A 113,413-nucleotide genomic window follows, 5' to 3' on the forward strand; every position below is an offset into this window, starting at 1 on the left:
TTCAGGGATCAACTATTCCGGAGACGAGGACGTGTGGGAGGACGTCCAGAGCCTTCTGACACCCATCGCCGCCCAATCACGATATGTCGGAGCCCGTCCCGGTGCCGCCAACGTGATCGACGCGGCCATGGCAGGCGCATTCTTCAACGTCGCGCTCGGTGCCTTCCACGAAGCAGCAGCGTACGTGCGGTCCGAGGACGTCGCGATCGCGGAGATGCGCCACAGTTTGCACCTGTGGACCGACAAACTTCTCGAACTCCTTCACGAAGCACTCAAAGCGTTCGAATCCGGAGAGTACGAGACCGATCAGGCAACCTTGAACGTATACGCAGCCGCAGTAGAAGCCTGGCAACAATCGATGCAGCGAGCAGGCCAACGCGCCGCTCTGATGACGGCGAATCTCGACAACTTGCAACGTGCATGCGCAGCCGGACACGGGGACAAGGGCATCTTCGCCCAAATCGAAACACTCTCCGCCAACCCTCAATCCGCAATCTAAGGAGACATCAATGACAACCATGGCCAATCACCTCACCGCCCTGCCCTCGACAACAACAGTCGACGAGATCGTCGACGTGATCCACCGCGACGGCGGTGTCATCGTCGAAGATTTCCTCGACACCCCCCAGCTCGACGAGCTGCGCGCCCAACTTGGCCCCGTCCTTGAAAGCACCGGCTACGGAGAAGACGAATTCTTCGCCGGAACCCAAACGCGAAGAGCAGGAGGGCTGTTCGGTCGGATCGACCTCATGCCCGAGATCGCGCTCCACCCGCTCTACTACGGGGCCGCCAAGAAGATCCTTCAGGTGCCCCTGTCCGTCTGGGTCGGAGACGACCAGATCGAAATCACGCCTGATATCCAGATCGGTGTCACTCAGGCAATCGAAATCCACCCAGGGCAGGGTGCCCAGCGTCTCCATCGAGACGACACGAGCTTTCTGTGGCGCCACCCCGACTACGGACGCGAGGGCCGACTGCAGATCATGGTGGCGGTCAGCGATTTCACAGCAGAAAACGGCGGCACCCTCGTCATACCCGGAAGCCATCGGTGGGACGACCAACGAGGCCCGAAACAAGCCGAAGCGGCGCCGACCGTAATGCGGGCCGGTGCTGCCCTCATCTGGACCGGTTCTACGTACCACGGCGGTGGTAACAACTCGTCCGAGGCGCCACGGACCGGCTTGACGATGGCATTCGACCTCGCCTGCTTACGTCAGGAAGAGAACCAATACCTGTCAATCCCGCGTGAAAAACTGCTTGATCTTTCCGAAGAGGTACAGCGACTGCTCGGCTGGGGGTCCGGAGCGAACCTGATGGGTTACGTCGAACGGGGCGGTCAGATGATCGACGCACACGTTCTCCTCGAAAACGGCGCCGTCGAACTCCCGACTGCCCGCTGAACCCTCGATCCTGCACGTCGCTTGCCACCCGCAACCCAACTCGCTCAGTAGTTTCTGGGGTTCGAATCGAGAAATAGCCCGTAGCGTGACCGTCTGCGTGCCATCCGTAAACCTGCTGGTGGTCAAGCAGATACGGGAAGACTGGTGGAAATCGCTGGACTGGCCGGGCGCGAGGAGGGCCATTATTGGCAGCAAAGTGATGGGTCTCCACGAGTGGTTCGGCGATTTTTTTGCGGGATCCGGCTCCCGCTAACGAGTTCGGGTGTAGCAGTCGTCCGCTGGACGCCGGTACCCCTCACCGCTGGTGAACCCTCCCTTTTTTGGTTGCCGGTCTGGCGGGCCCCGCCATGGGTTTGGCGGTGGCGTGTTCGGGCATTCGTGAGTTGTTGACAAGTGGAGATCGGGGTTTTGCCGTTTTTCGTCGTGTGCCGTCACGGTCTCGTGGGAGTGCGTGTGAGGTGTGGGATGGATGTCGTACGAAGCGCTGCTGTCGGTGATGGGTGGTTTCCTCCGCTCGATGCGGCTGCCGAAGCGTTGCAGGATCTGTATCGGGTGTTGAATCCGGCCGGTCACATCGAGAAGTATCTGAACCGGTTGTGTGAGCATGCGGTGGAGTTGATCGAGGATGCGGACATGGCGGGGGTGACGGTTCTCGATGAGGAGGGTGCTGCGTCGACGGCGGCGCGCACGTCCCGTGAGGTCGTCATGGTGGACGAGCTGCAGTATCGGTCGTGGGCGGGTCCGTGTATCGAGGCCGCGGAGAGCGAGCAGATCGTGGTGGCGGACCGCACGACTGCCAGTGAGCGGTGGCCGGGTCTGGCGTCCGAGGCCCGGCGATTCGGGGTGCAGAGTTTCCTGTCGATTCCGTTGCCTGCGCTCGAGCCCGGGGTGCGTGCGGGTGCGGTCAACGTGTACGGCAGCCGTGCGGACGGGTTCGCTCGTTCTGAGGTGGCGTTGATGAATTTGTTCACCACTGCCGCTGGGTATGCGATCGGCAGTACCGAACGTTACCGGGGTGCCCGGCAGTTGGCTCTGCAGCTCGAGCGTGCTCTCGATTCGCGGGCGGTGATCGATCAGGCGAAGGGGGTGTTGATGGCGGTGCACGGTGTCGATGCGGATGGGGCGTTCGCGATGTTGGTCGAGACGTCTCAACGCACCAACACGAAACTGCGGGCGGTGGCAGAGGATCTGCTGGCGAGTGTGCGCATCACCTAGAGATGACGAGGCCCCGCGAACGCGGCGATGGTGAGCTCTCCCGCCTATCGACGGCACGCCGCTTCGTGCCGTCGCAGCGTCCTGACCGGTCGATCGGAAGCTCTAGCTCTATGTGCGTTCGTCATCGGCTGAAATGATCATCTGACGTGCAACGTCCAGTAAATCCCTGGACTCACGACGTGCTGAAGCCTGGAGTTCGGAAAGCGCGGTCTCGGGGTCTGTATCTCGGCGGATCATCAAGATTCCGACTGCTCGTTCGATGTCGGCACGTGAGGCGATTCCTCGGCGCAGGGCGTTGGCGGCACGTTCGAGTCGATGGTCTGTTGCGATGGCATCGAGCCCCGCTCCCAGATATTCGGCGATGACGACGACGAGATCACGGTCCCGGTCCGTCTCTGCCACCGCTGAATGCGAGTACAGGTTCAGCGACCCGACCGGCACGTCGTAGTTGAACAGTGGTACCGCGAGAAAACCTTCCAATCCGGCGTTGCGCGCAGCAATACCGAGAGTGGGCCACCGTGTACCTAACTGCTCGACCGACATTCGGACCGACCGACCCGTACGCGATGCTGACAGGCAGGGTCCGTCACCGAGGAGATATTGCGTGCGATCGAATTCTTCTACACGTTCATCGGTAGGGGCGACGGTGAACGGTTCGCTGTCCAGGGATGCCGTGACACCGGCGTGATCAACACCGACAACCAACTCGACGGCGGCGATCGTGCATCGAATCATCAACTCCACGACTTGATCCGGGGAATCAGCCGGTATGGAGAGAGATTGTTCGAGGCGATCGATGAGTCGCGGCTCGCGACCCTGTGCTCGTACGAAGGCGGCCGACGGTCGCGCGCGCGGATGAGTACTGTCGAAGGTCATGATTTCTTGCCCGATCCGCGCGGTGGAAGTGGTCCACCAACGAAAAGTGGCACCGACGCGGCCGACTCGGCCGCGCGCCTGAGAAGTACCTCTATTCGGTAATCTCGACTTTACGCCGGATCGGAGTGACCAGGCGCCGTGTGTGTCCCGTGAAGGCGACTGAGGAGGTGCGTCCTGTGAATGCAGATCCGAGAGGAAGTCAGGACACCCCCGAATTTCCCGACGAATCCGAAAGTGAGAGAGGGCGCCGCGCATCAGTCGAGTTGCCGATGACCGCGAAACTGTGTCGACAGTGTTTGAGGCTGGCGGAAGTTCACGGGGCGGCGATCACGGTGCTCAGCAGCTCTTCGTCGAGGGAATTGATGTACGCGACGGACTCGGTGGCACAACATCTCGACGAACTACAGTTCACCGGCGGTGACGGTCCGTGCGTTGATGCATTCACAACTGAGCGACCGATGTTCTGCAACGACACTTCCAGTGATTCTGCCAATGACATCTGGCCGGGGTTTGCCAGCGAGGCAGACAAAGCCGGTGTCGGATCGGTGTTCGCCTTTCCGCTCAGGGGCGGAGGTGATGTCTTCGGTGTGCTCGAACTGTACCGTCTCGATCCCATTGGCCTCGACGACGAGCAGATCGAATTGGCGACTGCGAGTGCCGCTGCGATTTCGATGGCGATTCTTGCCGAACTTCCTGTCACCGGTGATCTGGACGCCGGGATGCTCGTCAATGCCTTTCACCGACCCGAGGTGAACCAGGCAGTCGGGATGATCGCGATCCAACTTCGTGTCTCGGTCGAAGAGTCACTTTCTCGGCTTCGAGCCGCCGCGTACTCCTCGGGGAGGCCGATCTGGGAGATCGCCGCAGATGTCGTGAATCGGCGGACCCGATTCACACACGGCGGTGACGACGGATGACACCTGATTCGGAAAGATCGCGCAACGTCTCTGCAGTACTTGACGATGGGAGCCCAGGATGAACACCCCCGCAATACAATTGAGCATTGCCGAGGTGACTCATCTTCTCACCACCGACTTCGATTCCCTGCGTGTACTCGAGACGATCGTTGAGCGATCGAGACAGAATCTGAGCGGTGTGTGGTGCGCCCTCGTGGTGCGAAACGGGGAGCAAGGTTATCTCGATGTGTTGGTGGAGTCGGCAAATGCCGAGTTCGTTCCCGACCGGACTCTTGCCATATCGGGTCCGGCTGCGCTGAGCGCTGAGAGCGGAGCGGTTGTGATGGTCGACAGCTTCAAAGACGTGGGGGAGCGGTGGCGGAAATTCGGTCGCTCAGGACTCGAACAAGGACTGGGCGGGTGCCGCTGCTTTCCGATGAGGTTGGGTCGGACATCGCTCGGATCACTCGTGGTCTTCACTCACGATTCGTGGCACAGCGCGGAGCGTAGTAATGCATACGGGCAGTCGATGGCAGATTTGGCCGCTCTGACTCTGTCCACGGACAGTCGTCAGGATCGTCATTCGCAGGTGGTGACGGCGGTCAAGAAGCTGATCGCGGTCCGCGGCGACGTGGAACAGGCAGTCGGCATGATCGCCGAACTCGACGGTATTTCGATCGAACTCGCAACTGCACGGTTGGCGGAGAACGCGCGGCGACGAGGGATCAGCGCCGGGGCGTACTCGTCGTTGGTGTTGGCGAACCCGGATGCCCGGTGAGGTAGAGCCTCCTAGGTGGTACGAGCATGAAGTGATCCTTTCCGGGAAGTTTTCGTATCGTATGCACTCTCGGATCCGGTCGTGCAGTCGTTCTCGAAAGAGCTGTTAGACAACGTATTCGGATACAGAGATGCCTCGGGTCGGCAGGGCGGTCGTTGCCCGGTTGGTGTAGTGCACCGGCGGACAGGGAATTTCAGCGTTCGTCGTCGAGGGGGGCGGGTGTCGATTGTTCGAGCAGATCTCCCTCGGGCGTCGGCCATGGGGTGTCGAGTTCAGTGGTGAGGGCTTCGAGGTCGACGGCATCCACTGCATTCGGGTCGGCTGGGATGGTTTGTTCGAGGTAGTCGGTGTCGGGTGTCGCGTCGAGGGCTGAGCGAATGCGGTTGTCTTCCATGGCGGTGGTCCTTTCTCTGTCGGGCGATCACGGACGTTTCTCCGTGTCGTGTGTGTTTTTCCGGCGTAGGTGGGCGTTGTCTGCGCGTAGCCGGGTGTTGTCGCGGCGTAGTAGGGCGGTGCTGTCTTCGAGCTCGAGGACTCGTTTGATGCCGACGAGGTTGATGCCGTCGGCGATGAGTTCTGTGATGCGGCCCAGACGAGTAAGGTCCTCGTCGTTGTAGCGGCGGGTACCGCCGCGGGTGCGGGCGGGGGTGATCAGGCCGTACTGTTCGTAGAGTCGCAGCGTGCCGGCGGTGAATCCGGAGAGCTCCGATGTCACCGAGATCGCGTACAGGCCAGGGGGTTCGGCGATAGCGGGGTTGCGCGCCATGATGGTCCTCCCATCAAAGAAATTTCGATATCTGCGGGCAAGCTCTTGATCCGATGTGTGTTTGATGATATACCAAATCTACAGCATCTACTGTAGAAGTTCGGTGGATGCGGTGGTGGTAGTCAGTGAACGGTTCCAGTGACTTTTCCTGGAGGTGACCGAAAATGTTGATGCGCACCGATCCTTTCCGTGACCTTGACCGCCTGACCCGACAGCTGTTGGGTACTGCGTCGCAGCCGGCGGTGATGCCGATGGATGCATGGCAGGAAGGTGAGCAGTTCGTCGTCGAGTTCGATCTTCCCGGTATGGACCCGGATTCACTCGACCTCGATGTGGACCGCAACGTGGTGACGGTGCACGCCGAGCGGCCGGTTCGCGCCGGCGAGGCGGAGATGATTGCCGCTGAGCGCCCGCGCGGGGTATTCAGTCGTCAACTGTTCCTGGGTGAGAACCTCGACACCGACAATATCGAGGCCGGCTACGACGCGGGCGTGCTGAGGTTGACGATCCCGCTCGCGGAGCGGGCCAAGCCCCGCAAGATCGAGATCAGCAGCGCCGGGAACAGCAACGGGAGCAGCAAGGAGGTGGGCCACAAGCAGGAGAGCAAGCAGATCGATGCGTGAACAGCACGCCGGAACAGTCCGCAGTCCACAACAGCAGGTTTCGAGAGGGTGCAGCGACAATGACTGGGGTCGATGATGTCGAGATCGACCGCATCGCCGAGGATGAGCGTGAAGTAGCCGGCAGGGGTCGGCGCGGCGACTCGGAGTGGGAGAGGCTGGGTATCCACCTCTGGCACGAACTGGAATATGCTGCCGTGGTGGAGGATTCGGATCGGATTCTCGCCGATGCACTCACTCCGGCGGCGTGGGTGTTGCTCACCCGGATTGCCGGCTGCACCCTCGACCCCGGCTTGGTGGCCCCGCCGATCATGATGTCCCGCTATACGTATCGGGTTCCGGTGATGCGGCCTCGGGCGACCCAACGCTCCCCTCCACAGGGTTAGGGGCGTGGGCGGGCTTCTCGTTGCCCGGCCCTCGACGGCGCAGCGGGGGACCCTCGGGTGTGAGGACTTGCGGGCAGGGTCCGCGGGTTCTTGTGCGGTGGTTGCCGAGACGCTCACACACTGTGACGTCTTCTGCGAATACCCGGTAGGTAGTGGGTACAGGCCTTGGACGGTGAAGAGTGCGAGAAGTGTGACCGGCTCGGCAATCACCTTTTCCGGCGCGCAGCGTGAACGCGCACCGTGCAGAGTTTCGTCCGAACACAATGTCTACGATCTATTTTCGACAAACGGTGAGGTTGCGTGATGGAACGGTACAGGTTCACGTTCGCGGACGGATCGACCGCCGAGGAGTTCTTCGATTCGGACAACGAGGCGATCGTGGCGGCGACGGCAGCCAACGGCGGCAGCAGTGGGGGATTGCATGTCCAGCGCTACGACCACCTCGGGGCGTTGTTGCCCACGAAACTGCCTCCCGGCGGGCACCGGGGAACACGGTGTTTACGAAGCAGTAGGGCGAGTCCGGTTCCGGATTCGGCGAGGGGTGGCCCGGTGTGAGGTGTTTAGGGGTGAATGGGCTGGGTAACAGGAGGGGAGACGGTGCGAAGGAGTAAAAACGCATGGATGTCAGTGACCTCGATGTGGTGGTGTGGCCCGTATCCGAGGAACGTGAAGCGTGGTGGCGCGAGATCGTCGGAGGCGGTAGAGATGGCCTGTCAGCGGCGATGACCCGGAATCGGCCCGGCGAGGACACGCCCCCGAGGGTTCTGCACGCGGCGTAAAAGTCGAAAGCCCACCTGCCGCTGTGGGCGGATGGCTGTGGTGTGTCTGCCGTCGGAGGTCGGAAGTTTCTATCGGGAATCTGTCGAGCGCGCAGGCGGAGTCGAGTAGCGTGTCCTTCCTTGCTTGCAAGGGCATGCAGAGCCCGACTGGTCGTTACTGACGAATAGCCAGACGGGCCATTTGTCTTCTCCCGATGTCATTGAACGGTGGCCGCATGAGGGGAGGTCGTGGCGCGGCGGCGAGGGTGGGCGAGATTGTCGAACTGTCTGGTATATCAAATCTGCAGTATCTACCTTAGAAATTGGCTGGTGCGGCGTCGACTCGAATGGTCGGGCACCAGACTTCTTCGTAGGTGCGCTACTGCGGTGCAAAAGGGCGCCGGAATGTCGAAAGACTGTGCCTACAAGACTGTTTCGCGTTGACGATGACCTCGTGTGGCAAGAGATGTCGGAGAACTGTCGTGTGCCAAGGAGTCCACGGCCTCCGCAAGGGGCGAATCGAAGCCCACTGCGTTTCGCGGCATGACCGCGGGCTGACTGCCGGTCCCACAGAAGGGTGGAAACACGGTGCTGAACATTGTTCTGTTGCTTGTGATGCTGAGTATCGGCATGGGTGTGGTGATGTGTCTGGACTTCCGATGGCTTCGCTCTTCGGCTCGAGATGATCGTCGACGGTTTGCGTATCGGCGAGATACGGGGATCCCCAAGTCGTAAATCTACTTCTGACGGCTCAGGTCGCATACCATCGACCTCTCTGATCGCCTCGCGCACTTCGTGTGTGAACCGTACAGTCGGCGTACGACGCGTGGGTTCAGCGCCTGACCGTCCGTGGTGCCGGTACGGGTTGATACGCCGTCGTCGCGGTCGATGATTGAAGAAGCATCGGCTGGGGAAGCCGACCCGAATGGCTACTTACAGAGTGATCAATCCTGCAGGCGACGTCACCGCGACGCGCGACATCGACAGCGCTGACGATGCGCATGCCTGGTTCGTCGATGCCCGCGCCGACAACTCGGAACTGGGATGGCGCATGGAAGTCCAGCATGACGGTGAATGGTCGTTTTTCGACGACACCGAGGGCGCATCCAGCTGAGCAGTCGCTCGACTGTTGTGACGAAGATGAGGGAGGACGTTCAAGCATGAGTCGACTACTCGCAGGAAAGAAGGTGGCATTCCTCGTGGCGACGGAGGGAGTCGAACAAATCGAGTTGACGGACCCGTGGGATGCGTTGGTTGCCGAACACGCTCAGCCGTCGATTGTTTCGACAAAATCCGGAACCGTGCAGGCATTCAATCATCTCGACAAGGCTGACATCTTCGACGTGGATGCGGTGGTCGAGTCGGCGAAGTCGTCGGAGTACGACGCTCTCGTCCTGCCTGGCGGTGTGGCCAACCCCGACTTTCTTCGTGTGAATCCAGGGGCGGTGGCGTTCGCCCGGAGTTTCTTCGATGCCGGGAAGCCTGTCGCAGTGATCTGCCACGGACCGTGGACGCTGGTCGAAGCCGGCGTGGTCGGTGGTCGTACGCTGACGTCGTGGCCTAGTTTGCGTACCGACATTACGAACGCGGGCGGCGCGTGGGTTGACGAAGAAGTGGTCGTTTGTACTTCAGGACCGAATACCTTGATATCGAGCCGCAACCCCGATGATCTGCCGGCGTTCTGCGCGAAGCTGATCGACACAGTCGCGACAACCTGACTCACCGGCGAGGAGCCCGTGACGGAAAGGAGTACTCCTCGCCCTTCCACAACGGATGATTCAGGCGTGGTCTTGGCTCGAAGGGTTGTTGTCGGTCGTACCCGGCTTTCGAACCGGGTCAGCGCGGGTAACCTCTGGCTACGGTGCGTGCAGGGTGCCGAGCGTGGCTTCGAGAGATCCTTCGGCGATGGCGGGAAAGATTCCTGCTTGCCGCCAGATTGGATCGATATCGGACCAGTCGCAGTACGAGGTCACGAGGGAACTGCGGCCGTTGACGGCCGGCTCGATCCGATATCCATAGACGTGCCCGATCGGCGGCCGGACTGTTCCGAGGATGGTTCATGCTGGTTTGCGTTGGGGGACAAAGGTTTTGATCGTCACTGGACGTCGTACTGTCCCATGGGTAGGTCACCCGGGGCTTCGCGATCCATGTGGACCACGAAATTCGTCGCGGGCCGCGGTCACGAGTTCGCCATCTGCGCCCATCAGCATTCCGGATCCGTCGATGGCGACGTGCCCTTGAGGGCCGCAGGGGGTCGCGAAGATCGATGCGGGGTCGGCACGGATGGGTGCGCTGTACTTCGATCCGTTCGCTAGTTTTGTGGCGAATGCTGCCTTGTTGCCGATCGGTTGGCGAGGTTTCTCTCGTTCGGTGGGTGCATTCATCGGCTTCGGTCGGCGAGGGAGTGATGCGTGGACATGTCGGATGCTGGCGTCCACGTGCCGAACGGTTTGGGCAATACTGAGCGGGGTAGGTGCTCGTCGTGGAGTCTTCGCGAATACTCGTGGAGAGCGTGGGTAGTCGACCGTGTGGATCTCGGGTGACTGATGTAGAACCGCTGGCGGATCGAGTCGACTCGTGAGCGGTGCTCGAAGAAAGAACGTGCAGAGAGCTTCGCGATAATCCAGTCGCCGGAAACAATTCCATTCGCCGAAGAACCTGGCCATGGCACTGGGCGGTGAGCTGGGGGAGCTGTATGTCGAAATCGGACCACTGTTGGTCCAGCCTCGTTTGCCTCTGAACTCTGCACCCGTGGACAATGGGACGCAACGAAAATGGGGATCTCCCTTCTTTGAGGTACTGGTGGGCGTCGTTGTCGAACGCATTCTGTGGAACTTAAGTACTAATGCATCCCTTGTTGAGTTGCCGAAACTACGACTTAAGTCGGAACAATTGAGATAAATCGCGAAAACTGGCACGAGTTCTAAAACACTGTCTACGGTTACATCCACATCGTGATCGCTCGGCCCCAGATCCCGTCCTTCGGGTGACGGAAATTCTTACCGGCGACATGCGACTGTCCGTTGCGAAGGAGTGGTAAATGTTAGTTCCGTTCTTGCAGGCGATTCTGAATTTCGCCTACGGATCAATCGATGCCGGTGGGGCCGTTATCGACGGGCTCACTGGAATCTCGAGCGAATAGGAGGATGTGAGATGAATTCATCTGATGTGGGTTCGGTTTCGGCACTCTTGCCCATGATGCTGACTGCTTTCAAGTCCATCATCACGATGCCCGTTGCGCTCTCCGTGGACTTCGGTCTCGACGTCCCGTTCAATCCGTTCAAATAGTGTAGGGGGTAGAAATGGGTTCCTTGGAAGATGTTTTCGGTCTTTTCACCGGGTCACTGTCAGCGATCCACGTCAGCTTCTTCGAGATGCTGACTGCATTGTCGAGTGACGGATGGGTGAAGGAATGACCTTCCGATCCGACTACTCGCGGCTTAAGGAGGTGAGTATCTAATGCTTTTTTCCTTCTTGAGTAATGCTCTGGGTTCGCTTCGAGATGTCAGCGGCTTGGCGGTGATGGGAAGCATGATGATTCCCTCGTTCAGCGCGGAATAACTTGATATGCGGATCGGCTCGTCGATAGGTGACGAGCCGACCCGCATTTTCTGTTGCGATGAAGATCTGAAAAAGCCGACACCCGGCTTTGATCCGAGGTATCGACCTGCGTTCAGCAGAAGACGCTGAGCGAACCAATTGCCGGGTTCTGCTTGGCTGGCCGGCATCTCCGACGGTGCCGGCGGCGACTGAAAGTTCTTGAATGGAGTGGATAACGTCCATTGTCAGTTCGGAACTGCAACTGGTTTGGATACTCCTATTGGTGTCAAGTATCTTGTGCAAGTTACTCTTTCAGTCCTGCGCGGTAGCGTGATGCGGACTCGTAGTTCGGTTTGGTGGCTCGCTCCGCCCGCGAGATCGTCGTCAGAGGGACGTAGAAATGATCGTCGACGGACTGCATGGACAGGCCCCTGTTGGGCCGGATCGGCCGACGACCGTCGGTGCTCTGAGCTGTCGGCGGATCGACAACATGTAGATCTCACGGGCAGTGTGATGTTTGAGTCATCGCTGAATCTTCGCCGGCGATTTCCCTTCCACTGGTCGACGCGCGACGTAGGTGCGCTATTGCATGTCGCTACCATCGCGATCCGCCAGAGCGCATTGTTGGCATGACGATCTCCGCCGCTGTTGAGTTGGTGGCGAGTGTGCTTTCCTGCGGACGCGTCGATCGGAGAGATCCGCACAGGGCAGCGAACGATGCTTTACTGCGCAGTCTTTCGGGATGGCCGCCTGTGGTGACGAGCAGTGTGGATGTGCTGTCGACGCCGACCGGTACGGCGAGCACTACAAGGTTGACTGGGCCACGAGATCGGTGAGTTCGCTTCGAAGCCGGTTCATTTCTTCACCCTGAATGATCACCTGACGGGACAGCAACCGTGGCGTCGATTTGGCCGCCTCCCGAGGATTAGTAGGTGCGCCCTATCCGACTCGCACCGTCGAGCAGTGTTGCAACGCTGCGGTCGTCATTGGTTCGAACTGATCACGTAGTCTCGAGGAGCGCTGACAATGACATTGTATTGTCGGTCAGTTGACCTTCGAGTCAGATGCAGCTCGACGCAATCACCAGGGCTAGTGTTGGCATCTTGACCTGCCCCAGGGTTTCTGACCCATGGCGGAGTGAAGATCGAGCCTCGCTCAAAGGCTTCGGTTCATGCCACGACCGTGTTCGTCGGAGTTCCGATTCCAGGCCGCAACTCTTGTCCGAGCTGACAAACCGATCACCACCGCCGCATACGAACTCGGCCTCGGCGCCCCCGCGCTCCATAGTTGGGTTCGCCAAGGCCACGTTGACCGGGCGAACGGTCAGGCATCCCCAGAACAGAATCTGCGCGGCTGACAAAAGCGATTAAACGCATCCGACAGCTCGAAATCGACGTCTAAATTCTCCGCACTGCCGCGGCGTTAATCGGGGAGAACTGCTTGGCTCCAGAAGGATTCACTCGATGTGCGATCTTCTCGTCGACGCGGGCCCGTGAACGGTTGTTGCAGGCTTTTGGCGTCATCACCTCGGCTACTGCATATACAAGATCCAGCCGATGTCACCCGACATGGATACGAGGACAGTGGCTCACCGGGCTGATCGTGGAAGTCCACACAGCCTCGCGACAGACCTACGGGTCTTGATGTGTGCATGCGGAGCTCACGCGCAGTATGGACATCGCGGTCAGCGAAAACCTCGTCGGCGAACTCATGAGGCTCGCCGGCGTCGCCGGCCTGCATGGCCCGGCGAAGACCAACGGTTGAAGGGCGTCGCGACGGCAGGCGATCTCGTGCACCGGCAGTTTCATCCTATCGTGCCAAATAGGTTGTGGTTCAATGGCATTGTGGAACACCTCACTCGGAAGAACTGTACTGCCGCGCGGTATTTGACGTGTTCAGACAGAAGACCGCTGGTCGGTCGATCGGCAATTGCCATGGCTCGACGCTGGTATTGAGTGCCTTGGAATGTCGCGATCAAGAATCGGAAACTGACTCCCGGGGGGATTGTGCACGCCGATTGTGTTGGTTGGATTCGTCCCGCGGCCTTGCCCCCCTCATTCGGCACTACAGGCGACGGGCATTCACGCGGTCCGCCTTGGGGCCGCGTCGTCAGAGCGACTAATCCACTGACCTGTCGGGGATGAAGTGTCGGTTGGTCGGTGAATGAAATCGAGTCGCTGTTCTGATGCGGTCGTAGCAATGCGGGTCGGCACGGGCGAAGGCGACGTACTGCAGGTCCAACGGTTAACCTCCCGGTCAGTCCCCCTGCGGCTGGTAGTCAATTCGTGCCACATTCGAATCCCCGCGTGGCTTGGATTGCCTGTGGCAGAAGAGTATCCGATTTCGATCATTTCGGGCGAAATTCGCAAACTATCGTCCAGAAGTACTAATGGCTGGACGGGGCAGCCAGGTTGAGTCGCGCGAGCCTGCGAATGCTCGCGCGGCAACACGAGCGCGGAGTGAATCGGTCTCCCTTGGATCCGATTCAGTTACGTTGTCTGCCAATTCTGTTCGGTTGCTCGTCCCGCCCTCCGACTTTCAGTGGAGGCGAAAGACCCTCGTGCTGCGTCTAAAGTATGAACTTTTCGTTTTTCCTTGACTTAGTCGCCAAAGTGAGAAAACTGGTACCTGTTCTAGGGTTTCGGGATGCGAGAATTCTCGCCGGCACTGGACGCAGGATGCGATTCTTCTGCATCGCTGCGAAGGCTTACCCCTACATCGATCTTCTACCGCCGACCATGTGTGGACTTGCTGAGCTGAAATCTACTGTCGGGCTGTCCTGCAACGGTATTCGAACCTGCCTTGCCTCCGGGAAGTAACTCCTGGAATGGCGCTGTTACCGAGTTCGTTCTGTCTACGGATAGGGAGGAGGAGTTTTTCTTTGCGATGATGCCGCGATTCGAAATCTGTTGCGGCATTTCATCTTGTTGAACGTCAATCGTTTCTCAACGAAGGAAAAGGTTCATAATGACTGTATCTCTCGCTCGGCGTGCCGGAACAACGGCTGCGATCTCTGCGGCAGCATTAGGGCTGGTGTTTGCGGCCACGATGCCGGCGTCGGCCCACAACGTGACGACGAATTACAACAACGCCTGCATGGGTGACCCCAATTCACTCATTGCCGGCAATGTTCACCAGCCGCTTCAGGCTCACTCCATGTCGGTTGCGCACTCGTCGTCGACACCGGGCACCTACACGATTCAGCCAGGCTCGCAAACTGTTCCGACCAGTGGTGGCGGTGCCACCGTCATCAATCTGAATCGCTTGAACCTCGTATTCAAGATTGATCCGGCAACCTTCACCTCAGCCTCCATCGTCTCCGGGACGGGCAGTGGCTTCAGTGGCACCCCGGTGGTCACGCGAGTAAATGCAAGTGGTGCTGCCGACGCGACAGGGTCCTACCTTTCTCTCAATGGCGGAGTCGGAACAACGATTGCGGGTGCGAGTCCGGGCGGCTCGAATACCTCTGATGCGGGTTTGACCGCGCTTGCCGGCGCGACCTTCACGCTGCCCTCGGTTCAGGTTGTCACGACTTCCTCCAATCCTGCGGTCTACGTCAATACCGACGGTGATGCCGGGAAGTACGCAAACCCGAAGAACTACATGACGTTCCTGTCGAAGGCGACACTGTTCGGAACTCAGTACGCCCCGACGATGTGCTTGGCAACGGATGTCAACCCGCGAACCGACGCGAATATCGGTTCGGTTCTTGCCCCTAACGGTGGCGCGGGCAACCTGCACCCATGATTGCGGGCGTGGGTGCCGCGCGTCGAGTCGATGTGACTTCCCGCGTGCGCTGAATATGCAGCGTCGCAATGCTCGGTGAGAAGTTGCCCCACGCCCATCCGGGCGTGGGGCAACTTTTGTTCTTTCGGCGACTTCACTGCTGCATTGCGGCCTCGAGCTCGTCGCTTCTTTTTGACGGGTGTGTCAGCGGGTCGGTAACCCTTCAGTGGTCGCCAAGTCGAGGCATTCTTTCCCGATCTCGGTCCTGCCCTCGGTGCCACGTCACCCGTCCAGCTCCGGATATTCGATCGACAGATCGAGTACGTTTCGGCGGAACTCGGCGAATGGCACGTGGACCCCGGGCATATCAAAGTTTACGGACCCCGCGGTGCAACTCAGCGTCAGTCAGGTAGGGGAGAGCTTGATTCGGTCCTGCCGGATGGATGTGGGGAGGCTGAACGCAAACCAGAATTCAGTGACTGTGATGCGCCGTCCAAGTGTTACGGATACCGCAGTATCTTGCGTTTGCCGTCCGCCTGATATGCGCTCTTCGATGAGGACAAGCAAGATTGCCGTGGTACCTGGAGAATGTTATTGACCTGTATCGGAGGTGAGGCCACGCCTATCTGGGTGCCTGTCCTGCTCCACTTACGGCTCTATCGTCGAACGAAGATCGTCGGTGCGCGGCATTGAACGCCTGAATGATCTGTTTCGTGATCCCTCCGGACGGGGACACTGCATAGTTATGTATCTTTGCCCAGCTGAGTACGGCTTGCAGCTGCTGCTCGGTATGTCCGAAATCGAGGGGCTTTTCGACACTTCGGGATTCTGTATCGACGGCCTTGGTATCGATCCGTTGTGCACAAGCGATGTATTGCCGGAGAACGGCTTTCAACCTTTCCGCATTGGCTGGTCTCAGGTCGATCACGTAATCAGTTCCGCGGAAGGAGAATTCAATTCTCTCGTTGACCTCATGGGTGACGGGCATCCCGTCGAGATCGTCGACGCACTGTAGAATCAGTCTCTCCACCAAGACGCATTCCTCCGAGTTGTCTGCTAGATCCTCAGCGTGTTCGTCAACTTTAGCGTGGACGTCTACCGGGTCCAGGACTTCACGGCAACTGTCTCCTAGTAAAGGCGATGTGACGGCGAAGCTTACCGGTTCCGGTCACTCGTAAGAGCATTTGCGGGCAGCAAGGGATCGGCCGATCGGACAGATGTGACCATGTAAGTCCGCGGGTCCACCTGACTGCGTGCCCGCTGTTCCGGCAGAGATGCGGTTGATCCGTCCGGTTGTTACTGACGAGTGACCGGACGGATCGTCCATGTTTGCAATTTGAATGGGTGGGGCATTAGTGGTTTGGTCCATCGGATGAACCCCACCTGTTCTCACCGGTGGACCGCTGATCTGCGTGTCGAACTTTCATCGGTCACGACACGCATGGTTCGCCGAGGGGATGTTCACAGCTGATGTCGGCGGACCTCCAAGACTGCGCGCCCGTCCCTGACAATTCGTACGCGCCGCCCACGGAGCTGCGGTCACGCTTCGGTGCCGGTGGGCAGCTGGTCCGAGCACGCCACAATCGCACCGCTCGCACCGCTCCGGTTCAGCGTGCGGCCCGGAGCGGACCACCGAGAACCGCGTGCAGCCTGAGTGGGCTAGGTCGGGCACGCATGGCTCAACCGGGGCAGCCGGACAGCCGTGATCCGGTTGGGTCACCTCTTGCCCAGTCGGCGGGGATCGGCAGACTAGGAAATCGTGCATCACCGAAATCCTGATCACACCACAGAGTTGACCGCGGCTCTGTCGCTGACCCCCTGTGGACATGACGAAGCTGCCGGTGCCTACAAGGGCGTCCAGCGGCTTCACAAGCTCGGTGCCCGCCTCGCGACTGTCGGGAAGTGGCCGCTCGGAGGGGGCATGTGCACAAGAACGCAGGTAGGGCCGTCTGTAGGGTGACTTTCTGGAGACGTTTACGGTGATGAATGAGGTGCACAACCATGGGATTCTCGGTCGAGCGGTTTGACCACATCGTGATCAACTGTCATGACGTAGACGCCACAGCCCAGTGGTACGCGACAGTACTCGGAATGACGATCGAGCGATTCGGCCCCACCGCACGCACTGCGGTGAAGTTCGGAAATCAGAAGATCAATTTGAGGCCTCTCGGAACGGTGGAGCAAGACCCAGGCTGGACCACCGGTGCCGTCGAGGCGGCAGGTTCCGAGGATTTGTGCTTCGTCACGTCAGCTTCGCCGGATGCTGTCAGCGCCCACCTGGAGAGCTGTCGGGTGGAGGTGCTCGACGGGCCCGTGACCAAGCTAGGTGCCCTCGGAGAGATGGTGTCGCACTACTGTCGGGATCTGGATGGCAATCTCATTGAGATTGCCGTCTACCCGTGAACTGAGCACGTCGAGAATGGCTTACCGTCGTGGCAACACGGCCCGATGCTGCCTCAGTCGCGGTCGCGTATTTCGATGCAAGCAGTTGTCGGTGAGCGTCGCTGGCGTACGTGTCGGCGTCAGCTTGCTCGAGCACGTTCGAGTCGACCGCACCTTGCTGTTGATGGTCCGTATCGCGACTTCCATCCTGCCGCGAAGGGCCAGCCCGTCTACTTCAATCCAGCGTCAGCAACCGTCCATACCCACAACAGCTAGTCGGGCCGAAACACCGATTTAGAGACAGCCCCGCGTGTTCGAGAAATTCGCATATCACGGAAATCCGTGAGCACTGTGCCCGTCGTCGTGACCGAACCTGGACGTGACTGTGTCCAGGGCGGCTGTCGGCTTTGGTCACCGTGCTCGAAAGCGGCATATCGATTGCTCGACCAGAGCATGCACCCAATGAGGGTTCTTGCGTAGAGCCACCGCGTCGGTGCGCGCCGCCGACGCCAATGCGGGAGTGACCGGACGGGACCCCGCACTAGTCGCAGCGCGGATTCGATACGCGCCGACAGTTCATCGATTCTTGAATTCGACAGGGTCAGAAACACTCTCGCCTGCACGACATTTGACTCGTTCGCCGCTGACATGGCCTGAGATTCTATCGGCCGGCCTCGAGATGATCCGCAATGAGGCTTTGGGGCAGAGTTTGACGGCGCGTTGGGCATTCGTTTCGAGTTCGGTGGGGATGTGCGGCTCACGTCGGCGATCGTGTGGGAGTGGATATCCCCATTCGTCACGCGTCAGCAGGGTCGGCAGTAACTCTGTGCACAGTCCTCGACCTTCACACGTAGTCCAATCGATGTGTAGGACTTTGGGCGTTCTTGTGCTCATGATGCCGCTCCCATCCGTGTGTTGACCTCGCAGGCTCCTGCGGCATGCATTCGGAGATCGTGCTGGAAAACGTGAAGGGAGCTCCTCACCAATCTCACTGTCCCGTCCGGATGTTTGCATGCTCCACGCCCCTCGACCAGATCTGCCAGATATCGGATCGACTCCTGGGTATGGACCGACCCTGAGCGATAGGCAATCTCGGATAACGCGCGTGCCAGTCGGGGCATTCCGTTGATGCACGGTCCACACTGCCGAGCGCTTTGATCGGCGAGATACTCAACGATGTCGGCTGAAGTCTTCAGACCACACCTTGCGTGACCCAGTACGTGAATGACTCCGGCGCCGGGCGAAGCACCGACCTTCGCCAAAGCTGTTGTTGTCATGGTGGTGGTTGGCAAGTCTTGCGCATCGATCCAACCTCCGTGAAACCCGCCGACGAGGACTGCTCTGATCGACGGAGTATCAGTACGCGAATACTGGGTCACCAACTGATCCAATGGAATTCCCATCGGGATCTCGACGACACCACTCACGGTCACATCGCCTGACAGGGTGATCAAGGTCGTCCCCGACGCGTCGCCCAGCCCTCGCGTGCGGAACCACTCGGGTCCGTATCGGGCGATGAGAGCGATGTGCGCCAGTGTCTCTACATTGTGAACCACTGTGGGTCGTCCGTTCAGCCCGGCCACGGTGCTGTGTACCGAGCGGTCTCGAGGAATGGGTGCTCGGCCTTCGATCGTTCCGACTACCGCGGATGTCTCGCCGCTGATGAATGTCTTCAGTGAAGCCACGAGTGTGACCAAAGGCTCGGTCAGCCCGGCAGTCCTTCTTTCTTTCAACGCATTCCGTACGAATTGAAGCAGTTGCGATCCTGCGTACAGATATGTTTCTTCGCTTCCGCACTCGTGTGCGACGAGTTGTAAGCCGTCGAGGACGAGGTGCGGCGCACGTTCGAGAAGAACTGCATCCTTGTCGCTGAGCGGTTCGCCTTCGCTACCGTTTGCGATAACCACAACACGCCGTCCAGTTACGGAATCGAGTTTTCGCGCAGTCGAAAATGCCGCCCCGCCTTTCCCGTGGAGACCGGCATCGGCGAGTAGGCGGCTCAAGGTACCCGGCGACGAGCGTGGGTTGTGGCCGTGGAGGGCCGTGTGGGTGGCTAGATCGGGTGAGCATGCGGCGAGAAGGCCCGCATAGGTGGATTCGGTTGTCACGTCACGTCCTTTCCATGAGGCGCAGGGTCGAGAATTCGACGAAGTCTGTCCGGAGTCGCCAGAGAACTGCTCCGGTCACCGCGACGGCCGATCCGATGGCGATAGCGAGAAACCACGTGTGTCCTGAGTCCGTTCCGTTTCCCAGTCCGTGCGCGAACGCGATCGGCCACAGAGCGTACGCGCTCCAATGAACGACGCGAAAAGTTCTGTTTCCTAGGCGATTTCGCAGTAGTCCTGTCAAGGACACCGCTAACAGAACATCGAACGCAAGGGTGCCCAGTCCGAGCCAGAAGGCACGATAGTTACCCAGGAAGGGGAAGACGAAGTCGACGAGTTTCAGTTGTGCGTACGGATCGGCCAACAGTGCCAGCATGTGTACGACTACGAGGATCACCCCGATCAAGGCGGCGTCCCTGTGCACGTTCTGCACGCCGAATCGAGGTAGTCCCGCTAGAGCTCTCCCGGACCGTGTGACGATTCCGAGAACCATCGACATCGTCATGAACACGAGTGCGGTGATACCTGTCCCTCGACCCAATGCCCACAGTGCTTCGTCCACGACTAGGGTTCCCGTCTGCCGGTGGCGACCGCATCTTCCGTCGGCCATCCGTTCAGTAGGCGGATCTCACCTGCACGGTCCACCAGTCGCACCGGTAGGCCCGTGTTCATGAGGTCCCGCGCACCTTCGAAACCTCGGACGATGCATGCGGTGCTCGCGAGGTTTGCCGACACACAACTGTCCGCGCCGACGGTGACCGTCTGCCATGCGGCATCAACGCTGGTGCCACTCCGCGGATCGACGATGTGGTGCACGTGTCTACCGTTTTGCGACCATCGACGCTTCCTGGTGCTGGATGTAGCGATGGCTGTCCCGCCTGGAATGGCGACCGTATCGGCCGGGGCGTCGTCGCCGTCTTGGACGAGAACGATCCACCCACCGTCCGGCGCCGGTCCGGCGGTAGCGATGTCTCCGCCGAGGCACACCAGGACACCGCAGTCGAGTGACATGCTGACGGCTTGCGCACATTCGTCTGCTGCGAGGGCCTTTGCCGTTGCCCCGAGGTCGAGTTGGACGCCCGGGGGAACTGTGACCTTTTGTCCGTCGAGTTTGACCGAGGTCCACTGCGGAGTAGAGACGAACGATGTCTTGATCGGCACGTCCCTGCCTTCGATCTGCGCGAAATCGCGGTCGTATCCGAGCGCGACGAGCGCTGCGCCGATGGTCGGGTCGACGGCGCCGTCCGTGCACTCGGCGCCATCGAGTGCTGTCTGGATCAGCCGGGCAAGCGTGCTACTCACTTCGACCGGTAGGCCTGTCGACTTTTCGAGAGCTCGAATCTCCGAATCGTCACGAAATCGACTGCATGCCAATTCTATTTCGAGAAGGCGCTCGTCGATGATCGACCTGGCAGATGGAATCGCCTCGGGTTTTGTCACCACGACCGTGGCTTCGAGGCCCCACACCCTCCACATGGAACTCGCGACGCTCAGGGAGGTGGTCACGATCCGGCCGATCGAGCGTGGGGAGTAGAACTTCCGCTCGAGGTCGTCGGTGCCGCCGCGGTTGAGGTAGTTTTCGATTGCGAGTTCGGAGTCGAATTGCCGCCAGGTGCACTGCTCGATTGCTTGGTTTCGTCTGTGGTCGCTGTGATCGGCGTGGCCTGCGTATCCGAATAGGCAAGTACTGTTCCGCCGACAACGCTCACGACTCCGAATGCCACGAGGGCCCCGGTGACGATTCGGGTGCGTCGAAATCCGTCTTCCGGTGTATCCATCTGATGCCTGCTCTCGAAGGTTCGATTGAGAACTCAACAATCGGCCGAGATGCTTGTCCGGGGCTGCACGTCTGCTGTGAAGCTGCGGGGAATCGGTCGTGCCGTCGGAGAGTTCCGAGTTCCACGATCGCGGTGCAATCTTGGAGAGTTCTCAGAACGGACGTGGCAGGCTCGCAGGCATGGGCGCGAAACCACGAATTCTTCTTGTCGAGGACGACCGGCAATTGGCGGGCCTGCTTGCGGACCTCTTCGAGGAGGAAGGGCACGAGGTCGACGTGGCGCACGACGGACAAGTCGGTCTGCATCTGGCGTTGACCCGCAGCTACGATGCTTTCGTTTTCGATCGTGGAGTGCCGGTCATCGACGGTGTGGAATTGCTCAGAACCCTCCGGGCGAGGGATTGCTCAGTACCGTCGTTGATCCTCACTGCTCGCGGTTCCGTTGCCGATCGAGTGGAGGGACTCGATGCCGGTGCCGAGGACTACTTGGTCAAACCCTTCGAGATACCCGAGTTGTTGGCTCGAATGCGTGCGCTGTTGCGTCGCCGAACGTCCATAGTGCCGATCGTGGTCGGAAGGTGGGAAATCGATCGAGTGAACCGGACGGCTACCGACACCGAGTCCGGATCGGTGACCTCGTTGTCCGAACGCGAGAGCGAACTGCTCGGGTTTCTGTGCGCATCGCCTGGGCAGGTTTTTTCTCGGACTCAGCTTTTGGGGCGTGTCTTCGGAAGTGCCGATACTCCAGGCACCGTTGACACTTATGTCCACTATCTCAGGCGGAAACTGGGCAGGGACGTCGTAGCCACCGTCCACGGACTCGGATACCGGCTCGGATCATGATTGTCCGCAGCAAAAACAAGGACCGGCAGTCGTCTGGGATCGGGTTCGGTGACGAGGTGCGTCTACGGCGCGCCGGACGTTCAGCTGCGGTCCAAGCCGCCATTGCTCTCGGTGCCGTGTTGCTGATCGTCGGAGCGGTGTCCTACGTGGGGTATGCGCGGGCACAGGATCGTCAGATTCGTTCTGCACTGACCGAGGTTGCAGCCACAGCAGACGATGCGGACGATCCGCCGCCCGGTATGTCGCTGGCCTTTCGTTCCGATGATGGGGTGGAGACCGTGAGCGCGCATGCCCCCACCGGTACCGCGGAACTCTTGGATGCGCCCGCTGGGTATTCGGATTTCACCGATGGTGACAGCAACTTCAGGGCCCTCGTCTCCGACGGTGCGGAAGGTCGCGTTGTCGTGATCGCGGCACTCGAGCCCTATGAATCAGGAAGGCAGCGATTACTTCTTGCACTCGGATTTGCCGAACTCACCGGAATTGCCGCATCTGTGGGCGTCGTGGTGTTGTTGTCCCGACGTGCGATTCAGCCACTGACACAGGCGCTCGAGTTGCAACGTCGTTTTGTCGCCGATGCATCGCACGAACTGCGTGCGCCGTTGACCGTACTACACACTCGTGCACAACTTTTGGCTCGACGCGGAGACTCGCTCGAGTCTTCTGAGCTTGTTTCGCAGCTCAACGGGTTGGTGGACGACACTCGGGCCCTCGGCGAAGTCATCGAGGACCTGTTGATGGCCGCATCGATGGACGACAGCGGACAACTCCGGAATCGAGTGGACATGGCGGCAGTGTGTGAGAAGGTCCGTGACAGTGTGGCCGATCATGCTCAGAAATCTGGCGTCTCTGTCGACGTGAGCAAGGCCGGAACTGGAGAGCCAGTGGTCTTGGGGATCGAATCGGCTTTGCGCCGAGCGGTTCTCGCGCTCGTTGACAATGCGCTTGCTCACGAGCGTCCAGGAGGCCACGTCCTTCTCCGCGTCGAGCGAGATCGCGACCACGTCAGAATCCGCGTGAGCGATACGGGAATCGGAATCGAATCTGAAGCGGTTCCGATTCTGTTCGACCGATTCTCACATGGCCCGACTCAACCCGCCGGTAGCCGGCGATATGGCATCGGATTGTCCTTGGTTCGCGAGATCGCGCACGCGCACCGAGGGAAAGTCTTCGTCGAATCGACACCGGATGTCGGCTCGTCCTTCGAGATTGTGCTGCCGGTAGCTCGTTGACACCGAGCACGTTCGAGCAGGGTCCCCAGAACTCTCCAAGAAATCCTGCCTACGTTGATCGACATGGGCCTGACTACGATCGGCGGATTACCCGCTCACCCGCTCCTCGTTCATTTCGTTGTCGTGTTGGTTCCGCTCTCGGCGGTTCTGGTTCTCTGCTCCGTTCTGTGGCCGAGTGCTCGGCGCAGGCTCGGGATCCTCCCACCGGCCATCGCCCTCGTCACGTTGATACTCGTACCGATCACGACCGATGCAGGTGAATGGCTCGAACACAATTCGCCTCACAGCGAGTTGATCGAGATTCACGCCGAACTCGGTGATCAAATTCTGATCTGGTCCATCGCGGTGTTCGTGTTCGCGGCGACATGGTGGGTTCTGCATACCAATAGATTCACCGAGTGGCGAAGCGCACGAACTTCACTGTCCGACAGTTCGACGCTGCTCCGAGTCGTGACAGTTGCGATAGCGGCAATGGCAATCGTGGCGGCCGTTGGTTCGATGGTCCAGGTTTGTCGAATCGGTGAGAGCGGAGCGAAGGCAGTCTGGCAGGAGCAGTCGTAGACATCCACCGAGCAAGTCCACGGCAGGAGCGCAGTGTGATGATTCGATTTCCCGGTGTCTATGCGCCTCAGAGCGATACCCGCCTCATCTCCGACGCAGTACGCGCCGAGAAGTTGGATGCGTCTTCTCAGGTTCTCGATCTGTGCTCCGGTAGTGGTGCGCTGAGTGTGTGTGCGGCCAAAGCTGGGGCGGGAACGGTTTTCGCCGTGGATATCTCACGACGTGCCGCGGTGTGCACCTGGATGAACGGGCGACTCCGCGGTCACAGAATCCACGCCCGTCACGGAGATCTCCTGGCCCCGTTTCACGGTCGTCGATTCGACCTCGTCGTCTCGAACCCGCCCTATGTTCCTTCTGTGGGCGATCGTGCGCCGCGCACCGGCCGTGCTCGTAGTTGGGACGGAGGCAACGACGGACGCTTGTTGATCGATCGCATATGTGCGAAGGCACCGGGTGTTCTGCGGAAGGAGGGCACGATATTGCTGATCCAGTCCGCACTCAGCGGCATCGATCGGACCGTCGAACTGTTCGCCGACAACGAACTCGAGGCATCGGTGGTCTCGAGGACCTCGATTCCTTTCGGCCCGGTCTTGCTGTCGCGCAGGCGATACCTGGAGTCGATCGGCGTCATCGACCCTGACCAGGTCACTGAGGAGATCGTCGTGATCCGAGCGAGACGATGACGCCGTTGACAGCTGCACAACGCTCGTTGTGGTTCGCTCAGTCCCTTGAACCGGCGTCGCCGTTTGTCATAGCTCAGTTCGTTGATCTGAACGGTGAGCTGGACGCATCTCGGCTGGAATCATCGACAGTCGCCGCGCACCGTGAGTTCGGCGTTGCGGGCCTTCGTCTACGTGTGACGGATGGAGTGCCCGAATTGGACGAAGACCCTGATCTGACACTGGTCGGCGGAAGGCTGGATTTCCGTCGATACGACGATCCCGTCCGTGCAGCGATGACGTGGATGAATCGAGAGTGGAGCACGGCGACTCTCGCTCCGGATACTGCCCTCACCGTCGCCAATCTGTTGCAGGTCGGCCCTCATCGCTGGTTCTGGTACTACCGTGCGCATCACATCGCACTCGACGGTTACTCCGCTGCACTTCTGATGCGCCGCACCGCCGAGATCTATCTGTCCGCTGGTCCGGTGAGGCAGGATCAGGTCGACTCGGTTGTGTCGGATCGCGTGGCGGCGGTTGCCCGCCAGGAAAGCCGATACCGAGAATCACCGCGCTGTGTCCGCGATCGAGAATTCTGGCACGAGAAACTCCGGTCAGTTCCCTCCTCTCCGGTCTTGGGAGCGAGCGCGACGGGCACTTCTCGGGGAAGTACGCTGCGAGCGAGTGGCACAGTGCCACTGTCCGATCTCTCGGCAGCAACGGTGATAGCGGCGTTCGCGTCATACGTGGCACTGATGTGTGGTGTCGACGACCTGTGTTTGTCTCTGCCGGTGTCCGGGCGAGTGACTGCTGCGTCGAGATCGTTGCCGGGCGCGATGTCGAACGTGGTTCCTCTGGTACTTCGCGGCGTGGGTGCATCGACACCCTCCTCGGCGGTATGCGTTGTCGAGAGCGCACTGAGCGAGGCACTTCGGCACCAACGTTACCGCCGGGAGGACATGTCCGCTCTGACTGACGGTCGACGGCAGTCAAGAGTGCAATCTTTCGGTCCGGTCGTCAACGTCATGTTGTTCGACAGGGCCCTGAGCTTGGGCGCGGTACGAGGTCACGTCGAGATACTCACGACCGGACCGATCGACGATATCGCGCTGAACGTCTACCCCGGTTACACAGGGAACATTCGCGTCGATCTCGAGGCCAACGGTGCGCTGTACAGCTCTGCCGAACTTTCTGCCCATCATGATCGATTCGTTCGGTTTCTCGAGGTATTCGTCGACACGCCGCCGAATCATCCTGCTCCGCCCCTGTGGACGGATGCCGAGCTGGGAGCCACGAGTCCGGCGCGTGGCGAGCCTTCGATCGAGCCCAGAAGTCTTGATTCTCTTCTGCGTTCCGCAGTGCACCGGGCTGTCGATTCGGTTGCCATCACCGACGGTGACAGATCGTGGACCTACGGGCACCTCGATCGGATGGCGGGACTCTGGAGTCGGCATTTGAAGTCCGTCGATGTGGGCCCCGATGATGTTGTCGTCGTGGCGATCCCGCGATCCATCGAATCGGTCCTGGCAATGTGGGCTGTGGCGCGTGTAGGAGCCACATACGTACCGATCGATCCGGCCCACCCCGCCGAACGGGTCGTGGACATGCTCGGTGTATGCAAACCAAAGATCGGGCTCACGACTTCGGGATGCGGCATTCGTTGCCGTACGACCTCGAGTGGCTGTTCTTGGACCGTGACCCCGATGCTTTCGCGCCGTCCTTCGACCCCGAGCCCGCACATGCCGATCATCGGGCTTACATGATCTTCACCTCCGGCTCCACGGGCCGGCCCAAAGCGGTGTCGGTCACTCACCGTGGCCTGGCCAATTTGGCCGCCGACATTCGCGAGAAATACGAGCTCGATTCACGCTCTGTCGTAATGCATTGTGCTTCAACCAGTTTTGACACCTCTGTCGTAGAGATGCTCGCTCCCGCTCTGTTCGGCGCCTCGTCGGTGATCTGCCCACCCGAGACCGTTGGTGGATTCGAGCTGGAAGACCTCATCTGCCGTCATGCCGTGACACATCTACTCGTAACACCTTCGGCGCTCGCAACATTGGCTCCGGAACGGGTGCCCGGCTTGAAATTCCTGATAGTCGGTGGCGAGAAATTACCGCACGAACTGATGCGCCGGTGGGCGCCGTTCGTGCGTGTTCGAAGCGCGTACGGCCCTACCGAGGCGACATGCAGTGTCACCATCACCGACGCCTTGAACGTCGACGATCGTGTGACACTCGGGCGGCTCATGCACGGAGTCGAGGCGGTGGTTCTCGACGCATCGCTCGAGCCGTTGTCCACAGGGGCCGCGGGGGAGCTCTACCTGTCGGGGCCTGGTTTGGCCAGAGGGTACGAGGGTGGAGCGGGGGAGACGGCTGCGCGTTTCGTTGCGTCCACACTTTCAGCGGGGCATCGTATGTTCCGAAGCGGCGATCGGGTCCGATGGACAGACGACGCCCAACTCGAATTCCTCGGTCGCACAGACGATCAGGTGAAGGTGCGTGGGCGCCGAATCGAACTCGGTGAGATCGATTCCGTCCTGTACGGCCACCCGTCGGTCGAGTTCGCCACGACGTTGGTCCGCGATCTGGCCAATGGTTCGCCGGCGCTGGTGAGTTACGTGAAACTGCACTCGGGAATCTTGGACTCGGATGCGAGTATCGAACGCCTTCTGACACAGAAGTTGCCGGAATACATGGTCCCGGTCGTCGTGATTCGCATCGACGCGGTTCCGCTCACCACGAACAAGAAAGTCGATCGGGGCGCGCTCCCCGCTCCCACCTTCGAGCGGAGAGAATCGGTACGGGTCGCAACACCGATCGAGTCCCGCATCATCCGTACCTACGAGGAAGTGCTCAGGGCCACCGAGATCGGCCACAGCGATTCGTTCTTCGATCTCGGGGGAGACTCATTGTCTGCAACTCGAGTGATCGGCCGCCTCAACGCTGATTTCGGCATCAACCTCGGTTTTCGTGATCTGTTCGACTCGCCGAGCGCCGCCGCGCTCGCGAGTTCCTTCGGCCAACACGTCGGGTGGGTGCCACCATTGGAACAGGCCGTCGACGCCTCGACGCCGCTGCTCTCACCTGCACAGGAATACATCGGTCGAGAACTCACCTCGCCTGCTCTGTACAACCTGCCCTTCACAATTCGCGTGCGTGGCAGACTCGACCACGACGCGTTGGCTTCGGCCGTGCAGGACGTAATGGTCAGGCACGAAACACTTCGAACCGTGTATCCGGATGTCGCGGGTTCGCCCCGCCCGCTAGTGGTGAATCCGGACCGGATTCCGCGCGGACTTCAAGTGGTCGAAGGGAATTCGAGCGATGCAGAATCGATCGTTCACCAGACGCTCTCTCGGGGTTTCGATGTGCGTTCCGAGATCCCCATTCGCTTGATCGTGTGTGCATACGGTCGGGACGATCATCTGTTGGCGGCGGTTGTCCATCACATTGCGGCAGATGGATGGTCTCTCGCCATCCTCGCGCGCGACTTGTCCGTCGCGTACGAGGCTCGCGCGCGGAACACGCACCCGACGTGGCCGGAGACCGCGGTGCGGTACTCGGACTACGCCATGTGGCGCGCGGAAATTCTGGGAGCGCAGGAGGCGCCTACCGACCTCGCTGTCGGTCAACTCGAACATTGGGCGGCGGTTCTCGACGGGGCACCGAGCGAGATTTCTCTGCCACTCGACCACACTCGACCCTCGATGTGGACATTCGGGGCCGGGCGAGTCGAATTCTTGGTCGATCCGGAGACTCATCGCGGGTTGACGACCTCTGCAAAGCGAGCCGAGACCGGGATGTTCACTGTCGTTCACGCCGTCCTGACGGCGACACTGAGTGCTCTGTCCGGTGACCACGACATCATCATCGGTAGCCCGGTCGCAGGCCGCGGCCATCCGAAACTCGACGACCTCGTGGGCATGTTCGTGAACACACTCGTCCTACGCACACGCGTCGACGTTTCGGCGGACTTCGACTCTCTTGTCGCCGAGTGCCGCCGAGTAGAACTGTTGGCGCACGATCACAGCGATGTGCAGTTCGAGCGACTGGTCGACTATCTCGATCCTCCTCGTCATGCGTCGCTGCATCCGTTCTTCCAGGTGGCAATGTCGTTCGAGAACTTCCCTGCCGCAGTGCTCGAATCCGACGGGCTTACCTTCGAGGTCACGCCGCGGCCACTCGACATCGCCAAGTGTGACCTTCATTTTCACTTTGCCGAAGTGTTCGACGAAACCGGTGAACTCGCCGGGATCGAGGCGGCACTCGTCTACTCCGCCGATCTCTTCGACGCAGCGACCGCCACCCTCTTCGCCAAGACTCTGTCCGCAACCGCAGATGCTCTCGTGAGGAGTCCGGATGCGCCGCTGCTCGCGCTGGACACGAGATCGTGACGGTCAGCGTGCGGTGTGTTCCGGAGTGCAGACATGTTTGTGGATTTCCCGCGAGAGTTCCGCGACGGTCTCGGTCAGTGCCGTGTTCGCCTCGATCAACTGTCGGAGTTGATTGGTGTTGTCGAGAGTGTGAACCGCGACTTCACTGCTGATGGCATCCGCCCGTTTCGCCGAGATCAACAGAATTGCTCCCTGCATGCCGGCAAGCATCGACAAAAATAGATTCAGCAGAATGAACGGGTAGGGATCGAAACCGGTATTGCCGTTGAACCCTGCCCAGATTCCCATGATCGCGACGAACACGAAGACGAACGGCCACGACCCCATACCGTTGCGGACCACATCGGCCGCACGTTCTCCGCGGGTCAGCTCCGAACCCGTACGGACTGCGGGATGCAGATGCCACCGATTCTTGTTTCCGAGTCTCATGGTTCTGCGTCTCATGGTTCACCATTGTGCGCTTGCCGCTGGTCGTGTTCAGTTCAGGTCGACCATCCTCGGCATTCTTTCGGTCACGAGCGCGGTCTCCCCGCAGCGTATCCACCGTCGACGACAAATTCTGTGCCGGTGGTGTACGTCGCTTCGCTGACGATGAAGCGCACTGTCGATGCTATCTCGTTCGGACTTCCGAGACGCGGGATAGGCTGATCGGCGACGAAGGGCAAACCGCCGAAATCATTTGTCGCTGAGCCTTGTATCGGTCCGGGGTGAACGGAACATACTCGCACGTCGTTGCCGCACAGGTCGAGGGCCGTCGCCTTGGTAAGCCCTCGAAGGCCCCATTCGCTGGCAACGTAAGCACCCATTCCCTGGTATCCGGTCAGACCCGCTGTGGAGGAGATGTTCACGATTGCACCTCCGCCCGCGGTTGTCAGGGACTTTGCAGCACAGTGTATTCCGAGCCATGCCCCGTACAGGTTGGTATTGAGGACATGTTTGAACTGCGTGGGGCGTTGTAGTTGCACGCTTCCCGACTCGATGATTCCGGCATTGTTGACGAGGACGGACAGATGTCCGAAAGTTGACTCGGCTGCGTCGATGGCGGATTCCCAACTCTCCGGTTGTGTCACGTCGAGACGCTGGAACGCCACGCGGTCACCGAGTTTCGATGCTGTGGCGTTTCCTTCTCCTTCGAGGAGGTCGCCGATGAGGACTCCGAAGCCTTCTTCGGACAGGGCTTTGGCGATGGCCGCACCGACCGGGCTCGCTCCTCCGGAAATGAGAGCGCTTCTTCCGTTGTGGTCGGTCATGCGTAGCCCTTCAGTTGAAGTTGTCGGCCTTGCTGTCGAGATAGCTGATGATGCGTTGCCGCGCGAGTCGTTCGCTGAGTTCAGGTCGGGCTTGCGGCGTTGTCCAGGACAGATCGTCGAGGCACCCTGTCACGACGATGTTGATGCATTCCGCCGAGATGAGTCCCTTGAACTCCGCGGCGAGTCGATTGACTGTGGTGGAGTATTGGTTGCGGTCCGAGGGCGAGTTCGGTGGTGATTGGGGTTCGAGGTGCGTTGTCACGTGTTCTGGTCCTTCTGGCGGGTGGGGGACGGCATGATCAGCAACGGGCAGGACGCTGTGTGCATGAGACGGCGACTCGTCGAGCCGAGTAGCATCGACGAGAATCCGCCCCGTCCTCGCCGTCCGACGAGTACGAGTTGTGCCGATTTCGATTCGATTTCCAATTGTCTTGCAGGATTGTCACGTACGACGACACATCGAACGGCGACGTCGGGGTACTCCTGCCTCCACCCCGCAAGCCTTTCCGCCAAGACCGCATGCTCGGCGGTTGAGATCGTGTCCCAGTCCAGCGATACACCGTCAGGATCGGAGCGAAACACGGTTGTAAGGTCGGAGTCGCTCCAGGCATGGACTGCAGTGAGCTCCACTCCGTGGAGTGAAGCGGTCTCGAACGCTTCGGCAATCGCGGGTTCGCTGTTCTCTGTCCCGTCGATACCCACCACTATCGGGCCGCTCATCTGCGGCTGTTTCGAATTCGGGACGTTTCGGATGACTGCGACAGGCACGTTCGAATGGAGTACCACTGCCGCGCTGACGGAGCCGAGTATCGCGTCGGCGAATTGGTTGAGCCCGTGTGATCCGACGACAAGCATTGCAGCCGTGCGGGATTCGTCAAGGAGTGTTTCTACACCGTTTCCGAATCTCAGCTTGTCGACGATCTGTAATTCTCTGTCTCCCAGCGTCGCTGCGGACAGCAGCGCCTCGGAACGAGCGGTGGAGAGTCGTTCGCGACCAACAGTTCGTTGGTCTGGGAACCGTGGTGCATCGAGTTTGACAGCACCGCCGAAAGTGGATGCTTCGTCAGGCATCACGGACAGTAAGTGGAGCGGTCGAGTGCGAAGTACGGCTTCTCGGGCCGCCCATCGAACTGCGGACAGCGCCGGCGCCGACCCGTCGACACCCACCACGATTGGTGCTCCGCGGTTCATGACGTTTCCTCTGATTCGAAATCCCGTGTGGTGCGAACGGCCTCGCGGATCGACTCAGCCCAGGAGCGAACCGAAGCCCAATCCCGGAAGTCGCCTTCGGGCGCGTGAACGACTCGTACGGCCACTCGTTCACCGAACCCCAATCCTTCGCGGTCGAGTTTGCCTGCGAACGATTTGTGTTCGACGGCACCGGTTTTCTCCATCAAGGTGGCGATGTCGGATGGAACACCGGTCGTGGATTCGCCGGAACCGATCGGTCCCGAGGAGAACAGCCAAACCTGGCGAAGCCGCAATGCATCCGAGAAGCGTTTGGTGAATTCCTCTGCGTCCTTCATCCAGTGACCCATATAGATCGCGCTCCCGAGGACTATCGTGTCGTACTCGGTGAGTTCGAGAACGTCGTCAGGATTGCGGCGGTCGGCGTCCATTCCGCCCTCTCGCAAGGATTTTGCGAGATAATCCGCGATTTCGCTTGTCGAACCGTGGCGGCTTGCGGCCGTGACCAGTGTCTTCATCCAATGCTCCGCTCGGGAATCAACAGGGCGATTGCTCACGTGCACTCGCCGTGCTCGGGTGATCGTGATTCGAATTGTGCCGGAGTCAGGACGTCCTGGTCAGGGCCGCGAGGTGCACGAAAAAGGGTCTTTCGGCCTTCTGGTCCGTGTGCAGTCGACACCTGTGGTGGTGGTTGTTGTGGGCTAGCGTCGACGGCAGGTAGCGACTCGACCGGTACGGCTGCTCAGGAGGCGCACAATGAACTCGCAAAGGTTTGCGCGGTTGGTGAGCGCAACAGGGGAGACAGTGGCGGTGATCGGCGAGAATGTCGATGCCAGGTCGTTCCCGGTAGGGGTGTGGTTGTTGACAGACGGTCGGCATGTGGTGGTCGTTGGTGAAGGCGGACCGCTTTCGGCGGAGGCGGTAGACGGGAAGGCTCTGATTGCGGCGGTGCATGCGCGATGGCCTGGCGCTGTCGTGTTGGAGAGGTTGTCTGCATCGGGGAACGCAGCTGATCCCCGTGCCTACTCGGCCAGATACGTCGAGGTTCGAGAGGACGGTTCGCACGGCGAGCCCGCCTATGCGGATCTGACCGACGCAGGATTCGCCCTCGATCCGCCAATTGACGTCGAGTGACGGGATCGCTGCTCAGACTTCGTCGGTGTCCGAAGCTGCCCGCGATGTAGACGCCACGTTCACCGAGGAACTTGCAGCAAGGGTGTAACTTGTGGCGTGTATCGAAAGTTCTATCGGTGGGACATCTTTCGTCTCCGATGTCACGGTCACATCCGAATGGGTGCACTGTATTCGAAGGCGGTGGCCACGGTAATAGATCGTGAAGGCGAGTTCATCCAGCTCGAGGGGTAATTGCGGATGCAGCCACAGAGTATTGTCCCGGAAATCGAGTCCGGTGTAGCAGCGTTCGAGAATGTCAATCGCTCCCGCCATCGCGCCCAGATGTATGCCTTCTCTTGTACTTCCGCGCTGTGCGTCGGACAGATCCGCGGCCAGAGCATCGCGGAGCATCGCCCACGAGTGTGATCGATTGCCCCGTACAAGGACCCAGGTGTGGGAAATCCGGCTCAGTGTCGAACCGTGTGTGGTGCGCTCCAAGTAGTAATCGATCATTTCAGGTATCACGGAGGGATCGAACTCGTATCCAAGCCGTGTGATCAACTCGGTCAGTTCCTCCGCTGTGAAGACGTAAAGCAGCATGAGGATGTCTGCTTGTTTCGAGGCCTTGTAGTGGATGGGCGAATCTCCCTCGGCCTCGAGAATGAGATCCAGGCGGCCGATGTCCCCGTATCGTGACCGGTAGTCGGCCCAATCCAGTTCGGTCAACGCGCCGAAGCCCTCGAATTGGCTGATCAGGCCGTTGTCGAGGAAGGTCAAGCGCAGCCGCCTGCTCATTCGGTCCCACGATGTGAGTTCTTCTTCACTCACATCGATGCGGCCGGGAAAGTAGCGGTTATCGTTCCGGAGTACCCGAACGGCGTCGACTGCGCGCATGAGCGACCACTCCGTCATGACGTTCACATAAGCGTTGTTGTCGATCCCGGCGCCGGGGCGGTCGGGGTAGCCGTCATGGAATTCATCGGGACCCATGACTCCGCGGATGTCGTATCTGTCGCTGCTCGCGTCGTATTCGGACTTTGCCATCCAGAAACGCGCATTCTCGATGAGGAGATCGACCCCGTGATGGGCAAGAAATTCCAGGTCGGTAGTCATCTGCCAGTAGTGCCAGACATTGTGGGCGATCGCGAGGTTGACATGCTGCTGACGACGAGAGTGATCGGGCATCCAGTGGTCGGATCTCGGGTTGAAGAGAAATGTCGGTGTTTCCTCTCGTCCGTCGCTGCCACTTTGCCAGGGAAAGAGCGCTCCGGCTAGATTCAGTCCACGCGCGTTTCGGCGCGCCTGGGACAGTCGTCTGCACCGATAGAGCAACAATGACGATGTCAGCTCGGGAAGCCGACGCGTCAGGATAGGCACAACGAACAACTCGTCCCAGAAGACGTGGCCGCGGTATGCCTCGCCGTGGAGTCCGCGAGCGGGAACTCCGACGTCCAGATCTGTCGTGTGGGTCGACAGTGTCTGAAGCACGTGGAGGAGTGAGACGTTGGTCGCGAGAGCCGTGGAGTCCCTGGCCGCGAGAGTGATGGCAAATCGGTGCCAGACTCGATCCCAAGCGGAGCAGTGGCGTCGAAACAGTATCTCGTGAGTCTCTGCTTCTCGAACTCGCTGCCACGCTGCGGACTTCGGATCGAGTGTCGATCGATCGCGCGAGGTGAAGAGCGCTGATGTCTTCTCTACGTTGGCCGGTTGATCTCGGCTGATTCGGCAGCGGACGACCTGCATGATTCCGGAGTGATCTGTGCTCACGCGACGGTTGCGCTGCGTTACGGCTTCTTCGCTGTCGACTAGGCGCAGGCGCTCGGCCTGGGTGACTTGGATGTGGGAGCGAGTGGTCTGGACCGTTGCGGAAATGCATTGGTCGTCGATGGTGTCCAACGAGACGATATCGAGATGGTTCCCGGCCAGAGTCGAATAATCCGGAACATTGTTGTTCACAACATTTGTGGTGATGCCGGACGTGACGTCGATTGTTCCCTCCCAGTTCTCGGCCGCGACAGTCATGGTGATCGCGGCGAGGTGCGGGTCGTCCATCGACACGATTCTGCGTTGTCGAATTCGAGTGACGCGACCGCGCGTATCGCTGAACACGCTTTCTCTGGAACAGATTCCGTGCGCGAGATCCAGGCTTTCATGGTGGTGAGTGACAAGCGTTGATTTCTCGTCGAGCCGTTCTCCGTCGGGACCGGTCACGACGATTGTCGTCCAGTCCGGCAGATTGACCATGCTTTCGTCCTCGCGTGAGTGTCCGTCCACGTCCGAGGTGAGTCGGTTATAGCACCCCGCGACGTATGTGCCGGGATAGTGGATGCCATCGTCGTGGCACTCCGACAACGCGCCCCTAGTGGCAAAGAAGCCATTTCCCACGGTCGACATGGTCTCGCGAAGGCCAGTGGCGCTCGGGTCGACCCCACGATATTCGAGTGTCGAGTCGGTCTCGTTTCCTACACCACAGAGACGGCATCCAGGATCGTGGTTGTCGCCTTCGCGTGCTGTAGGTCTGACGAAGCGGAAGTCGATCTCGCCGATGTCCGTGACTGCGAGTTCGGCGCCGTTCTCGGTCAGAGCATGAAGATGTTCACTCGAACCAAGTCCGATTGGTAGACCGAATCCACCGGATCGGGCTGCGCGGATTCCGGCGATCGAGTCTTCGACGACGACGCATTCGGCGGGCGGAATCGCAAGCCTCCGTGCGGCTTCCCGATACGTGTCAGGGCTTGGCTTGCCGTCCAACCCGAGTAGTGCAATGTCGCCGCCGTCGAGTCGGATGTCAAAACAGCTCGAGAGACAGGCAGCTTCCAGCACTCGTGGCGCGTTCTTACTTGCCGAAACCAGGGCTGTACGTACGCCGGCGGCGCGTAGTTGCCGGATCCACCTTACCGTCGGGGCAATGACCCGGACTCCTTCTCGCTCCAGTTCCGCGAGGAAGAAACGATTTTTACGTTCGAGCAGGTTCTCGACCGTCGCGGAGCCGACGAGATCATCTGGAGTCCCCAGGGGGAGTTCAATGTTTCGAGAGTTGAGGTATGACCGTAGACCTGCATTTCTCTCCTTCCCATCGATGAATTCTCGGTAGCTCTCGTCATCGAGTTCCACGTTCCCGACGCTGCCACTCTCGCTCAATTCGTGAAACAAGCAACCCCACGCCGCTCGATGCGTTTGTCGGGTATCGGTAACCACTCCGTCCATGTCGAACAAGACCGCTCGAAATACTTGTCCACCAATGACTACCGAGGCGTGTTCGGAGTTCTCGGGGCGCCAGATACTCATGGCATCAGTACTGCTGCACCTGTGACTCGATCGGCCGCCAGGTCTTCCAGCGCGCGATTCGCACGAGCGAGCGGATAGGGCGTGGTGTGGACATCGAGGTGGTGATTGCCGGCGAATTCGAGGAACTCCACAGCATCTCGCCTGGTATTCGAACTTACCGAGCGAACCTCGCGCTCGTAGAACAGATGTTTCTGGTAGTTCAGCACAGGTATGTCGGAGAGGTGTATTCCGGCGATGGAGAGGACACCTCCGCGGTCCAGTGCCTCGAGAGCGGTGGGAACGAGTTCGCCGATCGGCGCGAAAAGCATTGCCGAATCGAGTGGTTCGGGTGGACGGTCGTATGCGCCCTGTACCGAAGTGACTCCGAGACAGTGGGCAAGCTCGCGCGCGGGCTCGCTGCGCGTCATCACATGTACTTCCGCGCCGCGAGCGATGGCCACCTGGGCCGCAAGGTGTGCACTCGCGCCGAAACCGTAGATTCCCAGCCGCCCTCCCTCGCGTAGGTCTGCGCGCTCGAGCGCGCGGAATCCTATGATTCCCGCGCACAGGAGTGGTGCAAGCTCGTTGTCGTGGTATCCCGACGGAAGTTTGAGTGCGAATCTTTCTGACACAGACGTATATTCGGCGTACCCACCGTCGACATCCCAGCCGGTGTAGGTGGAGTTCGGGCACAGGTTCTCGTCTCCCCGTCGGCAGTAGCGGCATTCACCGCATGTCGAGTGGAGCCACGCAACCCCGACACGATCTCCCGGCAGGAACGCTTCGACAGATGTTCCGACTTCTTCGACGAGCCCGACCACCTCGTGACCGGGGACGATGTTGCGGCGGTGTACGGGCAGGTCGCCTTCGGCGACGTGAAGGTCGGTTCGGCACACTCCGCAGGCGAGAACCCGAACGAGTAGTTCATCGGCACCTATTGTCGGGCGTGGTACAAGTCTTCTGACGAGTGGGTGCGTCTCGACAGGGCCGGGTCTGTCGACGTGCCACGACATCATCCATTGTGCAGCGGGAACTCGGGGAGTCATCTCGTTCATCGGTGACTGTTGACGATCAACACCGGGCAGTGCGCGTCGTGAAGCACCTCTCGACAGGTGCTACCGAGGAGCATCCCACTGAATCCGCCACGACCGCGTCGACCCAGGACAACCAGTTGCGCTCGTTCGGTGTGATTCACGAGATTCCGCCCAGGCCTGTCCTTCACGACGACGGTGTTGACGCCGACATCTGGGTAGCGATCGGCGTAGCCAGCGAGACTTTCGGCGAGTAGCGCGCGCTCGGTGTCCTGACGAGCGTGCCAATCGACCTCCCTGAACTTCGAGAAAACTACGTCGAGGGCGACGTCGGACCATGCGTGGACCGCAACTAACTCCACGCCGCGAATGGAGGCTTCCTCGAAGGCGGTTGCGATGGCGGGTTCGCTGTGTACGCTGCCGTCGACCCCGACTACAACAGGACGAGTGGCGACATCCCCGTCGCCAGCGAGTCCCCGAATGACGGCGACCGGGCACAGGGAGTGCACTGCCAGCGACGAACTCACCGAACCGACTAGACCGCCGGTGTATTCGCCGTGTCCGTGGCTTCCGACGACGATGACCCGGGCAGTTTTGGAGATATGGCGAAGGACTGGAATCGGAGGATCCGACGCCAGTTCGACATCGATCTCGACTGCACTGTCGCCGATCGCTTGCTTGGCCAGTTCGGTCGCCTCGGCAAGTCGTTTCTTGGCGGCTGCTTCTTGTTCGTCGAAGTAGAACGCCGGCATACCGATCGGAACGCCGTAGGTGGTCGGGGTGAACATTGTCGTCAGGAGGAGTAGAGGTGCGCCTGTGAGTGCGGCTTCATGCGCGCCCCACCACACCGCGTCCCGTGATTGCGAAGACCCGTCAAATCCGACAACGACAGGTGGGTTGATTTTCACGACTGTTCTCCTTGCTCATCGCGATGGATGCCAACTGGACGTGACCGAATTTTTCGCGAAAGCCATCGGCGACGGCAGAGGAGAAAGTCATTTTCGGTGTCACCAGTCGGTTGGATCTACATTCACACAATCGGTTCGTCGGTGACCATTGGCACTACTGCGAAACGTGTGATCCTGCAACGCTCTCTACTGAGGGCCGTGCGAATGGCGTTGGGCCGCCCGAGATCGGAGGAGACGTGGACCTCACCAGACCGGATTCGAGCGTGATCCAACTTGCTGTCGATCTCGCGTGTCGTGCGCCGTCTCTGCACAACAGCCAACCCTGGCGATGGATCTACACGGACGGCAAGCTGCAACTGTTCGGTGATCACAGCAGGCTGCTGCGCGCTGCCGATCCCACGGGGCGGCAACTGCATATCAGTTGCGGTGCTGCTCTCGACCATCTGAGAGTAGGTCTCTTGGGGCTGCGCTGGAACGCAGAGATTCACTACGAACAACGTGCGGTGTCCCCGAGTCTTCTTGCCACAATCACCTTTCGGCATGACGGGCATCCCCGTTCCCACGACTTCGACATGTTGACGGCTATCCGACGTCGGCGGACCGACCGGCGATCCTTCGGGATATTCGAGGAGATCGACGACGTGATCGACAGTGTGGCTCACGATGCCGCGGGCTGGGAGGTGGGAGTTGTGGTGCTGAACGAGGCTCAACGGACCGGCCTGACCGCCGCGACAGAAGCGACAGCTGCAGCCAGACGATACGACTCGGAGTATCAAGCCGAGCTTCATTGGTGGGCTGGGCATTCTTTGAAATCGGGCGGTATTCCCGCAACCGCACTTGTTTCCGGCGCCGGTGGCGTTCCGCTGGGACGGAAATTTCCCTTCCGTCCCGATTCGCCTGTAGAAGTCGGTGGCCCGATCGACGAATCCTCTGTCGTGGCCCTCGGTACCCCGGCTGACGCACGTATCGACTGGTTGCGAGCCGGGCAAGCGCTCTCTCGCGTCTTACTCGAGTCGACGGTGCGAGGCGCGGCGACTTGCCCGCTCTCGCACATGACCGAAGTGACAGTGAGTCGTTCGGTCATCGGGAAACTGGTTCCTGAGATCGGCGTGCCGCAGATGTTGGTCCGAATCGGGCGAGCGCCGGAAGCCACCCGGCCGGCGGAGACACCACGACGATCCGTCGCGGATGTCCTCACCCTGAGTTGAGCGGGGTGATTCGTTCGTCCGCCGCTGGGTAGTCGTTCTATGTGGGCGAATGCGCCGATGGTGGCAGAACGGATGGTTCGATGACGGACGTGTTCCTGGTGGATGATCACGAGGTTGTTCGGCGCGGCCTCGTCGAGTTGCTGGAGGACGACCCAGGGTTGCGAGTCGTTGGAGAGGCGTCGGACTACGCCCATGCCATTGCGCGGATCCCGGCCCTGAAGCCCGACGTGGCTGTGCTCGACGTTCGGCTTCCTGACGGAAACGGCATCGAACTGTGCCGTGAACTTCTGTCGAAGTTGCCTGGTTTGCGGTGTTTGATCCTCACCTCCTTCGAGGACGACCAGGCGATGCTCGACGCGATCCTGGCCGGTGCGAGTGGTTACGTGGTCAAGGACATCAAAGGCCTGGATCTCGCCCGAGCGGTTCGAGATGTCGGTGCGGGGAAATCGTTACTCGACAACAGGGCTGCTGCCGCATTGATGGCCAAGCTGCGAACCGATGCAGCGGATAAGAACGGTCCATTCGAGGAACTGAGCCAACAAGAGCGCGTTTTGCTGGGATTGCTCGGAGAAGGATTGACGAATCGACAGATCGCGGCGCGGATGTTCTTGGCGGAGAAGACAGTGAAGAACTACGTGTCGCGATTGTTGAGCAAGCTGGGCGTCGAGAGACGAACTCAGGCGGCGATACTGGCAACAAAGATGCACGAACATCTGCCGCCGCCATGACGAACAGCGAGTCGGGCTCCCGCCTGGAGAGCGGGACGACGTCGGTCAACTTGGGCGTCCCGATGGAACAACTCATCCACGTCGACGGGTTTCTCGAAGCCTTGCTGGCAGTGTCCTCCGGTCTGGATCTGGATTCGACGCTACGGACGATCGTCAAATCTGCCATCGCGTTGGTCGACGCGAAGTTCGGGGCGCTCGGTGTAGTCGGCGAGGGCGATGAGTTGAACCAGTTCGTCTTCGAAGGAATCGACGAGGAGACGACGAAGCTGATCGGTGACTTTCCGCGCGGGCGCGGTGTGCTCGGCGTTCTGATCTCCGATCCGAGGCCGTTGCGGTTGGGCGATCTGGCGGAGCACGACGCCTCGGTCGGCTTCCCGAAACACCATCCGCCGATGAGAACCTTTCTCGGGGTGCCGATTCAGACGCGCGGCAAGGTTTTCGGAAATCTCTACCTCGCTGAGAAATCGAACGGAGAGGAGTTCTCTGCGCGCGACGAAATGACAGTTCTCGGGTTTGCTGCAGCCGCTGGAATCGCGATCGACAATTCGCAGCTCTACGCGTTGGCTCGGATGAAGCAGGAGTGGATGCAGGCGACCAGCGAGGTAACCACCGAGTTGTTGGCCGGGGTGAATCCGCTGGAGGTCCTTCAATTGATCACAGACAGATCCTCGTCTCTCACACACTCCGACTGTGCGTTTCTCGCCGTGCCCCCCGACCCGGAAGTAACAGGACGAGAGCCAGCCGAGCTGGTAATCACAGTTGCCAGTGGACCCGAATCCGACATCCTGGTGGGGCACAGCATTCCGTTGGACTGCTCGACGTCCGGTGCCGCTTACAGGTCGAAGATGCCGATTTCAACCGAGTCGTTGGCCTTCGATCCTGGATTCGGTGACGAGAACGAGTACGGACCCGCGATCGTACTGCCGCTGAGAGACGGCCAGTACATTCAGGGCGTTCTGGTCGTGTTGAAAGTAAAGGGATCTGAGCAATACACCGCCGATCAAGTTTCGTTGATGTCGGCGTTCGCAGACCAGGGCGGGGTTGCACTGCGGCTGGCTGACAATCAGCGTCGGATGCGCGAAATGGATATTCTCTCGGATCGGGATCGGATTGCTCGTGACCTTCACGATCACGTGATTCAGCGGCTCTTCGCCGTAGGGTTGTCCGTACAGGGGACCCTTCAGCGTGCGCGCGCGCCGGAAGTCCAGAGGCGTCTCGACGCGACCATCGGTGACCTGCAAGAAATAATTCAGGACATTCGCCGTGTCATTTTCGACCTGCATTCAGGTGACGACGGAGCGCTGTCTCTCCGAAAACGATTGAACCAGGTAGTAGCAGAAGCGAGCGCTGACACCGAATTGCGGATAACTGTCCAAGTCCGAGGGCCGCTATCAGTTGTAGATGCCTCGTTGGGAGAGCAAGCTGAGGCGGTAGTACGAGAAGCTCTCAGCAACGTGGTCCAGCATGCCCACGCGTCCACCGTCGGGATCACCATCGACGTGCACGATGCATTGACCATCGTGATCGAGGATGACGGAATAGGTTTCGAACCGACCACACACCGGCGTGGATTGAAGAACCTGTGCGACAGGGCGCTCGCACGGGACGGGACGTTCGAGGTACGGCCGCTCCCTGGAAGCGGTACGAAGCTGGTCTGGTCGGTGCCACTACCAGACTGGAACGGGTGACGATGATCAAAGTGCTGATCGAGTACGCGAGTGCCAACGGGTCGACTCGAGGAATCGCCCGGAAGATAGCCGACCGATGTAGCGTCCCGGGATTCGACGTGTCACTGTCGGCAGTGGAAGAGGACCCAGGGCACGAATGGTTCGACGCTGTGATCGTGGGAAGCGCCATTCACGGAATGGATTGGCTGCCCGCAGCAAGGGAAGCGGTCTTTCGTCGGAGTTCGGCAGCGAAGACTCAACCGGTGTGGGCTTTTTCAGTCGCGACGTGGGGAGCGACGTCAACTCTTCTGGCTCCTCGTCTGACTCGTCGAATCAGAACGACAGCGTCTGAACCCAAGACCGTGACGAAACTCCGCGAGTCTGCCGACTTGCGCGACCATCGTAGATTCGCCGGCATGCTGACACGGGGAGACTGGCCACTGTTGGGTCGCGTTGTCTTCAAGATCATGGGCGGTAGATATTCGGATGCGCGCGACTGGTCCGACATCGACGAGTGGGCGGACGGCATCGTGGAGCAACTCCGTAGCGGTACGTTCGAGTATTCCGCGAGAACGGAGGATGCTTCACGGCAGTTCGACGATGACAAAGGACCGTAGCGAACACCACGTGCCGGGGGACACGATCAACAGAGACGTTCGCCGCTCGTCCGACAGCGGACCACTTCGACGAGAGTGATCGACCATGGTGCACTACGCGAGCGCGGATGCCGAGACAATCACCAATGCTGTCCGTTGGGCCTGCACCGCACCGTCCGTTCACAATGTCCAGCCGTGGTCGTGGAGATTGCAGCGCGGCACACTTGAACTACGTGTCGATCGGCTGCGCTCGATCCCGGTGGAGGATCCCGCGGGGAGGCAGTTGATCATCAGTTGCGGTGCTGCATTACATCATTTGCGAGTGACCTTGGAACACAATCTCATCGAGCCGATCGTGGCAAATTTTCCCGACCGAGGGCAACCCGATCTGCTCGCGGTGATCACGTTCAGAGGGCGCCCACGCGCGATGAGTTCCGAGGCAGCACTCTTCGCATCTCTGGAGCGCCGAAGGTCCGACCGCCGGCCATTCGATGCACCTCCCCTCGGCTCCCTGGTCAACCTTGCCCAGCACGCCTCGGTGTTCGGCGTCTCGGCGATCAGCTTGTCAAAGCGATTCGCGGGAATGCTTGATCGCGCGGCAACTCTTTCAGCAGAGCAGCACCATAGCGATCCGGCGTACTGGAACGAACTGGAGAGCTGGATCCGCCCGACTCCGACAGCAGACGGATTGCCGCGAGGTGTGCTACCGGATGCGCTGTCGGTTCACGAATCTGCGTCCGCGCGAGGGTTTCCATCCGGGCATTTGAGAATCGGATACGGAGTCGGAGACGATGCAGCTTTGATGTTGCTCAGTTCGGTTGCAGATCTGCCGATGGACTGGCTGAACGTGGGTCAGGCGATGTCCTCGCTGCTGCTGCACGCCACTGCATCGCACCTTGCCACCTGTCCTCTGACGCATCTGACAGAAGTGGATTCGAGCCGGGAAATTGTTCGAGATGTTGCCTCGAGATCGGGCGAGACGCTTCAGTATCCCCAGGTCATGATTCGTGTGGGGGTGCAGAGAAATCCGTCCGCCACTGCACACGATGCAGGGACGTCCGAAGTCGGAGTCGGGGAACATCGCCCAGAGGAGACCGGCCGTCGTCCACTAGACGAAGTATTGACCGTTTCGAAATGATACTACTAACCCACGTTGATTGAATTTTTCCAGGCATCCAGCGCCGACGCGGCGCTGGCGTCGATGGATGTGTCGGTATCGATCGATATCGCTTCCGGCCATGGGTCGTGTTCTTGCGCGATAGCGACTGCCGTTGCCGCGGTGGCGTCGGACAGCGTGTCGGTTCGCATGGCTATTCGTTGTACTGCGACGGGCAGCGGAGCGCTGGTCGACAAACTGATCAGTGTTGATGATGTTGCTGTGCATAATGATTCGGCCTCCCTGCGGTGTCGAGATCGTGCCCACGTTGCGTCGAGTACGACCGATTCACCCATCGAGAGACGATGGTGGGCCCGCCGGAGCATCTCGCTGTACACAGTGTGAACCGAATCGGGTGAATACAGCCCGGACCGATAGGTGTCGGCGGAGCCGCCGAGTGCACCGGAGCTGACGAGTTCGCGCCGTACTCGGTCGCTGGATATGACGGTAGCGCCGGTGTGTTCACCAAGTGCAGCAGAAAGTGTCGACTTACCGGTCCCAGGGAAGCCGCCCACCAGGCACAGTCTGACCTGTGCGCTGCGCAGGTGGTTCTCACCAAGAATCAGGTGGCGTTCGAGCCCTGCCAAACTGTCCGAATTTCCTTGCTGCAGACGCAAAGCGTCGACCTTGGCGCGTACGATCGCACGGTAGGCGATGTAGTGATCGATCAGCGAGATCGGCGGCTGATCACTCGATTTCGTCACCATGGATGCGAGAAACATTCGCGCGAGATACTCATGGCCGAGGAATTCCAAGTCCATGGCGAGGAAACAGCTGTCGTCGAGAATGTCGACACACCTGAGTTGATCGTCGAAGTCCAGGCAGTCCAGAATTTTGGGTCCGTCGGGAAGCACGAAAATGTCATCCGCGAGTAGGTCTCCGTGGCCGTCCACGATGCGATCCGTGGAAATTCTCGAATCAAACAGGCGCGCACGCCCACGCAGATATCTCTTGTACATCGACTCGACATGATCGAGTCGGCCAGGTGGAACGAGCCCCGAACACAGTTGGCGCAGTTCGGCAAGATTTGCATTCCAACGGAGTTCGACACAGGAGGATCTTCCCTGCTCCGATATACGCTCGCTCCTTTCTGCGCGTGCGTGAAACTCCGACAAAGTTGTCGCGATCTGCTCCAATGGGTACGCGATATCCCCATTCGTCGCCGCCAATGCGGATAGTCGTCGATCATCGGGCATTCGTTCCATCACCAGAATCGGCTCACGTGAGTGGTCCAACGGATCGACTACGTGCGTCACTCCGCGATAGACCTCCGCGCAAATCCTCCTGTTCAACGCGAGTTCACGTCGCAGAGCGTCTTCCCGTTGTGACGGCTCACTGAAATCGAGGAACGGCGTGGAGACGGCCTTCTTGACCTTGTACGCGCGGCTTCCGGCAAGTACGACCACTCCGGTACTTGTCTCTTTGACGTCGAGATACGGAGCATGCCGGCTCATGTGATCTGCTCCTCGAAACTGAAACTATTGCGCGCTGGGAGATGCGTCGATTTCTACGGTCCTCCAAGTCTGACGAAGTGGTGGGTCGATCGTCTCGGGGCATTCCGATGTTGTAGTCGGGCATTACGGCACTAGTGATCATGTCGAATGGATGGGGACCCTGAGAACATGTCGCTGATCCGAAATTTGTTCCAGCGCTTGACAACGATCGCCGAGCCTATTCTGCTGATCGTGACTGCGACCGCCCTGGCGGTCGGTTTCCTCGCGCGGATGCTCGATCAGCGAGTCTTGGCAGATGGGCTGTGGGTATTCGGCACCATTGTTGCGTTGCTCCCGGCAGGGTGGTGGGTTATCGAAGGGTTGCGCAAACGACAGGCGGGGGTAGACGTCATTGCCGTGCTGTCGCTGCTCGGGACGATCTGGATAGGGGAGTATCTGGCCGGAGCGTTGATTGCAGTCATGCTGGCGACCGGGCGAACTCTCGATGCTGCGGCCAATCGTCGAGCGGCGCGAGATTTGCGTTCGCTTCGTGAACATGCCCCGAGGACCGCGCAACGCGAAGAGTTCGGTCAACTTCGGAGGGTGGCCGTCGACGAGATTGTGCCAGGAGACCGAATCTTCCTGAGCTCGGGAGAAGTTGTACCCACCGACGGTTGGGTCGTCGGTGAACCGGCAGTTTTCGACGAATCAACGCTCACAGGTGAGTCGAAGGCAGTGGAGCGCTCGATCGGTGATTCGGTCCGCAGTGGCGTAGTGAACGCGGGTGCCGGTTGCCGTATCGAGGCGAGTCGGCCCGCCCGATCGAGCACTTATGCCGGTGTTGTTTCGCTTGCGCAGGAAGCGGCAGCCGAGAGCGCGCCGATCGTGCGTGTTGCCGATCGCGTGGCGGCGTGGTTCATACCTGCAACATTGCTCGTGAGTGGCTTCGCCTGGATGTGGAGTGGATCCGCGGCACGTGCGGTCGCCGTACTGGTCGTCGCGACCCCCTGCCCGCTGTTGTTGGCTGCGCCGGTGGCGATCGTCTCCGGTTTGTCTCGGGCGTCTCGAATCGGTGTGATCGTCAGGTCCGGCGGTGCTTTGGAGATGTTGGGAAATGCACGGACTCTTGTCATCGACAAGACGGGGACATTGACAACCGGGAAACCCACGCAATCGGACATCGTCTGCGGAGACCACGACGACAGTTCGTCAATTCTTCGCCTGGCTGCATCCGCAGACCAAGTGTCCTCACACATCTTGGCGGAGTCCATCGTCCGAAGTGCTCGCGCGCAAGGTTTGTCACTGAGTACCCCCGAATCGGTGACCGAACGGCCAGGGTATGGGGTTAGTGCAAAGGTTGACGGTCATGATGTCGAAGTAGGTAGGATCGCCGACACGATCGATCGTCCGGACTGGGCGGCCTCAGTGGAGAATCGGGCGCGGCTCGACGGGGCCGTCGTTGTGTGGGTGCGCATTGACGATCAGCTCAGGGGGGCGCTGTTCCTGGCCGATCCAATTCGCAGTGATGCGCGCTGGACGATACGCCGTTTGCGATCGGCAGGGATCACCAAGATCGTGATGCTGACCGGCGACCGTCCCGAACCGGCGGTCGAAGTCGGATGTGTTCTCGGACTGGACGCGGTTCATGCGGAACAGGAACCTGCCGACAAAGTCGCGCGAGTGCGCGAAGAATCGGAGCGCGCCGTGACGGTGATGGTCGGTGACGGAATAAATGACGCGCCGGCGCTCGCCGCAGCGTCCGTCGGCGTTGCCATGGGTGCACGCGGTGCCACTGCGTCATCCGAAGCTGCTGACGTCGTCCTGACGACCGACCGGTTGTCTCGAATGGCTGATGCAATGGATATTGCTCGGCGATCTCGTCGAATTGCGCTGCAGAGCGCCACCATCGGCACCGGCCTTTCGGGGATCGCGATGATATTTGCGGCTCTCGGGTTCTTGGTCCCGGCGGTAGGGGCGTTGTTACAGGAGGTGATTGACGTTGCAGTCATACTGAACGCTTTACGCGCGCTCGGACGGGGGAGGTTGAGCACACCGCCGCTCGGTCCTGAGCTCAATGAGATGCTTCGCGGATTCTCGATTGAGCATCGCCGTATACGTGCGGATCTCGATATCATTCGTGCCACTGCGGAAGCTCTCGTTGGAGGCGACCGTACATGGGCGCTTCGGCGACTTCACCAGACCGATCGTTTTCTTCAAGACGTGGTTCTTCCGCATGAGCGGGCTGAGGGGGCGAAACTCTACCCGGCGCTGGAGCATTCGTTGGGCGGTGCCGAGTCCATTTCCGCGGTGGCCGACGCACACTCCGAAATCGAGAGGCTTTGTCGACGGCTAGACAATCATGTTCGGGTTGCAGACGCGCGAGGGGAAGTGGCCGACACACAGGTCGGAGACCTTCTCGCCTGTCTGTATGGGTTGTATGCGGTGCTGGTGTTGCATTTTCGGCAAGAAGAAGAAAGTTACTTCGTCCTCGCAGATCAATCCGAGGAGGCGGGCGGAGGGGCGTGATCTGCATATGTTCTGCAACATCTGTCCTGCAACGCAGACTGATCAGTTCCGACCCGTCGCACGTATCCTGACGGGCGCCGGAATCAGCAGTTCGAGGGACGCCGTAGGTGTGGAGGCTGACACGTGCTCGATCCGACTTCTGCTCGATCCAACTTCGCCGATGCTCTGGTGTACGGCACGTCATGCGAGTGGTGGGGCCTTGCTCGACCACTCCTTCTCCCACGCGCGGTCGTTGTACCAGCGGATCAATGATCCTGCAGCGCTGAGTGTTACATGCGTCGACAGAATGGTCGCCGAGTACAACGTGATCGCGGCAGCGATGCCGTCGACAGCTGCGATCGACGTCTGAGGAGGAGGTGGAACCTGATCACCTGCTTCATCCGTCCAAACTGTGATCGTCTCTCCCGGGCGTGCGTCGAAGTGAGCGGTCATTGGTTCCGTCCGGGAGATCCCGTTCATGGTCCATGTCACGTCCTTGCGCGAGCCTGTGGTGGCCTTCGCCCCGAATATCCCGTCCACGGATACCCCAGGAGTCGCACTGACCGTGCCGCTCCATTGGCTGTAGACGTTGTGTTGTTGTTCGATTCGTGCTCGGCCTGATGCGTAGACGGAAGTGCCGACTGCTGCTGCAACAGGGACGGCTAGAGCCCCGATCGCTACTGCACTGATGACCAATGAAGACCAGAGTCGATCCGATGGACGCATGAGTTGGTTCGAGGACCAGGGAGCTTGATTCCACCAGTGACTGGGCTCAATGGCCGTGCGAATAAGATCCCTACGCATGGTGCCGGCCGTCCGGATCGGTTCGGCCAGAAGGGAACATCATGACTGACCGAGGGTGAGAGAGCCGGCGTCGAAGGCCGTTTCCCTCGAGCCGTTGTCTTTCGAACTACGATTGGAGAGCTCTTCCGCAGACGCATTTTCTCGGTGAAGGAACGAACCGAGTTCGCCGATCGCGCTCATCAGGGGGGCCGGGAACACAACGGTCGTGTTCTTCTCGACGCCGAGCTCTGCGAGGGTCTGCAGGTTGCGCAGTTGTAGCGCCAACGGGTAATCCATCATGGTGTCCGACGCTTCGCCGAGTGCAGCGGCGGCGCGCGCTTCCCCTTCCGCTGCGATGATCTTTGCCCGCTTCTCTCGTTCTGCCTCTGCTTCCCGCGCCATGGCTCGTTTCATGCTTTCCGGAAGCTGAATGTCCTTGAGTTCTACCAGCGTTACCTCGACGCCCCAGTCGAGTGTCGTAGTATCGAGTATCTGACGGATGCTGGTGTTGATCACGGCCGTTTCCGACAGGACCTCGTCGAGAGAATGCTGACCCACCACGTTGCGGAGAGTGGTTTGCGCGATCTGATCGATGGCAGAGTTGACGCTCTCGATTGTCACCACGGACTTTTCCGCGTCGATGACTCTGAAGTATGCAACGGCTGCGATATCCACGCTGACGTTGTCTCGTGTGATGATTCCCTGCGACTGGATCGGCATCGTGACGATACGCATCGATACCTTGGTCATACGGTCGACAGCGGGAATAATTAGCGTAAGACCCGGATCTCGTACCGCGATGATCCGTCCGAGCCGAAAATGAACACCGCGCTCGTACTGTGTGACGATTCGTATCGCCATTGCGAAAATCAGGAACAGGATTACCGCAACCACGACGACGATGATGGTGGCGCTCATGGTGATTCTCGATTCTGTGCGGGACAGGGTGCCAGACGAGCACTGTCGTGCGGGCGGATCTGCAGGCATGTCCGGTCTTCGTCAAGCTTCGCGTTGCGTGTCGATTGCATACATGGCCGAAAGTCACTAGTTGCACGGCAGGCGGACACTGATTCGATCAGTGGGTTGTACGGCCCGAGTTGACGACCGAGTGCCCTGGTATTGCGTCCTCGGACAGGGAAACCTCGATCGGAGTAGTTGCGTTTGGTTCTCGGTTCGTGAGGAGGTGTGCATGTGTCCGAGGCGGTCGCTGATTCGGAATCGGATGCGGTGAATCCGCGTGAATCCGTGGAACGAATGTTTCGAGATCTCAGGTCAGATCGGCAAGGTCTCTCGGCCAGAGAAGCCGAACGTCGATCCGTTGTTCATGGTTCCAACGAACTGCAGCGTCGGCGTGGACGTGAGTGGCCTGGCGAGATACTCGGGCAGTTGACTCATCCCCTCGCGTTGCTGCTGTGGGTTGCCGCTGGGCTTGCTGTTGTCAGTGGAGCTTCTCCACTGGCGGTGGCGATCGTCCTGGTGATTCTCGTCAATGCGTTGTTCGCGTTCGTCCAGGAATTACATGCCGAACAAGCGGTGGAGGCGCTCTCTGCATTTCTCCCTGAAACGGCGACTGTGGTCCGTGACCGCTTTGAGCAAGTGGTGGATGCACGGACCTTGGTTCCAGGTGATGTGATCATTCTCGACGAAGGTCGCCGAGTGTCGGCAGATGTACGACTGATATCGGGCTCGGTGCAGGTAGATCTGTCCACGCTGACCGGAGAGTCGGTTCCGGTCACTGTTTCTGCGGATTCGACAAGTAATGCAGGGCCTTTGGTTTCGGCCCGAGACATCGCCTTCAGTGGAACGGATGTGCTCGGCGGCAAAGCTACGGGATTGGTCTTCGCAACTGGTATGCGTACTGAGATCGGGCGTATCGCTGCCCTTTCACAGCGTGTGGGTCGTGACGAGAGTCCACTCGAGAAACAAGTGAAGAAGGTTGCCTGGCTGATCGCCTGTGTAGCGGTGGTGATGGGCGCGGCATTCATCCCCCTCGGTAGCTTGATTGCGGGATTGTCCTGGGGAGATTCGATCAACTTCGCGATCGGACTCCTGGTTGCCAATGTTCCCGAAGGGCTCCTTCCGATCATCACGTTGGCGCTGGCAGTTGGAGTACGCACCCTTGCTAAACGAGGGGCGTTGGTCAAAAGGATTTCGGCGGTGGAAACGCTCGGTTCGACGAGCGTGATCTGTACCGACAAGACCGGAACTCTGACACAGAATCGAATGCGGGTTACCAGACTGTGGACGCCTGGTGGCGTTCTTTCCTTCGACGCAAATGGAGCAACCGATTCAACGTGGCCCGAGGGGTCTGTCCCGCGTCGTGTAGCGCATGCGATCACTTACTGTTGTAATGCGGAAATCGGGGACGGCCGCGTTGAAGACGGCGGGGACGATTCGGGGGACCCGACCGAGTTGGCGATGCTGCGGGCTGCGGCAGATATCGGTGAGCCGTTGTCGGCGACCACTCACGTGCACCACACGATTTTTCCTTTCGATCCCGAGCTTCGCAGGATGTCGACAGTGGACCGGGTCGGAGATGAATTTCGGATCCAGGCGAAGGGGGCGCCGGAGGAGATCCTCAGTTTGTGTTCCCGAATTGTGGGGGTCGATGCGTCTGAGCATGATCTGACGTCCTCGGAGCGTTCCGAGGTGGCGTCGGCGGTCCACGATTGGGCACGGGAAGGACTACGACTGATCGCCGTGGCGGAACGATTGTCGATCATCGGCGAGGAGGAGCAATTGTCTCGTCTCGACATCGAACGAGACATGACACTGCTAGGGATCGTGGCGATGATCGACCCTCCACGCCCGGAAGTCGCTGCCGCGGTGAAGAAATGCCATACTGCAGGCATTCGCATCATTGTGGTGACCGGCGATCATGGACTCACCGCACGCGGAATTGCAGAAAGTGTGGGAATCGGCCGAGGGGGCCTTCAGGTAGTCACCGGATCTGAACTCGAGGAAATGTCGGAGAAGGATCTCGACGAACTCCTGTATACCGACAACGAGATCATCTTCGCTCGGAGTTCGCCGGAAGAGAAGCTTCGGATCACAGATGCGCTTCGCGCCGGTGGCTATGTGGTCGCGATGACCGGCGACGGTGTCAATGATGCTCCAGCTCTGCGACGGTCGGACATCGGAGTGGCGATGGGACGGTCCGGCACTGACGTCGCTCGGGAGGCTGCGACGATGGTTCTCACTGACGACAATTTCGCCACTATCGTCGACGCGGTCGAAGCTGGGCGCAGGGTTTATGACAATGTCCGTAAATTCATCGTCTACATTTTTGCGCACGCGACTCCCGAAGTGGTGCCCTTCCTGGTGTATGCCCTGTCCGGCGGTCAGATTCCACTTCCCCTGACCGTGATGCAGATATTGGCAATCGATTTGGGCACTGAGACATTGCCCGCATTGGCACTCGGTAGGGAACGGGAGGAGCCTGGCTTGATGGATCGGGCACCGCGAAAAGCTTCACAGAATGTGGTGGACAAGATGATGCTGGTGCGATCGTGGGGCGTGCTCGGTGGCGCGTCGGCTGCAGCAGTCATGGTCTTGTTCATGGCCGCTCTTCTATCTGGAGGCTGGACTTTCGGAGCCGACGTGTCTTCAGGTGCGCTCGAACACACCTGGAAGCTGGCAACGACGATGAGTTTCCTCGGGATCGTGTCGTGCCAGATCGGAACCGCCGTCGCTTCTCGAACAGAGCATGCATCCTTGTGGAAGATCGGATTGTTCTCGAATCGGTTGTTGCTCTGGGGGATTGCGTTCGAGATTGTCTTCGCCGCTGTTGTGGTGACGCTTCCGTCGGCGCAGCGTGTCTTCGGCACAGTCTCGCCCACGTGGTATCAGGTTCTGTGGTTGCTGCCCTTACCGGTCTTGGTGTGGGGGTGCGATGAATTCTGGCGGTGGACGCGACGCCGCTGATCGAGCAGGCGACCAACCTATAGTGCCTATAGTGCGCGGGCGATGGATTCCGCTCTGGCACCCAGTCCGGCCAACCGGAGGTCGGCGAACGGAGTCAGAGACCCACCCATTCGGTTCGTGACGAATGCGACGGACAAACGAGTTTCCGGGTCAGCGAACGCACCTGATCCGCCGAGCCCGTAGTGCCCGAAGGCTTGCAACGACTGGGTGCGGCTGGTTACAAATGCCGAGTGATAACCCAGCCGCCAGTTCATGCGGACTCCGAGAACGTAATCGCGCGCAGTGGTCTGCACTTCACCCATCTGTTCGAGGGTGTCTTCGCTCAAGAACCTGATTCCTCCGACCATTCCTCGATTGGCAAGTGCTGCATACATGCGAGCAAGAGCTCGCGCGCTGAACACACCGTTCCAACCAGGCATCACGTAATCATGGATGACGGGATTGCGGACGAGTTCGTCGAAGCCTGCCGGCATTCCGGCATCCGCGATGTTCTTGAGGACAGGTAGACGGGTCAAAGCGTAAGAAGCTGTATCCCACGGCACTTTGAACTGATTGATATGAGGAAACAGCTTCGCAATTCGATGACGTTCGTCTTCGGGGACCTGGAACCAGAAGTCCGGAATGTCAAGAGGTTCCGCTATCTCGGTACGTACAAGGTCGGTAAACGATGTTCCGGTTGCCCGCGTCGTGAGTTCGGCGACGAGAGATCCGAATGTGACTGCGTGATACCCGGGTGAGTCGAGGCGACGGATATCCGGTGTTGCCGAGGCCAGGGCGTTGGCCATGCCGTCGTGATCGAGCATCGCAAGTCGGCCGGTGACAAGTCCGCGAACGCGATGTAGCCCGGCACGGTGGGTCAACAGTTGCCGTACGGTTACGTCATCCTTGCCGGCGTAAGCGAATTCGGGCCAGTATTTCGCGATGGGTGCGTCGTAGTCGATGAGCCCACGTTCTGCGACACGGTGCAATACCGTGCTGGCAACCCCTTTTCCGGTGGAGAAGGACACAGATACCGTGGAAGCGTTCCAACGGGTCTCGCGGGTCGACCACCCGGACCAGATGTCGAGTACCGGTTCTCCTTCGAGGTAGACCGCCAGCGCTCCGCCGCCGTTGGAAGGGCGTTCGAAGAGGCGGAAGAACTGGGCAGCCAGCTGACCGAACCGTGGGTCGATCAGCATGACGCCCGGAGTGGACAGGGGAGCACCCCCGTCGGATCCGTCCCTACGAGGGGCGCATGAAACGGTCGTCGAGAGTAGCTCCTCGATCTCGGGGAGGTTCGTCATGGTCTGCACTTCTCAATCGATCTTGGGTTGTCGATTACCACCGCGTTACTTCTTTGAAACGTCGTGTTGATCGGGAAGATTCCTGCGCCGGCACGCTTGGGGAAGGTGGAGCAGAAGTGCTCTACAAACACGGACTTGCGGCAGCATGGCGGGGCTTGGCGCATCTGCCGATATGAGCAGAAAGACTCTGTGTGCGCGTCGCGTAAGGGCGCATCATGAAGGAGTATGCGTGAGTGCTCCGCTGGTGGGGAAGTGCGTACGGCACGCATGGAGAGATGGGAGGCCTCGCTGTGATGTACGACGATCACTATTTCAGTAGTTGGGGTTACCTGCTGATGTTCGTAGGTATGGCCTTGTTTTGGGGCTTGCTGATCCTGGGGATCTTTCTGCTCATTCGCTACGCCGGACATGGACCGACAGAGTCGGGGAGTCAGCCGCCTGGAAGCAGTCGGTTGCAAAGTTTTCCGCCGCCGCGACACAGCGCCGAGCAAATTCTTGCCGAGCGATTCGCGCGCGGGGATATAGATGAGAACGAGTATCGAAGCCGGCTGGCGATTCTGCGAACCGACCCATCCCCCTGAGTGATTCGGCACAAGTACGAAGGAGGTGACGGCCATGGATGCCATGCAGATGTTCCACATGTTCATGATGTGTCTCCACGGAATGGGCATACTGCCGCCCATGCAGATGATGCCGATGCACTAACTCACGATTCAGGAACGCCGGCGCGAGGTATCAAGTGAAATGGTCAAACACTGGCTGTTGACGGACTCGGAAAATGACGACAGACGAGTGCCGTATCGAACGCGGGTGGCGGGGGCAGGTCGGCATCTTCCCGTCACCAGACTTACGACTGAGGATTTGATGGCGACAACACGCCACGACACGGGTATCGATCTCGAACGACTGACTGGAATCCACGAGCGGCGGGTCAGCGTGGGCGATGAGGATTCCTACACCCTCGCAACAGCAGCTGCGCGGGATGCCTTGCGTCGGTCGGGTTGTGCCGTCGAGTCGATAGATGTGGTGATCAGCTGCAGTATCACCAAGTTTAGGGGCGGTATGACTCAATGGCTCGAACCGACGATGAGTAGTGCCGTCGCGCGGAACCTCTGTGCAGACCGGGCTATGAGCTTCGATCTTTCCAATGCTTGTGCTGGGATGCTCACTGGGGTGATGGTGGCCAACAATTGGATCCGCCTGGGATTGATCGAGCGGGCGCTGGTTGTCAGCGGTGAGTATATTTCTCAGCTCGGTCACAATGCTGCCAAGCATATTCACAACATATTGAGCAGAGAGTTGGCTTCCTTGACCTTGGGCGATGCGGGCGCCGCGCTCGTCCTCGAACGGGCGCCCGTGGGCGCAGCCGGGATTCGCATCGCCGGGTTTACAACGGTCGCGGACTACAGCCGGTTGTGTCTCGCTTACCCGAAGGGCAGGGAGCCGGGTGCTCGCATGTTCACCAATTCGCGAGCCATTCAAAAGGCCGCCATCGCCGATACCCCGTTACTTCTGCACGAGGTACTCGACACACTCGGACTGTCGATCCATGACATCGACCATGTGATCACCCATCAAACGTCGGCGCGTGCAATCAAGAAGGGCATGGCTGAGATGGCGCTGTCGTTCGGCGACAGTCCGCGCCATGACGCGGTCATCACCGTCGATCGATACGGGAACACAGCCTCGACAACTCATACCGTGGCATTGGTCGAAGAACTCGAGGCCGGCCGGATCAAACCGGGAGAGACAGTTGCATTGATCTCCCTGGCCTCCGGGCTGGAGATCGGGGTAGTGCTTGTGGAAATCGACGAAGAACTGGTGGCGCGCTATGGGAACGATCATTGAGCAGGTGATGGTCACTCGGGCTGGATGGCTGAGGCGGCACAGCGCACTGCACCTTGCGGTAGCGGCGGCTCAGTCGTGCCTCGGAAAGGCCGGTTGCAGCCCGGATGGCTTGGATCTGCTCGTGAACGCGGGTTTGTATCGCGACCGGAACCTTGGCGAGCCGGCTCTTGCCGCGCTGATTCAGGACGATATCGGCGCTCATCCGGAAGACCCGCACACGGGCGATCACGGGACCTTCTCTTTCGATATCGCGAATGGCACCTGTGGCGTCCTGACCGCGCTGCAGATCGTCGACGGATTCCTCCGCTCCGGAGTGATCGAACGGGCTCTCGTCGTTGCCAGTGATGCAGACCCGGGGCATCGGCTCAGTGAGAGGTTTCCGTTCTCGGCAGCCGGGGGAGCGGCGTTATGCCGCTGGACCGATGATCGATATGGTCTTGGCCCGGTGCATTGGGTCAACGATCTCGACCGCGGGGAGTCTTTCCGGGCAACTGTCGGACAGGCAGACAATCGAAACATCCTGCGTTTCCAAGTGTCCGACTCGCTCGATGACGACTACGCCGCAGCCGGTCACGAAGCAGTTTCCGCATGCCTGCGGCAGGCGAAAATCGCTCTGGCGGAGGTGGATTTCATCGTGGCTGCTCCGGCTCGCCCGGCATTCCGTTCGGCACTCGCGACACGGTTGGGGAGTGCGAGCTCACGGGTCATCGTGGCCGACGACGAGTACATCCACACGGCTGCCCTGATCGCAGGATTGGCGAGGGAGAAACCGCGACGCTTTGCAGGCTCTCGAACGATGCTGGTCGCGGCTGGGGCGGGCGTGACCGCTGGCGCCGCGCTGTACGACGTGCCCCCGGAGTCAGATTGAGCTGAGTCGGGTCGAGCTGAACAGTTGTGTGGGGGGAAGCGATGGTTGCGAACGTATTGGTGCTTGACGCTGACATCGATTGTTGTGGAGGTCCTGATGGCGAGATCTCCGATCATTGTGGGAATAGACGGATCTCAGCACTCGCGCGATGCTCTGGGGTGGGCTGTAAGGGAGGCAACCTTGCGTGACGTGCCGCTACTGCTCGTGTGCGCCACGACCTATCGACGCACAAATGATGGTCCAGACCTCGCCCGCGAACTACGTGACCGCGCAGATCGAGTGCTTGCCACGGCCCTGGGGATCGCCAGGGCCGAGGCTGTCGCCGGTTCGATCGAGGTCCGCGGGGAAGTGTCACGTCAGTATGCTCCGGGAGCGCTCATCGATCGATCCGCCGATGCATCGATGATCGTGCTCGGTCGTCGCGGGCTCGATGAGTACTCCAGAGGGTTTGTCGGTTCTGTGTGCGCGGCCGTAGCACGTCGAGCGAAATGCCCGGTGGCAGTGATAGACGGTTGGTCAAGGGACGAGACCGTCGAGGGGCCCGTCGTAGTCGGCGTCGACGGCTCGATGAACAGTGAGCCGGCCATCGGTCTCGCCTTCGAAGAATGTGCTCTTCGTGGAGCGTCCCTGATCGTGCTGCACGCTTGTTTCGACCAGGATATGTCTACGCTGCATGACGATTCGGCGACCGAGGTCCGCGCTGCGGTAGAGGAGGCAGGCCGGTTGGTGCTGGCGGAAAGTGTGTCCAGGTGGTGGAAGCAATTCCCTGAGGTCAGGGTGCGGCGGAATCTGGTTCGGGACCGGCCTGTTGAGCATCTCCTGGATTTGGCGGCCGATGCCCAGCTCGTTGTGGTCGGCACCCGAGGAAGGGGCGGTTTCGTGGGGATGGACATCGGCTCGACCGGCACAGCTTTGCTGCACAAAACGCCGTGCCCACTCCTGATGGTCCGACAGCCGGGCGGTGAATGCGTTGGCGAATAGAGAATGGCATCGAAAGAAATTGTGTATCAAGGAATCCGGCGATACTTCGTGGCCGATCGTGTCCGACAATTGCGACGAGTGGCTTCCCGCCGGCATCGATGAATCGTTGGAGTCGAGTCCATGACTATGCCTTCGATCCACCCACGTCGTCACGACCGCCGAATGTCGGAAATACCGGAAGCTCTCACATCACTCGGTCAGCTGACGACCCTTTTGCGTTCCCGGCGACCTGTCGTCTTTCTTGACTTCGACGGTACCCTATCGAACATCGTGAACGACCCAGCCGCTGCCACTCTCGTCGACGGGATGAAGGAAGATCTCGCGAGGCTGACTCGCTATTGCACGATCGGCGTGATCACCGGCCGCGATCTGGCGGATATCGAGACCCGAGTTGGCATGCCCGGAATCTGGTACGCCGGCAGTCACGGTTTCGAAATCGTCGGGCCGGACGGGCAGCGCTATCGAAATGACCTGGCTGTGGCCTCGGTGCCGAATCTCGAGCGCGCGGCGGACATTCTACGTGATCGCTTGACCGGTATTCCAGGGGTTGTCCTGGAGCGCAAGCGGTTTGGTCTCTCAGTCCACTATCGCAATGCCGACCTCGACAGGCGCACCGAGACTGCCGCGGTGGTTCAGGAGGTTGGGGGTGGAACCGGGCTTCGTGTCACCAGCGGACGGATGGTGACCGAGCTCCGCCCCGACGTTAACTGGGACAAAGGTCGAACGCTGGACTGGATTCTCGATCACCTCGTCGATGCCGACAACGTGCTGCCGATTTACATCGGCGATGACTTCACCGACGAGGATGCTTTCGTCATACTCCACGACCGCGGCGTCGGGATCGTGGTGCGCCACTTCGAGAACGGCGACCGGCGGTCGGCTGCTCGGTTCGCGGTAGACAGTCCCGTCCAGGTCCGTAAATTGGTGCAATGGTTGGCAGATCTGCTGGGCAGCGGCGCGCAGACGATGCCACCCGCCGGCGATCCCTGGACTGTGTTCTTCGAAGGCTACGATCCGAACACAGAGAAGTTGAGGGAGGCACTGTGCACCCTCGGAAATGGAGCATTCGCCACTAGGGGATGTGCTCCGGAGTGCCGTGCCGGGGCCATCCACTACCCGGGCACGTACGCTGCGGGCGTCTTCAACCGCCTGCAGGACGAAGTATCGGGAATCACAGTCGACAACGAGAGCATCGTCAACCTGCCGAACTGGTTGCCGGTGACATTCCGGATCGACGGGGGCCCGTGGTTCGATATCGATACTGTGGAGGTGCTCGAGTACCGCCAGTACGTCGATCTTCGCCGGGCAATGCTGACGCGCCGATTCCGGGTGCGCGACACTGAGGGATACACCACGACGGTTATCCAGCGGAGATGTGTTGCCATGCACCTCCCGCATGCCTGTGCTCTCGAGATGACGATCGTGGCTGAAGATTGGGCGGGCCTACTCGAGATCCGTTCGGAACTGGACGGTACGGTCCGCAACGGGTTGGTGGAGCGTTATCGCGAACTCGGCTCTCAACACCTCGCACTGCTGGAGGCCAGAGAGCTATCCGAGAACGCGGTTCTGCTCGTGGTGCAGACCAATCGCTCACGGATACCGGTGGCGATGGCCGCCCGGCATACGGTGTGGAGAAATGGCGAACCGACTTCGACTGAGTATCGACGGGTAGAAGGAGAAGGGCGGATCGGGCACGACATATCTCTGCATCTCGCAGCGGGCTGCTCGGCGACTCTCGAGAAGATGGTGACGGTATTCACCGGACGTGATCCCGCTGTGACCGAGCCCGCTGACGAAGCCGAGCGCTGGCTGTCTCGTCTAGACCGATTCGATGAATTGCTCGACGGTCACGTTCTCACCATGGCAAGTCTGTGGGATCGCATGGGCATCGACCTCATAGGTCACGGTCACGCACTGCGTGTAATCCGATTTCATCTACTTCACTTGCTGCAGACGGTCTCGCCGAACACCGCCGACCGCGACGCCGGAGTACCGGCTCGCGGATTGCACGGAGAGGCCTATCGTGGACATATCTTCTGGGACGAGTTGTTCGTTTTTTCGGCGCTGAACCTGCGCCTGCCTACGCTGACGCGGTCCTTGCTCCGGTATCGGTACCGTCGATTGGGGGAGGCCCGTCGGGCTGCGATCGAAGCCGGTCATCGAGGAGCGATGTTTCCCTGGCAGTCGGGTAGTGACGGACGGGAAGAGAGCCAGCAACTGCATCTCAATCCGAGATCCGGGCGCTGGAACCCGGATCCGAGTCGGCGCCAGCATCACAGCGGCATCGCGATTGCGTACAACGTGTGGCAGTACTATCAGGTCACCGGCGATTTGGAATACCTGATCGAGTTCGGTGCCGAAATGCTGGTGGAAATCGCTCGGTTCTACGCGGATCTCGCTTCACTCGACCAGATGCGCGGACGGTATGTCATCCAGGGCATCATCGGCCCTGACGAATTCCACTCCGGATATCCGGATGCTCCCTGTGACGGGATCGACAACAACGCCTATACCAATGTCATGTCGGTGTGGGTGATCCTGCGAGCCCTCGAGGCATTGGATGTTGTGCCACTGCAGATCCGGTCGGACCTGACTCAGAAGCTGGAACTGCCCACACTGGAGATCGAGCGCTGGAGAGACATTACGCACAAGATGTTCGTCCCGTTTCACGACGATGTCATCAGCCAATTCGAGGGGTACGCGGACCTTCCAGAACTGGATTGGGACGCATATCGTCAGCGATACGGCGACCTACAACGCCTCGACCGACTCCTCGAGGCAGAGGGTGACGACGTCAACTCCTACAGGGTTTCCAAGCAGGCCGACGTAGTGATGTTGTTCTACTTGTTGTCCGCTGACGAGTTGCGTTGCATCCTCCATGGTTTGGGCTATGAGTTTGTGGGTGATGCCATCCCCGCAACCATCGACTATTACATGGCACGTACATCGCACGGTTCGACGCTCAGTGGTGTTGTCCATTCCTGGGTGCTGGCTCGGGCCAACCGCGACCGTGCGATGGAATTCTTCGACCTGGCCCTTCGTTCCGATATCGCCGATGTGCAGGGGGGCACTACCGCAGAGGGAATACACCTGGCCGCCATGGCGGGAAGCGTCGACTTGCTGCAAAGGTGCTTCACCGGGCTCGAGACCCGCGGCGACCGCCTGATCTTTTCCCCGCATTGGCCGAAACCACTCGGAGTTCTCGAGTTTCCCATCTTCTACCGGGGCCACCGCCTGCATCTGCGAATCAATGGGAGAGAAGTGCAAGTCAGTGCCGGGGTCGGCAACCAGCCGCCGATCGAGATCGAATGCCGTGGTCGAGTGGTACAACTCCGGCCGGGCGCGACTGTCCGACTGACCTAGTCATCGAGATTGTAGATTTCGCCCCCCCTGGAAGCGTTGCTCACTGAAGGTCGCAACGAGCCGGCGATCGATTGTGGTGCACACGCCGGGCGTCACGGATGGACCCTGCCACTGCGTGACTGTGGACCGGATGAATCGAATTCGGGACCGAATCAGTGAAATTCGCCGGCGGGCGAGGGGCTCCGCGTGGAACGCAGTAGGGAGTCGACTTCCTGTTCTATCGACGATGAGAGAAGTTGGACTTCGGAGACCGAATCGTAGTCAGCCGTGATTCCGAATGCGAGTTGATCGTGGTAGCTGAGGATTGCGAATCCGAGTCGCAACCGCACTGCAATCGGTACGTACGGATAGATACCGATGATTTCACGCCCTAGCAGTCGGCCCTTTTCGGTCGGACCCGGAATGTCCGTGACTACGGTGACGATACTTCGCTGAGGAAAGCGCATCGCGAGACGAATGAACCAGGCGGAGGACATGAATGGTGCGTACTGAGCAGCTGCCGTGATCGTTTGTCCACTGCCTGATTCACCGCCGTTCTTGTGCCGGGAGAGTCTGCGGTGGATCGTCTGCAAGCGGTCTAGTGGATCTACGATATCGACGGGAAGGAAGGGAAGCATGAGCGAGACCTGGTTGTGGAACGACGTGGCGGTGTTCGATGCCCGAACAGAGACCGGGACGAGTGTCCTCACGGCATGTCGGCTGATGTCTTCTTTGCGGTGAAGGAGAAGTGAGCGCAGCGAACTGGTCACACACGCGAGCGCAACGTCGTTCACGGTGACATCGAAGGCGGAACAGATAGTTCTTACATCGTGCATTCGCACCTGTGCTGTCCCGTATCGCCGTTGATGTCCGATCGGCCCGTTGAGGGAACCGTTCGCGCTCGGGATCAGCAGATCGCTTGCCAACTGGGCAGTACCTTCCGCGATCCGGACGGACCGGCGGGCCAACCGTTGCGGCGCCCGGAGTGTCGAGCAGTAGAGTCCGATCATTTTGCCGTACAGCGACTCTGGTTCTTTCGGTGCTTCCTTGTCCGTTGGTGGTCCGGAGGTGAGGGGTTCGTCGAACAATACGTCGAACAATCGGGCCCCGGTAACACCGTCCATGAGAGAGTGGTGGGCCTTGACCAGGATTGCCCAGCGGCCGTCCTCGAGGCCCTCGATCAACCAGCATTGCCACAGTGGACGATCGCGATCGAGTCGTTCGGACATGATCCACGCGACGGTGTCCGTCAAGTCGTGCATTCGCCCTGGTCTCGGCACTCCGATCCGTGTGAAGTGGCGAGCTGGATCGAAATTCGGATCAGGGACCCACGTAGGTGCAGCAAGATCGAGCGGGATGGCGTGAATCCTATCCGCAGCATGGGGGAGGGATCGAATTCGGGTGCTTAGTCTCTCGATCAAGTCGTCGTCGGTGGGTGTGGGTCCTTCGGCGACTACAACCGCGCCTATGGAGAGATTCGCGTGTCGATCGGAGTCCTCGACCTCGAGGAAGGCTGCATCGAGGGGAGTCAGTTTGTCCGACATCGCTATCTCCTTGGTCGACAACGATTTCTACGATTTCGACATCGTCCCGAGATGTCGCTAGGCGTTCAGGTGGGCGGGTTCGTGCGTGACACTTTCGAGGTCTGCAGCGGTCGCCTCGATCAGTTGACGGGCCAAATGGGAAAGAGCACGCGCGACCGCGAGCTCGTCACCGATCTCGGGCACATCGCGATCCGATGGGTTACACCGAGCGAAACCGGATCCGACGATGTGGGTATCGTCCCTCGAGCGAAGGCGTGCGATGGCCCGAGTCCGGTTGCCTTCTTCGGCGGTGTGCTCGTCGATGGTTATGTCGACTGTCCAATGCTTCTCGTTCACGATCAGATTCCTCCTCTGTCGAGGTTCCTGGGTGTCAATTCGGCTGTGGTGGTGTACTTGTCATGTTCCGTTCACGCATCACTGTCGCTTGATGTGCAATCCTCAAGGCCATTTCGAAGCCGGTGTGGTTTCAGCTTCGTCCGGTGAAGATCGGCCGAGTAGAGGCGAACGACGCCAATCGATGGCAAAGGTCACAACCACGCCTCCGTTAACCTGGTCGCTACCATCCAGGAGGTAGATCCCGAGATTGCACGTCGGAGATTTCGGCTGCGATCAGAGACAGTACCGCAGAGACAGAAGCTGCAACGGAGGGTGAAAGTCCGATGCCGTAGCCGGTGTCGTGCGCTTCGATCGTGTAGATCACCACGCGGTGGGGTTCTCGGCCGAGCGCGGCAGCCAAGGCCAGCGCCTCTAGGATGCCCAGTCCGTGTGAGCTGGCGAGTATTCCGGAGTGCTCTCTCGACCAATCCGTGATCCGACGAATTGTTCCGGCAGGTTGCGCCTTGCTGCCGGAAAACGGAGCACAGACTGAAGCGTCGACGATGATCACCAGATCCGACCTCGTCGATGCTTCGAGCAGCCTTGAAGGTTCACTACCGTTGTCGATGACCACGTTCACGCCGGCCTGGTGCTCGCTTTGTATCGTTCGCGCCACCACAGGTCCTACGCCGTCGTCTCGGCGGAATTCGTTGCCGGCTCCGACCACTGTGACAGTCATGCGCGGTTGATTGTCACGTCGAGGAAATGAGTGGCACACGAGATGCAGGGATCGTAGTTTCGGATGGTCCGTTCACACAGTCCGGTCAGTTCGGCGTCTGTCAGCCTGAGGTTCGCGGCGAGGGTGTTGCGGAGGTCGTTCTCGATTGCTGCCTGGTTCTGCGAGGTGGGCGGAATGATTGTGGCCCGCAGGATTCGGCCCTCGGAATCGAGTTGGTAGCGGTGGTACAGCACGCCTCTGGGGGCTTCACTGACACCGTACCCGGTTGCGGCGCGGGGTGACACGTCGACGTACGGCGATTCCGGGCGGTAATACTCACCTATCAGGCGGAGTGCCTCGTCCACGGCGAACACTGTCTCGACGGCGCGGACCACAATGCTGTGAAACGGGTTGCGACACACTGTTCCCAAGCCGGCCTCGGTGGCCGCTTGACGAGCGGTCTCCGAGAGGTCGGCGGAGTGGAGGCTGTAGCGAGCCAGCGGTCCGGTGAGATACGCCTGGCCGTCGAGGTGCGCGTGCAGCGCGGTCGAATGCGGAACTTGCCGTTCCGCGACGTGATCGCAGAATTCCTCCGGCGCGAACGATGATCCGGATGTGGTTGTCAACACGCCGTCTTCGATCGCGTAGCGGCCTGGCTGAGCCAGTGCGAGTAGTTCGGTATCCACCTCGGCATCTGGGATCTCGAAGTGTGATACCCACTGCACGGTCGCGAGAGCATCGTCGAGTGCCCAGCGTAATTGTTCGGCGAGGGGCGCGAGTTCACTGGGCGTCGGCGTTCGGTAGAACCCGCCGAGGCGTACGTTGACCGGATGAATCGATCGGCCACCGATCATGTCGAGAATCGCGTTCCCCGCCTTTTTCAACGTAAGCCCACGTTCGACGTCGGGACGCGCGATACGGGCAAGTTCGATCGCGTCGGACGCGCCCAGGAAATCAGGGGCGTGCAGCAAGTAGATATGCAGTGTGTGACTGGCGATCCACTCGCCGCAATACAGAAGTCGTCGCAGATCGAGAATCGGTTGGGTGAGGTGCGCACCGCATGCTTGCTCGATCGCGTTGCAGGCGCTGACTTGGTAAGCGACAGGGCAGATTCCGCAAATCCTGGACGTGATGTCGGGAGGCTCGCGGAAATCGCGGCCCCGGAGAAATGACTCGAAGAATCGAGGGGGTTCGTAGATGTTCAACTCTGCGGCTTCAACCCGGCCGTGTCGGACCGTGAACGCCAGGCGGCCTTCCCCTTCGACACGGGCGAGGGAACCGAGCGTCAGTCGGGTGGTATCCGTGTTCGTTTCACTGTCCATCTCGCCTGATCCCGTCGAACTCGGGGGAGGCAACGTTGAATGTCGAGAAGACGCGCTCGATACTCTCGTCGGTCATCCCGCGGGTGCGCAGCCACCCCGCCATTGCAATCAAGTTCGGGTGGGTTGATGGACCGAAACATCCATAGCAACCCCTCGACTGTGCCGGACACAGCGCGCCGCAGCCTGAATGGGTCACTGGTCCCAGACACGGTGTGCCGTCGGCGACCATGACGCAGGTGAGGCCACGTCGTTTGCATTCGGCGCAGACACTGGTGTCCGGGATGTTCGGCTTCCGCCCGGCCAGATACGACGAGATCACCTTGAGGAGCTGCCGGCGATCGATGGGGCAGCCGCGTAGTTCGAAATCGACCGGGACATGGTCGGCGATCGGTGTGGACGTCGCGAGAGTGTCGATGTACTCGCCGTTCGCGTAGACCACGGACATGAACTCGGCGATGTCCGCAAAGTTCCGGAGAGCCTGTATCCCACCAGAAGTGGCGCAGGCGCCGATCGTCACCAGATGCCGGGAATTCTCGCGGATGGCATGAATACGTTCGATGTCGGCAGCGGTGGTAATGGAGCCTTCGACCAGTGAGAGATCGTATGGACCGCTTTCCACCTCGCTCGACATCTCGAGGAAATGTGAGATGTGAACGGCGTCGGCCAAAGTGAGTAGTTCGTCCTCGCAATCGAGCAGAGTCAGTTGGCATCCGTCGCAGGATGCGAATTTCCATACCGCCATGGTGGGTGAGGGCATCACAGCTCCTTCACTGCGAGAAGTGGCTCGGCCGCGTGGTAGTCGACTACCGGACCGTCACGACAGAGGAGGAGTTCGCCGAGTTGACAGTGCCCGCACACTCCGGTCCCGCACTGCATGTTCCGTTCCAGTGATACTCGAATATTCTCGCGCTCAACGCCTTGGCCGATCATGGTCCGAGCCGACATCCGCATCATCGGTTCGGGGCCGCACAGCAGTACCGTCGTGCGACCGGGCTCGAGAACGAGGCGGTTCAGGGACTGCGTGACAAATCCGACATGACCCTGCCAGTCAGGTTCTGCCACGTCCACGGACAGCTCGAGGTCGACCAGGTCTCCCCGGCTCCATGTGTCGAGATCTGGGCGGTACAGGAGATCGGATGGTCGGCGAGCACCGACGCTGAGGACAACTCGACGAAATCGACCGCAGGCCTGTGCCTCCAAGACTGCCGAACGTACCGCCGCCAACCCGACGCCTCCTGCAACGACGATCAGATCGTCTTTGGCGGAATCCAGATCCCATCCCGTTCCGAAAGGTCCCCGGACACCTACGATGTCACCGATGGAGGCTTCGTGCAGCGCGCGGCTGACGGCACCGACAGCCCGAACAGTATGAACCACTGTGTGATCGGCGTGAGCTGGGTCCCCACTGATCGACAGCGGAATCTCGCCCACCCCCCGTGCGTAGACCATCATGAATTGGCCGGGGCGGAACCCGGGGAACGACTGCGAGGGCGCGGCCAGGGTCAGGGTCGAGGTATCGCTGTTCTCGTCCCGGCGGGCAACAACCTTGCACGGCGTCGGGACGAGTTGTTCACCGAACATGTTCGCGTGCATAGAGATCGAGCAGGCGCGCGCGTGTCGCCTGCAATCGGTGGAGTAGTGTGTCCGCCAGTATCGAGTAGATCGCCCGTCCGAGATCCGGATCGCTCTCGGCGACAGATTGCAACATGGTGGCGTCGACTTCGACTGCTGTCACGTGAGTGACCGCGGTCGCTGTCCATTGCCACTGTCGAGGTGGGCGGAACCAGGACACACCCAAGATTTCACCGGCAGAAAGTGTTTCGACAGTTTCCTCGCCACGTCCGGGAATTCTGGTGGTGAGCGTAATCCGGCCGGTCCGAAGAAACCAACATCTGTCAGCGGAGTCGCCTTCGTGGAACACCACGGTCCCGGGCGCGAGCCGAACCTCGCGTGAGAAGGCAGCAAGTTCAGACCGTTGATCGTCGGCCAGACCTTCGATTTCTCTTGGGCGCTGCTCGCAGGCGTGATCGCTCATGAGGGACAACCGGTATCGCTGTCGGGTTCCTCAGTCAAAGCGCCGGTCAGACGTGCCGCTTCCGCCGTGATGTCGATTCCCACTGGACACCAGTCGATGCATCGGCCGCAACCGACGCACCCGGACGAACCGAATTGGTCGTGCCAGGTGCCCAACTTGTGAGAAATCCACTGTCGGTACCGGCTCTCACCACTGACACGTACTGCGCCACCGTGCAGTTGTGAGTAGTCCAGGTCGAAACATGACGACCAGTGCTGCCATCGCTCGACATTGTCGCCCGCAAGATCGGAGACGTCCTCGGTGGTAGTGCAGAAGCACGTCGGGCACACCATCGTGCAGTTTCCGCACGTCAAGCATCGTGACGCGACGTCCGTCCAGACATCGGCGTCCCGTGCGTCGCGGAGCATGCCGCGAAGATCGACGTCTGGCATTTGCCGACCCATGTGATCTGCTGCGTCGGCGACAGCGCCTGCGGCCTCGGTCGTTTCTTCGTCGGTTGCCTGCCTACCGCGGACCAGCGTGAGTATCCGTGATCCTTCCGTGGTGCCGACCCCGGTGACGAATCGGTGGCCGTCGTTGTCGATCCTTTCGGTCAGACACAGGTCGTAGCCGGTTTTGGCCTTCGGGCCGGTGTTCATCGACGCACAGAAACACACGCCGCCGGGTTCCGTGCAGTTGGCTGCGATCACGAAAAGACCCTCGAATAGATTTGTTGCCGCCTTTCCGCCAGCAGAGAGCACTGTCTGGAGTATGCCGATCGCTGCCAGGTCGCACGCACGTACGCCGAGAAATGCGTATCGGACCGGTTCGGTCGGCGGTGCGTGGAATGTATCGTCCGTGGATTGGCTCCAGAGTTGTTGCCGCGACGGGTGCAGGTACTGCTTCCACGATTGCGGGCCGGCGGAGTGACCGAAGACGGCACAATCTGCTCTCCTCCGTAGACGATACAGGCCAGGGGCGGTATCGACACCCCATCCCGTCGGCAATTGATCACCGGAGTCGAGAGTGTCGAGGACAATAGCGCTGTCGCGGACAGTCGGCCCGATGACGCGATAACCTTCGCTGATCAACACCGTGATCAGCTCGTCAAGTCCGTCTCGGTCGATGACGAATTGTTCGCTGGTCAGGTCGGTGGGAGATCCCGTATCAGTCATGGATCCTCCTTGCGGGCGTCATCGGTATTCCTCCACGTTTGAGCTTCGCGCATGGGCTGCCGGCGCGGGTAGGGGCGAAGGACGGTATTCGATGACAAAAGGCTCTGCCCCCTGAAGGCAACGGCACGGTTCAATCGGAAAGTATCCCCAGCCGAATCAGGTGATGATCGATGGCCGCCACTGGCAGCGGAATCGGCACTGCAACTCTCCGGTGTCTCGGAGCATCCGACGCGGTTGCTGTTCAACGGTTCCATGAGCATCTTGACCAACATGATTCGTACATGCGGTGGTTCGGACCTCAGCCGAAGCAACTCACCACCTTTTCCGATCAACTGTGCGAGTGCACCGATCGGCGATGCGCTCTGGGTGCCTTCATCGGCGAAGAATTGGTGGGGGTCGGAAGCTATGTTGCGTTGGAGAGGGTTTCGCCGACTACGGTGGAGTTCGCTCTCGTGGTTGCGCAAGGCGACCGGCTGCACGGAATCGGGACTTCGATTTTGAAGCGGCTCGAGGATGAAGCCTACCTGCATGGGGCACGGCGTATGGTGGCCGAAATTTTGGGTGCGAACGCACCGATGCTGCAGGTCATTCGTGACCGTGGTTGGGCGAATTCGCTTCGTCGTGATGGATCAACGCTGCATCTGGAAGTGAAACTACATGGAGCAGAGTGACTCTCGCGTCGTGACGGTGACGATGAACCCGGCACTCGACATAGCGACCAGCGCGCGTACCGTCCACACGACAGACAAGGTGCGTTGTGCGGCACCTCGTCGTGATCCCGGCGGCGGCGGATTGAACGTCGCGCGAGTGCTCCGGGTGCTCGGCGGCGACGTGATGGCAGTGTTTCCCTCGGGAGGTCATTGCGGCCTGGCGGTCGAGGACCTTCTGATCGGTGAACAAGTACGGTATTGGGCCGAGCCCGTCTCAGGATCGACTCGCGAGAGTTTCACCGTGGACGACGAGTCGACAGGTGAGCAGTATCGTTTTGTGTTGCCTGGACCGATTCTCACCGTTGCCGAGGTGGAATCGTGTCTCGTGCGAGTGCGTGAGTTCGCCGTCGATTCCGGATATGTTGTCGTGAGCGGCAGTTTGCCACCGGGGGTGGGTGCAGGTTTTGTTCAGCAGTTGGTCGATTTCCTGGAGGGAACCGGAGCGCGGCTGGTTGTCGACACCTCTGGCGCTGCATTGCGCGCATTGAAAAGTGGTGTGTATCTTGTCAAGCCGAGTATCCGAGAGCTTCGTGAATGGGTCGACCGCCCCCTCGAGACTCGGGGGGAGCAAGTCGACGCGGCGAGAACTATTGTTGCGCAGAAGGTTGCGGAGGTGGTGGTCGTTTCGCTTGGAGCCGCTGGAGCCTTGCTGGTGACTGCCGACATGTGTGAGTGTGTGCCGTCGGTCGACGTCGTATCGATCAGTGGTGTGGGCGCGGGGGACAGCATGGTTGCGGGGATGGTGTATTCGCTCATCCATCAGCGTTCGCTGATGGATGCGGTTCGGTTCGGTGTTGCAGCCGGGGCTGCGATGTTGAAGACCCCAGGGACGGCACCGTGTTTACCAACCGACGTGGAGGTCTTCTACGAACGGATTCGTGCACGGGCAGATCGGAGAGTGGTCCGATCCGACTAGGTGCCGATGCTCAGTCAAGCCATCGACTCGGATGTCGGCGTCCGCTCGAACGAGATCGGGCGAGGATGATTCGTCGTTCAGCGACCGCGATTGCATGGCGAGCGGTGTCAACCGCGTCAGGGGTCACGGAAACCGACGTGATGCCTTGCCTCACGAGGTGTTCGGCCAGAGTTGGGTTGGTTGACACTGCCTGTCCGCACAGCGAGGTCGTCATGCCTGCGAGGGTGGCACGCTCGATGATGGTGTCGATGGTTTCGAGGACGGCAGGATCCATGGTGTCGAAGAGTTCTTGGCAAATCTCCGAATCCCGGTCGACTCCGAGCACCAGTTGAGTGAGATCGTTGGTGCCGATCGACACTCCGTCGATGCCCATTGCCGCGTACCTGGGAATCCAGTGGGCAACCGAGGGTATCTCAGCCATCACCCATCGAAGCATCCGGTGATCCGCCCCGAGCGGGTGGGCATCCAATTGTGCCAAACAGCGCGCGAGCTCCCATTCGGTGCGAACGAACGGAATCATCAAATGCACGTTCGGATAGTTCTTTCGCGTTTCGGCGATGACATCGAGATCGAGCGCGAACAATTCCGGTTCCCTCACGTAGCGAAAACAGCCTCGGTAGCCGATCATGGGATTGTCTTCGTGGTGTTCGATGTCACCACCTTCGAGATGTGCAAACTCGTTGGTGCGGAGGTCTATTGCGCGGTAGATGACCGGTCGGGCTCCGAAAGCGGCGGCAATACGTGACAGGGCAGAAGACATTTTGGCCACGTACTCTCCGTGGAGACCTCGGGCGATCATCGTGTGGGGATGCAGCCCTTCAAGAGCGTCCATGATCAGGAATTCAGCTCGCAAGAGTCCTACTCCGTCGACGTCCGTGTCCGCTGTCCGTTCTGCAGCTTCGGGAGTCGCCAGGTTCACGTAGACGGATGTCGCGGTCGCCGAACGGGGTGTCGACATTGTCCTCGGCATGGTGGTGGTCGCATTTTTCGAGGAGTCGGCGGTCACGGAATCTGCCGCAATGACCGTTCCTGCAGTTCCGTCGACTGTGATCAAAGTTCCGTCTGCAAGATCCTTTGTTGCCGTGCGTGTTCCGACGACAACCGGTCGGCCGAGTTCGCGACCCACGATAGCTGCGTGGCAGGTAATGCCACCGCCGTCGGTGACGATGGCGGCGGCTCGTCGGAGAACCGGTAACCAGTCCGGTCGCGTCATCGGGGCCACCAGTATTTCGCCGTCGACCAAATCACGACCGTCGGTCACTGAACGCAGGACTCGGACGCGTCCGCTAGCAGTTCCCGGCCCGGCGCCCAATCCCTGGGCGAGGACACGTGTTTTTTCGCCGGCGTCGTGTTGGGCTTCGGCCGGTGCGTCCGGGTGCTCGGAAAGGGTGGTGATCGGGCGTGTCTGGACCAGCCACAGTTGTCCTCCGCTGTAGGCGAATTCGAGGTCCTGTGGTCGCCGGTAGTGCTCTTCCACGGCTGCGGCCAATGCTGCGAGCTGGTGGATCTGGTCGTCGGTCAGGACCTGGTGCTCGCGTTGTGCGAGAGGGATTTCCGACGCCTTTTCAGTCCCTTCGGCCAGCGAGATCGCGAATGCCTGTGAACCGATATGCACATCGATGATGTCGAAGCCCGGTTTCGATACCACGTAAGTGTCTGGTTCCACCTGTCCACCGACCACGACTTCCCCCAAGCCGGTAGCAGCTTCGATGACGATACGGTCCCGCGCACCGGTGCGCGGGTCGGCAGTGAATACGACCCCCGACTGGTCCGATTCGACCATCAGTTGGACGACAACGGCCAGCGACGGCTCGTCCTCAACGCCTTGAAGGTTGCGGTACGACAAGGCTCGATCCGACCACAACGATGCCCAGCATCGCCTTACGGCGTCGATCAAGCCTTCGTCGCCGGCGACGTTTGTGAAACTTTCGTGAATGCCTGCGTACGAGGTATCGGACGCGTCTTCTGCGGGAGCGGACGAACGGACCGCGACACGTGTACCTGATGGCCCCAGCGCGCGATAGCCGTCGATGATCTGCTCTTGCAGCGCTTTGGGTACGACTGATGCTGCGACTGCATCCTCGGCGCTGCGGGTAGACGGTAGTTCCCCTGATTTCAGGTCGACTCTCAAGCCGGAGGCGTCCATGGCGTCGAGATAGCCGGCGGTGGTGATCACGAACCCCGGCGGAACCGGAAAGTTCGATCGCCTCAGTTCGCCGAGATTCGCGGCTTTGCCGCCGACGGTCGGTGCGTCTTCGGGTCCGACAGCGTCGATCGGCTCTACCCACCGACGCCTGGCATCTATGGAACTCGCCTTCATGAGCTCTCCCGTCCGAGTGCTGTGCGCCTGGGTTAGCGAGCGACAGTGTTCAGCAAACTCCGTCCCGCATCAGGTCTACAGAGGCGGAAGTCACTCCCCGCGGGGTCGATTTCCATTGCGCAGGATGCCGAAGACACTTCCGGTTCACGGTTCATGTTTGTCACGCTGGGAACATCATTTCGTCGCGTTCGTGCGTTCGCGAGATGGGACGAAACGTCCAGCGGGATAGCTAGAGGAGAATTGTCATGCGTGCACGAGACATCATGAGTAGCCCTGTGACGACAATCGATCAGGCGCGAAGTGTGGGCGACTGTCTACGAGAGATTGCGCGGTCAGGTTTCTCAGTACTCCCAGTAGTCGACGAGCAGAAGCGACTGGTCGGGATCGTGTCCGAAGGTGACCTTCTCAGAAGTGGGTTCGAACGACTGTCGCAAGAGCATGCGCCCGAGTCGACCGAACAATCCGTCGCTGACGTGATGACGCAACCTGTTGTCGCAATGACCGAAGACGTCGCGGTCAACGACATCGCATCCGAAATGCTGCGTTCTGGGCTGCGCGCAGTTCCGATCGTCCGCCAGAGGGACGTCATCGGAGTGGTAACACGCCAGGATTTGATCGAGCTGCTCGCTCTTGATCCCGATCGAATCGTGGACGAAGTGAGGCACAGGCTCGACATCTACGGTGGACCTGATCTGTGGGCAGTGGGTTTCGTCGACGGAACTTTGACAGTCAGCGGGATTTCCGAAGATGATCCCGAGCGAGGTGTCGTGACTGCACTTGCTTCAACGGTGCCAGGTGTTGACGAGGTTCGACTACGGCCCTGAGGATCGCCGATCCTGCATCGGTCGCGTTGACAAGTGAATCGAGTAGATATGAGTGGCGAACATGCACGATCGATGACGCAGACCGACCTGATGTCTTGGCGGATGGAAGCCGATCCGGTACTCCGCTCGACAATCGTCTCGATCATCGTGCTGGACAGACTCCCAGATCATGAACGATTGACCGCCGCGATGAACCACGCCATCGACGTGGTACCGCTCTTCAGGTGCAAAGCGGTTGCACGACAATTTCCGTGGAAACCTCCACTGTGGGTGGATGACATGGACTTCGACCTGAGTTGGCACCTTCGAAGGTCTTCCGTACCACCGCCGGGCGGTTGGAAAGGCGTCCTCGACTTTGCTCGGATGAGTGGGATGGCGGCCTTCGACAAGGACCGTCCGCTATGGGAACTCACAGTGCTCGACGGGCTGGACGACGGTGCAACAGCGCTCGTAGTCAAAGTTCATCACTCCCTGACCGACGGGGTCGGGGGAATGCAATTGACACGCGAAATTACCGATGACACCAGGACTGGCGCGCCCACTCGGGACAGTGACGAACGCAGACCACCCGTTGTTCTTCCAACACACGAAAACCCACGTGCGGCGATGACCGAAGCGATGGCCCGAAGCGCCGCGCACGCGGTGCGCCATCCCGTCGCGACGATGCGCGACGTGGCACGAATCCTCGGGTCGACGGCGCGTATGACGCGACCGGCGACCACAACGATGTCACCCGTGATGACTGCTCGGAGTACGTGTCGTGGTTTCGGCGTGATCGAATTTCCGGTGGCGGCGCTGGCCGCTGCAGCGGCGGGCACGCAATGCTCGATGAACGACGTGTTCTTGGCTGCGCTTCTACTGGGCATGGCCGACTACCACCGGGGCCGCGGCGACGTGCCGGCTCAACTGAGGGTGACATTGCCCATCAGCCTCCGTGACAGTAGTGATCCGCTGGGAGGTAACCGAATCACTCTTGCAAGGTTCGCTCTTCCTGTCGATATTGCAGATCCTGAGAAACTGATCCGTCGTGTTCACATAATCGTTGACCGTTGGCGGAGCGAGCCGGCGATTCCGCTATCTCCCTACTTGGCCAGGATGCTTAACTTGCTGCCCGTCGCGGTCACAGGCGACATGCTCAAGCACATGGATTTTGTTGCTTCTAACGTCGTGGGCTCTTCGACACCGTTGTACCTCGCCGGTGCGCGGATAACCCGTCAATTCGCCTTCAGTCCTACCCTCGGGGCGGCTTTCAACGCGACTTTGATGTCGTACGCCTCGCATGTGTGTGTCGGGATCAACGTCGACGTGAGAGCAGTTCCGGATCAACCCGCACTGATGGCAGCTGTCGCGGAAGGGTTTCGCGCCGTGCTGGCGCTTGAGCCTCGTCAAATAGACTCCATGGTGACAACGTCGTGCTGACACTTGAACGCGGCCCGGCCGCAGGGACTGTCTGGGTGGTTCGTGAGCATCCCACCGAGGTTCGTTGGCTTGGGGCGTTGGAAGCGCGGCGGGTGCAGGACCTGATCGACGCCGAGCAACGGAATCGCACAGCGGTAGCGCGCAGTCGGTACCGCGAGGTGTTGCGCAGTCGGATCGTCTGGCAGCTGGTGGCGACATATTTTCTGTGGTTTGGTGCAACCTTTGGCGTCGTCCTCTGGTTGCCGACAGTGATCAAGAACGCCTCCCCGTCCAGTTCTGCTCTGCATGTTGGGTTGCTCAGTGCGATCCCGTTCGTTGTCGCGCTGATTGCCATGTTGCTCTGGGGGCGGTTTGGGCGAATGTCTATCGCACGTAATGGAATTGCGTTCTCACTTGCCGCCGCAGGATTTGCCATCCTGGGCGGTCAACTTATTCACAATGGGACCGGACAACTTCTTCTGCTCTGCGTTGTTGCTACAGGCGGCTATATGGCAGTCGGAACCATGCTCGCTGTCCCGAGCGTGATGTTCCCTGAGGCTTCCGCCGGCGTCGTGGTCGCGGTGATGGCAACGATGGGAAGTGTCGGCGGGTTCGCCGGACCGTTTCTGGTGGGGTGGTTGTCGCAGATAACAGGGTCGACGCTGACCGGGTTCGCCGGACTTGCAGCCTGCTTCCTCGCCGCGAGCATACTGGCGTGGTTCACCATTCCTGGGGGCCGTTTCCCCATGGAGGCCGTTGCAGTAGAGCCCAACCAGAGTCTCTCGGAGACTGGCGTTTCCAAGGATGCGTGATTGGAACCGTCGAGGGTGCCCTCGGAACCGATCGTTGCCGCACCCCGAGGCAGCTCCATGACACCACTGGCAGACCGTGATCGAGTACTGCGACACCATGCCCGAATAGACGGAGACGTAGGTCGTTGTCGAGTCGGGTTCCGGCGGTTATTCGGAGCTCGGCGGGACCGGCAAGTCTGATGTGAACATCACGTTCCCCGAGTCGTTCCAACGTATGTTCGGCCTCGACCTGGCAAGGGAGGTAGTGGAAGTTCGTCTGGCTTGCAACGACACCGACATCAGCTGCCTGAAGTTCACGGCGAACACGCTCTCGTTCGGAAACTATCGCTGTAACGCGAGACTCTACGGCGGATTGTGCGCGACGATCCAACGAGGCGAGCGCTGCCACTTGAGCGGTCCAACTGGTGGCAAAGGGTGCGGTAACCGTGCGAAGAAGGTTCGGCGACATCGGGAGAGGAGAGTGCATACCCAATCCACAGTCCCGCAAGGCCGGCAGCTTTTGAGAAAGACTTCAAGACAAGAAGATTCGAATAGTGAGGCATCAACCGGAGGCCGCTAGCCGCGTCGGGGGCGGTGACGAAATCACGGTAGTACTCGTCGACGACGTCCAACCTCAGGAAGGATTCTCGAAGCATTTGTCCGAGAGGATATTCCGGATTCTCGGTCTTGAGCAGTCCGCGCTTCGCGCTACGAAGAGCATGCTCGTCGGAGTTCATGACCTTGAATCGGCGCTCGCTCACGAACGGCGCCACCTGAAGGTTGCGATGTCGACGCCCTCCTACGCGCACGAAATCAGATCGTTTGTCGTTGATGCGGTACACGGTGTGAGTCGACCACCGACGATCTGTCAATCGAGTCAGGTAGTGGCCGTTCCTCCGCGGCCACTGAGCATTTTCGATCGGTTACTGGTTCAGATGTGATTCGGGCACCAGTTGAAGGTCCTCGAAGTTTGGACGACAGTAACCATAGAAACTGGCTGCACTGACCGAATGAGCATGAGACAACATCTTTGGTGCGATCGGTTGAGCTTGCACTTCACCAGATCGTCTGCGCGATGTACCTATGAGGCATTGTCGACGAACGTCATCGTTTTTCCTGGCGCTCGATCCGGACTGTTATCAGAGCTGACTGCAGGAGCGTGAACCGGCAGGAGCGTGAACCGGCAGGACGATGCTCCACGCCGGCCTCGGACGGACATCATGGGTGACAGCTCCAGCGAGTGATGGCGGTATCGAGCACACTCAACCTCCTGCTCTGCCAGAACGTGTCGCTGGGCCCCGAACGTAGTTGCCGCGAAGTTGCTCTGCCAGAATTGGAAGATGACCGACAAAAACGGCAAAAGCAATGATGTGACTGCAGTAGGTTCCCGTGTGCGAATCACGGTGTCAGACTCCGATGCCGGTGGCAGCGTGGCATGCACGGGTGTGGTGATCGAGGACTACGAGGACATGGTCATTGACCGCGGTTCGGTGGGGCGGGACTGGGCTCCGGTGCATCGGTGGGCGATCGCACTCGATGACGGGCGCCTGATCTTCGCGAACGACGACGACCTGACGCCGGCGGAATAGGGCGCATCGGAAGCCTGGAACGCTTTGCGAGTCCATTCGGCAAGAGCAGCGTCAGACTCTGCTGCCCGAGGCTGTTTGGTGGTCGCCTAGCAAACACCCAGGAAGCGTAGGTCGAAGTGTCCTGTGGTCGGTGCGGCGGAAATCGTATGCAGGTCCCCGGTACGCCCCGCGGGTGAGGGATCGGGCGATGTCGGCCCGGTAAATCTCGTCGGCTTCGGCATGGAGAACGGGATCACTCTCGAGTCGCAGGATGAATCGGTTCGTCGTACATACGACGGAAGTGTTCGGCACGGAGGTCCTTGAGCAAATTTGGCTGCTTCCTTCGAACCGGGTTTGTCTTACTGGTTGAGCTGTGTTGGGGTTATCGGGTTACCACCAGGTCATACTTTGGTACGCTTAAAGTATGACCAGGAAATTTACCATAAGTCTTCCTGATGAGGATGTGCATCTACTCGACGAGTATGTGCGTGATCACGGGCTTCGTGGTCGGTCGGCAGGAATTCGAGCTGCGCTCCGCCTTCTCTCGACGTCCGGACTCGAACGTGACTACGCCATCGCCTTTGCTGAAGATGACGTAGATGAAGTGTGGGACGCTGTCTCGGCAGACGCCGAATGATTCGGCGCGCACACATCCACTGGGTGGATCTCGATACCGCGCAGGGCAGTGAAGCGGCGAAACGACGACCGGCGGTGGTCGTGAGCAACGACCGGGCCAACGCCACTGCGGAAAATCTCGGCAGGGGCGTGATCACCGTGGTTCCGTTGACTGCCAATACTGCGCACGTATTTCCGTTTCAGGTGATGGTCGAGCCCGACGAATCAGGTTTGGCGCGAGCGTCGAAAGCACAAGCGGAGCAAGTGCGTTCGGTATCGGTTCGGCGTCTGGATCCTGCACCTGTCGGCAAGGTCGGGATGGAGACTTTCGCCGCACTCGAGGACGCGCTGCGGCTGCACCTCGATCTGCAGTAACTGAGTGGTATGTGACCGGGTGATCGCCTCGATCGTCGGGCGGCGGTTGCCGAAGGCCCTATGTAATCTGCCCGCTCGCTATCTGTTTCCCGTGCCAGCGCGGCAGTGAGAGTGCGTCTGACAGGTGGGAGGGCGACGCGGCTCGATAGTAATTGGTCTCTATGCAGCGAACGAACCGAGGGGCGGAACGCCTAAGGTGTGCTGGTCCAGCCGTCCGGGGTGTGAAGTACTCCGTTCACTCGCACTGGAATAGGGGGTCCTCCGGCGTCCCCTACTGTTCGGCGGCGTATCTCGTCGAGGATTTGCTTGTTCGACATTTGTTGCAGCGACATCCTGGTTGGAGAGAGAGGGCGGTTCTCTTCTTCGGTCATATAGCCGGCGGCGATCAGCACGTCTTGTATGGGCGCATCGAACAACACTGCGACCTGCCGAAGAACTTGCGGGGACGGTGATCGCACGATCGTTGCCCAATGACGCAACAACGACGGATACACCCCTAGCTCCCGCGCGGCCTCCTCGGTGCTCTGGTAGCCCCGAGCATCGATCTGATCACGAATCCACGCTCCGAATCCTGTCCGCATGGCCTGTATTTTTTCATGGATCCGTGGACTCGATGTCGATGTGGCGCTGCTTACTGAATTCTCTCGGGGTTCGTGAGTTTTGACGACCGTACTTCTGTCGTGATGGTGCGAAAAGCTCGGTGGCTAGTCGAGTCGTTCCGACACCGACTCAGGGTGTTGCTCCTACACCGATGTCGAGAAGGACACTCAGCGGCCACTGCGTCCGCGGGTACGGCAATGGCTTCTGACTCGGTATCGGCTGAATCACCAGGGATTTCGTTGGTGTGGTTGCCACCGTGAGCGACGGTCATCTCGGATTCGGGTTTCATCGTCCCTTGGTTCGGCACGTACGCCGCGTGTCCGGTATCGGGGTGCACTACCACCGCCGTACTGCCCGCCTGTCCTGTAATCGCTCCTCGCGGACCTCTGAGTGCCGTCATCGACGGATTCGCGGATGCACCTCTCATCCAGTGTGCACTCCTGACCTTTCACGTCTGTCGTCGGAACAGTGGACGAAGATCCCAAACATTGAGCACTGCAGGAAAACTGGCCTCTTGGGTTCGAATTTGGCTAACATCTTGTTGCTGCGGTGATTCTGAGTGGTCAGTTCGTCCGCGCAGGGCCTGCCCTCCGGTTGTTCACTCGCCGGGCGGCGGGCTTCTACCTCGCCCCGATTGTCACACGATCCGAATAACTCGGGTGCGTGGCGACGGTACAGACCCGGCCCTCGTCGGAGAGTGAGGAACTTGGTATGACCGCCAACGGATCATCTGCCAATGCGCTTCGTGATGCGCGGCGGGCACAGTCGAGACGAAAGCTGGCGGCCTTCTCATGTCTCGTCTCTTTGCTTCGAGCGCCGGTTGGTTCTTCGTCCGTGGCGATGGCTTGGTCTGTTCACGATGTGGTGGAGTGCCGGCCGGCTGGGCGAGCGTGATCGTGCGAGGTGAGGCGCGGGTGGGAAGAGTCTTTCGGGATGTGGGAATCGCGGGGCCGTGGTGGTCAAACATTCGTCCTGTGTGGCTCGGCTTTTGGTGGACCGGACAATCAGAGGAGGCCTGTCTTTTTGAAGAAGCTAGTGACAGCAGCGCTGTCGGTCATGCTGTAGACATCGATTGTGAGGCCGGTTTCCATGTTGACGTAACTTCCCGATACTTGTCCGGTGGCGCCGTCACTGATGTTGACTCCTGCTGTGCGGGCGTCGTTTTCGACCAGGGTGTAGTTCCCGTAGTCGTATTCGCGGTATCCGAGAAGTGTCTTTTTCGCTTGTTTCAGGTCGAGGCTGGCTGTGAAGCGATTGCCGTACTCGGAGAAGCTTTCAGCGAGTTGGTTGGATTTCTTGATATCGCAGCTGATCACGAGAGCACCGTCGGTGGTAAAGGTGGATTGTCGGCAGTTTTCGGAGGCACTGCTCAAAGCTGTGGGGAGGGCCGCTTTGACGGTGTCGGCGTCGGTGACCGGTCCGGCAGTCGTGGTCGTTGAGGATGTGCTGCCAGCGGCTGCTGGATTGTCCACGTTCGAGTTGCCCGGTGACGGGCGCAGAACGATCACGGCTGCCACGATTGCGCCGATGACGACGAGAGCGCCGCCGGCGGCAAGGTACTTGAGTTTCTTGGAGCTGGACGGGTTCGACGTGTGAGGTCTTTGGGTGGTGGCGTTGAGAGTGAAGGCGGGTTGCATCTGCCCAGGGGCGGGTTGGGCGTTCGGGCTTGCTCCGCTGCCAGGCGCAGCGAGCCGCGGGTTGGGGTAATCACGTCGAACCCCAGCACCGATGAGTGCGCCCTGGGCGACAACTGTTTTCGGGTCGTCGAGCGTCGCGATCGGCCCGAGGGCAGCGAGTCGTTGATGGACCAGTGGGATCCGTGACGAACCACCAGTCAGGTACAGGGCCGAGAGCTGACTCGGATGAGTGATGCCCGCATCGGTGAGTGTTTGTCGCGTCAAGGCGACTGCACGGTCGACGGCTGCGGCGATGAGGGATTCGAATTCCGGGCGGGTGATGGACAGTGTTTCCTGATGTCCATTTCCGTTGACCGTGATCGTCGCTGACGGGCTCGAGGACAGCAGTTCTTTGGCTCGCTGGATGGAGTCGTCGAGACTACGGGTGACGTGCAAGGGCGCGGAGGTGCGGATGAAGTGCAGTAGATCGGGATTGCGGTCATTGAGCATGTGATCGACCCACCCTCGTAGTACCGCGTCGAGGTTCTTTCCGCCGAGGCTGTTGTCGCCGCGCGCGGCGATGATGTCGAACGAATTGGCATCGGTGGCAGTCAGGACGGCAATGTCGAGGGTGCCGCCGCCGAAGTCGAACACTGCGATCTTCGTGCCGGCGGGCATGGTTTCGGTGCGTGAGTAGTAGTGCGCGGCGGCCCGGGGTTCGGAGACGGTACTGACGCGTCCCGATCCGTAGCCGACTCTGGCCGCAGCGTCGAGCAACACCCCGACCTCGCGTGGTGACCAACCCTCTGGATGGGTCAGGACCAGATGGGAGGGCGCTTGGTCACGGTGGGCGGCGGTGGCACGCCCGATCACCGTGTGCAGGACAGCAGCGACCGGCAACGAGGCGGGGATGTCGTAGCCGTTGACGTGCACCATGCCTTGGCCTACGACGCGTTTGGGGGACGGAATGAAGGCCGCTGGATTCGTCTCGGCCCGATTCAGGGCGACGTCGCCGACATCGATAGTCGCTGGTGATTCCACGAATACGGCCGAACTCATCAGATTGCCCTGGTGGGTCAGAGACAGAGTTTCCACTGCTCCGGTGACAACACCGGTGTGCGCGGCGGCGGTATTCGATGTTCCGAAGTCGACGCTCAGCATCCAACCCGACATGATGTATCTCTTTCCTGTGATTGCTTGTCGACCGCGCTGTGTCGGTCAGTTTCCTGAAGCGGATGTCTATTGGTCGGTGACGGAACAGAACATCCACTGGCCTTCTTCGCGGACGTATTCGACCAGGACCACACCTTCGTCGGTCGTGCCATCTTTATCTGTGACGATCCGCAGACGGACGGAGGCGTTGTCGCCGACGACGTTCGAGGAGATGAATTCCTTGACCGTGATCGTCACGCTGGCGGGCGGGGCTTCATCGGGTTCTGTTGTGGCAGAGACATAGCCGTCGCAACGCATGGATTCGATTGTGGCTTTGTCACCTGCACTGACGGCGGCAAGGTATTCGGTGGTCCGGTCCTGGACCGCGGTGATGTCGTCAGCGGTGCCCGGCGCGGTGTTCACCGTCCGGATGGGCGAGGCGTTGTGCGTGGGGGTGTCGTCGTTCGACCAGGCCGACAGCCATACCGCTAGCCCGACAGCGCAGAGTACGACGAGCATTCCGGCACCGATGAGGACACCCCGCGAGCGGGAGCGCGACGCAGGGGCCACTGCAGCCTCGAATGCTGAGGACTGCGAGCTGTGCGAATGGCCGCTAGTGGGAACGCTGCCGGTACGGGCGGATTCCCCGAACAACGGCGCTCGTGTGGGCGATTGCTCACTTGCACCTGCGGAAGTGCTCGATGGAAAAGGGCCGGTCGTTGCATCAGACGATGGTGTGGTGGCGATCAGTGCGCCTTGAACGACCACTGTTTTCGGATCGTCGAGAGTAGCGATCGGACCGAGCGCGGCGATCCGGCTCTGCACCAACGGGATCCGGGACGAGCCGCCGGTCAGGTACAGCGCCGTCAACCCTTGTGGTCCGCTCAACCCTGCGTCCACCAGAGCGGCATGGGTCAAGGTCGCGGCGCGCTCGATTTCCGGAGCGATGATCGTTTCGAACTCGCCGCGGGTCAGGGTGAGGGATTCGCGGCGATCGTGCCGGCTGTCCACCACGGAGATCGTCGCGGACTCGGTAGAGGAGAGGAGCTCTTTGGCGCGGCGGATGGAGTCGTCGAGGGTCCGCAGGGTGTGGGCCGGTGCGGCGGTCCGCAGAAAGTGCAGCAGCTCGGGGTTTTCGTCCTGAAGTTGAATATCGACCCAACGGCGCACGAGCGCATCGAGATTCTTTCCGCCGAGGCTGTTGTCACCGCGCGCAGCAATGACCTCGAACCTGGCGCCGCTGGTGGCGGTGAGGACGGCGACATCCAAAGTTCCACCGCCGAAGTCGAACACCGCGATCTTCGCGCCCGGCGCGAGGTGTTCGGTGCGGGTGTAGAAGTGGGCGGCCGCACGAGGCTCGGACACTGTTACCACCGAGTCGTTCTGGTATCCCAGGGCTGCGGCCGCTTCGCGGAGAACCTCGATTTCGCGCGGCGACCATCCCTCCGGGTGAGTCAAGACCAGTCTGGCCGGTGGTTGGCCGCGGTGTACTCCGGTCGCCCGATCGAGGGCGAACCGCAGCACTGCCGCGACGGGCAACGAGGCGGGAATGTCGTAGCCGTTGACGTGCACCATGCCTTGTCCGACGACGCGTTTGGGGGAGGGGATGAACGCTGCTGGGTTCGTTTCGGCTCTGTTCAAGGCGACGTCGCCGACGTCGATTGCGGTCGGCGATTCCACGAATACGGCTGAGCTCATCAGGTTGCCCTGGTGCGTCAGGGGCAGTGTTTCTGGTGATCCGGAGCGGATTCCGGTGTGCGCGGCAGCAGTATTGGAGGTTCCGAAGTCGACTGCCAGGACCCACCCTGGCGTCGGGGGCGCCGCGGGTGTGGTGTGGTGTGGTGTGTTCATGCCTGCCTCCGCATGCTCGTGTACGTGCGCACCAGTTCCGCCAAAGCTGCGTCCTCTGCGGCGGTGCGCGTGGAAATCGCTTGCCGCTGAACGTGAACCAGTCGTTCCCCGGCATAATGGGCGAGCTGCCCGGGGCTGGTCTCGGGGTGCACGCCTAGGCGTTCGGCGTCGGTCCGTCCGGAGAGTAGTCGCGTCAGTTCGGTGACGACGGGCGCGTGCGGGTCCGCGAGCAGCATCCCGCGCAGTGCTCGATACAACAGCACAGTGTGCATCGCCGGATCGTTGCGCACCCAGTCGGTGATGGTGCGGATGTGCTCGCGGGCAGGATGATTGACGGCGAGGAGGTCGAGTTCGGTGAGGATCCGATCGGCGCGGTGCAGCGCCGCGAAATCTTGTAGTGCACTCTCGAGTAGGTACTTCACTTGCGTGATCCCGGAATGTTCGGTGAGCCATCGGTTCACCGCGTGCGCGCCCTGCCCTGCGACGGTGCGGGCGCCGAGTACGCCGTATTCGCCGAGGAGATCGAGTAGGCGATCGCGCATCACTGGCCCGAGCTGTTTGGGGCTTTCCGATTCGAGGAGGTCCATCAACTCCAAGGTGTTCATCGATGCGAGGGTGTGCAGGGCGATGGCGTCTGCTTCGGTGACCTGCCCGGTGTGGCTGCTCTCTGCCAGAAGACCCGCGACCGGCACCACGGTGGCCACCGACTGCGCCAGTCGCTGCGCGAGCTTCTGAGCGTGATTGTGTGCGTGTTCGATCGGGTTACGTTGCCCCAATGCGCCTTCGCCGAAACTGTCTGCTCGGGAGAGCACACCGAGGGTGTTGAGTGGGGTGAAACCGAGTTGACGCAGGAATTCGATCTCGTCGGCTCGCGGGGCGCTGTCGAAGAGGAACACGGCACCGTCTGCGTCAACGGACGCGGCGCGGGTTTGGGCGAACCCGTCGATCAAGGCCGCCCTGGTGCGGTTTTCGTTCTCCACGGTCAGTGTCGCGAGCCCGGGAGTATCGACGAGGGTCAGGTTGGCCAGTGCATGTGTGGGCAGGTGCCGGTGCACGTAGGCGATGTCCGCAGCATCGGCATCGAGGCTCACGGAGGTACCGGCCGCGAGTGGGATCGGGCGGCGGTCACCGTCGAGGTCGACGAGTTCGGCACGTGAGGGTGCCCCCGCTTGGTAGACGGTGACGACGTTGGTTGCTTCCAGTGCTGCGGTTTCAGCGACCGGCGCCCCGATCAGGGCGTTGACCAGTGTTGATTTACCTGCCTTGAGGCGGCCGACGATCACCACCCGCGGCGGCGACCACAAGATCGCACCGATGCGGTTGGCGTGATCGACGAGATCCCCACCGAGTCCGGCGAGGGAGTGCAGGCCGCGGTCGAGAGCAGTGCGGACCGCTTGTTGCCGGTCGAACTGCGCGGGATTCGGCGGGTACGACGTACTCATACGGGCATCGGGTCCGTCGGCGCGATGTAGACAGCGACTTCGGCGAACCGGATGATCCCAGCGGGGCCGACCCAGCCGGGCCGGACCAGGGCAGCGACGGTGCCGACCTGCTCCGGGGTGGCCGCGACCGCGCCGGAGACTGCCTTGTGGTGCGCAGAGTCGAAGAGGGCACCAGGGGCGGCGTCGAGCATGTGGACGTCTACCTGCGCGAGGTCTTCGCGGATCCGTTCACGGGCGGAGATGCCGCCGTCGAGGTCGTGGATACCGATCAGAGAGGCGACCAGGCGCCGATCCGCATCTATCGGCATCCCGTGTGGGACCGCAGCAGGTGCGGGCGCGGTGACAACAAGTGGGCCGTACCCGGCACTGGTGTCATGGTCGGCGGTGGCGGGTGTTCGGGCGGTGCGCAGCATCCAGCCGGCGGCGACGCCTCCGGCACCCACCAGCACAATCAAGACGAGTGCGAGCGTTGAGTTCATGAGATCGTCGCCTTCTCCGAGTCTGACACCGCTGTGGCCGGTGCGGATGCTGATGTGGGCGTGGACAGTCGGGTGATGAGGTTCTCCACTTCCGAGGACCGCGCCGTCACCACCCGCAAGTTGTTGTTGAGGCGCTTGAGCGTCGCATCACGCGTCGCGCCGTCCAGACGCGCAGCTTCCTTCGCGTCGGTCATCTGTTGCTGCACCTCGTCGATGCTGGCGCGCAGGTGTTCGCGGTAGCGGATCACAATTTCTGGCCGCGAGAGCGCCAACGCCCCCTCGAGCATCCGCGAAGTACTGACTTTCGCGGTCGCTACGGTCTCTCGTAGCCATGTCAGCAGGTTCGTCTTTCCTGCTCGCATCGCTTTGTAACCGAGGTTCACCCCGACCCACACGACGCCGGCGATCGCCCCGACTCCGATCAGGGCGCCGAGCATCGAGGTACCGATCATGCCCATTGTCAGCACACTCGGGTCGAGTAGGCCTTGCTTCTTGCTACCGACCTGACCAGTCGTGAGGGGGTCGGATTGCATGGAGGCGATGACATCGGCTTCGATGCTCTGCCACACGGTTTCGGAATCGAAGAGCGGCATCACGATGCCCCGCAGCTGATCGAGGAACACCTGCACCGCCGCGGTCATCGCGGCGAGGAGATCCGCTTCGATCTCGCTGGTGAACACCTGCGGGTTCTTGCGCAGTACTTCCATGCCGGAGGAGTTGATCCGGTCTGTCCACTTCGATTTCACGCTGTCGAGTTGTTCCTCGAGGCTCGTCAAGGCAGCTTGGCGGGCGAAGACGAGGTCTCGGCCGAGGTACTGCTCCCACTGCGTCGACTGCGCTTTCAGTTCGGTGAGCCGGTCCCGCTGCGCCTCCAGTTCCGGTAGCGCGCCGGCGCCTTCTTCGGTGACGGCGATGTCCGCGGTGATCTTCGCGTGCACTTTCCGCAACCCTTCGAGCGCCGTCCTCAGGCCGTCGACCTGGGCGCGGTGGTCCGAATTTAGTGAGCTCTGAATGAGGGTGCGGAGAGCGGTGATCCCGGAGGCGTCCTCAGCGGCGCCTCGGCGTATCGGATCTGCAATATCGGCGGCCGCGAGAGCGCGGACACCCGAGACCCCGAGCACGGGGATGGTGCGGCGTAGATGAGTACGAAGCAGGCGGCGGTTTTCTTCCACGATCGGTTTCCACCGGCGCAGATTCTTGTCCGTTTTCGTCACCACCACGATCACCGCTTCCACGGTCGCAGTGCAGGTTCGAATGAACTCCATCTCCGGTGCGGTCAGCGGGGAGGTGGCATCGCAGACGACCACGATGACGCCGGCCTGTTGCGCCGACTGCACCGACAGTTGCGCACGGACTGCGTTGAGTCCACCGGATCCGGGGGTGTCGACGACGACGAAACCTTGCAGATGAGGGGAGGAAACGGGCACGATCGCCCGGGTCGGGAGCACCTCGCCTTGTGTGTCAGCGACATGGCGGCCCGCGGCGCTGACCCAGTCGGCGACCTCGTCGAATCCGATGCGGCGTACCGCGCCGGGGAACACCAGATCCGCCGAACCTGGCGGATGTTCAGCACCAGCGGGCACCAGTGAGATCGTTGCAGACGTGGTGACATCGACATCGACAGGTGAGACACCCCGAACCCCGACGAGGGCGTTGACCAGTGAGCTCTTACCTCGATTGACCTCACCGACGACCACCACGGTCCGCTGATCGTGCCCGCCGGACGTTTTCGCAGCCGCGGCATCGGCTGTCGCCGTGAAGCCGTACGTGCGCAGGATTTTCGTCGCACCGGCCAAGGTGGATTCCGTCTGGCTGCGCATGTCGCTGCCAGCGTCCGCTGCGACAACCGCAGATTCGTCGGACTCCGCCACCTTCTGCCCCCTTCATCGCTCGTCCCACCCGGTGCACGACGTGTCGTCGACCAACCGCCCACCCAGGGAAGCGAGCCGTCCGCCTCGCGGACAAAACCTTATCCGAGGTGAGCGCACAGTTTGTGCGGTGCATTCACAAAGTCAGATGCGCACAACGAGCGGAAAGTTCCCCCGAAACCCGAACGAAATTCAGCAGCCACATCCAGGCGGGTGATCGCACACCTGACGAACGCGGATCACAACCCGCCGCGCAGCGGATCCCCATCTTCGATTCGGAAGGCGCTGAGAAGGCCTGTGTTCGGATGCATCGTCCGCGACGGTGCCGATGGGAGATTTCTGCTGCATACTGCCTGGATGACTGATCGCTTCGATGAAGAGCTGATGATGTTGGCTGACATCCGAGCGTATCTCCGCACCACAGAAGGCCCGGATTTCCCCATCTCGACATCTGTGATCGACCGAGTGCTCGACGAACGCAACAGCGCCCGCCTCGGACGATCCGCGGAATCCGATATCGGCCTGCCAGTCGACGAGCAGCAAGGATGAGTGCTCTCCACGAGAGACATCACTGAAGCAGATGAACAAATTTCGGGGCAGTGGGAACAAAACCCGCCGCCGTCCCATCTGATTGTCGAGGTTCCTTACCTGGTCGGTTCGGCCGGTTCAGGTCGATCACGCGGTAATGAGTGGGGACATGACAGTTCTGAGAGAGGGAAAGATGCGCGCGAAAACCTTTGCGCCGTTGGCAGCAACGGTAGCGGCAATCGTGTTGGTGACTGGATGCTCGCGCACCAGCGAAGGCCAGGCGAACGCCGAAAGTGAGAGCGGAAGCAGCGCGACCGTCGCTGCCCAGGGCGCAGCACCTGGGGAGATGGATCCCGGAACGTACCGCACCACTCCTCAAGCCGACTTCGGGACCGTGACCAGCGTCAACTCCGGCCGCTACGTCGAAGGGCAGCGGATGGCCGAATTCGTCGTCCTCCCCACCGAACTCGACCCGCTGCTGACGGGACCAGTGGGGATGTCGACGTACGTCATCAAATCCGGCACCGCACTGAGCGTCCTGCTGACAGGTAAGTCGCCGGACATCGCCGAACGCGAAGGCATGTTGACCGGGTTCTCCACCTCCCGCTCCTACGAAGACAAGAAAGCGGACAAGTCCATCGTGCACGCTGTATTGCGGTTCCCGGACGCAGAATCGGCGCAACGGGCAGCGGCAGATATGTCCGCCGATGACGCGCTTCCCAGCGAGTACTTGCCTGGCGGGGTACCTACGAGCATCGACATCCTGCCGGACACACTGACCACCACTCGCGAGAGCTCCGACGGTACCTTCAGCTCGAACTCGTTCACCCCGCACGGGCAGTACATCATCTACACCTGGGCCAGCGCTCCGATCGCAGAGAAGGACTGGACGGCGCAGATCACCGCGAAAGCCCTCAAACAACAGGGCCCGATGATCGACAAGTTCCCCGCGACCGCAGCCGATAAGTTCGCCGAACTGCCGATGGACATCGACAACGTGTTGGTGCTGACGATCCCGGAGGACGACGGCAACCGCACCACCAGCTCCGACGCCGTCTACGGGCCTCGTGGGTCGGCGCACTTCTCGACCAATCCGACACTGACGCTGGACTTCATGGACAAATCCGAGACGACGTTGATGGCACGTTCGGGAAGCAATGTCTATCGATCTGAAAGCGCTGACGGCGCAGCGACGCTGTTCGATTTGTTCAAAGGAGACATCGTCGACTCCGAAGGATTCACTCCATCCGCCAACCCGCCCGGTGTCCCGAACGTGGCCTGCTTCACCAAGGACAGTCCGCAAGGAACGTACAACTACTGCATCGTCCACCAAGGGCGGTACCTCGGTGAAATCAGTGCTCTCGACGACGAGACGAAGGTCCACCAGATGACCACCGCGCAGTACAAGATCCTCGAATCCGCGAAATAGCATCTACAGCAACAATATCCGGTGTACACCTTGGGGGTGTACACCGGATATTGTTGTTGAGGTGACGGAGGCCGCTGGGTTGACTCGTGTGGGCCGGGTTCAGCCTCCACGTAGCGTCATCAAAGCCCTCCCGGGGGAGGCTTCCGTTTCCCGCGGAGGCGCGGGAGTGCTGAGAACAGACCAAGCGGTCGCAGCTTCGCGTTGCCTGCCGGCGTCGCCGTCCGCGTTCATTGGACTGATCAGCCTTGAAGTGTCGCGGCATCCGAGGGGCCAAGATAAGTCGCCAGTATCGGCGGGGAGCCGAAATGTCTTAAACTGTTGTCCCGGTGCGGCATTGGTAAGTCAGTTGGAGGCCGACTCGCGTCCCTGGATGGCTGAGACGACAAGATTGCTCTTGGGTAAACTCGTTCCGGAATTTACGGCCTCGACCCATTCGCTTGTTGTTGCGACGGCGGCGAAGTTCGATTGCAGAAGAATCATGAGGGTCTCGTGTAGCGACTGCGCTGATACCTGACCCGCTTCGTTCGCCAGATGGATAGCGCCGCTGGCATCGGAGATGATTTCGGCGGCGAACCCGAGCGCCTCTGCTTCCACGGCGGTACCGAGGTCGCAGTTGTTCGTCATGTACCCGACGATCGTGATGGTGTCGACGTCCTTCGTGCGCAGCCATTCGGCGACATCTGTGCCGGCGAAGATACTCGCGTACTGCTTGTGAACGCGCTTGGTTGCCGAATCGATGTGGCCCTCGAGTGCCGGGTGAAGCGACCATCCGGGGGTGCCTTCGACAAAGACCGGGGCGCCGTCGGGCATTCGATGTTGCACGATGACGACGGGAAGGTCATTCGCGCCGGCAACCTTGACGGTGTTGAGTATGTTTGCCAGCGATTCCTCACGCGGCGGATATTGAATCTCCAGAGGGCCGTCGCAGTACTCCTGCTGGACGTCGACGACGATAAGGGCACGGCGAGGTGTAGGCAATTTCATCACTCCTGGAAGATCGGCCGGATTCAGTTTCGCGTCGGTGTCCCTGACGCTCATCTTCCATTGTTCGGTGGTCTCTATGAATCGGTGAGTGGCACGGGTGCATACTTTCGATGACTTTGCGCCAAGCAGCGGGGGAGACCAAGATGCGAATTGCCGTGTACGCGTTCGACAGCATCACGATGTTTCACCTCGCGGCACCGCTGATGGTGTTCGGTGAGCTAGGCCGACTCGGAATTGCACGTGATTGGGAAACCAGGTTGTGGTCCGATCGCTCGGGTCCGGTGCGGACCGCAGAGGGATACTCGATCGCAGATGTGGCGGGACCGCGGACGCTCGATTGGGCGGACATCGTGATCATTCCCAGTTGGCCGCTACCACTTTCACCGATCAGCGAGACGTTGCGAGCCAAGCTTCGCCAGTCACACGCTCGCGGTACACCGATCGTGGGGCTGTGTCTCGGCGCTTTTGCCGTCGCCGACGCCGGGATCCTCGACGGCCGAGCGGCCGTTACGCACTGGGACATGATGCCCGCCCTCGCCGAACGCCATCCCAGCATCCGCTTGGACGAGTCGGTGCTTTATGTCGACCACGGGGATGTCATGACGTCCGCGGGGACGGTGTCGTCGGTCGACGCTTGTCTGCATCTGGTGCGTAAGCACCTCGGATCCGCAGTTGCCACCCGTGTGGCGCGAAACCTGGTCGTTGCGCCGCATAGAGAGGGTGGCCAGGCCCAGTACATCGAGAGACCACTCGCGGAGCCTGCGGGCGATACAGCTGTTGCGGATGTACTGGAATGGGCGCTACGACGACTGGGCGAACCACTTTCCGTTGACCGTCTCGCGGGTCAGGCTCGAATGAGTCGTCGAAGCTTCATTCGGCAATTCCGCCTCGTTACTGGCACCACTCCTGCACGATGGGTTCTCCAACAACGCCTGAGCGAGGCTCGAGTGCTTCTGGAGACGACCGATTGGAGTATCGACGCTATTGCTGTCGCGTGTGGGTTCGGAAGCGTAATCACCTTTCGGCAGAACTTCGCATCCGCGTTTGCGATCACACCTTCGTCGTACCGGAAGCAGTTCGCAGACCACCCTCTCAGGGGTTCCGGATAAAATGCGACGTCGGTTGGGTAGAGAGGTGAACGCTCAGGTAACAAATATGACCATCCCGCGTCTCCCACTTCGCGCGTCAAGGGTAGGCCAGGCCGTCCCTGGTCGAACCGCCCTCCGCTGACGATCCACCGCCCTCACAAGTACCTGGATTTGAGAATTGTCAGCCGGTGGATGGGGCGAGTGCGGTGACGAGTTGTTTCCGGGCGCGGTTGATGCGGCTTTTCACTGTCTGGACGCCGACGCCTTGGTGTTCGGCGATGTCCGCGTAGGAGAGTTCTGCGAATTCGCGCAGCACGATCGCGACCCTGAAATCTTCCGGAAGCTCAGCAAGGGCTGTACGGACCGCGTCGACGTCGACGACGCGGTCCGCAGTCAGCGAGGCGGGATCGTGCAGTTCGACGAGATCGTCCGGTGCAGTCGGGTCTGGGGTACGCCGTCGAATTGTTGCCAAGGCGGCGTTCGCGGCGATGCGGTGCAGCCAGGTGCTGAATCTGGCATCCCCTCGGAAGCGGTGCAGGTTCTGCCAGGCCGCGGTGATGGCGTCCTGGAACGCGTCCTCCGCGTCGTGATGATTCCCGGTGATCTGCAGGCATACAGCCCACGCGTGGGTGCGATGTCTGCCGACCAATTCGCCGAAGGCGCGGCTGTCGCCTTCGCGGCACAGCTGCAGTAGCGCGGTGTCGTCCATCGGTCCCCTCGGTTGGTCAGCGGTCAGAATATATGCCACAGGTTGCCGAAGAATGACATGGCCGATCACCTGTCCTTTTTGCGAGGATTCAGTCGGCGTGAGACTGGCCCTGGGTGGCTGACGCCGCGGTCGGCGCTGATATTTACATGCCGTCGCCGAGATCGATGTCATCGTTGATGTCCTCGTCGTCGCTGTCGTCGGGGACATCGACGTCTCCGAAGTGCTCGAGGTCCGGGTGAGCATCGCCGCTGTCGCTGCTCACGGTGTCGTCGTCGAACGTCCCGATGTCGTCAACATCGTCTCCGGGGCGCACGGTGTCGTCCATCGGTGGGGCGAGTATGTCGTCGGCAGGGGCGCTGTCAGGGTCGAGCGCATGCACGAGAGCCGCGGACCACACGTCTTCGGGCGGTTCCGGCAGCAACGACTCGCGCGGAATGCCGAGTTCGTCGAACAGACTGCCTTCGTCACCGGACATTGCGGATCTCACTTTCTCTGATCATTCGGCCGCGGCGTGCGTGCGGTGAGTCATCGATGCGTCAGGGTAATGATCGCCCACGGCCTCGGAGCCAACGCAGCGACGGTCGGATCTACGGTGGAATCGGCGAGGTCAGCATCCGGAGCATCGGCGACGAGCATCTCGTGCCCGGAGTCGGACCACGCATCCTCGAACCTGTCGATGGGGACCTCGAGTTGGTTGCCGTCGGGATGGCCAGGGTCGGAGAGGATGACCACGCCACGTTCAGTGTCGATGCCGGCGACCACGAGAGCATGATCCGGGGTGTCGTCTTCGACGGTTTCCTCACCGGGATACCAGATCTCACCGGAATCGACCATCGTGACCACCCCGTACCCGTCGGACAGTTTCTCCTCCAGATCGCTGATCGAACTGCTTTCGAGATGGCACGGCACGCCTTGGTCCTCCATGAGGACTTCCATGCTCTTCGACGTCATTCCTTGCGACGGATCACCGTTCGGAAACAGTCCGAGTTCGAGTGCCCGATCGACGAGCTGTTGCGGGTCGCTGATGTCGAGGCCTGTGTATTCGGAAACGATCTGAGCAACGGACGACGGGCCGCAATAGCCGTCGACCTCCTGGTAAAACCAATCCGCTGTCCACGCGGTGGGCGTTCCGTATGTTCCGTCGTCAGGGCCTGGGGTTCCGTCGGTCGCTGGTGTCGGTGTCTCGGCCGGGTCGGGAAGTGAGGCATCGTCATTGGTCGGGATCGGAGCGGGCGGGGCAGCGTCTGGTTCGATGTCATTGTCGGGGACGGTCATAGCGGGCATGGACGGCATCGCATTCGGACTCGTCACCGAGTCGAGAGTGTCGTCCCACATTGTCGGCATCGCCGGCATGTCGATCCCTGCACTATCCCCGAGGAAATCGGCCCCGTCATCCGTCGGCGTCGGGTCGCCAGCGTAATCGGTGTCGGCTAGGTCGGTGCCGAAATTCTCGTCCATGTCTATCCCATCAGATGTCGGCACCGAAGTGCGAATAACGAATTGCCCTGCAGAACAGCGAAACCGAAATCAGACTTCAGTCAGAGATCTATCGCGTCGGGAGCTGGTGGCGCCGTGTCAGGGGTCTCGGCGGGATCAGTGAAATCGGGGACCGGATTCCACTCACCGGTCTGACCTGGATCAGTGACGAACTCGTCGGCGAAGCCGTCGCCGTCCACGTCGATGCCCGCGAAGTCGAGAATTCCGTCACCGTTGGTGTCCACGATGACGGTGTCTACTCGGCCGTCGCCATCGGAATCGAAGTCCGCTTCGTCTGCGAGACCGTCGAAGTTGGTATCGAGGACGACCCCGTCGATGCGGCCGTCGTTGTCGACGTCGATCTGGGTGATGTCGGCGTAACCGTCGCCGTTGCTGTCGATATCGATCACATCGAAACGTCCATCACCCGCAGTGGATGTTTCCACCACATCCGCCACACCATCACCGTCGAGGTCGTGCGTGATCTGATCGACGTCACCGTCACCGTCAAGATCGATCTCGATGGTGTCGACGATGCCGTCGCCGTCGAGGTCGCGTGCCGTATCGTAGCCGTTTTCGGCGCCGGAATCCGAAGTCGGAACAGAGGATGGGGTGGCCGTCTCGGTGCCGGTGAACTGGGCATCTTCAGGGTTGCCGGTGACCTGGGGGTTGGTGGAGATGTCATTCGGAGTAGCCATCGCAGAAGTCCCTTTCGCTGTGGTGACGCAGCGACCGTTCGCTGGTGTCGACAATCAGATGCACCACAGCCACAGAATGTTCCCGACGAGATGAAACTGGTTGATCCTGCCGGGTGACTGACCTTGAAACGCGCAGCTTTGAACATCGGGCACACGGTTCCGGGCGGGGGATGTGCTCGCGCGATCAGCGTCATTGGACTCGCGCCGCTTTGCACGACCAAGTGACCAACCTGACGGCGGTCGTGGCACTGGAGTCGGTGCAGTGCAGCTGAGGAAACCGATGGGCGTCGATGGTTTCGGCGCCCCGGACGATGAGTTGCCGTGGAACGGAAGACCGCCGCGATGCGGTTCCTCACGGTGGAGGCCTGGGTGTGCAGAATCCGGGGCGCAGGGGCCGGAGTGCAGGAAGTTCTCGTATTCGAAATGGGGTGCAAGCGGTGTCGACGAACGTCGGCATCGGGGCGCTGGTATCGGCTTCACAGGGGTGTCGAGATTCGATGGTGGTCGCCCAGCGCGGTGACTGAACGAATTCGACGAGGTTGGCGCCTGGCTCCGTCCGTGAAAGAGCAGTGCGAATGCAAACATGCGCGTCCGCGCCCACCTAAGCGTTCGTATGACCCTCGCTGCTTGTCGAGGTCGATCGGGCGTTGCTATGTCGATTTGCGCTATCCACCTCACCCCGGGCACCCCGCGGGGAGACCTGTCCCGTCGGATCAATTTCTTGGACAGGTGCTTCGAGCGTCATCCTGACTTCATCCCGCGAAGAATATTCCATGGTGTACCCAAGCCGGTGCGCAAAGTGCGTGACCCTTTCCTCGACCACAGCACGATCCCCGACAAGCAGATCGGCAAAGGGCATAGCGAGGACCCCCAGAAGGCTCTACGCGCGATCATCAACGCGGATCGCTCTGTACAACAGAATATTTCCGCCGCGCCCCTGGCAGACTAAGCCTCTCGCCGAATCGTCAACAACAACACCACTTGTCTGCATCCGCAGGGGCAACGCGGCCATCCGTCACCCTGCGGTCACGGCAAACAGAAGATGGGCCGAGGGCAACGATTTCCCCGTCGAGGACGTCCTCTCGATGATCGAGCACTGAACGAAGCCCGTCGACGATCTCGGGGAACGTGGCGCTGAAGTTGTTGCCGTTGCGCGACCGCAGCGCCGGCGGTTTGGCACCCGGTGGTGGCGATGGCCCTGACTCCATTGACTCGAATCCCCAGCACTCCCCGGTTGGGGGAGGCCCGAGCTGGCGAGCATCGACGCACTGGCTTTCCGATGGCGGCACTCATGGCTCTGCTGTGCGCGGTTTCGACCGTTTTTCGGAGGTTGAGGCGATGGTCAAATGAGTGAGCCTGCAGAACCGGATGAGACTCGAGGGTGGAGTCCGGCCCCGGCCATGGGGCCAGGCCGGAACGGTGATGATGACGGACGGTCAGTGGGCCTACCGGTACAAGGATGGCGCGGAGTTGATCATGATGAAGATGCCTGAGCGTCCAGACGCGAAGTAGCCGGCAGACATTCACAAAGATCAGGTCGCCACACGTGACCGATCTGCAAGGATCTTGCAGGTCAGGACCATAGCTCGCGCTGCGGTCTGGTCAGTGTGGCGACCTGATTCTCGTCGCAGGACACAGACTAGTACGCGGGCCCGACATCTGCGATGCAGAGATCTGGGGGCCGGCCTCCGGTTACTCGATCGGGGAGAGCGCGGACGCGTGCAGGAGGGACGATGCTCCGAGTAGTTCGATACCGAGGAGCCGTCCGTCTCTGTCGTAGTCGAGGATGATCTGGCTGTCAGAGCCGTCGCAGTGGACGTGCTGCTGGCGCACAGCGTCTCCGTTCGCCCGGTCGGAGGCCACATAGATGTATGAAGCGTCGGCGTCAGGGTCGTATGCTGCCGCGAAGGTCAGATGCATATCGAGAGAATAGTTCTGGGCGGAGCGTGAGGCGACTTGACGCTGTGGCCGCGCGGAGGACTTCAACACGTGAAGTGCCGGCACATATCCTCGCCGAGCGCGGTTTCATCCGAATCAGGTGGGCCCGTTGAAGAATTCCTCGGTGACAACCTCGCCGTCTTGGATTCCACTGTCTCTCAGCTTCCCTGCCATCGTCAAGGATGCATACACGTACGGAAGCGCGGATCGCGGATCGGTGTCGTAGTCCTCTTCGTTCCCGCCCAAGAACACGAAGACGCGCGGCGTGATGCATTGTCCGACGTCCAGACTGGACAAACCGGCCCGTTGCAGCCAGAAGGCATATTGGTCCAGTGCGCAGCCGTTCAAGATGGTTCCATCTGCGATTCTCAGCCGAAGAAGGCCGTACGGTAGCAGTTCCTCTGCGATGCCTCGTGCGGGATCGAAAATGTAAACCATTGTTTCAGGTTTGTTCTGAGTCAGCTTGTCGAGGATGAAGAACTGGATGCCACGCCAGTCCTGGGCGAAGCAGTACATACGAGGGCGATCGAAGTAATGGGATAGCAAGTCAGAAAGCCGATCCGAGATCGACTCGTCGTAGACCTGGAACGCCCCACTTCCCAAAGAGAGGGACGTTCTTCCGCTGGGATTGCCACCGGTACCCACGGATGAGTCCTCACTGTTGCGGTTCTGCAGGGCCTTTTCTTCGGCCTGTGGGGCGCTTGGAAACGCTGGGCCCTGCACCAGAGCTATCCACATACAGGCCGAGCACCACAGCTCATAGCCGATGTCTCCGTAAGCAGGGGAAAGGGGTTCGTCGAAGGGAATCCACTCGACCGTCAAATCTCGTTGATTGCAGTTCGGGCACCGAATTCCGTCGAAGGACCCTTCCCGGATCCTGGCTACAACGAACTCCGGCACCGGCACTGGCGTCGTACGGGCCTCATGGTTCGAAGGCGAAGTTTGAGGCTGCGTATCGCCCACAGGCGATCGATCGAGAGGCGGCGCGGGCGGGAGGTCGGGCCATCGATCGGGTATCGAGGGGCGATACGTGTGCCGGGAGCCTGTGCGGACGAGGTAGATGAGCAGAGCCACTGCCCCGGCGATGATCAACACGGCTGTTTTTCCGTTCGCTGGGGGATCGGGGGTGGACTCGGTATCAGGGATTCGTCGTTTCGTGTCTGTTTGTCACAGAAGGCTATTCGTTGGGCGCAACTGCGTGGTGGTCAGATCAGTAACCCGAGCGCCAGAAGCGTGAACGCGAGCACTGCGGTACTGGTGGCCGCGCCGGTGAGCGTCCGGTGTCCCGTGAAAGCCAGCGACGTGGCCTGCAGCGCCAAAGACACTAATCCGGTGCCGACGGCGGTGAACAGGACGAGTTGGGGCACGGCCACGGCAGGGTCCAATCCTGTTGATTGTCAACGGAACAGCGATCCGATGACGTCGACGACGAAGTCCACGACTGTTTCGAGGACGCGTTCCGTGAAGCGCCGTAGCCGACCGGGATGCGAGGTAGCCATGTCGTCGGTGCCCGTAGGGTTCAGAGGACGCGGGGGAGTGTGAAGCTGGTGCAGCGCTGCCGGGCTCCGGTACGGCGACTCGATCGGAATGTCCTTCCGCCGCCGGCAGTGGCTGCTGTTTCGCGGACATGGGGTTCACGCGGCATGTGCGGGCTCCTTCTGTCGGCGATCGCCCCGGTGCCAGCCGATTGAGGACCGCGGGGTCTCGTTACCGACAGTCAACGCTCTTGCGTGAATATTCAGCAATCATTTTGCGTGGTTCGAGAGTGAAATCACACAAGGCTGAAAGCGTTCTTGTCATTGAGGAGATTCCTTTATGCCACGGCGCACACGGTCTGCCGTTCTGAGGTGAGCACCGTGATGGTTATGCGGTGGTTACCGTTCGGGTGCTCCCGGATTGGTCGGGGAGTGGTGTGGTTTCATGCGCCGAGTCCGACGTTGGTCCAGGTGTCGAGGTAGGTGGAGTAGTCGACGAGGTACGGGGGCTCGTCTGACGACCACACCACCCCTCTGACGGCGTCCCCGTCGACGTGCAGGCAGAGGAATCCGCCGCCGCCGGAACGGAAGGTGGCGACGCAGCGCGAGGGGTCGGGGTACTCGTCGGGGGAGAGACGTCCAGAATTCCCCAGTCGAAGGCGTCGATGCGAAACATGTTGCGCAGTGGCAGTGGCCCGACCGTTCTCCCAGCGATGTCGTACCAGCCGTTGTGAAGGTGGGTGTAGAACCGTGTGAGGCTTGCCGGAAAGTGGTGCCACACTGCCGGGACGTCGTCGTTCTCGGTGACCGGCCGCCCACCGAGGTAGTACATGTCGTCGCCGTCGGCGGCTGTTATCCGGTACAGGAGAAACCACTCACCCCGCGATGTGAGCAAGGCGACGTCGACGAGACTGGCAGTGATCGTCGTGTAGGTGTCGGACATGATCGGCCGCCCGAAGTGGTTCCACCGCTTCAACACTTCCGCTACGCGCCACGCACGGTCCCCGGCGAGTGCGTGCAGCCAGTGCTCCGGTAGGTGTCGGCGGTCCTGCACGGTGAGGTCGTCGATCTCGACCAACTCGGGTGCGGCGACAAATCTCGCAACATGCTCCAGATCCACGTTTCCTCCATCTGCGACGTCGAGTTACCTGTCGCTGTTCGGCATTGACCGGCACGCTTCTCGGCCACTCATTTCTGTCGTAGCTGCCTGTTGGGTTGGTGGTCCTTGTCCCAGGCGTAGTGGAGGAAGGGCCGCACGTGGGCGAAGGTGGCTATGACTTGGTGGACTATTCGCTCGATCGCGGCCGCGCCGTGCAGCGGGGAACCCTCCGAACTACCCAGTTCCCCTTCCCGGATCACGCCGGCGGCAGAGCGGATCTCCAGCACTGCACTGTCCGCGACTTTCAGTCCGTAACCTTTGGCGATCTGGCGCTCGGTGACGTCGTCTCGATGCACATACGTGCTCGTCAGTCGTCCCGGTGTGGGGAGAAGCACGATGCCGTTCTCGACTGCTTGTGCGATCACCACCTCGGCAAGCTCAACAGATGGAGCAAACGGAATATGTGGGATCTCGCCGCGTACGTACGCGGCTTCCAGTTCCGCTGGCGAGGCGTCTACATGGCCGACTGGGAGCCAGGCACGCGCCCACTGCGACACATCGCCCACGATCAGGAAGGGCCATGTGCGGGAATTGAACTCGGCTTCCGCCTGCTCCCACGCTACGGCTTGACCCTCGTAGAACTGTGTGCGCGCGGTGGGAACCTCAGGCGTCTCGACCTGCACCTGCCCCGATCCCTGTGGTTCTACCGGCCGCTGTCTCCGTTGAAGCCATCTCCGCACCGACCAGCCCATCAGTCGAGTAAGCACCATTGCCTCCCGGCCTGGCCAGGTGGTGCTGTCGGGGCGGGGCAGGGGTAACTCTCGGTGTCTCGAGGTCGACTCGGTGCCGACACAAGGGTTGCTAGGGTTACCCGGTCATTGGAGAGATTCCTATCGAATTGGAGACGATGTTGCATGGCTGAGAGAGTGATTCGCCAACTTATCGACGATCTCGACGGTAAGCCGATCGACGACGGATTCGGCGAACGCATCCAATTCTCGTATCAGGGGTCGGACTATCTGATCGATCTGCGGCCGACGAACGTCGACAAGTTCAACGCCGCCCTCGAGCCTTTCGTGAAGGTCGCCGAGAAAGTCGGAAAAGCACGCCGCGGCAGTAAAGCTGATGTGACGGCGAAGGATACCGGTTCAGGTCGCTCGAAAGAGCAGTTGCAGGCAGTGCGGGACTGGGCAGTCAAGAACGGCTACGACGTGGCACCGCGGGGACGGGTCAAAGCGGAGATCCTCGACGCCTTCGACGCCGCGCACTGAATTCGATCCGTTTGATACGGCACGACATTCAAAGCTGATGCGCAATCGGGTGTGAGGGGAATCGTTTCCTCGCACACCCGTATCTTCCTAACCCGGCGTGGATTCCGCCACCGGCCGTCAGCTGTTGCGAACTGTGGGTGTTTCCAACAGAAAACATCCACGCATTACTCATTTTCCGCAGTCGAAGTACGTCGAAGCGCATCGCTGTCTGCGCTCGGCCGCCGACTGCCACTGCGAACAGCAGAGATTAGACGCAGTCATCTCCGGGTACAGTTCCGCAAGCAGCCTGCGGAGTGCGCGCATACACAATCCAGTCGGTCCACCGTCGACGTCTTGCGCTCATTCTGCAGGCTGCACCCGCAACTGTCAGTGCAGATCATTCCCCGAGTTCCCTTGCAGGCGAGTAGGCCCGGCAAAGGAAGCATCGTCGACGGCAGTCCATAGGTCACTCCTCGTTGAGCCAGACACCGTCTGTGGCTTGAATCTTGCGGATCATCGAGGGACCTGCGGTCTATCGAACCTGCTGATCGCCAGCACTATCGGCGACGGCTCAGGCGGAATGGAGCGACTGGAATGTGGTCACGAACCCATCGATGGTTTCGCACACTTCGGCCTCGTCTTGCGGTGCGCGGCTCGGGTCATCGTGTCGTAGAGCGTTCATGATTTCGATCTGCCCCCATGCCCAGCGTAGGTCTTCGTGGCGATCGTGTTGTTCGTGCTCGTACTTGTCGACGATCGATTCGTAGACGGTTACCAAGGCGTGCAAGGAAGTTCGGCCGTGATCGTAGTCGTCGGCTACCTCGAGGATCAGAGTGTGAAGATCTGGTGATTCGGGTGAAGGATCGTGCGGGTTGTCCGACGTCATGAGTCTTGTCCTCGCGATTGACGGTCAGGAAGTTTCCGGCGGGGATGAAGTGTGCGACAAATTTGTGGTCTCGGGAGTAGTGCTCGGGCGTCGGTCCCGGTATTCATGGATAGCCATGTCCGTCGGTGCTGGGCCAGTTCCACGCTGCGATCGTGCCGCCAGGTGTCGAGACGACGAGCACGTTCCCGGGCGCGGAGACGTTCCAACTTTCGAAATCCGGCGACGGTGGCACCGACAGTACGGTCCCGGTGTCGAACAGTACGACGAGTGATCCGTCTGCGGTGCAGGTGCTGAGTTCGATTGTCGCGCCGGTCAGTTCCGCTGCGATGGCTGTTCCGGATGCAGGTGCCGGAAGGCTGATGGTGACTTCGGTGTCGTCAGGAAGGGTGAGGACGGGGTTCTCCTCGACGAAGTATCGAACGTGCGCGTCAGTTTCGAACTGTAGGGCGTGACCGACCTCGGTGCGGACAACCCGCTGTCCGGCACCTGGAAGATTCATCGCGTTCACGTCAGAAGGATATGACGGCACTCTCGGCAACACCGCCCCGACGGTCAGCGACAGGCATACTTAGGCGCCATGAGCTACAACCTGGCGTTCTGGGCCGGAGGCGATGATCTCGACCCCGGCAGCGTCTACACGCGTCTGAACGACGAGCAACACGTCGACAGCGTCGACATGGTGGACCGCGACCGTGTCTTGCGGTTGTTTGCGGAGGATCTCCCAGGCTGGACGTGGGACGGGCAGTTCCTGCGCCCGCCCGGGTCTGACCCCGAAGGAACACCGGTCTACGACGTATCCATCGGTGAGCAGTTGGTCGAGTTCATCAGCTACAAATTCCGAGGAGAGCATGCAAACGAGATCATCGGCGCGATGCACTCACTCGGCTACCGCCTCTACGACCCGCAGATCCTCGAACGATTCGCCTGAGTCCCGACGGGAGAGATTGAAGTTCAGCCTTCGCAGGTTGATGCCGTGTTGTTGTGGCACGCCGCATGAGCGGCGAAACAACAGCTCGCTTGGGACTGCGAGCGTCAGGGCCCACCGACTACAACAGGCTCTCTTGGCGGCGGCCGACGTTCTGGAGGCGACTACAATGGCGATCTCACCTTCGTACGGAGATGGCGCAGACAAGGGCGCCGGACCCTCAACCCGGATGTTGACGTCAGCGGCATGGACACCCTTGAAGCGTGGAGCCGGCATTTCTGTCACGAGAATTGCGGGCGAGCTCGCCGGAGTAGAACCGGAAGAAGCCCTAAAAATTGGGGGAGCGAAACCTCCAGCCCTCCTTGTGGATCCGGGGTAACGCGACGAGGCGAGGAATGAGCATCGAATACGGCGAGGAGCGATGCTGATCGGCGTTCGGTGCCGCCGTGATCATCGACCTGCGAGGTTTTGAGTGTTTCTCCCATAGGGTGCGGATATGACGCCTGTCGATGAGGAGAAGGTCTCGGTGACCGTGGGGCAGATGGCGAGTGGGAGTGTTTTCCGCGCTCGTCTGAATGAACTTTTCGCCGATGCGGGCCCGAATCTCACCAACGCCGCAGTAGTGCGCGGCCTTCTCGACCACGGTTGCCGGATCTCGAAGCCGTACCTCTCCCAGCTACGTCACGGGCACCGCGTGAGCCCATCCGACGAGGTCGTTACCGCACTCGCGGCATTCTTCGGTGTCTCGCGTGGCTACTTCTTCACCGCCTCTGTCGCGGGCGGTGATGTTCACGTCGAAGATGCCGAGATTGTCGAGCGCCTCGACGACACGGTGCACAAAGCTCTGCTGCTGGCAGCGAACGGTCTCTCCGCGCCGTCACTGGAGTTGCTGGCGGATCTGGCCACCAAACTTCGGATCTCCGAGGGCCGCCCGGTGGTTCCTGCGGATTCACCGTCCTATGCGCGCCTGGTCGAAGCGGCCCTTCGGTCTCGCCATTCCGCGTCGCACCCGCAGATCAGGCACTCGTAATCCTGTTCCGCGGACCGGTTGCCGGAACGTCACTGAATTCGTTTGAGCCGTCACCAATTCGTGATCGTGAGTCCCGTCACGCAGCGCAGGTGAACAAACCGCCTGGTCCGAGTGTTCCGGAAATGTTGCTGTAACGCCGGGTACGACTTTTGGTGGACCGATTCGGATATCGGAGGCTGGTCGGGCATCCGTGTCGTGTTGTAGCGTCCCGGTCAGACGTTCAGCTAAGTTTCGGCAATCGATCGGGTTGCTGGACTTTTTACTCACCCACAGGGAGACCGACCATGGCCACCACGACCGTCGAGACCGCTCAGGCCCGAGTAGGAAAGCACCGTATCGGTAAGGCTGCGGGTGCGTGTGCCGTGGTGTCGGCCGGATTGATGGTGGGCAGCCTCGCGTTCGCGGGGAGTGCGTCGGCGACCCCGACACCGTTGGCGGACAAGTATGCGAGCACGGTCACCGACGACGGATGGACCCTCGACCTGGCAGCTACCAAACTTTCGGCGAACCCGGTCCCGAACCTGGCGACAACAGCATTCACCCGCGAGGGGTTCGTGTCGGCGAAGGTCACCGGCACCATCACCGGAGCCGGCAATTCCGCGGTGAAGACGGGCTACATCGAGCAGGGCCTGCAGATCGGCTGCCAAATCGATGTGTCCTCCGGACTCGGCCTGGGACTGGGATTCTCCCTCGGCCCGTCGGTGGGGGTGTCCATTGCCGGTACTGGCCCCAGTGCGAACGTCGGGGTGAACGCGTCGGTGAACCCGAGCATCCAGACCACGATCGCGCCGGGCACGATCACCACGATCCCGCTCGGGAAGAAGGATCTCGAGGCTGCGAAGGCGTCGATCACGGCGGAGAACGTGCACGTGAAGGTCGATGCGTGCATGGGCCCGGTGACGATCCGCTCGTATGCGCAGTTCGCTCTGTCGACAGCCGTCTCGGATAACAGTGTGTTCGTGTACTCCGACCCCACCTGGCTCTGATCCAGGGGCTGTCGTCAACGGCAGTCCGCGCCCGCAATCACATATCTCGGTTCACGTGCCGGACAGCCGTTGACACCTGCTACCCAACACTTTCCAAATTCACTCTTTCTCGAAGGAGCATCATGTCTTTGAATCGTACGAAGAAGATCGCAGCAACGACCGCGGCGGCATCGCTCGCGGTCGGCGGGATTCTGCTCGCTACCGCCCCAGCCGCGAGCGCGGCGCCGGCTGAGTTGGGTGCCCCGGTGGTGCAGGTTCCCCTCAATCACGCCGTGACGGTCGCGGCCCGCGACAGTGGGATTGTGGCCGCACTCTCGAATGCGAACGTGACGATCCCGGTACCGGGGTGGGAGCATGTCATCGATGCGTCGGCTGATGTCCTGGCGCGTCGGACGGCAATTGCTGCCCAATATCCGAACGGGTGCACATCATTCCAGTTCTACCTTCCGCCGAGCGGGAAGTGGGCTGCTCAAGCAACTTCGTACATCAACTGCCCCTGGTAACAGCACCCTCTTCCTGTCAATCACTGCATCCCCTCCCGTTGACCGCCCGTTCCTTGGTCGGTGACGGGTATCTCGAGTCCCGCTTTTTGGGTTGGCGGGGAAAGGCATTCACCTCCGATGACCACCTCACCGAACGCCCCGATGACCTCACCCACCCGCCGAGACCTCACGGCAGAGAACGCGTTGCCCTATGTTCCGCCTGGATCTGGGCGAACTTCGTCCACCGACCCCGGCCGCTCTCGCACCGAATCCTCGAAACAGGAATGGGATCGCGACAGTGAATTGAGCCTGATGTCGAAGGCTGTGATCGCGACCGTGTTCGGGCTCGCGTTGTTGGTTGCGGCGTTTGCGGTGATCGGACGCCTCGGAGGGTGGGCGGCGGATTACGGGACGGTTCTGGTGTATCTGGCGTTCTTTCTGTGGATGTCGATCGCTGGGCGGGTGTTCTGGTGGGGCGCAGACACACTCATCGCCGAGGTGCGGAAGAAGTCGAACTCGGGTGATCGCCGGTGACGCCCACACAGACACGCACTGCAAGAACGACGCTGCGCAGGTCGGTGGCGGGTGTTCTTGCTGCCGGGGCCGTGTTGACCGGAACGGCTGGGGTGATCGGTGCGGGTATCGCGCTCTCGGCCGGGCCGGCTGCTGCGGGGCCGGCGGAAGATTGCGCGGCGGTGCGGGCCCGTGATCATCAGATCTACCTGAACCTGATCGCCTCACTGCCACCCGGTGCCCCCATCCCGCCGGAGTACATCAACCCGTGCCTGACCGCGCCGTCCACGACCGCGACGGCTGCGCCGTCGACGACCGTCGGGTTGCCGGGTGCGCAAGCTCCAGGCGGCGGCCCCAACGCCGGGGCCAATGCCCCGACGAACTTCCCCACCTACAACGGCACCCCGATCGTCCCGGTTCCGACGATCGAGGTTCCTCCCATTGTTTCCGAGTCCCCGACCTCGGAAACCGGTGCCGACGCATCCCCTCACGCGTCGACGCCGCCGGTTCCCTCACTCACATCCACACTCAACCGCGCCCAGGGTGAGGGAACCACCCCCGACCGCGGCCCCGGACCCGTCCCAGCAGCGACACCGAATAGTGTTTCCGGACAGCCGGAATCGGCCCCGACGGTGGCGACCTCGGGGCTCGACGAAGGCGACGGACGTGACCGTTACCTCGAACTCGTGTTGGTCGGCGCCGCAGGTTTCACTGCCGCCGGTATCGGAGTACGTGGGAGGCCCGGACCGTTCAGTGCGCGTGAGAGCGGGAAGGTCACTCCGCTACCGCAGACGTCGATGAGCGGTCTCGGGTCGGGTGGAATCTTCCGTCCGGGGTACGAGGAATTGACGGTGGTGTGGCCTGGCGGTGCGGAGCAGACGTTCGACCTTCTCAACGGGCCGGAATCACCTCGTGAGTACTACTTCCCGAAGAAGGTTCCCCCAGGCGGTCATATGCGTGTCAACGCAGACGGCTCCGCTGACATCCTCGACGCGAACGGCTCTGTGGTCTCGCACGAGGCTCCGCCGTGGGCGTATGACGCTCTGGGTCGTCCGGTGCCGACGTGGTACGAAGTCGCCGACGACGGAACCACCTTGGTTCAGCACATCGAACCCGGACCGGATGTGCTGTACCCGATCTTCGCGGACGGCCTCGACGGCGGCACCAACGAGGCCACCGGACGTCAGATCTCTGCGGTCGAACTGTCGAACGGGCAGGAAGCGATCACGGGACAGCCCGGCGGTATCGCGGTGGTGGGCACCCCCGATGACGGGCACTCGGCGTACGTGCCGAACCCGGAGACGATCAAGCCGGATGTCCCGATGACCGTCGATCAAGGTGACGGCACCACCAACAACTACACCAAACCTGGTGATTCGGCCGGTGCAGGGTTGGAGGTCAGCACGGTGCCCACCACGCAGGCTCTGGACACGATGGCCGCTGAGCAGGAGCACGCGAACCAGGAAGCCGCGGCCGCGGCCGAGCAGGCGGCCATCGACCGCGAAATACTCGAAGCAGAACGCGAGGCGCGTGAACAGGAGAACGAGCCGGGTCTGGCGCGGCGGGTATGGGACAACGTCTGGGATTTCGGCGACGAAGCCCTCGATGTCACCGGCGACGCTGCCGGGGCCTTCGCGCAGGCGATGCTCGACAATCCGGCCGCCGCCGCATCAATTATCGGAGGAATGCTCCTCGCAGGTCTGGGCGGCACGGTGGAGGGCGGGGGCGTCTTGCTCGATGCCACCGGTATCGGACTACCGGCCGGGCTGACGCTCAACGCTGTTGGAGCCGCGGTGATCGCCGGCGGCGCCGGCATCGCGGGCGCCGGGATGGCCGAGGTCGCCCCCGACATCGCAACCAACTTCGAGGCCCGCCGATACGGAAACGGCACTTCCGGAAATTCAGGCAGCACCCCGAAACCGAGCGCCGAAGCGCAACGAGCACCGAACGGGGACATGCTCGGTTCGGGTGGAACGCAGCTCGGCGAAAGTAAGAATTTGACTCCGAAGATTCCACCGAACGGCCCGTACTATCGGATCGACGTCGAAAATCCCGTTCCGGGCGAGCGGGCTGGGCAGATGCATTTGCAGGACGATCGCGGTGGGAAGTACTACTACAACTTCAACACCCAAGAATTCGAAGGCGCGCCCAAGTCTTTGATCAAAAAGATCCAGGGCGACAACGCCTACCAGAACGCGTTGAACAAAGGCGCGAACTATCTAGGAGTGAAGTGATGCTGGTCCAGAGCACACCGTGGCCGAGCATGCCATGGGGCGAGGTCATGGTGTGGGCACCGCGGTTGATCACGGGGCAGGAAATCCGCGTCATCGGTACGGCATTCGCCTCACGAGATGATTCGCTCCTCATCGATGTCCTACTGCGTGGTACTCCCGGGATTTCGTATGATCTGGCTACCTTGCCGTTGGCCGCAGTGTCGAAAGAATCGGACGGGCATCCGATACTTTATGGCGTCGACGGGATGCTCCCAGACGGCGGTATCGAGGAAATCCCCCTACTACCGGGACTTCCCGACGGGCCGATGTCCTTGTACCGTGCTGGGCTGGTGTTGGGCGGCGACTTCCGCGTCCAAGCACAGACCCACCGTGTGGTGGACGGGATCGTGTACTTCTCGCTGCATTGCCGCACCGAGGACGGGGCGCTAGTGGACTACGACGTCGCCTCCGTCGCGGTCGATCTCATCAGTCGCCGTCCCGACGGTGCCCTCGACATCGACGTCGTCGACACCACCGACACCTAGGCCACCCACACGTACTAGCCACTCTTGCTTGACGGTCTTGAAAAGTACTGTCACGAAGTGTTTTCGATGCTCACCAGAGGAGAACACGGATGCTCATCTTCGGAACACGCACGAAGACAACCTTTATCGCGGCACTGTTCTTTACCTGTCACCTGTGCCGGGTCACTGCCGCGCAGCGGCTGCAGCGCCGCCGCACCTGGTTCACCCTGTTCTTCCTCCCGATCTTTCCGTTCGGACATGGTCAGGACTACATGGCCTGCGCACACTGCGGACAAGCCACCGCGCTTGCTCGCCCCGATGCGGAACGGTTCGCCGCCGACGCCGCGCAGTACGAGGCGCAACGCCGAAGCACCGAAACACTCGGATGAAAATACCCACCTGCACGCCACGATCGACTGGACGCGCCCACGCTTCGACGGCTGGATTCGAGGGAGAAATTAGGGTGTCAGAACAGCTTTCGCTCACCGATATTCGGCGGTGTGTTGTCGGCGATCGGATCACCAAGATCAGACGCGTCTACTACGTTCTCGGAGACACGATTCAGTCGCGGAACGGTCCCGTCGAAGTGACCGTCGGCGACCATGCGCCTCTTGTGTTCGATGCAGGTCCGGACGGAGAAGAATTGGTGTGCCGTGGAGGGCCGTGGCTCGACCCGTTCGAGGATGGGGGTGTCAGCGGCGATCGCGAACTCGGCGCTGAGAATGCGCGGTATGTAGCTGAATACGGAAAATGGACGGTGTTCGATGCGGGGGACGATTCTGAGTTTCGGGCGATAGTAGGGCACAGGATCGAAGCGCTTACCGTCGACACTGTGGGGGACGGCAAACCTGTCACTGCAGTGTTCGATCTGGGTGATCGTAGTGTCGTACTGGCGGCAATGGGAGACGAACTGGTTACCACCGTGCGGGCGCGATGAAAACCTCTGCAGGCACTGGTGATCGAATTGTGAAACGCAATGCGCCTACTCGGCTACCGAATATGCGACCCGCAAATCAGCGCACGATTCGCCTGAGCCACGACGAGAAAGGAATGAAAATGTCGTCGACATCACTGCTCCGAACCATGACGGACGGACTGACCTTGAGAGCCATCTCGCCTGAGGGGCCGCCAGCATCCGAAAGTGTCACCGCCGCTCTCGTTGTTCGTTCGCTGCAGTTACTTCGCGACATCGACCCGGTCTTCGGTGTCGACCTCTATCAGTCGGTAGGCGACGATCTCCCCCCCCCGAGGCGACGGTCGAGCAGATACTCGCCTCGAACGTTCGGCAGATCCTGGTGCCGCCGACGGAAGAATCGATCGAAACAACATTGATCGAGAAGCGGCGATCACGCCACGCCACCGGTGGAATGTATCCACTCTCGCTCCCACAACACCTAAGCCTGTACTCGAATGCCGGCGATATTCGCGTGGTGGCCGGTTTCGGGGGCACTTCGGGGACGGGAAGTTTCATCTGCACTTTCGCCGACGAATCTCGGATCACACTGGCATTGAACCTCGTTCAAGGGCTGACTGATATCTGGGATGCCCCCACAGCGGTCCTCTACCGGCGAGCTGAGTCGCGGGTTCAGAGTTACGTGCCCGGTGGCGCGACGATCGGCAGCTGCACCTATTTGGGTCAAGAGTTCCCCGTCGACGAAACCCAGCTCCCGCCCACCGTGGAGGCATTTCCGTATCGGGACGGCACCGTGGTCATCCAGCGCGATCTGTCCGCGCCGTTGACTGCCGATGACATCCGCAGCATCCGTGCCGCGGCAAGCCTGCCCACCGAACGACGAGAGATCAGGCTACCGAAAGGCTCACGACTGGTGTGATAGATCTTCGTAGCGCTGAAGCGGGAGCAGCCCTGCCGGAACGAATCTCACCGCATGGCCGCAGATTGACGGACTTGTGAGGGATATTTGAGGGGCGGCATGGGGTTCGTGAGGGGTTCCAATGCGATCGCCATCAGGGTGGGGAACGGGTTCTTCAGAGGCAACGTATGTCCCGAGAACGCTGACGTGTTCACGTTGTCGAGTCCCCGATTCTTGTGATCTGACTCTCAAGTAAGTAGTGCCGGTTGCTGTTTGTTTGCAGGATATCGTTGACTGGATGTCCAGAACCCGACACTCCGGGTTACACGTTGCGCAATGCGCGGCGTGGTGCAGCCACGACGAGGAGTCCACGATGAAGAAAACACTCGCGGCGTTGGTGCTCACTGCGACAGTGCTCCTTCCCGTCGTGGCAGGCTGCAGCAGCAATGAAAGCGTGTCCTCCGCTGTCTCGGAGTCGGACACACAGAGTTACCGAGGTACCGAATTCGTCAGCGAACCAAAAGAAGTCGGGCCACCGAAATGGTCTTTCGTCAAACCTGACGGCTGGACGCCGGGAGGGATGATTCTCCCCGGTATCGACGACATTCTCACCCTCCAGACGCCGAAGACGGCTACCGCGCTCGGATCGATGGACTTCGCTGGATTCTCTGCGAAGAACGCGCCGGACCCTGGTCTCAGCGCTGCCGATTTCCTGCAGATGGAAGTCGATGCGATGACCGCACCGGCCTCGGGCGCCGACAGGTCAACGCGGCCCACCACAGTAGGTGGATACGAGGCCATGATCATCGAGTCCCGCCAGGAACTGTTCGAAGGCGTCTGGAGCCGCTCGAAGTCGACAGGCGTAGTAGTCCCTCGCACCGACGGTAAGGGATTGGCGATCGTCGTCTTGACCACCTCGACATCGGACAAGGCCGATCAGCAACTAATCGACGACGTCGAACAGCTTCACAGCACCATCAAGATTCTCTGACGGGGAGGCGACCATGTTCGATTTGAGCGGCGAGCTGCCATTCCCGGACACTACCGCTTTCACTGACGAGCAGCTCGACTTGGTGACTCGCAGCGCCGAAGCCGGCGATGTCGGCGCCATGACCACTGTGGCCCTAGTGATGTGTTCGCGTGACGATTTCGGCGGCGGCGCAGTGTGGTTCACCCGTGCGGCGGAGGCTGGTAGCTCCATCTCGATGTTCTGGATGGGACTCATCTCGATGCGAGCAGATGACTTCGTCGCCGCGAGAACGTGGTTCGAGGCAGCGAACAATGCCGGAGATACGCGCGCTCACGACATGATCCTTCGACTTCCGATGATGATGGTCAGCGGCGACCCCGAGGCGACCCGGACCGCAGCACAGGCGGGTGATCCGGACGCGATGTACAAGCACGGCCGCGATCTGAGTGTCGACGGGCATCGCGATGAAAGTTTCGACTGGGTGCGTAAAGCGGCCGAGGCGGGTCAGGTCGACGCGATGTCCGAAGTCGGTGCGCAGTTTCTCGATACCGATCAACGCACCGGGCTTGCGTGGTTGGAGAAGGCTGCCAGTGCCGTTCACGTCCGGGCGGCGAACCTTTTGGGCGGTCATTTCATCAAGGCGCGCACCACACCGCGGCAAGACCGGATTTCGATGAGCGCGCGTACCGGAATTGCAGGGCAATTCGAGTTGCCGCGATGACCACGTTCTTTGCCGTGGCGGCTGGTGCCGCGGCCGTGATGGCGATGGTCGTCTCGACGCCGCCGGTGATGCACCGTCGCCACGCCGGATTGATCTACTGGGCTTCGTGGGTAGCGGCGAGCGTTTTCCTGTGGCTCGCTGATACGCAGCGGTCGATCCTTGGCTACCTGGTGTTGGGTGGTTTCGCCGCGGTGTGGATGGCGTGGCGGTGGACTCCTTTCCTGACGAAGAAGCACCCCAACGGATTCGACGCGGTCGACATGCTGTGGCTGACACGGATCATCGATCGGAACAAGCGGCCCGTGAACCGATACGACAAACCGGGCTACACGCCCACCGACCACCGCGTTCGGGACCGATGAAGGAGCCGTGCCATGACTGATCCGTACGAGGATCTCCCGGAGGCGCTGTATGCGCAGTGGGAGCGGCGATGGGGTTCCGTCGCATTTCTGGGCGTGATGATCATGAGCGTTATCGTCGGCGTCGGGGCGATCGTGATGTACGAGGCCACCTCCACCGTCCCGTACGCACTCGGTATCACCGGGGCGCTGTGCGGCATCCTCGCCGGTGTATCCATGTTGACCGTGGCGGCGCTGCGCCCGAGAGCGGCAGATGTGTCCGGTGTGGTCGGCGGCGGCGGAACGTTCATTCTCACGGCAGCGCGGCAATGGGCGGCGGCGGGCAGGCTGTGTTTGGCGATGCTCGGTCTGGGATTGCTGTTCCTCGGCATAGGCCTGAATTACGCCGGCCGCGCCGACACTGGTATCGGCCGAACCGATCTGGTGATCGGTTCTTTCAACACCAACTGGTGGATGGTGATGAGCGCGTTCACTCTCGCGGTGACCCCCGTCATCTCGCTGCGGTACCTCGGCGCGTTCCGCATATCGATCGATGACGACGGGATGCAGATGGAACTCGGCCGCGCCTATCGCGGCTACCTTCGCTGGAGTGACGTGAGCACGGTGCAACGATCTGCGCGCGGACAGTACGCGATCGATATCATTCTCAAACCCGATGTCCGGGTGGATAACACCTCGCCCGGTTCGCCGCTCTTTCGCCTCGGGCCGGGAATCATCACCGAAGACTCACCCTTCCAGACCGGCTACGTGCACCTCGAGTGCGGCGGATGGACAGGTGCCGAGAGCACGCTGATCGAGGAGATTGTTCATCACGCGCGCGCCGCCAGTACGGAAGCGTGCACGCATGACAACCCCTGAGCCCCACCCCTGCCGTCCGATGTGGGAGCCGCAGTGGCCGCAGAACGTGTACTGGCGTGCTGTCGGGTTCGCCCTGATCTTCAGGGCGTGCACCCCGGTGATGTTTGCGCTTGCGGTCGCGGTCTCCTTGTCGCGGACGGACTCGACGGGCGCGTTGGCTGTCAGCTATTTCGGTCTTGGCGTGGTGATGGCGATGGGGTCGGCGCAGTTCTGGCGGTTGGCGGGACTCCGTTTCCTTGCGCGGCGTCCGCACCTCGGGGTGCACGTCGACGGCGCCGGGACTGTGAGCGTCGTCAAACCCCGAGTGCTCATTGTTCCGGCAGTTATCGGACTGTCAGGGTGTTTCGTGTGTTGCGCGGCGCTTGCCTGGGCGTGGTGGATGGGCTGGCCCTCGGCGTCGATTCCGGAGGGCGATGGCCGGAAGGAGGCAGCTTGGGCCGCCTCCTTCGCGGCGTTGGCGCTGGTGGGGTTGATCCTCGCTGCGGTAACGAAAGTGACGGTGACAGTGCACTTCACCGCGGAGGGCATCGTGGCGGGGGAACGCCGCGCTGCCCTGTTCTGGGACCGTCGATCGGTGTTGCGGGCGCGGTGGAACGAAATCGAGGCCATCCTCCCGGACACTATCGTCACACGGCACAGCATCTTCACATCACGATTGCCGGTCGTCGACTTCCGGGTCGGGGACGGCGCACAGGTGCAGGGACCGGCGTGGGCATACAGCAGGATGCGGAATTATCGACTTGCGTTGCACAAACTGGCGGTGGAGCCGAATGTGTTCCTCGCTGTGCTTCGTCAATTGCACGAGAACCCGGAATGTCGTCAGCACCTGGCTGATCCCGCGTTTCGTGAGATGTTCACCGTCCCGCCGTTGCGCCGACGATGGCGCCAGCTCGACCACACGTCCTGAAATGTCGTGCATTAACAGACTCTCGACCTACCCTGGGGTGAACGAATGAGCTGGACCCGAAAAGAGATAGCGATCATCGTGACCGCCACCGCGGTCGGGCTGGTCGTCGTTCTGGTGGTCGGGGTCAATCTCGCCGCCTCCGTGGTGAAACGGGTGCTGCCGTCATATGAAGCGGTCGCCGCAACCAGCCAACGATTGACCGACACGGATATGCAGTTCCCGGAGATCGACTGCACGCCAGTCGAATGGCGCGGTGACATCACCCGTCAGAAGAGGTATGCGGAGGGGGTGATGGCCTGCCTGGACGAGATGTGGAGCCCCGCTGTTGACAGAGAACTCAGAGGCGGCAACCTCGTGACACCTCACGTCGACATGCGCCTCGAAGGCGACGATGCACCCATCCTCTGCGGAGAAGGCGCAGACGTCTACGGGATCAGTTTCTACTGCCCCAGAAACCAGACCATCCGCATCTGGACGTACGACAGTTTCAACGAACTCGACCTCGTCAGAGTCGCCACCCACGAATACGGACATCACCTTCAGGAGGCGATGGGGATCCAATCGCAGCTGTCGTCATTGGCGGCCCTGGAAAACGATCATCACGAGGTGATGTTGTGGACCAAACGCTTGGAGGCCCAGGCGGAGTGCCTGTCCGGCTTCAGTGCGAATCACATCCTGCCGTACCACGCTGAAGAGTCCGTACTGGAAGACGATATCGACATCCCCGGAGAAGACCCCGAAGACACCCATCCGAGTCAGGCCAACAACAGAATGTGGTTCAACCGCGGGATGCAGGAAGGGCTCAGCTCATGCGACACGTGGAGCGCACCGGAATCAGAAGTTCGATGAATCTCCGGCGCCGGGAAATCAAAAGCCAGGCGAGAACGCCAGTGAGTGCAAGTACGGACAGCGCAACTACCCGGGAGCTGAAATGACGAGGAATCCTCTTCGAGAGGCGGAAGAGAACGCCCCCACGGCGTGGGATCGTTGACCGATACCGAGGTCTCCGCGTTCAGCGCGACCGTCGACTACATGCGCTCCGTCATTTCTGCCGCGTTCGGGTTGGAGTGGAGTGGAACGATCCGGTGTTTTCCGGCGACGGATATGTCGTGACCGAAATGCAGCGTGGAAGTAGTGGGTACTTTAGCGGCTATCGCGGGGTACGAAAGATCTCGAATGGGTTCGCCGTCATGTCAGGGGATGAGCGGCGCTACGAAGGCACAGCGGTGACCTTCAGTCGGTTCGAAGACGCGGTGAAAGGTCATGCGGCAGAGGTGATCGGATCGTTTCGGATGCCCCTCAGTGGCCGCTACCTGGGGTATGTGGCGTGGATGTGGAATGGTACGACCGGACCTGGTGTCGTTGCCCAACCGCTGAATCGGTCGAATACCCAATTTCATTGTTTCCTCGAAGATGATCCGAGTACCTGGCTCGAAGGCAGAACGACGGCAGCGACACTTTCGCACGGATTGGCCCTGTCGATGTCGGCGTTCATTGCCGCCGTCATCGCCCACCCGAAGGTGACCGGCAAGGACGCCACGGCCTGGCCGAAGCCGGTGCAGCCCTGAGCTGTGGGCGGCCGCGCGGCAGTTGGACTCGGCTCTATGAGTCGGGGAGCGATCCACGTATCTACCGGTGAACCTACGACTACAAGAGCGTCGCCTGGGTGGGCAGGAGATCGACGTTTCCACGTGGCGATCGCCGCTGCGTTTTACGACCGGATGCACGCGCGATGTCAGCCTCTGGGATTCCGGCTTGTCGGGCAATTTCGATGTCGTGGGTGGGATCGACGCGTGCTGCGGTGGCGATTGCGATTTTGACCAGAAGGTGTCGTCGGAGTCGCTCGCGTGCATCTGCGGCCTCTCGTGAACTCCCTTGGTCTTTCCATTCGGCGCTGCCGGCCGCCGGCGCGGACACGACGCGATTGGCGAGGCGTTCGAGCAGCACAT

The 113,413-nt window shown here is 60.7% G+C and carries 112 protein-coding genes and 3 pseudogenes (1 of these 115 cut by a window edge); 65 read left to right on the plus strand and 50 right to left on the minus strand.

Going from position 1 to position 113,413, the window contains the following annotated elements; genetic code table 11:
• The 4 genes and pseudogenes from A0W34_RS33545 to A0W34_RS30955 all read left to right on the plus strand — a co-directional run.
• Positions 1-31: pseudogene (locus tag A0W34_RS33545) on the plus strand (NAD(P)-dependent oxidoreductase); its annotated part reaches 218 nt to the left of the window's first position; the annotation flags it as partial.
• Positions 32-499, plus strand: coding sequence for an imine reductase family protein (locus tag A0W34_RS33550; protein ID WP_232330094.1), 468 nt, complete (start codon positions 32-34; stop codon positions 497-499).
• A gap of 19 nt (positions 500-518) precedes the next feature.
• Positions 519-1,400 carry a phytanoyl-CoA dioxygenase family protein gene (locus tag A0W34_RS30950; RefSeq protein WP_037126477.1) on the plus strand — a complete coding sequence of 294 codons (882 nt, stop codon included), beginning with the start codon at positions 519-521 and terminating at the stop codon, positions 1,398-1,400.
• A 465-nt stretch (positions 1,401-1,865) separates the two neighbouring features.
• On the plus strand, positions 1,866-2,615 hold the full coding sequence (locus tag A0W34_RS30955) for a GAF and ANTAR domain-containing protein (protein WP_042445282.1): 750 nt from the start codon (positions 1,866-1,868) through the stop codon (positions 2,613-2,615).
• A 108-nt stretch (positions 2,616-2,723) separates the two neighbouring features.
• On the opposite strand, the gene A0W34_RS30960 is transcribed toward A0W34_RS30955, so the two are convergent.
• A complete protein-coding gene (locus A0W34_RS30960; protein WP_198035741.1) occupies positions 2,724-3,491 on the minus strand; it encodes a GAF and ANTAR domain-containing protein in 768 nt (255 codons plus the stop codon).
• Between the two features lie 176 nt (positions 3,492-3,667).
• Here A0W34_RS30960 and A0W34_RS30965 point away from each other — a divergent pair, with 176 nt between their 5' ends.
• Positions 3,668-4,408 carry a GAF and ANTAR domain-containing protein gene (locus A0W34_RS30965; RefSeq protein WP_198035742.1) on the plus strand — a complete coding sequence of 247 codons (741 nt, stop codon included), beginning with the start codon at positions 3,668-3,670 and terminating at the stop codon, positions 4,406-4,408.
• A 58-nt stretch (positions 4,409-4,466) separates the two neighbouring features.
• Positions 4,467-5,165, plus strand: a complete 699-nt coding sequence (locus A0W34_RS30970; RefSeq protein ID WP_063315321.1) for a hypothetical protein — start codon at positions 4,467-4,469, stop codon at positions 5,163-5,165.
• A 193-nt stretch (positions 5,166-5,358) separates the two neighbouring features.
• Here the strand turns inward: A0W34_RS30970 and A0W34_RS30975 are convergent, their stop codons facing one another.
• The gene (locus A0W34_RS30975) at positions 5,359-5,559 is read right to left on the minus strand and encodes a hypothetical protein (RefSeq protein WP_054781736.1); all 201 of its coding nucleotides are present in this window, start codon (positions 5,557-5,559) and stop codon (positions 5,359-5,361) included.
• A 27-nt stretch (positions 5,560-5,586) separates the two neighbouring features.
• On the minus strand, positions 5,587-5,931 hold the full coding sequence (locus A0W34_RS30980; RefSeq protein ID WP_054781737.1) for a MerR family transcriptional regulator: 345 nt from the start codon (positions 5,929-5,931) through the stop codon (positions 5,587-5,589).
• Between the two features lie 164 nt (positions 5,932-6,095).
• On the opposite strand from A0W34_RS30980, the gene A0W34_RS30985 reads away from it, so the two are divergent.
• The 6 genes from A0W34_RS30985 to A0W34_RS31005 all read left to right on the plus strand — a co-directional run bounded on the left by A0W34_RS30985 (position 6,096) and on the right by A0W34_RS31005 (position 9,413).
• The gene (locus tag A0W34_RS30985) at positions 6,096-6,554 is read left to right on the plus strand and encodes an Hsp20/alpha crystallin family protein (RefSeq protein ID WP_054781738.1); all 459 of its coding nucleotides are present in this window, start codon (positions 6,096-6,098) and stop codon (positions 6,552-6,554) included.
• Positions 6,551-6,937: a hypothetical protein gene (locus A0W34_RS30990; RefSeq protein ID WP_081559281.1), complete on the plus strand. Its 387-nt coding sequence runs from the start codon at positions 6,551-6,553 to the stop codon at positions 6,935-6,937. The genes A0W34_RS30985 and A0W34_RS30990 overlap by 4 nt, the downstream gene beginning before the upstream one ends.
• 303 nt (positions 6,938-7,240) lie before the next feature.
• Positions 7,241-7,492 (plus strand): hypothetical protein, encoded by a 252-nt coding sequence (locus A0W34_RS30995; RefSeq protein WP_054828088.1) that lies wholly within the window; start codon positions 7,241-7,243, stop codon positions 7,490-7,492.
• A 62-nt stretch (positions 7,493-7,554) separates the two neighbouring features.
• On the plus strand, positions 7,555-7,716 hold the full coding sequence (locus A0W34_RS32945; RefSeq protein WP_156665952.1) for a hypothetical protein: 162 nt from the start codon (positions 7,555-7,557) through the stop codon (positions 7,714-7,716).
• A gap of 904 nt (positions 7,717-8,620) precedes the next feature.
• Positions 8,621-8,809 (plus strand): hypothetical protein, encoded by a 189-nt coding sequence (locus A0W34_RS31000; protein WP_054828087.1) that lies wholly within the window; start codon positions 8,621-8,623, stop codon positions 8,807-8,809.
• A gap of 46 nt (positions 8,810-8,855) precedes the next feature.
• On the plus strand, positions 8,856-9,413 hold the full coding sequence (locus tag A0W34_RS31005; protein WP_064688370.1) for a type 1 glutamine amidotransferase domain-containing protein: 558 nt from the start codon (positions 8,856-8,858) through the stop codon (positions 9,411-9,413).
• 118 nt (positions 9,414-9,531) lie between these two features.
• Here A0W34_RS31005 and A0W34_RS31010 read toward each other — a convergent pair.
• Positions 9,532-10,023 (minus strand): annotated as a pseudogene (locus A0W34_RS31010) (polyketide cyclase).
• 825 nt (positions 10,024-10,848) lie between these two features.
• On the opposite strand from A0W34_RS31010, the gene A0W34_RS33700 reads away from it, so the two are divergent.
• Together A0W34_RS33700 and A0W34_RS31020 are read left to right on the plus strand one after the other, a co-directional pair.
• Positions 10,849-10,983, plus strand: coding sequence for a hypothetical protein (locus A0W34_RS33700; protein ID WP_256521188.1), 135 nt, complete (start codon positions 10,849-10,851; stop codon positions 10,981-10,983).
• A 3,219-nt stretch (positions 10,984-14,202) separates the two neighbouring features.
• Positions 14,203-14,982 carry a hypothetical protein gene (locus tag A0W34_RS31020; protein ID WP_064688373.1) on the plus strand — a complete coding sequence of 260 codons (780 nt, stop codon included), beginning with the start codon at positions 14,203-14,205 and terminating at the stop codon, positions 14,980-14,982.
• A 601-nt stretch (positions 14,983-15,583) separates the two neighbouring features.
• Here the strand turns inward: A0W34_RS31020 and A0W34_RS33890 are convergent.
• Positions 15,584-15,949 (minus strand): Lsr2 dimerization domain-containing protein, encoded by a 366-nt coding sequence (locus A0W34_RS33890; protein ID WP_371714683.1) that lies wholly within the window; start codon positions 15,947-15,949, stop codon positions 15,584-15,586.
• A gap of 1,013 nt (positions 15,950-16,962) precedes the next feature.
• Between A0W34_RS33890 and A0W34_RS31030 the strand changes: the two genes are divergently transcribed.
• Positions 16,963-17,364, plus strand: coding sequence for a VOC family protein (locus A0W34_RS31030; RefSeq protein ID WP_064688375.1), 402 nt, complete (start codon positions 16,963-16,965; stop codon positions 17,362-17,364).
• A 555-nt stretch (positions 17,365-17,919) separates the two neighbouring features.
• Here A0W34_RS31030 and A0W34_RS31040 read toward each other — a convergent pair.
• The 4 genes from A0W34_RS31040 to A0W34_RS31055 are packed head-to-tail and all read right to left on the minus strand — an operon-like array spanning position 17,920 to position 20,954.
• Entirely contained in the window at positions 17,920-18,237 is a 318-nt protein-coding gene (locus tag A0W34_RS31040) for a ferredoxin (protein WP_081559285.1), read from the minus strand.
• A complete protein-coding gene (locus A0W34_RS31045; protein WP_232330097.1) occupies positions 18,234-19,451 on the minus strand; it encodes an NADH-ubiquinone oxidoreductase-F iron-sulfur binding region domain-containing protein in 1,218 nt (405 codons plus the stop codon). Before A0W34_RS31045 ends, A0W34_RS31040 begins: the two co-directional genes overlap by 4 nt.
• A 1-nt stretch (position 19,452) precedes the next feature.
• On the minus strand, positions 19,453-20,010 hold the full coding sequence (locus tag A0W34_RS31050) for a ferric reductase-like transmembrane domain-containing protein (protein WP_021333648.1): 558 nt from the start codon (positions 20,008-20,010) through the stop codon (positions 19,453-19,455).
• Positions 20,011-20,012: 2 nt separating this feature from the next.
• Positions 20,013-20,954: an FAD:protein FMN transferase gene (locus A0W34_RS31055; RefSeq protein WP_081559287.1), complete on the minus strand. Its 942-nt coding sequence runs from the start codon at positions 20,952-20,954 to the stop codon at positions 20,013-20,015.
• A 370-nt stretch (positions 20,955-21,324) separates the two neighbouring features.
• On the opposite strand from A0W34_RS31055, the gene A0W34_RS31065 reads away from it, so the two are divergent.
• The 6 genes from A0W34_RS31065 to A0W34_RS33560 all read left to right on the plus strand — a co-directional run bounded on the left by A0W34_RS31065 (position 21,325) and on the right by A0W34_RS33560 (position 28,913).
• Positions 21,325-22,068, plus strand: a complete 744-nt coding sequence (locus A0W34_RS31065; RefSeq protein ID WP_232330098.1) for a response regulator transcription factor — start codon at positions 21,325-21,327, stop codon at positions 22,066-22,068.
• Entirely contained in the window at positions 22,065-23,300 is a 1,236-nt protein-coding gene (locus A0W34_RS31070; RefSeq protein WP_081559291.1) for a sensor histidine kinase, read from the plus strand. The genes A0W34_RS31065 and A0W34_RS31070 overlap by 4 nt, the downstream gene beginning before the upstream one ends.
• A gap of 63 nt (positions 23,301-23,363) precedes the next feature.
• Positions 23,364-23,861 carry a DUF2231 domain-containing protein gene (locus tag A0W34_RS31075; RefSeq protein WP_081559293.1) on the plus strand — a complete coding sequence of 166 codons (498 nt, stop codon included), beginning with the start codon at positions 23,364-23,366 and terminating at the stop codon, positions 23,859-23,861.
• 35 nt (positions 23,862-23,896) lie between these two features.
• A complete protein-coding gene (locus A0W34_RS31080) occupies positions 23,897-24,544 on the plus strand; it encodes a HemK2/MTQ2 family protein methyltransferase (protein ID WP_081559295.1) in 648 nt (215 codons plus the stop codon).
• Entirely contained in the window at positions 24,541-26,283 is a 1,743-nt protein-coding gene (locus A0W34_RS31085; protein WP_156888982.1) for a condensation domain-containing protein, read from the plus strand. Before A0W34_RS31080 ends, A0W34_RS31085 begins: the two co-directional genes overlap by 4 nt.
• The gene (locus tag A0W34_RS33560; protein ID WP_232330134.1) at positions 26,280-28,913 is read left to right on the plus strand and encodes a condensation domain-containing protein; all 2,634 of its coding nucleotides are present in this window, start codon (positions 26,280-26,282) and stop codon (positions 28,911-28,913) included. Before A0W34_RS31085 ends, A0W34_RS33560 begins: the two co-directional genes overlap by 4 nt.
• A 3-nt stretch (positions 28,914-28,916) precedes the next feature.
• Here A0W34_RS33560 and A0W34_RS31095 read toward each other — a convergent pair whose 3' ends face one another.
• The 5 genes from A0W34_RS31095 to A0W34_RS31115 form a co-directional block, all read right to left on the minus strand.
• Positions 28,917-29,357, minus strand: a complete 441-nt coding sequence (locus A0W34_RS31095; protein ID WP_223304627.1) for a DUF1003 domain-containing protein — start codon at positions 29,355-29,357, stop codon at positions 28,917-28,919.
• A 68-nt stretch (positions 29,358-29,425) separates the two neighbouring features.
• A complete protein-coding gene (locus tag A0W34_RS31100; RefSeq protein WP_081559299.1) occupies positions 29,426-30,163 on the minus strand; it encodes an SDR family oxidoreductase in 738 nt (245 codons plus the stop codon).
• A gap of 10 nt (positions 30,164-30,173) precedes the next feature.
• Positions 30,174-30,425, minus strand: coding sequence for a hypothetical protein (locus A0W34_RS31105; protein WP_064444989.1), 252 nt, complete (start codon positions 30,423-30,425; stop codon positions 30,174-30,176).
• The gene (locus A0W34_RS31110) at positions 30,422-31,354 is read right to left on the minus strand and encodes a universal stress protein (RefSeq protein WP_081559300.1); all 933 of its coding nucleotides are present in this window, start codon (positions 31,352-31,354) and stop codon (positions 30,422-30,424) included. Before A0W34_RS31110 ends, A0W34_RS31105 begins: the two co-directional genes overlap by 4 nt.
• Positions 31,351-31,869, minus strand: a complete 519-nt coding sequence (locus tag A0W34_RS31115; protein ID WP_156888983.1) for a flavodoxin domain-containing protein — start codon at positions 31,867-31,869, stop codon at positions 31,351-31,353. The genes A0W34_RS31110 and A0W34_RS31115 overlap by 4 nt, the downstream gene beginning before the upstream one ends.
• A gap of 238 nt (positions 31,870-32,107) precedes the next feature.
• Here A0W34_RS31115 and A0W34_RS31120 point away from each other — a divergent pair, with 238 nt between their 5' ends.
• On the plus strand, positions 32,108-32,485 hold the full coding sequence (locus tag A0W34_RS31120) for a hypothetical protein (protein WP_076948963.1): 378 nt from the start codon (positions 32,108-32,110) through the stop codon (positions 32,483-32,485).
• Between the two features lie 12 nt (positions 32,486-32,497).
• Here A0W34_RS31120 and A0W34_RS31125 read toward each other — a convergent pair whose 3' ends face one another.
• Genes A0W34_RS31125 through A0W34_RS31135 form a run of 3 tightly spaced genes read right to left on the minus strand, consistent with a single transcriptional unit; the run spans position 32,498 to position 37,670 of the window.
• Entirely contained in the window at positions 32,498-35,752 is a 3,255-nt protein-coding gene (locus A0W34_RS31125) for an HAD-IA family hydrolase (protein WP_081559302.1), read from the minus strand.
• Complete coding sequence (locus A0W34_RS31130; RefSeq protein WP_064688481.1) at positions 35,749-36,747, minus strand: zinc-binding alcohol dehydrogenase family protein; 999 nt, start codon at positions 36,745-36,747, stop codon at positions 35,749-35,751. The genes A0W34_RS31125 and A0W34_RS31130 overlap by 4 nt, the downstream gene beginning before the upstream one ends.
• A 35-nt stretch (positions 36,748-36,782) precedes the next feature.
• Positions 36,783-37,670, minus strand: a complete 888-nt coding sequence (locus tag A0W34_RS31135; protein WP_076948961.1) for a universal stress protein — start codon at positions 37,668-37,670, stop codon at positions 36,783-36,785.
• A gap of 236 nt (positions 37,671-37,906) precedes the next feature.
• Here A0W34_RS31135 and A0W34_RS31140 point away from each other — a divergent pair, with 236 nt between their 5' ends.
• The 5 genes from A0W34_RS31140 (at position 37,907) to A0W34_RS31160 (ending at position 43,007) form a co-directional block, all read left to right on the plus strand.
• On the plus strand, positions 37,907-38,878 hold the full coding sequence (locus A0W34_RS31140; protein WP_076948960.1) for an Acg family FMN-binding oxidoreductase: 972 nt from the start codon (positions 37,907-37,909) through the stop codon (positions 38,876-38,878).
• Positions 38,879-38,958: 80 nt separating this feature from the next.
• A complete protein-coding gene (locus A0W34_RS31145; protein ID WP_064445020.1) occupies positions 38,959-39,606 on the plus strand; it encodes a response regulator transcription factor in 648 nt (215 codons plus the stop codon).
• The gene (locus A0W34_RS31150) at positions 39,603-41,294 is read left to right on the plus strand and encodes a GAF domain-containing sensor histidine kinase (RefSeq protein ID WP_081559304.1); all 1,692 of its coding nucleotides are present in this window, start codon (positions 39,603-39,605) and stop codon (positions 41,292-41,294) included. The genes A0W34_RS31145 and A0W34_RS31150 overlap by 4 nt, the downstream gene beginning before the upstream one ends.
• Before the next feature lie 2 nt (positions 41,295-41,296).
• The gene (locus A0W34_RS31155) at positions 41,297-41,890 is read left to right on the plus strand and encodes a flavodoxin domain-containing protein (protein WP_064444995.1); all 594 of its coding nucleotides are present in this window, start codon (positions 41,297-41,299) and stop codon (positions 41,888-41,890) included.
• Between the two features lie 85 nt (positions 41,891-41,975).
• Positions 41,976-43,007, plus strand: a complete 1,032-nt coding sequence (locus A0W34_RS31160) for an Acg family FMN-binding oxidoreductase (RefSeq protein ID WP_064444996.1) — start codon at positions 41,976-41,978, stop codon at positions 43,005-43,007.
• Positions 43,008-43,012: 5 nt separating this feature from the next.
• Here the strand turns inward: A0W34_RS31160 and A0W34_RS31165 are convergent, their stop codons facing one another.
• Positions 43,013-44,479, minus strand: coding sequence for a bifunctional aminoglycoside phosphotransferase/ATP-binding protein (locus tag A0W34_RS31165; protein WP_081559306.1), 1,467 nt, complete (start codon positions 44,477-44,479; stop codon positions 43,013-43,015).
• Positions 44,480-44,647: 168 nt separating this feature from the next.
• Here A0W34_RS31165 and A0W34_RS31170 point away from each other — a divergent pair, with 168 nt between their 5' ends.
• Positions 44,648-46,984, plus strand: a complete 2,337-nt coding sequence (locus A0W34_RS31170) for a heavy metal translocating P-type ATPase (RefSeq protein ID WP_081559308.1) — start codon at positions 44,648-44,650, stop codon at positions 46,982-46,984.
• A 180-nt stretch (positions 46,985-47,164) separates the two neighbouring features.
• Here the strand turns inward: A0W34_RS31170 and A0W34_RS31175 are convergent, their stop codons facing one another.
• A complete protein-coding gene (locus A0W34_RS31175) occupies positions 47,165-47,767 on the minus strand; it encodes an Rv1733c family protein (protein ID WP_435827949.1) in 603 nt (200 codons plus the stop codon).
• Between the two features lie 39 nt (positions 47,768-47,806).
• Positions 47,807-48,664, minus strand: a complete 858-nt coding sequence (locus A0W34_RS31180; protein WP_081559312.1) for a slipin family protein — start codon at positions 48,662-48,664, stop codon at positions 47,807-47,809.
• Between the two features lie 273 nt (positions 48,665-48,937).
• On the opposite strand from A0W34_RS31180, the gene A0W34_RS31185 reads away from it, so the two are divergent.
• A complete protein-coding gene (locus A0W34_RS31185; protein WP_332316424.1) occupies positions 48,938-51,670 on the plus strand; it encodes a cation-translocating P-type ATPase in 2,733 nt (910 codons plus the stop codon).
• 26 nt (positions 51,671-51,696) lie between these two features.
• Here A0W34_RS31185 and A0W34_RS31190 read toward each other — a convergent pair whose 3' ends face one another.
• Complete coding sequence (locus A0W34_RS31190; protein ID WP_232330135.1) at positions 51,697-52,848, minus strand: serine hydrolase domain-containing protein; 1,152 nt, start codon at positions 52,846-52,848, stop codon at positions 51,697-51,699.
• Positions 52,849-53,246: 398 nt separating this feature from the next.
• Between A0W34_RS31190 and A0W34_RS33565 the strand changes: the two genes are divergently transcribed.
• From A0W34_RS33565 to otsB, 5 genes are all read left to right on the plus strand, one after another.
• A complete protein-coding gene (locus tag A0W34_RS33565; protein ID WP_054187221.1) occupies positions 53,247-53,534 on the plus strand; it encodes an SHOCT domain-containing protein in 288 nt (95 codons plus the stop codon).
• Between the two features lie 163 nt (positions 53,535-53,697).
• Entirely contained in the window at positions 53,698-54,801 is a 1,104-nt protein-coding gene (locus A0W34_RS31200; protein WP_081559316.1) for a 3-oxoacyl-ACP synthase III family protein, read from the plus strand.
• Positions 54,785-55,669, plus strand: a complete 885-nt coding sequence (locus A0W34_RS31205) for a 3-oxoacyl-ACP synthase (RefSeq protein ID WP_054187211.1) — start codon at positions 54,785-54,787, stop codon at positions 55,667-55,669. The genes A0W34_RS31200 and A0W34_RS31205 overlap by 17 nt, the downstream gene beginning before the upstream one ends.
• A gap of 96 nt (positions 55,670-55,765) precedes the next feature.
• Positions 55,766-56,650 carry a universal stress protein gene (locus A0W34_RS31210; protein ID WP_054187222.1) on the plus strand — a complete coding sequence of 295 codons (885 nt, stop codon included), beginning with the start codon at positions 55,766-55,768 and terminating at the stop codon, positions 56,648-56,650.
• A 120-nt stretch (positions 56,651-56,770) separates the two neighbouring features.
• The gene (gene otsB / locus A0W34_RS31215; protein WP_081559318.1) at positions 56,771-60,013 is read left to right on the plus strand and encodes a trehalose-phosphatase; all 3,243 of its coding nucleotides are present in this window, start codon (positions 56,771-56,773) and stop codon (positions 60,011-60,013) included.
• A gap of 152 nt (positions 60,014-60,165) precedes the next feature.
• Here otsB and A0W34_RS31220 read toward each other — a convergent pair whose 3' ends face one another.
• From A0W34_RS31220 to A0W34_RS31255, 8 genes are all read right to left on the minus strand, one after another.
• Entirely contained in the window at positions 60,166-61,536 is a 1,371-nt protein-coding gene (locus tag A0W34_RS31220) for a wax ester/triacylglycerol synthase family O-acyltransferase (protein ID WP_081559320.1), read from the minus strand.
• A 57-nt stretch (positions 61,537-61,593) separates the two neighbouring features.
• Positions 61,594-61,872, minus strand: coding sequence for a DUF1876 domain-containing protein (locus A0W34_RS31225; protein ID WP_198035743.1), 279 nt, complete (start codon positions 61,870-61,872; stop codon positions 61,594-61,596).
• 220 nt (positions 61,873-62,092) lie between these two features.
• Positions 62,093-62,590, minus strand: coding sequence for a hydrogenase maturation protease (locus A0W34_RS31230; protein ID WP_081559324.1), 498 nt, complete (start codon positions 62,588-62,590; stop codon positions 62,093-62,095).
• Positions 62,587-63,891, minus strand: coding sequence for a Ni/Fe hydrogenase subunit alpha (locus A0W34_RS31235; protein ID WP_081559326.1), 1,305 nt, complete (start codon positions 63,889-63,891; stop codon positions 62,587-62,589). Before A0W34_RS31235 ends, A0W34_RS31230 begins: the two co-directional genes overlap by 4 nt.
• The gene (locus tag A0W34_RS31240) at positions 63,881-64,648 is read right to left on the minus strand and encodes an oxidoreductase (protein WP_081559328.1); all 768 of its coding nucleotides are present in this window, start codon (positions 64,646-64,648) and stop codon (positions 63,881-63,883) included. The genes A0W34_RS31235 and A0W34_RS31240 overlap by 11 nt, the downstream gene beginning before the upstream one ends.
• On the minus strand, positions 64,648-65,472 hold the full coding sequence (locus tag A0W34_RS31245) for an FAD/NAD(P)-binding protein (protein WP_054186603.1): 825 nt from the start codon (positions 65,470-65,472) through the stop codon (positions 64,648-64,650). The genes A0W34_RS31240 and A0W34_RS31245 overlap by 1 nt, the downstream gene beginning before the upstream one ends.
• Positions 65,462-65,926 (minus strand): Crp/Fnr family transcriptional regulator, encoded by a 465-nt coding sequence (locus A0W34_RS31250; RefSeq protein WP_081559332.1) that lies wholly within the window; start codon positions 65,924-65,926, stop codon positions 65,462-65,464. Before A0W34_RS31250 ends, A0W34_RS31245 begins: the two co-directional genes overlap by 11 nt.
• Positions 65,923-67,080, minus strand: a complete 1,158-nt coding sequence (locus tag A0W34_RS31255; RefSeq protein ID WP_054186601.1) for a 4Fe-4S dicluster domain-containing protein — start codon at positions 67,078-67,080, stop codon at positions 65,923-65,925. The genes A0W34_RS31250 and A0W34_RS31255 overlap by 4 nt, the downstream gene beginning before the upstream one ends.
• A gap of 281 nt (positions 67,081-67,361) precedes the next feature.
• Between A0W34_RS31255 and A0W34_RS31260 the strand changes: the two genes are divergently transcribed.
• The gene (locus A0W34_RS31260; protein WP_232330136.1) at positions 67,362-67,751 is read left to right on the plus strand and encodes a GNAT family N-acetyltransferase; all 390 of its coding nucleotides are present in this window, start codon (positions 67,362-67,364) and stop codon (positions 67,749-67,751) included.
• Entirely contained in the window at positions 67,738-68,706 is a 969-nt protein-coding gene (locus A0W34_RS31265; protein ID WP_081559336.1) for a 1-phosphofructokinase family hexose kinase, read from the plus strand. The genes A0W34_RS31260 and A0W34_RS31265 overlap by 14 nt, the downstream gene beginning before the upstream one ends.
• Before the next feature lie 10 nt (positions 68,707-68,716).
• On the opposite strand, the gene ppsA is transcribed toward A0W34_RS31265, so the two are convergent.
• A complete protein-coding gene (ppsA, locus tag A0W34_RS31270) occupies positions 68,717-71,026 on the minus strand; it encodes a phosphoenolpyruvate synthase (protein ID WP_081559338.1) in 2,310 nt (769 codons plus the stop codon).
• A gap of 245 nt (positions 71,027-71,271) precedes the next feature.
• Between ppsA and A0W34_RS31275 the strand changes: the two genes are divergently transcribed.
• The 3 genes from A0W34_RS31275 (at position 71,272) to A0W34_RS31285 (ending at position 74,060) form a co-directional block, all read left to right on the plus strand.
• The gene (locus A0W34_RS31275) at positions 71,272-71,850 is read left to right on the plus strand and encodes a CBS domain-containing protein (protein ID WP_064688400.1); all 579 of its coding nucleotides are present in this window, start codon (positions 71,272-71,274) and stop codon (positions 71,848-71,850) included.
• Positions 71,851-71,922: 72 nt separating this feature from the next.
• A complete protein-coding gene (locus tag A0W34_RS31280; protein ID WP_232330099.1) occupies positions 71,923-73,269 on the plus strand; it encodes a wax ester/triacylglycerol synthase domain-containing protein in 1,347 nt (448 codons plus the stop codon).
• Positions 73,263-74,060 (plus strand): MFS transporter, encoded by a 798-nt coding sequence (locus A0W34_RS31285; RefSeq protein WP_081559342.1) that lies wholly within the window; start codon positions 73,263-73,265, stop codon positions 74,058-74,060. The genes A0W34_RS31280 and A0W34_RS31285 overlap by 7 nt, the downstream gene beginning before the upstream one ends.
• Here the strand turns inward: A0W34_RS31285 and A0W34_RS33895 are convergent.
• Both A0W34_RS33895 and A0W34_RS33900 read right to left on the minus strand, forming a co-directional pair.
• Positions 73,969-74,526 carry an aminotransferase class I/II-fold pyridoxal phosphate-dependent enzyme gene (locus A0W34_RS33895; RefSeq protein ID WP_143541244.1) on the minus strand — a complete coding sequence of 186 codons (558 nt, stop codon included), beginning with the start codon at positions 74,524-74,526 and terminating at the stop codon, positions 73,969-73,971. The two genes, A0W34_RS31285 and A0W34_RS33895, sit on opposite strands and share 92 nt — an antisense overlap.
• Positions 74,510-74,776, minus strand: a pseudogene (locus A0W34_RS33900) (aminotransferase class I/II-fold pyridoxal phosphate-dependent enzyme); the annotation flags it as partial. The gene A0W34_RS33895 and the pseudogene A0W34_RS33900, both read right to left, overlap by 17 nt.
• A 603-nt stretch (positions 74,777-75,379) precedes the next feature.
• Here A0W34_RS33900 and A0W34_RS31295 point away from each other — a divergent pair.
• From A0W34_RS31295 to A0W34_RS31310, 3 genes are all read left to right on the plus strand, one after another.
• The gene (locus tag A0W34_RS31295; RefSeq protein WP_076948940.1) at positions 75,380-75,628 is read left to right on the plus strand and encodes a hypothetical protein; all 249 of its coding nucleotides are present in this window, start codon (positions 75,380-75,382) and stop codon (positions 75,626-75,628) included.
• Between the two features lie 403 nt (positions 75,629-76,031).
• On the plus strand, positions 76,032-76,244 hold the full coding sequence (locus A0W34_RS31305; protein WP_076948938.1) for a ribbon-helix-helix domain-containing protein: 213 nt from the start codon (positions 76,032-76,034) through the stop codon (positions 76,242-76,244).
• Positions 76,241-76,597 carry a type II toxin-antitoxin system PemK/MazF family toxin gene (locus A0W34_RS31310; RefSeq protein ID WP_076948937.1) on the plus strand — a complete coding sequence of 119 codons (357 nt, stop codon included), beginning with the start codon at positions 76,241-76,243 and terminating at the stop codon, positions 76,595-76,597. Before A0W34_RS31305 ends, A0W34_RS31310 begins: the two co-directional genes overlap by 4 nt.
• Before the next feature lie 1,604 nt (positions 76,598-78,201).
• On the opposite strand, the gene A0W34_RS31320 is transcribed toward A0W34_RS31310, so the two are convergent.
• The 5 genes from A0W34_RS31320 to A0W34_RS31340 form a co-directional block, all read right to left on the minus strand.
• Positions 78,202-79,986, minus strand: a complete 1,785-nt coding sequence (locus tag A0W34_RS31320) for an Hsp70 family protein (protein WP_081559348.1) — start codon at positions 79,984-79,986, stop codon at positions 78,202-78,204.
• Between the two features lie 66 nt (positions 79,987-80,052).
• The gene (locus tag A0W34_RS31325; protein ID WP_081559350.1) at positions 80,053-81,816 is read right to left on the minus strand and encodes an Hsp70 family protein; all 1,764 of its coding nucleotides are present in this window, start codon (positions 81,814-81,816) and stop codon (positions 80,053-80,055) included.
• Positions 81,813-83,258, minus strand: coding sequence for a GTPase (locus A0W34_RS31330; protein WP_081559352.1), 1,446 nt, complete (start codon positions 83,256-83,258; stop codon positions 81,813-81,815). The genes A0W34_RS31325 and A0W34_RS31330 overlap by 4 nt, the downstream gene beginning before the upstream one ends.
• Positions 83,255-83,737, minus strand: coding sequence for a hypothetical protein (locus A0W34_RS31335; RefSeq protein ID WP_081559354.1), 483 nt, complete (start codon positions 83,735-83,737; stop codon positions 83,255-83,257). Before A0W34_RS31335 ends, A0W34_RS31330 begins: the two co-directional genes overlap by 4 nt.
• Complete coding sequence (locus tag A0W34_RS31340) at positions 83,734-85,608, minus strand: dynamin family protein (RefSeq protein WP_232330100.1); 1,875 nt, start codon at positions 85,606-85,608, stop codon at positions 83,734-83,736. Before A0W34_RS31340 ends, A0W34_RS31335 begins: the two co-directional genes overlap by 4 nt.
• Before the next feature lie 354 nt (positions 85,609-85,962).
• Here A0W34_RS31340 and A0W34_RS31345 point away from each other — a divergent pair, with 354 nt between their 5' ends.
• Together A0W34_RS31345 and A0W34_RS31350 are read left to right on the plus strand one after the other, a co-directional pair.
• Complete coding sequence (locus A0W34_RS31345) at positions 85,963-86,154, plus strand: hypothetical protein (RefSeq protein ID WP_143541242.1); 192 nt, start codon at positions 85,963-85,965, stop codon at positions 86,152-86,154.
• 148 nt (positions 86,155-86,302) lie between these two features.
• Complete coding sequence (locus A0W34_RS31350) at positions 86,303-87,562, plus strand: DUF7373 family lipoprotein (RefSeq protein ID WP_081559356.1); 1,260 nt, start codon at positions 86,303-86,305, stop codon at positions 87,560-87,562.
• Positions 87,563-87,904: 342 nt separating this feature from the next.
• On the opposite strand, the gene A0W34_RS31355 is transcribed toward A0W34_RS31350, so the two are convergent.
• Positions 87,905-88,540 carry an isochorismatase family protein gene (locus tag A0W34_RS31355; RefSeq protein ID WP_198035759.1) on the minus strand — a complete coding sequence of 212 codons (636 nt, stop codon included), beginning with the start codon at positions 88,538-88,540 and terminating at the stop codon, positions 87,905-87,907.
• Positions 88,541-88,689: 149 nt separating this feature from the next.
• Between A0W34_RS31355 and A0W34_RS31360 the strand changes: the two genes are divergently transcribed.
• The gene (locus tag A0W34_RS31360; RefSeq protein WP_081559358.1) at positions 88,690-89,655 is read left to right on the plus strand and encodes a GlxA family transcriptional regulator; all 966 of its coding nucleotides are present in this window, start codon (positions 88,690-88,692) and stop codon (positions 89,653-89,655) included.
• 160 nt (positions 89,656-89,815) lie between these two features.
• Here A0W34_RS31360 and A0W34_RS31365 read toward each other — a convergent pair whose 3' ends face one another.
• The 4 genes from A0W34_RS31365 to A0W34_RS33290 all read right to left on the minus strand — a co-directional run bounded on the left by A0W34_RS31365 (position 89,816) and on the right by A0W34_RS33290 (position 92,517).
• Positions 89,816-90,343, minus strand: a complete 528-nt coding sequence (locus A0W34_RS31365; protein WP_064688417.1) for an RNA polymerase sigma factor — start codon at positions 90,341-90,343, stop codon at positions 89,816-89,818.
• 142 nt (positions 90,344-90,485) lie between these two features.
• Positions 90,486-90,818 (minus strand): hypothetical protein, encoded by a 333-nt coding sequence (locus A0W34_RS31370; protein ID WP_081559360.1) that lies wholly within the window; start codon positions 90,816-90,818, stop codon positions 90,486-90,488.
• A 50-nt stretch (positions 90,819-90,868) separates the two neighbouring features.
• Entirely contained in the window at positions 90,869-91,801 is a 933-nt protein-coding gene (locus A0W34_RS31375; RefSeq protein ID WP_081559362.1) for a C39 family peptidase, read from the minus strand.
• A gap of 80 nt (positions 91,802-91,881) precedes the next feature.
• The gene (locus A0W34_RS33290) at positions 91,882-92,517 is read right to left on the minus strand and encodes a hypothetical protein (protein WP_198035745.1); all 636 of its coding nucleotides are present in this window, start codon (positions 92,515-92,517) and stop codon (positions 91,882-91,884) included.
• Between the two features lie 1,350 nt (positions 92,518-93,867).
• Here A0W34_RS33290 and A0W34_RS33295 point away from each other — a divergent pair.
• The gene (locus tag A0W34_RS33295; protein ID WP_198035760.1) at positions 93,868-94,029 is read left to right on the plus strand and encodes a hypothetical protein; all 162 of its coding nucleotides are present in this window, start codon (positions 93,868-93,870) and stop codon (positions 94,027-94,029) included.
• 180 nt (positions 94,030-94,209) lie between these two features.
• Here A0W34_RS33295 and A0W34_RS31390 read toward each other — a convergent pair whose 3' ends face one another.
• The 5 genes from A0W34_RS31390 to A0W34_RS31405 all read right to left on the minus strand — a co-directional run bounded on the left by A0W34_RS31390 (position 94,210) and on the right by A0W34_RS31405 (position 97,712).
• Positions 94,210-94,437 carry a DUF2283 domain-containing protein gene (locus tag A0W34_RS31390; protein WP_081559366.1) on the minus strand — a complete coding sequence of 76 codons (228 nt, stop codon included), beginning with the start codon at positions 94,435-94,437 and terminating at the stop codon, positions 94,210-94,212.
• A gap of 114 nt (positions 94,438-94,551) precedes the next feature.
• Positions 94,552-95,100 carry a hypothetical protein gene (locus tag A0W34_RS31395; RefSeq protein WP_156888984.1) on the minus strand — a complete coding sequence of 183 codons (549 nt, stop codon included), beginning with the start codon at positions 95,098-95,100 and terminating at the stop codon, positions 94,552-94,554.
• A 560-nt stretch (positions 95,101-95,660) separates the two neighbouring features.
• The gene (locus A0W34_RS32960; RefSeq protein ID WP_156888985.1) at positions 95,661-95,828 is read right to left on the minus strand and encodes a hypothetical protein; all 168 of its coding nucleotides are present in this window, start codon (positions 95,826-95,828) and stop codon (positions 95,661-95,663) included.
• A gap of 490 nt (positions 95,829-96,318) precedes the next feature.
• A complete protein-coding gene (locus A0W34_RS31400; RefSeq protein WP_232330101.1) occupies positions 96,319-97,050 on the minus strand; it encodes a hypothetical protein in 732 nt (243 codons plus the stop codon).
• A gap of 68 nt (positions 97,051-97,118) precedes the next feature.
• Positions 97,119-97,712 (minus strand): hypothetical protein, encoded by a 594-nt coding sequence (locus tag A0W34_RS31405; protein WP_081559370.1) that lies wholly within the window; start codon positions 97,710-97,712, stop codon positions 97,119-97,121.
• A gap of 231 nt (positions 97,713-97,943) precedes the next feature.
• Between A0W34_RS31405 and A0W34_RS31410 the strand changes: the two genes are divergently transcribed.
• On the plus strand, positions 97,944-98,300 hold the full coding sequence (locus tag A0W34_RS31410; RefSeq protein WP_047269234.1) for a histone-like nucleoid-structuring protein Lsr2: 357 nt from the start codon (positions 97,944-97,946) through the stop codon (positions 98,298-98,300).
• A gap of 550 nt (positions 98,301-98,850) precedes the next feature.
• Here the strand turns inward: A0W34_RS31410 and A0W34_RS31415 are convergent.
• Positions 98,851-99,165, minus strand: a complete 315-nt coding sequence (locus tag A0W34_RS31415) for a hypothetical protein (RefSeq protein ID WP_054781409.1) — start codon at positions 99,163-99,165, stop codon at positions 98,851-98,853.
• 103 nt (positions 99,166-99,268) lie between these two features.
• Positions 99,269-99,664: a DUF6188 family protein gene (locus A0W34_RS31420; protein ID WP_232330137.1), complete on the minus strand. Its 396-nt coding sequence runs from the start codon at positions 99,662-99,664 to the stop codon at positions 99,269-99,271.
• A 78-nt stretch (positions 99,665-99,742) separates the two neighbouring features.
• Between A0W34_RS31420 and A0W34_RS31425 the strand changes: the two genes are divergently transcribed.
• The 18 genes from A0W34_RS31425 (at position 99,743) to A0W34_RS31505 (ending at position 113,032) form a co-directional block, all read left to right on the plus strand.
• Entirely contained in the window at positions 99,743-100,093 is a 351-nt protein-coding gene (locus tag A0W34_RS31425; RefSeq protein ID WP_081559374.1) for a hypothetical protein, read from the plus strand.
• Between the two features lie 493 nt (positions 100,094-100,586).
• On the plus strand, positions 100,587-101,120 hold the full coding sequence (locus tag A0W34_RS31430) for a helix-turn-helix domain-containing protein (protein WP_081559376.1): 534 nt from the start codon (positions 100,587-100,589) through the stop codon (positions 101,118-101,120).
• Positions 101,121-101,404: 284 nt separating this feature from the next.
• Positions 101,405-102,106: an MspA family porin gene (locus A0W34_RS31435; RefSeq protein ID WP_081559378.1), complete on the plus strand. Its 702-nt coding sequence runs from the start codon at positions 101,405-101,407 to the stop codon at positions 102,104-102,106.
• Positions 102,107-102,228: 122 nt separating this feature from the next.
• On the plus strand, positions 102,229-102,609 hold the full coding sequence (locus tag A0W34_RS31440; protein ID WP_081559379.1) for a hypothetical protein: 381 nt from the start codon (positions 102,229-102,231) through the stop codon (positions 102,607-102,609).
• Positions 102,610-102,726: 117 nt separating this feature from the next.
• Positions 102,727-103,122, plus strand: a complete 396-nt coding sequence (locus tag A0W34_RS33570) for a hypothetical protein (protein WP_232330102.1) — start codon at positions 102,727-102,729, stop codon at positions 103,120-103,122.
• Positions 103,119-105,335 carry a hypothetical protein gene (locus A0W34_RS31450; protein WP_081559381.1) on the plus strand — a complete coding sequence of 739 codons (2,217 nt, stop codon included), beginning with the start codon at positions 103,119-103,121 and terminating at the stop codon, positions 105,333-105,335. The genes A0W34_RS33570 and A0W34_RS31450 overlap by 4 nt, the downstream gene beginning before the upstream one ends.
• Positions 105,335-105,859 (plus strand): hypothetical protein, encoded by a 525-nt coding sequence (locus A0W34_RS31455; protein ID WP_081559383.1) that lies wholly within the window; start codon positions 105,335-105,337, stop codon positions 105,857-105,859. The genes A0W34_RS31450 and A0W34_RS31455 overlap by 1 nt, the downstream gene beginning before the upstream one ends.
• 89 nt (positions 105,860-105,948) lie before the next feature.
• On the plus strand, positions 105,949-106,227 hold the full coding sequence (locus A0W34_RS31460) for a zinc-ribbon domain-containing protein (protein ID WP_081559385.1): 279 nt from the start codon (positions 105,949-105,951) through the stop codon (positions 106,225-106,227).
• A gap of 74 nt (positions 106,228-106,301) precedes the next feature.
• A complete protein-coding gene (locus A0W34_RS31465) occupies positions 106,302-106,775 on the plus strand; it encodes a hypothetical protein (RefSeq protein ID WP_081559387.1) in 474 nt (157 codons plus the stop codon).
• Positions 106,776-107,133: 358 nt separating this feature from the next.
• A complete protein-coding gene (locus A0W34_RS31470; RefSeq protein WP_232330103.1) occupies positions 107,134-107,670 on the plus strand; it encodes a hypothetical protein in 537 nt (178 codons plus the stop codon).
• 352 nt (positions 107,671-108,022) lie between these two features.
• Positions 108,023-108,640, plus strand: coding sequence for a hypothetical protein (locus A0W34_RS31475; RefSeq protein ID WP_081559389.1), 618 nt, complete (start codon positions 108,023-108,025; stop codon positions 108,638-108,640).
• A gap of 13 nt (positions 108,641-108,653) precedes the next feature.
• A complete protein-coding gene (locus A0W34_RS31480; protein WP_081559391.1) occupies positions 108,654-109,340 on the plus strand; it encodes a tetratricopeptide repeat protein in 687 nt (228 codons plus the stop codon).
• On the plus strand, positions 109,337-109,702 hold the full coding sequence (locus tag A0W34_RS31485) for a hypothetical protein (protein ID WP_081559393.1): 366 nt from the start codon (positions 109,337-109,339) through the stop codon (positions 109,700-109,702). The genes A0W34_RS31480 and A0W34_RS31485 overlap by 4 nt, the downstream gene beginning before the upstream one ends.
• Positions 109,703-109,714: 12 nt before the next feature.
• Positions 109,715-110,557 carry a hypothetical protein gene (locus A0W34_RS31490; RefSeq protein ID WP_081559395.1) on the plus strand — a complete coding sequence of 281 codons (843 nt, stop codon included), beginning with the start codon at positions 109,715-109,717 and terminating at the stop codon, positions 110,555-110,557.
• On the plus strand, positions 110,544-111,464 hold the full coding sequence (locus tag A0W34_RS31495) for a hypothetical protein (RefSeq protein ID WP_156888986.1): 921 nt from the start codon (positions 110,544-110,546) through the stop codon (positions 111,462-111,464). Before A0W34_RS31490 ends, A0W34_RS31495 begins: the two co-directional genes overlap by 14 nt.
• 45 nt (positions 111,465-111,509) lie before the next feature.
• Positions 111,510-112,313 (plus strand): neutral zinc metallopeptidase, encoded by an 804-nt coding sequence (locus tag A0W34_RS31500; protein ID WP_081559399.1) that lies wholly within the window; start codon positions 111,510-111,512, stop codon positions 112,311-112,313.
• Between the two features lie 129 nt (positions 112,314-112,442).
• Positions 112,443-112,577 carry a hypothetical protein gene (locus A0W34_RS33705; RefSeq protein ID WP_269750131.1) on the plus strand — a complete coding sequence of 45 codons (135 nt, stop codon included), beginning with the start codon at positions 112,443-112,445 and terminating at the stop codon, positions 112,575-112,577.
• 77 nt (positions 112,578-112,654) lie between these two features.
• Positions 112,655-113,032 (plus strand): hypothetical protein, encoded by a 378-nt coding sequence (locus tag A0W34_RS31505; protein ID WP_081559401.1) that lies wholly within the window; start codon positions 112,655-112,657, stop codon positions 113,030-113,032.
• 79 nt (positions 113,033-113,111) lie between these two features.
• Here A0W34_RS31505 and A0W34_RS31510 read toward each other — a convergent pair whose 3' ends face one another.
• On the minus strand, positions 113,112-113,411 hold the full coding sequence (locus A0W34_RS31510; RefSeq protein ID WP_081559403.1) for a hypothetical protein: 300 nt from the start codon (positions 113,409-113,411) through the stop codon (positions 113,112-113,114).
• Positions 113,412-113,413 lie beyond the last annotated feature (2 nt).

Origin of the sequence: Rhodococcus sp. BH4 (assembly GCF_002079265.1) — a bacterium.
GTDB classification, from domain to species: Bacteria; Actinomycetota; Actinomycetes; order Mycobacteriales; family Mycobacteriaceae; genus Rhodococcus_F; species Rhodococcus_F qingshengii.

Excerpts from the sequence above, each read along its gene's own strand:
- A0W34_RS30950 (WP_037126477.1), top strand. The coding sequence starts at position 519 with ATGGCCAATCACCTCACCGCCCTGCCCTCGACAACAACAGTCGACGAG.
- A0W34_RS30955 (WP_042445282.1), top strand. The coding sequence starts at position 1,866 with ATGGATGTCGTACGAAGCGCTGCTGTCGGTGATGGGTGGTTTCCTCCG.
- A0W34_RS30960 (WP_198035741.1), bottom strand. The coding sequence starts at position 3,491 with ATGACCTTCGACAGTACTCATCCGCGCGCGCGACCGTCGGCCGCCTTC.
- A0W34_RS30970 (WP_063315321.1), top strand. The coding sequence starts at position 4,467 with ATGAACACCCCCGCAATACAATTGAGCATTGCCGAGGTGACTCATCTT.
- A0W34_RS30975 (WP_054781736.1), bottom strand. The coding sequence starts at position 5,559 with ATGGAAGACAACCGCATTCGCTCAGCCCTCGACGCGACACCCGACACC.
- A0W34_RS30980 (WP_054781737.1), bottom strand. The coding sequence starts at position 5,931 with ATGGCGCGCAACCCCGCTATCGCCGAACCCCCTGGCCTGTACGCGATC.
- A0W34_RS30985 (WP_054781738.1), top strand. The coding sequence starts at position 6,096 with ATGTTGATGCGCACCGATCCTTTCCGTGACCTTGACCGCCTGACCCGA.
- A0W34_RS30995 (WP_054828088.1), top strand. The coding sequence starts at position 7,241 with ATGGAACGGTACAGGTTCACGTTCGCGGACGGATCGACCGCCGAGGAG.
- A0W34_RS32945 (WP_156665952.1), top strand. The coding sequence starts at position 7,555 with ATGGATGTCAGTGACCTCGATGTGGTGGTGTGGCCCGTATCCGAGGAA.
- A0W34_RS31000 (WP_054828087.1), top strand. The coding sequence starts at position 8,621 with ATGGCTACTTACAGAGTGATCAATCCTGCAGGCGACGTCACCGCGACG.
- A0W34_RS31005 (WP_064688370.1), top strand. The coding sequence starts at position 8,856 with ATGAGTCGACTACTCGCAGGAAAGAAGGTGGCATTCCTCGTGGCGACG.
- A0W34_RS33700 (WP_256521188.1), top strand. The coding sequence starts at position 10,849 with ATGAATTCATCTGATGTGGGTTCGGTTTCGGCACTCTTGCCCATGATG.
- A0W34_RS31020 (WP_064688373.1), top strand. The coding sequence starts at position 14,203 with ATGACTGTATCTCTCGCTCGGCGTGCCGGAACAACGGCTGCGATCTCT.
- A0W34_RS33890 (WP_371714683.1), bottom strand. The coding sequence starts at position 15,949 with ATGCCCGTCACCCATGAGGTCAACGAGAGAATTGAATTCTCCTTCCGC.
- A0W34_RS31030 (WP_064688375.1), top strand. The coding sequence starts at position 16,963 with ATGGGATTCTCGGTCGAGCGGTTTGACCACATCGTGATCAACTGTCAT.
- A0W34_RS31040 (WP_081559285.1), bottom strand. The coding sequence starts at position 18,237 with ATGAGCACAAGAACGCCCAAAGTCCTACACATCGATTGGACTACGTGT.
- A0W34_RS31070 (WP_081559291.1), top strand. The coding sequence starts at position 22,065 with ATGATTGTCCGCAGCAAAAACAAGGACCGGCAGTCGTCTGGGATCGGG.
- A0W34_RS31075 (WP_081559293.1), top strand. The coding sequence starts at position 23,364 with ATGGGCCTGACTACGATCGGCGGATTACCCGCTCACCCGCTCCTCGTT.
- A0W34_RS31085 (WP_156888982.1), top strand. The coding sequence starts at position 24,541 with ATGACGCCGTTGACAGCTGCACAACGCTCGTTGTGGTTCGCTCAGTCC.
- A0W34_RS33560 (WP_232330134.1), top strand. The coding sequence starts at position 26,280 with ATGATCTTCACCTCCGGCTCCACGGGCCGGCCCAAAGCGGTGTCGGTC.
- A0W34_RS31095 (WP_223304627.1), bottom strand. The coding sequence starts at position 29,357 with ATGAGACGCAGAACCATGAGACTCGGAAACAAGAATCGGTGGCATCTG.
- A0W34_RS31100 (WP_081559299.1), bottom strand. The coding sequence starts at position 30,163 with ATGACCGACCACAACGGAAGAAGCGCTCTCATTTCCGGAGGAGCGAGC.
- A0W34_RS31110 (WP_081559300.1), bottom strand. The coding sequence starts at position 31,354 with ATGAACCGCGGAGCACCAATCGTGGTGGGTGTCGACGGGTCGGCGCCG.
- A0W34_RS31115 (WP_156888983.1), bottom strand. The coding sequence starts at position 31,869 with ATGAAGACACTGGTCACGGCCGCAAGCCGCCACGGTTCGACAAGCGAA.
- A0W34_RS31120 (WP_076948963.1), top strand. The coding sequence starts at position 32,108 with ATGAACTCGCAAAGGTTTGCGCGGTTGGTGAGCGCAACAGGGGAGACA.
- A0W34_RS31125 (WP_081559302.1), bottom strand. The coding sequence starts at position 35,752 with ATGAGTATCTGGCGCCCCGAGAACTCCGAACACGCCTCGGTAGTCATT.
- A0W34_RS31130 (WP_064688481.1), bottom strand. The coding sequence starts at position 36,747 with ATGATGTCGTGGCACGTCGACAGACCCGGCCCTGTCGAGACGCACCCA.
- A0W34_RS31145 (WP_064445020.1), top strand. The coding sequence starts at position 38,959 with ATGACGGACGTGTTCCTGGTGGATGATCACGAGGTTGTTCGGCGCGGC.
- A0W34_RS31150 (WP_081559304.1), top strand. The coding sequence starts at position 39,603 with ATGACGAACAGCGAGTCGGGCTCCCGCCTGGAGAGCGGGACGACGTCG.
- A0W34_RS31155 (WP_064444995.1), top strand. The coding sequence starts at position 41,297 with ATGATCAAAGTGCTGATCGAGTACGCGAGTGCCAACGGGTCGACTCGA.
- A0W34_RS31160 (WP_064444996.1), top strand. The coding sequence starts at position 41,976 with ATGGTGCACTACGCGAGCGCGGATGCCGAGACAATCACCAATGCTGTC.
- A0W34_RS31165 (WP_081559306.1), bottom strand. The coding sequence starts at position 44,479 with ATGAGCCGGCATGCTCCGTATCTCGACGTCAAAGAGACAAGTACCGGA.
- A0W34_RS31170 (WP_081559308.1), top strand. The coding sequence starts at position 44,648 with ATGTCGCTGATCCGAAATTTGTTCCAGCGCTTGACAACGATCGCCGAG.
- A0W34_RS31175 (WP_435827949.1), bottom strand. The coding sequence starts at position 47,767 with ATGCGTAGGGATCTTATTCGCACGGCCATTGAGCCCAGTCACTGGTGG.
- A0W34_RS31180 (WP_081559312.1), bottom strand. The coding sequence starts at position 48,664 with ATGAGCGCCACCATCATCGTCGTCGTGGTTGCGGTAATCCTGTTCCTG.
- A0W34_RS31190 (WP_232330135.1), bottom strand. The coding sequence starts at position 52,848 with ATGCTGATCGACCCACGGTTCGGTCAGCTGGCTGCCCAGTTCTTCCGC.
- A0W34_RS33565 (WP_054187221.1), top strand. The coding sequence starts at position 53,247 with ATGTACGACGATCACTATTTCAGTAGTTGGGGTTACCTGCTGATGTTC.
- A0W34_RS31200 (WP_081559316.1), top strand. The coding sequence starts at position 53,698 with ATGGTCAAACACTGGCTGTTGACGGACTCGGAAAATGACGACAGACGA.
- A0W34_RS31205 (WP_054187211.1), top strand. The coding sequence starts at position 54,785 with ATGGGAACGATCATTGAGCAGGTGATGGTCACTCGGGCTGGATGGCTG.
- A0W34_RS31210 (WP_054187222.1), top strand. The coding sequence starts at position 55,766 with ATGGCGAGATCTCCGATCATTGTGGGAATAGACGGATCTCAGCACTCG.
- otsB (WP_081559318.1), top strand. The coding sequence starts at position 56,771 with ATGACTATGCCTTCGATCCACCCACGTCGTCACGACCGCCGAATGTCG.
- A0W34_RS31220 (WP_081559320.1), bottom strand. The coding sequence starts at position 61,536 with ATGTCGGACAAACTGACTCCCCTCGATGCAGCCTTCCTCGAGGTCGAG.
- A0W34_RS31230 (WP_081559324.1), bottom strand. The coding sequence starts at position 62,590 with ATGACTGTCACAGTGGTCGGAGCCGGCAACGAATTCCGCCGAGACGAC.
- A0W34_RS31235 (WP_081559326.1), bottom strand. The coding sequence starts at position 63,891 with ATGGACAGTGAAACGAACACGGATACCACCCGACTGACGCTCGGTTCC.
- A0W34_RS31240 (WP_081559328.1), bottom strand. The coding sequence starts at position 64,648 with ATGCCCTCACCCACCATGGCGGTATGGAAATTCGCATCCTGCGACGGA.
- A0W34_RS31245 (WP_054186603.1), bottom strand. The coding sequence starts at position 65,472 with ATGTTCGGTGAACAACTCGTCCCGACGCCGTGCAAGGTTGTTGCCCGC.
- A0W34_RS31250 (WP_081559332.1), bottom strand. The coding sequence starts at position 65,926 with ATGAGCGATCACGCCTGCGAGCAGCGCCCAAGAGAAATCGAAGGTCTG.
- A0W34_RS31255 (WP_054186601.1), bottom strand. The coding sequence starts at position 67,080 with ATGACTGATACGGGATCTCCCACCGACCTGACCAGCGAACAATTCGTC.
- A0W34_RS31260 (WP_232330136.1), top strand. The coding sequence starts at position 67,362 with ATGCGGTGGTTCGGACCTCAGCCGAAGCAACTCACCACCTTTTCCGAT.
- A0W34_RS31265 (WP_081559336.1), top strand. The coding sequence starts at position 67,738 with ATGGAGCAGAGTGACTCTCGCGTCGTGACGGTGACGATGAACCCGGCA.
- ppsA (WP_081559338.1), bottom strand. The coding sequence starts at position 71,026 with ATGAAGGCGAGTTCCATAGATGCCAGGCGTCGGTGGGTAGAGCCGATC.
- A0W34_RS31275 (WP_064688400.1), top strand. The coding sequence starts at position 71,272 with ATGCGTGCACGAGACATCATGAGTAGCCCTGTGACGACAATCGATCAG.
- A0W34_RS31280 (WP_232330099.1), top strand. The coding sequence starts at position 71,923 with ATGACGCAGACCGACCTGATGTCTTGGCGGATGGAAGCCGATCCGGTA.
- A0W34_RS33895 (WP_143541244.1), bottom strand. The coding sequence starts at position 74,526 with ATGCACTCTCCTCTCCCGATGTCGCCGAACCTTCTTCGCACGGTTACC.
- A0W34_RS31295 (WP_076948940.1), top strand. The coding sequence starts at position 75,380 with ATGACCGACAAAAACGGCAAAAGCAATGATGTGACTGCAGTAGGTTCC.
- A0W34_RS31305 (WP_076948938.1), top strand. The coding sequence starts at position 76,032 with ATGACCAGGAAATTTACCATAAGTCTTCCTGATGAGGATGTGCATCTA.
- A0W34_RS31310 (WP_076948937.1), top strand. The coding sequence starts at position 76,241 with ATGATTCGGCGCGCACACATCCACTGGGTGGATCTCGATACCGCGCAG.
- A0W34_RS31320 (WP_081559348.1), bottom strand. The coding sequence starts at position 79,986 with ATGTCGGGTTGGATGCTGAGCGTCGACTTCGGAACATCGAATACCGCC.
- A0W34_RS31325 (WP_081559350.1), bottom strand. The coding sequence starts at position 81,816 with ATGAACACACCACACCACACCACACCCGCGGCGCCCCCGACGCCAGGG.
- A0W34_RS31330 (WP_081559352.1), bottom strand. The coding sequence starts at position 83,258 with ATGAGTACGTCGTACCCGCCGAATCCCGCGCAGTTCGACCGGCAACAA.
- A0W34_RS31335 (WP_081559354.1), bottom strand. The coding sequence starts at position 83,737 with ATGAACTCAACGCTCGCACTCGTCTTGATTGTGCTGGTGGGTGCCGGA.
- A0W34_RS31345 (WP_143541242.1), top strand. The coding sequence starts at position 85,963 with ATGACTGATCGCTTCGATGAAGAGCTGATGATGTTGGCTGACATCCGA.
- A0W34_RS31350 (WP_081559356.1), top strand. The coding sequence starts at position 86,303 with ATGACAGTTCTGAGAGAGGGAAAGATGCGCGCGAAAACCTTTGCGCCG.
- A0W34_RS31360 (WP_081559358.1), top strand. The coding sequence starts at position 88,690 with ATGCGAATTGCCGTGTACGCGTTCGACAGCATCACGATGTTTCACCTC.
- A0W34_RS31365 (WP_064688417.1), bottom strand. The coding sequence starts at position 90,343 with ATGGACGACACCGCGCTACTGCAGCTGTGCCGCGAAGGCGACAGCCGC.
- A0W34_RS31370 (WP_081559360.1), bottom strand. The coding sequence starts at position 90,818 with ATGTCCGGTGACGAAGGCAGTCTGTTCGACGAACTCGGCATTCCGCGC.
- A0W34_RS31375 (WP_081559362.1), bottom strand. The coding sequence starts at position 91,801 with ATGGACGAGAATTTCGGCACCGACCTAGCCGACACCGATTACGCTGGC.
- A0W34_RS33290 (WP_198035745.1), bottom strand. The coding sequence starts at position 92,517 with ATGGCTACTCCGAATGACATCTCCACCAACCCCCAGGTCACCGGCAAC.
- A0W34_RS31390 (WP_081559366.1), bottom strand. The coding sequence starts at position 94,437 with ATGCATCTGACCTTCGCGGCAGCATACGACCCTGACGCCGACGCTTCA.
- A0W34_RS31410 (WP_047269234.1), top strand. The coding sequence starts at position 97,944 with ATGGCTGAGAGAGTGATTCGCCAACTTATCGACGATCTCGACGGTAAG.
- A0W34_RS31415 (WP_054781409.1), bottom strand. The coding sequence starts at position 99,165 with ATGACGTCGGACAACCCGCACGATCCTTCACCCGAATCACCAGATCTT.
- A0W34_RS31420 (WP_232330137.1), bottom strand. The coding sequence starts at position 99,664 with ATGAATCTTCCAGGTGCCGGACAGCGGGTTGTCCGCACCGAGGTCGGT.
- A0W34_RS31425 (WP_081559374.1), top strand. The coding sequence starts at position 99,743 with ATGAGCTACAACCTGGCGTTCTGGGCCGGAGGCGATGATCTCGACCCC.
- A0W34_RS31430 (WP_081559376.1), top strand. The coding sequence starts at position 100,587 with ATGACGCCTGTCGATGAGGAGAAGGTCTCGGTGACCGTGGGGCAGATG.
- A0W34_RS31435 (WP_081559378.1), top strand. The coding sequence starts at position 101,405 with ATGGCCACCACGACCGTCGAGACCGCTCAGGCCCGAGTAGGAAAGCAC.
- A0W34_RS31440 (WP_081559379.1), top strand. The coding sequence starts at position 102,229 with ATGTCTTTGAATCGTACGAAGAAGATCGCAGCAACGACCGCGGCGGCA.
- A0W34_RS33570 (WP_232330102.1), top strand. The coding sequence starts at position 102,727 with ATGACCACCTCACCGAACGCCCCGATGACCTCACCCACCCGCCGAGAC.
- A0W34_RS31455 (WP_081559383.1), top strand. The coding sequence starts at position 105,335 with ATGCTGGTCCAGAGCACACCGTGGCCGAGCATGCCATGGGGCGAGGTC.
- A0W34_RS31460 (WP_081559385.1), top strand. The coding sequence starts at position 105,949 with ATGCTCATCTTCGGAACACGCACGAAGACAACCTTTATCGCGGCACTG.
- A0W34_RS31475 (WP_081559389.1), top strand. The coding sequence starts at position 108,023 with ATGAAGAAAACACTCGCGGCGTTGGTGCTCACTGCGACAGTGCTCCTT.
- A0W34_RS31480 (WP_081559391.1), top strand. The coding sequence starts at position 108,654 with ATGTTCGATTTGAGCGGCGAGCTGCCATTCCCGGACACTACCGCTTTC.
- A0W34_RS31485 (WP_081559393.1), top strand. The coding sequence starts at position 109,337 with ATGACCACGTTCTTTGCCGTGGCGGCTGGTGCCGCGGCCGTGATGGCG.
- A0W34_RS31490 (WP_081559395.1), top strand. The coding sequence starts at position 109,715 with ATGACTGATCCGTACGAGGATCTCCCGGAGGCGCTGTATGCGCAGTGG.
- A0W34_RS31495 (WP_156888986.1), top strand. The coding sequence starts at position 110,544 with ATGACAACCCCTGAGCCCCACCCCTGCCGTCCGATGTGGGAGCCGCAG.
- A0W34_RS31500 (WP_081559399.1), top strand. The coding sequence starts at position 111,510 with ATGAGCTGGACCCGAAAAGAGATAGCGATCATCGTGACCGCCACCGCG.
- A0W34_RS31505 (WP_081559401.1), top strand. The coding sequence starts at position 112,655 with ATGTCAGGGGATGAGCGGCGCTACGAAGGCACAGCGGTGACCTTCAGT.